This window comes from Paenibacillus sp. FSL K6-1096, from assembly GCF_037977055.1.
Taxonomy (GTDB): Bacteria; Bacillota; Bacilli; order Paenibacillales; family Paenibacillaceae; genus Paenibacillus_AQ.
The window spans coordinates 230,685-346,027 of record NZ_CP150274.1; the positions used below are offsets into that span (position 1 = coordinate 230,685).

At 52.1% G+C, this 115,343-nt stretch carries 104 protein-coding genes (2 of these 104 cut by a window edge); 73 read left to right on the forward strand and 31 right to left on the reverse strand.

Annotated elements, in window-relative coordinates:
- Positions 1-213, reverse strand: partial view of a FadR/GntR family transcriptional regulator gene (locus MHI24_RS00925; RefSeq protein WP_340023688.1) — the start only. 462 nt of this gene lie to the left of the window's left edge; 213 of the gene's 675 nt are visible here — the first part of the coding sequence; the start codon lies at positions 211-213; its stop codon lies off the left edge, out of view.
- A 216-nt stretch (positions 214-429) separates the two neighbouring features.
- Between MHI24_RS00925 and MHI24_RS00930 the strand changes: the two genes are divergently transcribed.
- The 4 genes from MHI24_RS00930 to MHI24_RS00945 all read left to right on the forward strand — a co-directional run bounded on the left by MHI24_RS00930 (position 430) and on the right by MHI24_RS00945 (position 3,925).
- Positions 430-1,386, forward strand: coding sequence for a sugar kinase (locus tag MHI24_RS00930; protein WP_340023689.1), 957 nt, complete (start codon positions 430-432; stop codon positions 1,384-1,386).
- A 31-nt stretch (positions 1,387-1,417) separates the two neighbouring features.
- Positions 1,418-2,083, forward strand: coding sequence for a bifunctional 4-hydroxy-2-oxoglutarate aldolase/2-dehydro-3-deoxy-phosphogluconate aldolase (locus MHI24_RS00935; RefSeq protein WP_340023690.1), 666 nt, complete (start codon positions 1,418-1,420; stop codon positions 2,081-2,083).
- Positions 2,084-2,086: 3 nt separating this feature from the next.
- Positions 2,087-3,235 carry a galactonate dehydratase gene (gene dgoD / locus MHI24_RS00940; protein WP_340023691.1) on the forward strand — a complete coding sequence of 383 codons (1,149 nt, stop codon included), beginning with the start codon at positions 2,087-2,089 and terminating at the stop codon, positions 3,233-3,235.
- 234 nt (positions 3,236-3,469) lie between these two features.
- Positions 3,470-3,925 (forward strand): GNAT family N-acetyltransferase, encoded by a 456-nt coding sequence (locus tag MHI24_RS00945; protein ID WP_340023692.1) that lies wholly within the window; start codon positions 3,470-3,472, stop codon positions 3,923-3,925.
- 107 nt (positions 3,926-4,032) lie between these two features.
- On the opposite strand, the gene MHI24_RS00950 is transcribed toward MHI24_RS00945, so the two are convergent.
- Together MHI24_RS00950 and MHI24_RS00955 are read right to left on the reverse strand one after the other, a co-directional pair.
- A complete protein-coding gene (locus MHI24_RS00950; protein WP_340023693.1) occupies positions 4,033-6,213 on the reverse strand; it encodes a DUF4838 domain-containing protein in 2,181 nt (726 codons plus the stop codon).
- A 16-nt stretch (positions 6,214-6,229) separates the two neighbouring features.
- Complete coding sequence (locus MHI24_RS00955; RefSeq protein ID WP_340023694.1) at positions 6,230-8,443, reverse strand: helix-turn-helix domain-containing protein; 2,214 nt, start codon at positions 8,441-8,443, stop codon at positions 6,230-6,232.
- A gap of 298 nt (positions 8,444-8,741) precedes the next feature.
- Here MHI24_RS00955 and MHI24_RS00960 point away from each other — a divergent pair, with 298 nt between their 5' ends.
- The 34 genes from MHI24_RS00960 to MHI24_RS01125 all read left to right on the forward strand — a co-directional run bounded on the left by MHI24_RS00960 (position 8,742) and on the right by MHI24_RS01125 (position 46,326).
- Entirely contained in the window at positions 8,742-9,704 is a 963-nt protein-coding gene (locus MHI24_RS00960; protein ID WP_340023695.1) for an ABC transporter permease subunit, read from the forward strand.
- Positions 9,705-9,720: 16 nt separating this feature from the next.
- Positions 9,721-10,590, forward strand: coding sequence for a carbohydrate ABC transporter permease (locus tag MHI24_RS00965; protein ID WP_340023696.1), 870 nt, complete (start codon positions 9,721-9,723; stop codon positions 10,588-10,590).
- Between the two features lie 50 nt (positions 10,591-10,640).
- A complete protein-coding gene (locus MHI24_RS00970) occupies positions 10,641-12,194 on the forward strand; it encodes an extracellular solute-binding protein (RefSeq protein WP_340023697.1) in 1,554 nt (517 codons plus the stop codon).
- 35 nt (positions 12,195-12,229) lie between these two features.
- On the forward strand, positions 12,230-13,240 hold the full coding sequence (locus MHI24_RS00975; RefSeq protein WP_340023698.1) for a Gfo/Idh/MocA family oxidoreductase: 1,011 nt from the start codon (positions 12,230-12,232) through the stop codon (positions 13,238-13,240).
- A 37-nt stretch (positions 13,241-13,277) separates the two neighbouring features.
- Positions 13,278-14,489, forward strand: coding sequence for an amidohydrolase family protein (locus tag MHI24_RS00980; RefSeq protein WP_340023699.1), 1,212 nt, complete (start codon positions 13,278-13,280; stop codon positions 14,487-14,489).
- Complete coding sequence (locus MHI24_RS00985) at positions 14,482-15,408, forward strand: Gfo/Idh/MocA family oxidoreductase (protein ID WP_340023700.1); 927 nt, start codon at positions 14,482-14,484, stop codon at positions 15,406-15,408. The genes MHI24_RS00980 and MHI24_RS00985 overlap by 8 nt, the downstream gene beginning before the upstream one ends.
- A gap of 63 nt (positions 15,409-15,471) precedes the next feature.
- Positions 15,472-16,275, forward strand: a complete 804-nt coding sequence (locus tag MHI24_RS00990; RefSeq protein ID WP_340026859.1) for a glucosamine-6-phosphate deaminase — start codon at positions 15,472-15,474, stop codon at positions 16,273-16,275.
- Positions 16,276-16,329: 54 nt separating this feature from the next.
- Positions 16,330-17,346: an NAD-dependent epimerase/dehydratase family protein gene (locus tag MHI24_RS00995; RefSeq protein ID WP_340026860.1), complete on the forward strand. Its 1,017-nt coding sequence runs from the start codon at positions 16,330-16,332 to the stop codon at positions 17,344-17,346.
- Positions 17,346-18,419, forward strand: coding sequence for a dihydrodipicolinate synthase family protein (locus MHI24_RS01000; protein WP_340023701.1), 1,074 nt, complete (start codon positions 17,346-17,348; stop codon positions 18,417-18,419). The genes MHI24_RS00995 and MHI24_RS01000 overlap by 1 nt, the downstream gene beginning before the upstream one ends.
- A gap of 38 nt (positions 18,420-18,457) precedes the next feature.
- Positions 18,458-19,288, forward strand: coding sequence for a LamG domain-containing protein (locus MHI24_RS01005; RefSeq protein WP_340023702.1), 831 nt, complete (start codon positions 18,458-18,460; stop codon positions 19,286-19,288).
- A gap of 471 nt (positions 19,289-19,759) precedes the next feature.
- Positions 19,760-20,404: a GntR family transcriptional regulator gene (locus MHI24_RS01010; RefSeq protein WP_340023703.1), complete on the forward strand. Its 645-nt coding sequence runs from the start codon at positions 19,760-19,762 to the stop codon at positions 20,402-20,404.
- 21 nt (positions 20,405-20,425) lie between these two features.
- Entirely contained in the window at positions 20,426-21,373 is a 948-nt protein-coding gene (locus MHI24_RS01015) for a sugar phosphate isomerase/epimerase family protein (RefSeq protein WP_340023704.1), read from the forward strand.
- Positions 21,355-22,572 carry a M20 family metallopeptidase gene (locus MHI24_RS01020; RefSeq protein ID WP_340023705.1) on the forward strand — a complete coding sequence of 406 codons (1,218 nt, stop codon included), beginning with the start codon at positions 21,355-21,357 and terminating at the stop codon, positions 22,570-22,572. Before MHI24_RS01015 ends, MHI24_RS01020 begins: the two co-directional genes overlap by 19 nt.
- The gene (thrC, locus tag MHI24_RS01025; RefSeq protein WP_340023706.1) at positions 22,569-23,783 is read left to right on the forward strand and encodes a threonine synthase; all 1,215 of its coding nucleotides are present in this window, start codon (positions 22,569-22,571) and stop codon (positions 23,781-23,783) included. Before MHI24_RS01020 ends, thrC begins: the two co-directional genes overlap by 4 nt.
- 3 nt (positions 23,784-23,786) lie before the next feature.
- Positions 23,787-25,145, forward strand: coding sequence for a sugar ABC transporter substrate-binding protein (locus tag MHI24_RS01030; RefSeq protein ID WP_340023707.1), 1,359 nt, complete (start codon positions 23,787-23,789; stop codon positions 25,143-25,145).
- Positions 25,146-25,332: 187 nt separating this feature from the next.
- A complete protein-coding gene (locus MHI24_RS01035) occupies positions 25,333-26,223 on the forward strand; it encodes a sugar ABC transporter permease (RefSeq protein ID WP_340023708.1) in 891 nt (296 codons plus the stop codon).
- A gap of 43 nt (positions 26,224-26,266) precedes the next feature.
- A complete protein-coding gene (locus tag MHI24_RS01040; RefSeq protein ID WP_340023709.1) occupies positions 26,267-27,070 on the forward strand; it encodes a carbohydrate ABC transporter permease in 804 nt (267 codons plus the stop codon).
- A gap of 22 nt (positions 27,071-27,092) precedes the next feature.
- Positions 27,093-28,160 carry a Gfo/Idh/MocA family oxidoreductase gene (locus MHI24_RS01045; protein WP_340023710.1) on the forward strand — a complete coding sequence of 356 codons (1,068 nt, stop codon included), beginning with the start codon at positions 27,093-27,095 and terminating at the stop codon, positions 28,158-28,160.
- Positions 28,147-28,611, forward strand: coding sequence for a RidA family protein (locus MHI24_RS01050; protein ID WP_340023711.1), 465 nt, complete (start codon positions 28,147-28,149; stop codon positions 28,609-28,611). Before MHI24_RS01045 ends, MHI24_RS01050 begins: the two co-directional genes overlap by 14 nt.
- Complete coding sequence (locus MHI24_RS01055; RefSeq protein ID WP_340023712.1) at positions 28,608-29,351, forward strand: MBL fold metallo-hydrolase; 744 nt, start codon at positions 28,608-28,610, stop codon at positions 29,349-29,351. The genes MHI24_RS01050 and MHI24_RS01055 overlap by 4 nt, the downstream gene beginning before the upstream one ends.
- Before the next feature lie 48 nt (positions 29,352-29,399).
- Positions 29,400-30,137, forward strand: a complete 738-nt coding sequence (locus MHI24_RS01060; protein ID WP_340023713.1) for an SIS domain-containing protein — start codon at positions 29,400-29,402, stop codon at positions 30,135-30,137.
- 135 nt (positions 30,138-30,272) lie between these two features.
- The gene (locus MHI24_RS01065) at positions 30,273-31,778 is read left to right on the forward strand and encodes an FGGY family carbohydrate kinase (protein WP_340023714.1); all 1,506 of its coding nucleotides are present in this window, start codon (positions 30,273-30,275) and stop codon (positions 31,776-31,778) included.
- A 203-nt stretch (positions 31,779-31,981) separates the two neighbouring features.
- Complete coding sequence (locus MHI24_RS01070) at positions 31,982-32,938, forward strand: aldo/keto reductase (protein ID WP_340023715.1); 957 nt, start codon at positions 31,982-31,984, stop codon at positions 32,936-32,938.
- A 22-nt stretch (positions 32,939-32,960) separates the two neighbouring features.
- Positions 32,961-33,347: a MerR family transcriptional regulator gene (locus MHI24_RS01075; RefSeq protein ID WP_340023716.1), complete on the forward strand. Its 387-nt coding sequence runs from the start codon at positions 32,961-32,963 to the stop codon at positions 33,345-33,347.
- A gap of 158 nt (positions 33,348-33,505) precedes the next feature.
- The gene (locus MHI24_RS01080; protein WP_340023717.1) at positions 33,506-34,171 is read left to right on the forward strand and encodes a GntR family transcriptional regulator; all 666 of its coding nucleotides are present in this window, start codon (positions 33,506-33,508) and stop codon (positions 34,169-34,171) included.
- 21 nt (positions 34,172-34,192) lie between these two features.
- Positions 34,193-35,881, forward strand: a complete 1,689-nt coding sequence (gene ilvD / locus MHI24_RS01085; protein ID WP_340023718.1) for a dihydroxy-acid dehydratase — start codon at positions 34,193-34,195, stop codon at positions 35,879-35,881.
- A gap of 78 nt (positions 35,882-35,959) precedes the next feature.
- Positions 35,960-36,769 carry an AraC family transcriptional regulator gene (locus tag MHI24_RS01090; protein WP_340023719.1) on the forward strand — a complete coding sequence of 270 codons (810 nt, stop codon included), beginning with the start codon at positions 35,960-35,962 and terminating at the stop codon, positions 36,767-36,769.
- A 75-nt stretch (positions 36,770-36,844) separates the two neighbouring features.
- A complete protein-coding gene (locus MHI24_RS01095) occupies positions 36,845-37,816 on the forward strand; it encodes a proline dehydrogenase family protein (protein ID WP_340023720.1) in 972 nt (323 codons plus the stop codon).
- A gap of 314 nt (positions 37,817-38,130) precedes the next feature.
- Positions 38,131-38,985 carry an ABC transporter permease subunit gene (locus tag MHI24_RS01100; RefSeq protein ID WP_340026861.1) on the forward strand — a complete coding sequence of 285 codons (855 nt, stop codon included), beginning with the start codon at positions 38,131-38,133 and terminating at the stop codon, positions 38,983-38,985.
- 13 nt (positions 38,986-38,998) lie between these two features.
- Positions 38,999-39,880, forward strand: coding sequence for a carbohydrate ABC transporter permease (locus MHI24_RS01105; protein WP_340023721.1), 882 nt, complete (start codon positions 38,999-39,001; stop codon positions 39,878-39,880).
- 38 nt (positions 39,881-39,918) lie between these two features.
- A complete protein-coding gene (locus MHI24_RS01110) occupies positions 39,919-41,412 on the forward strand; it encodes an extracellular solute-binding protein (protein ID WP_340023722.1) in 1,494 nt (497 codons plus the stop codon).
- Between the two features lie 60 nt (positions 41,413-41,472).
- Complete coding sequence (locus MHI24_RS01115) at positions 41,473-43,326, forward strand: sensor histidine kinase (protein WP_340023723.1); 1,854 nt, start codon at positions 41,473-41,475, stop codon at positions 43,324-43,326.
- Complete coding sequence (locus MHI24_RS01120) at positions 43,307-44,935, forward strand: response regulator (RefSeq protein ID WP_340023724.1); 1,629 nt, start codon at positions 43,307-43,309, stop codon at positions 44,933-44,935. The genes MHI24_RS01115 and MHI24_RS01120 overlap by 20 nt, the downstream gene beginning before the upstream one ends.
- Before the next feature lie 41 nt (positions 44,936-44,976).
- Complete coding sequence (locus MHI24_RS01125) at positions 44,977-46,326, forward strand: FAD-dependent oxidoreductase (protein ID WP_340023725.1); 1,350 nt, start codon at positions 44,977-44,979, stop codon at positions 46,324-46,326.
- A gap of 84 nt (positions 46,327-46,410) precedes the next feature.
- Here the strand turns inward: MHI24_RS01125 and MHI24_RS01130 are convergent, their stop codons facing one another.
- Positions 46,411-47,154, reverse strand: a complete 744-nt coding sequence (locus MHI24_RS01130; RefSeq protein WP_340023726.1) for a suppressor of fused domain protein — start codon at positions 47,152-47,154, stop codon at positions 46,411-46,413.
- 217 nt (positions 47,155-47,371) lie between these two features.
- On the opposite strand from MHI24_RS01130, the gene MHI24_RS01135 reads away from it, so the two are divergent.
- A complete protein-coding gene (locus tag MHI24_RS01135; RefSeq protein WP_340023727.1) occupies positions 47,372-47,905 on the forward strand; it encodes a 3'-5' exonuclease in 534 nt (177 codons plus the stop codon).
- Positions 47,906-48,025: 120 nt separating this feature from the next.
- Here MHI24_RS01135 and MHI24_RS01140 read toward each other — a convergent pair whose 3' ends face one another.
- Together MHI24_RS01140 and MHI24_RS01145 are read right to left on the reverse strand one after the other, a co-directional pair.
- A complete protein-coding gene (locus MHI24_RS01140) occupies positions 48,026-48,667 on the reverse strand; it encodes a peroxiredoxin-like family protein (RefSeq protein WP_340023728.1) in 642 nt (213 codons plus the stop codon).
- A gap of 40 nt (positions 48,668-48,707) precedes the next feature.
- On the reverse strand, positions 48,708-49,241 hold the full coding sequence (locus MHI24_RS01145; RefSeq protein ID WP_340023729.1) for a TetR/AcrR family transcriptional regulator: 534 nt from the start codon (positions 49,239-49,241) through the stop codon (positions 48,708-48,710).
- 353 nt (positions 49,242-49,594) lie between these two features.
- Here MHI24_RS01145 and MHI24_RS01150 point away from each other — a divergent pair, with 353 nt between their 5' ends.
- The 5 genes from MHI24_RS01150 to MHI24_RS01170 all read left to right on the forward strand — a co-directional run bounded on the left by MHI24_RS01150 (position 49,595) and on the right by MHI24_RS01170 (position 54,873).
- Positions 49,595-50,089, forward strand: a complete 495-nt coding sequence (locus MHI24_RS01150; protein WP_340023730.1) for an RNA polymerase sigma factor — start codon at positions 49,595-49,597, stop codon at positions 50,087-50,089.
- Positions 50,090-50,106: 17 nt separating this feature from the next.
- Complete coding sequence (locus MHI24_RS01155; RefSeq protein ID WP_340023731.1) at positions 50,107-50,991, forward strand: DUF3298 domain-containing protein; 885 nt, start codon at positions 50,107-50,109, stop codon at positions 50,989-50,991.
- Positions 50,992-51,162: 171 nt separating this feature from the next.
- Positions 51,163-52,056: a polysaccharide deacetylase family protein gene (locus MHI24_RS01160; RefSeq protein WP_340023732.1), complete on the forward strand. Its 894-nt coding sequence runs from the start codon at positions 51,163-51,165 to the stop codon at positions 52,054-52,056.
- A gap of 44 nt (positions 52,057-52,100) precedes the next feature.
- Positions 52,101-52,736 (forward strand): YkyA family protein, encoded by a 636-nt coding sequence (locus MHI24_RS01165; protein WP_340026862.1) that lies wholly within the window; start codon positions 52,101-52,103, stop codon positions 52,734-52,736.
- Between the two features lie 160 nt (positions 52,737-52,896).
- Positions 52,897-54,873: a sigma-70 family RNA polymerase sigma factor gene (locus MHI24_RS01170; protein WP_340023733.1), complete on the forward strand. Its 1,977-nt coding sequence runs from the start codon at positions 52,897-52,899 to the stop codon at positions 54,871-54,873.
- A 90-nt stretch (positions 54,874-54,963) separates the two neighbouring features.
- On the opposite strand, the gene MHI24_RS01175 is transcribed toward MHI24_RS01170, so the two are convergent.
- From MHI24_RS01175 to MHI24_RS01185, 3 genes are read right to left on the reverse strand one after another with little or no spacing between them, the layout of a single operon-like run.
- Complete coding sequence (locus MHI24_RS01175; RefSeq protein WP_340023734.1) at positions 54,964-56,274, reverse strand: HAMP domain-containing sensor histidine kinase; 1,311 nt, start codon at positions 56,272-56,274, stop codon at positions 54,964-54,966.
- A complete protein-coding gene (locus MHI24_RS01180) occupies positions 56,249-56,947 on the reverse strand; it encodes a response regulator transcription factor (RefSeq protein WP_340023735.1) in 699 nt (232 codons plus the stop codon). Before MHI24_RS01180 ends, MHI24_RS01175 begins: the two co-directional genes overlap by 26 nt.
- Positions 56,934-57,893 carry a phosphatidylinositol-specific phospholipase C/glycerophosphodiester phosphodiesterase family protein gene (locus MHI24_RS01185; protein ID WP_340023736.1) on the reverse strand — a complete coding sequence of 320 codons (960 nt, stop codon included), beginning with the start codon at positions 57,891-57,893 and terminating at the stop codon, positions 56,934-56,936. The genes MHI24_RS01180 and MHI24_RS01185 overlap by 14 nt, the downstream gene beginning before the upstream one ends.
- Before the next feature lie 270 nt (positions 57,894-58,163).
- Here MHI24_RS01185 and MHI24_RS01190 point away from each other — a divergent pair, with 270 nt between their 5' ends.
- From MHI24_RS01190 to MHI24_RS01295, 22 genes are all read left to right on the forward strand, one after another.
- The gene (locus MHI24_RS01190; RefSeq protein ID WP_340023737.1) at positions 58,164-58,490 is read left to right on the forward strand and encodes a metalloregulator ArsR/SmtB family transcription factor; all 327 of its coding nucleotides are present in this window, start codon (positions 58,164-58,166) and stop codon (positions 58,488-58,490) included.
- Positions 58,491-58,923: 433 nt separating this feature from the next.
- Positions 58,924-64,266, forward strand: coding sequence for a sugar-binding protein (locus tag MHI24_RS01195; protein ID WP_340023738.1), 5,343 nt, complete (start codon positions 58,924-58,926; stop codon positions 64,264-64,266).
- A 266-nt stretch (positions 64,267-64,532) separates the two neighbouring features.
- Positions 64,533-65,681, forward strand: a complete 1,149-nt coding sequence (locus MHI24_RS01200; RefSeq protein WP_340023739.1) for an AMP-binding protein — start codon at positions 64,533-64,535, stop codon at positions 65,679-65,681.
- Positions 65,674-65,955 (forward strand): phosphopantetheine-binding protein, encoded by a 282-nt coding sequence (locus tag MHI24_RS01205; protein WP_340023740.1) that lies wholly within the window; start codon positions 65,674-65,676, stop codon positions 65,953-65,955. Before MHI24_RS01200 ends, MHI24_RS01205 begins: the two co-directional genes overlap by 8 nt.
- A gap of 20 nt (positions 65,956-65,975) precedes the next feature.
- A complete protein-coding gene (locus MHI24_RS01210) occupies positions 65,976-66,254 on the forward strand; it encodes an acyl carrier protein (protein ID WP_340023741.1) in 279 nt (92 codons plus the stop codon).
- Position 66,255: 1 nt separating this feature from the next.
- Positions 66,256-67,203, forward strand: a complete 948-nt coding sequence (locus tag MHI24_RS01215; protein WP_340023742.1) for a DUF6005 family protein — start codon at positions 66,256-66,258, stop codon at positions 67,201-67,203.
- Positions 67,166-68,539, forward strand: a complete 1,374-nt coding sequence (locus MHI24_RS01220) for a glycosyltransferase family 4 protein (RefSeq protein ID WP_340023743.1) — start codon at positions 67,166-67,168, stop codon at positions 68,537-68,539. The genes MHI24_RS01215 and MHI24_RS01220 overlap by 38 nt, the downstream gene beginning before the upstream one ends.
- Positions 68,526-70,322, forward strand: a complete 1,797-nt coding sequence (locus tag MHI24_RS01225; RefSeq protein WP_340023744.1) for an ABC transporter ATP-binding protein — start codon at positions 68,526-68,528, stop codon at positions 70,320-70,322. The genes MHI24_RS01220 and MHI24_RS01225 overlap by 14 nt, the downstream gene beginning before the upstream one ends.
- On the forward strand, positions 70,319-71,863 hold the full coding sequence (locus MHI24_RS01230) for a class I adenylate-forming enzyme family protein (protein ID WP_340023745.1): 1,545 nt from the start codon (positions 70,319-70,321) through the stop codon (positions 71,861-71,863). Before MHI24_RS01225 ends, MHI24_RS01230 begins: the two co-directional genes overlap by 4 nt.
- On the forward strand, positions 71,847-72,104 hold the full coding sequence (locus MHI24_RS01235) for an acyl carrier protein (RefSeq protein WP_340023746.1): 258 nt from the start codon (positions 71,847-71,849) through the stop codon (positions 72,102-72,104). Before MHI24_RS01230 ends, MHI24_RS01235 begins: the two co-directional genes overlap by 17 nt.
- Complete coding sequence (locus MHI24_RS01240) at positions 72,101-73,243, forward strand: hypothetical protein (protein WP_340023747.1); 1,143 nt, start codon at positions 72,101-72,103, stop codon at positions 73,241-73,243. The genes MHI24_RS01235 and MHI24_RS01240 overlap by 4 nt, the downstream gene beginning before the upstream one ends.
- 4 nt (positions 73,244-73,247) lie before the next feature.
- Positions 73,248-74,240 (forward strand): hypothetical protein, encoded by a 993-nt coding sequence (locus MHI24_RS01245; protein ID WP_340023748.1) that lies wholly within the window; start codon positions 73,248-73,250, stop codon positions 74,238-74,240.
- A gap of 97 nt (positions 74,241-74,337) precedes the next feature.
- Positions 74,338-75,099, forward strand: coding sequence for a sugar phosphate isomerase/epimerase family protein (locus MHI24_RS01250; RefSeq protein ID WP_340023749.1), 762 nt, complete (start codon positions 74,338-74,340; stop codon positions 75,097-75,099).
- Positions 75,096-76,382 (forward strand): ATP-grasp domain-containing protein, encoded by a 1,287-nt coding sequence (locus tag MHI24_RS01255; protein ID WP_340023750.1) that lies wholly within the window; start codon positions 75,096-75,098, stop codon positions 76,380-76,382. The genes MHI24_RS01250 and MHI24_RS01255 overlap by 4 nt, the downstream gene beginning before the upstream one ends.
- Positions 76,379-77,650, forward strand: a complete 1,272-nt coding sequence (locus MHI24_RS01260; protein WP_340023751.1) for a hypothetical protein — start codon at positions 76,379-76,381, stop codon at positions 77,648-77,650. Before MHI24_RS01255 ends, MHI24_RS01260 begins: the two co-directional genes overlap by 4 nt.
- A 30-nt stretch (positions 77,651-77,680) precedes the next feature.
- Entirely contained in the window at positions 77,681-78,736 is a 1,056-nt protein-coding gene (locus tag MHI24_RS01265) for a hypothetical protein (RefSeq protein WP_340023752.1), read from the forward strand.
- 283 nt (positions 78,737-79,019) lie between these two features.
- Positions 79,020-79,862, forward strand: coding sequence for a sugar phosphate isomerase/epimerase family protein (locus MHI24_RS01270; protein WP_340023753.1), 843 nt, complete (start codon positions 79,020-79,022; stop codon positions 79,860-79,862).
- Between the two features lie 709 nt (positions 79,863-80,571).
- Positions 80,572-80,964 (forward strand): Rrf2 family transcriptional regulator, encoded by a 393-nt coding sequence (locus MHI24_RS01275; RefSeq protein ID WP_340023754.1) that lies wholly within the window; start codon positions 80,572-80,574, stop codon positions 80,962-80,964.
- A gap of 77 nt (positions 80,965-81,041) precedes the next feature.
- The gene (locus MHI24_RS01280) at positions 81,042-82,487 is read left to right on the forward strand and encodes an MDR family MFS transporter (protein WP_340023755.1); all 1,446 of its coding nucleotides are present in this window, start codon (positions 81,042-81,044) and stop codon (positions 82,485-82,487) included.
- A gap of 33 nt (positions 82,488-82,520) precedes the next feature.
- Positions 82,521-83,654 carry an NADH-dependent flavin oxidoreductase gene (locus tag MHI24_RS01285; RefSeq protein ID WP_340023756.1) on the forward strand — a complete coding sequence of 378 codons (1,134 nt, stop codon included), beginning with the start codon at positions 82,521-82,523 and terminating at the stop codon, positions 83,652-83,654.
- A gap of 14 nt (positions 83,655-83,668) precedes the next feature.
- Complete coding sequence (locus tag MHI24_RS01290; protein ID WP_340023757.1) at positions 83,669-84,115, forward strand: methyltransferase domain-containing protein; 447 nt, start codon at positions 83,669-83,671, stop codon at positions 84,113-84,115.
- A gap of 870 nt (positions 84,116-84,985) precedes the next feature.
- A complete protein-coding gene (locus MHI24_RS01295; protein WP_340023758.1) occupies positions 84,986-85,741 on the forward strand; it encodes a hypothetical protein in 756 nt (251 codons plus the stop codon).
- A gap of 16 nt (positions 85,742-85,757) precedes the next feature.
- Here MHI24_RS01295 and MHI24_RS01300 read toward each other — a convergent pair whose 3' ends face one another.
- A complete protein-coding gene (locus MHI24_RS01300; protein ID WP_340023759.1) occupies positions 85,758-86,108 on the reverse strand; it encodes a hypothetical protein in 351 nt (116 codons plus the stop codon).
- A 243-nt stretch (positions 86,109-86,351) separates the two neighbouring features.
- Complete coding sequence (locus tag MHI24_RS01305; RefSeq protein WP_340026863.1) at positions 86,352-87,242, reverse strand: LysR family transcriptional regulator; 891 nt, start codon at positions 87,240-87,242, stop codon at positions 86,352-86,354.
- A gap of 127 nt (positions 87,243-87,369) precedes the next feature.
- On the opposite strand from MHI24_RS01305, the gene MHI24_RS01310 reads away from it, so the two are divergent.
- A complete protein-coding gene (locus MHI24_RS01310) occupies positions 87,370-88,410 on the forward strand; it encodes a YeiH family protein (protein ID WP_340023760.1) in 1,041 nt (346 codons plus the stop codon).
- A gap of 146 nt (positions 88,411-88,556) precedes the next feature.
- Here MHI24_RS01310 and MHI24_RS01315 read toward each other — a convergent pair whose 3' ends face one another.
- Both MHI24_RS01315 and MHI24_RS01320 read right to left on the reverse strand, forming a co-directional pair.
- Positions 88,557-89,030: a C40 family peptidase gene (locus tag MHI24_RS01315; RefSeq protein ID WP_340023761.1), complete on the reverse strand. Its 474-nt coding sequence runs from the start codon at positions 89,028-89,030 to the stop codon at positions 88,557-88,559.
- Positions 89,031-89,155: 125 nt separating this feature from the next.
- On the reverse strand, positions 89,156-90,937 hold the full coding sequence (locus MHI24_RS01320) for a sugar-binding domain-containing protein (RefSeq protein WP_340023762.1): 1,782 nt from the start codon (positions 90,935-90,937) through the stop codon (positions 89,156-89,158).
- Between the two features lie 135 nt (positions 90,938-91,072).
- Between MHI24_RS01320 and MHI24_RS01325 the strand changes: the two genes are divergently transcribed.
- Positions 91,073-91,852 carry an AraC family transcriptional regulator gene (locus MHI24_RS01325; RefSeq protein ID WP_340023763.1) on the forward strand — a complete coding sequence of 260 codons (780 nt, stop codon included), beginning with the start codon at positions 91,073-91,075 and terminating at the stop codon, positions 91,850-91,852.
- Between the two features lie 11 nt (positions 91,853-91,863).
- Here MHI24_RS01325 and MHI24_RS01330 read toward each other — a convergent pair whose 3' ends face one another.
- Together MHI24_RS01330 and MHI24_RS01335 are read right to left on the reverse strand one after the other, a co-directional pair.
- Positions 91,864-92,412, reverse strand: a complete 549-nt coding sequence (locus MHI24_RS01330; protein ID WP_340023764.1) for a GNAT family N-acetyltransferase — start codon at positions 92,410-92,412, stop codon at positions 91,864-91,866.
- Positions 92,413-92,423: 11 nt separating this feature from the next.
- Positions 92,424-92,630: a hypothetical protein gene (locus MHI24_RS01335; RefSeq protein WP_340023765.1), complete on the reverse strand. Its 207-nt coding sequence runs from the start codon at positions 92,628-92,630 to the stop codon at positions 92,424-92,426.
- Positions 92,631-92,780: 150 nt separating this feature from the next.
- On the opposite strand from MHI24_RS01335, the gene MHI24_RS01340 reads away from it, so the two are divergent.
- Positions 92,781-93,143, forward strand: coding sequence for a ribosomal protein L7/L12 (locus MHI24_RS01340; RefSeq protein WP_340023766.1), 363 nt, complete (start codon positions 92,781-92,783; stop codon positions 93,141-93,143).
- An 87-nt stretch (positions 93,144-93,230) separates the two neighbouring features.
- Here MHI24_RS01340 and MHI24_RS01345 read toward each other — a convergent pair whose 3' ends face one another.
- From MHI24_RS01345 to MHI24_RS01365, 5 genes are all read right to left on the reverse strand, one after another.
- Positions 93,231-93,869, reverse strand: coding sequence for an ABC-2 transporter permease (locus MHI24_RS01345; protein ID WP_340023767.1), 639 nt, complete (start codon positions 93,867-93,869; stop codon positions 93,231-93,233).
- Positions 93,862-94,731 carry an ABC transporter ATP-binding protein gene (locus MHI24_RS01350; RefSeq protein ID WP_340023768.1) on the reverse strand — a complete coding sequence of 290 codons (870 nt, stop codon included), beginning with the start codon at positions 94,729-94,731 and terminating at the stop codon, positions 93,862-93,864. The genes MHI24_RS01345 and MHI24_RS01350 overlap by 8 nt, the downstream gene beginning before the upstream one ends.
- On the reverse strand, positions 94,728-95,108 hold the full coding sequence (locus MHI24_RS01355) for a GntR family transcriptional regulator (RefSeq protein WP_209990105.1): 381 nt from the start codon (positions 95,106-95,108) through the stop codon (positions 94,728-94,730). Before MHI24_RS01355 ends, MHI24_RS01350 begins: the two co-directional genes overlap by 4 nt.
- A 120-nt stretch (positions 95,109-95,228) precedes the next feature.
- Entirely contained in the window at positions 95,229-95,906 is a 678-nt protein-coding gene (locus MHI24_RS01360) for a succinylglutamate desuccinylase/aspartoacylase family protein (RefSeq protein ID WP_340023769.1), read from the reverse strand.
- 204 nt (positions 95,907-96,110) lie between these two features.
- Entirely contained in the window at positions 96,111-98,657 is a 2,547-nt protein-coding gene (locus MHI24_RS01365) for a diguanylate cyclase (protein ID WP_340023770.1), read from the reverse strand.
- Positions 98,658-99,326: 669 nt separating this feature from the next.
- Between MHI24_RS01365 and MHI24_RS01370 the strand changes: the two genes are divergently transcribed.
- Positions 99,327-99,455: a hypothetical protein gene (locus MHI24_RS01370; RefSeq protein WP_340023771.1), complete on the forward strand. Its 129-nt coding sequence runs from the start codon at positions 99,327-99,329 to the stop codon at positions 99,453-99,455.
- Between the two features lie 16 nt (positions 99,456-99,471).
- On the opposite strand, the gene MHI24_RS01375 is transcribed toward MHI24_RS01370, so the two are convergent.
- Positions 99,472-99,912, reverse strand: coding sequence for a GrpB family protein (locus MHI24_RS01375; protein ID WP_340023772.1), 441 nt, complete (start codon positions 99,910-99,912; stop codon positions 99,472-99,474).
- A gap of 177 nt (positions 99,913-100,089) precedes the next feature.
- On the opposite strand from MHI24_RS01375, the gene MHI24_RS01380 reads away from it, so the two are divergent.
- From MHI24_RS01380 to MHI24_RS01390, 3 genes are all read left to right on the forward strand, one after another.
- Entirely contained in the window at positions 100,090-100,260 is a 171-nt protein-coding gene (locus MHI24_RS01380; RefSeq protein WP_340023773.1) for a hypothetical protein, read from the forward strand.
- A gap of 175 nt (positions 100,261-100,435) precedes the next feature.
- Positions 100,436-101,263: a glutamate racemase gene (murI, locus tag MHI24_RS01385; protein ID WP_340023774.1), complete on the forward strand. Its 828-nt coding sequence runs from the start codon at positions 100,436-100,438 to the stop codon at positions 101,261-101,263.
- Positions 101,260-102,033: a GNAT family N-acetyltransferase gene (locus tag MHI24_RS01390; RefSeq protein WP_340023775.1), complete on the forward strand. Its 774-nt coding sequence runs from the start codon at positions 101,260-101,262 to the stop codon at positions 102,031-102,033. Before murI ends, MHI24_RS01390 begins: the two co-directional genes overlap by 4 nt.
- Here MHI24_RS01390 and MHI24_RS01395 read toward each other — a convergent pair.
- From MHI24_RS01395 to MHI24_RS01440, 10 genes are all read right to left on the reverse strand, one after another.
- Positions 102,027-103,238 carry a response regulator gene (locus MHI24_RS01395; RefSeq protein WP_340023776.1) on the reverse strand — a complete coding sequence of 404 codons (1,212 nt, stop codon included), beginning with the start codon at positions 103,236-103,238 and terminating at the stop codon, positions 102,027-102,029. The genes MHI24_RS01390 and MHI24_RS01395 overlap by 7 nt on opposite strands.
- Positions 103,238-105,001: a sensor histidine kinase gene (locus MHI24_RS01400; RefSeq protein WP_340023777.1), complete on the reverse strand. Its 1,764-nt coding sequence runs from the start codon at positions 104,999-105,001 to the stop codon at positions 103,238-103,240. Before MHI24_RS01400 ends, MHI24_RS01395 begins: the two co-directional genes overlap by 1 nt.
- A 91-nt stretch (positions 105,002-105,092) precedes the next feature.
- Positions 105,093-105,917 (reverse strand): carbohydrate ABC transporter permease, encoded by an 825-nt coding sequence (locus tag MHI24_RS01405; protein WP_340023778.1) that lies wholly within the window; start codon positions 105,915-105,917, stop codon positions 105,093-105,095.
- 18 nt (positions 105,918-105,935) lie between these two features.
- Entirely contained in the window at positions 105,936-106,826 is an 891-nt protein-coding gene (locus MHI24_RS01410; protein WP_340023779.1) for a sugar ABC transporter permease, read from the reverse strand.
- A gap of 146 nt (positions 106,827-106,972) precedes the next feature.
- On the reverse strand, positions 106,973-108,349 hold the full coding sequence (locus MHI24_RS01415) for an extracellular solute-binding protein (protein ID WP_340023780.1): 1,377 nt from the start codon (positions 108,347-108,349) through the stop codon (positions 106,973-106,975).
- A gap of 106 nt (positions 108,350-108,455) precedes the next feature.
- Complete coding sequence (locus MHI24_RS01420; RefSeq protein WP_340023781.1) at positions 108,456-108,893, reverse strand: GNAT family N-acetyltransferase; 438 nt, start codon at positions 108,891-108,893, stop codon at positions 108,456-108,458.
- Positions 108,894-109,309: 416 nt separating this feature from the next.
- Positions 109,310-111,517, reverse strand: coding sequence for a DEAD/DEAH box helicase (locus MHI24_RS01425; RefSeq protein ID WP_340023782.1), 2,208 nt, complete (start codon positions 111,515-111,517; stop codon positions 109,310-109,312).
- On the reverse strand, positions 111,514-112,836 hold the full coding sequence (locus MHI24_RS01430) for an ATP-binding protein (protein ID WP_340023783.1): 1,323 nt from the start codon (positions 112,834-112,836) through the stop codon (positions 111,514-111,516). The genes MHI24_RS01425 and MHI24_RS01430 overlap by 4 nt, the downstream gene beginning before the upstream one ends.
- 8 nt (positions 112,837-112,844) lie before the next feature.
- The gene (locus MHI24_RS01435; protein ID WP_340023784.1) at positions 112,845-114,467 is read right to left on the reverse strand and encodes a TerB N-terminal domain-containing protein; all 1,623 of its coding nucleotides are present in this window, start codon (positions 114,465-114,467) and stop codon (positions 112,845-112,847) included.
- A 495-nt stretch (positions 114,468-114,962) separates the two neighbouring features.
- Positions 114,963-115,343 carry the 3' end of a response regulator gene (locus MHI24_RS01440; RefSeq protein WP_340023785.1) on the reverse strand. It continues 1,239 nt past the right edge of the window, so the window shows 381 of its 1,620 coding nt (coding positions 1,240-1,620); its start codon lies off the right edge, out of view; its stop codon occupies positions 114,963-114,965.

Consider the following 115,343-nt stretch of genomic DNA (forward strand, 5'->3'; position numbering starts at 1 on the left):
CACATACATTCCGCGCCCGTGCTCAATGCTGACATTCCCCTGACTCTCTAAAATCCGCAGCGCCTCACGTACTGTAGTGACACTTACAGAGAAATCAACGGCCAGCTGCTGCAGAGTAGGGAGCCGGTCACCCGGAGCCCATTCCCCAGCGAGAATTTTCTGCTTCATAAGCTCTATTGTCGCTTGAAACGCGGTTTGTTTATTCTGTTTCATGGTTAGCCGTCCCTTTGATTTAGAATACACTCATTTTAGCATAAGAGCTTCGTGGCGATAAACAGATACGCCTGAGTATGGATTTAGTATTGACTGGCGAAGAACAAGATAATATGATCATACCGTAAAGATCGTATCTATTTTTATTTAATCAAGATAAAGATATGATCTTTAAGGAGAGACAAGATTCGTAAAGCAGCAGAAGGAGGAGGGGCAATGGAGGTCGTAACCTTTGGGGAAACCATGGTGCTTCTGGCGCCGGACCGGATGGTTCCCTTGGAGTATGTGAACGGTTTTCAGAAGCATGTTGCCGGAGCTGAGACCAATGTGGCTATTGGACTCGCCCGGATGGGGCATACCGCTGGCTGGTTCAGCAAGCTCGGAAATGATCCGTTTGGCCGGTATATCAGGCAGTTCGTCAGAGGACATGGCGTTGATATTTCCGAAGTCAGGCTTACAACGGAAGCGCCGACGGGAGTGTTCTTCAAAGAACAACTCTCCCCGGACAAAATACAGGTCTACTACTACCGCAAACATTCGGCGGCCAGCCTGATGCAGGCGGAGGAGCTTAATGAGGCATATGTAGGAGGTGCCCGCATCCTGCATGTTACCGGCATTACGCCCGCGCTTAGCCCGGAGTGCAGGAAATTAACCTTTCGCGCCCTCGGAGCAGCCAAAAAACACGGTACAACCATTGTATTTGACCCCAATATCCGCTGGAAGCTGTGGAACAGAGAAGAGGCCTATCATGTGCTTAACGAAATCGCGGCTCTAGCCGACTACGTGCTCCCCGGTATGGAGGAGGGACAGTTCCTGACAGGCTGCAGTGATCCTGCAGTGATCGCAGAGCGGTTGCTGAAAGCCGGGGCCGGGGCTGCCGTAATCAAGCTCGGCGCAGACGGGGCTTATTACAGCAACGGACGGAGCTCTGGAACTGAGCCAGGGTTTCCCGTGAAGAGGCTCATTGATCCGATGGGGGCCGGTGACGGCTTTGCCGCAGGATTTATAAGCGGCTTGCTGCTTGGGGAGGAGCTGCCTTCTGCCGTGCGGCGCGGCAACGCTGTAGGTTCCATTGTGGTCGGGGTAAGCGGCGATGTGGAAGGTCTCCCCGCCCGGCAGGATGTGGATCTTCTCTTGGCCGGAGGAACCGGCATGGAGGATATTATCCGGTAAGTGAGGCACAGTCCCAAGGAGGAGGAAGGACATGGACAAAGAAACGCAAATTGAGCAGCTGATCACCTCCGGTCTGGTCGCCGTTATCCGCAGACCGCCGCCTGAACGGGTGGAGCATATTGCTGCGGCACTGGCAGAAGGCGGGGTCGGAGCGCTGGAGATTACAGCCGATACCCCGGAAGTTTACCGGCTGATCGCGGACATGAAGACGAAATATGGAGACCGCCTGCTGGTGGGAGCGGGTACCGTGCTGAAGCTGACGCAGGCCGAGCAGGCGATCGCGGCGGGAGCCGATTTTATTTTCTCCCCCAATTTGAATGAGGCGATTGTGGAACTGACCTTACAGCACGGACGAATCTCGATTCCAGGTGTAATGACACCGACCGAAGTGGTCAGAGGGCATGAAGCGGGTGCAGACCTGCTTAAGGTGTTCCCGGGCGGTTCACTCGGTGCCTCCTATATCAAGGAGCTGCAGGGGCCCCTTGGCCACATTCGCATGATGCCGACAGGAGGCGTGACCCTTGCGAATGCCGGAGCCTTCATTGCCGCCGGAGCCGTTGCCGTCGGTCTTGGAAGCGCTCTCGTCGACCGGGAGGCGGTGGAGCAGGGCAACTATGGGAAGATCACAGAGACGGCCCGCCAATTCGCCAAGGAAGTCCGCAAGGCCAGAATGAACAACACCAAAGGAGCAAAATAACCCATGAAAATCACCGGATTTGAGACCTTTATCGTTCCACCCCGCTGGCTGTTTCTGAAGATTGAAACCGATGAAGGTATATCCGGCTGGGGGGAGCCGGTGGTCGAAGGCAAGGCGCATACGGTGCAGGCCGCAGTGGAAGAGCTGATGGATTATTTGATCGGGCAGGACCCCCAGCGGATTGAAGATCTGTGGCAGCTGATGTACCGGGGAGGCTTTTATCGTGGCGGGGCCATTCTGATGAGCGCGATCGCCGGGATCGATCAGGCGTTATGGGATATTAAGGGGAAAATCTACAATGCGCCTGTGTACCAGCTGCTGGGCGGCGCTTGCCGCAATTCGATGCGGGTGTACTCCTGGATCGGCGGAGACCGTCCGATCGACGTGGTCAAAGCGGCGCTGGAGAAGAAGGCCGCCGGGTTCACGGCGATTAAGATGAATGCCTCGGAAGAGATGCAGTTCATTGATACCCATGACAAAATTTATGCTATCGTGGAGCGGGTCGCCGCCATCAGGGAGGCCTGCGGGCCGGAGTTCGGGATTGCTGTTGATTTTCACGGACGGCTGCACAAGCCGATGGCACGCGGACTGGCCCGAGAGCTGGACCCCTACCGCCTGATGTTCATAGAAGAGCCGGTGCTGCCGGAGAACAATGAGGTCCTGCGGGAGATCGCACATCATACCAGCACTCCGATTGCCACGGGTGAGCGTATGTACTCGCGCTGGGAATTCAAAAATCTGCTGAAGGACGGGGTGGCCGACATTATTCAGCCCGACCTGTCCCATGCAGGAGGGATCACGGAATGCAAGAAAATATTCGCCATGGCCGAGGCGTTCGATGTCGCCGTCGCTCCGCATTGCCCGCTCGGGCCGATCGCTCTGGCTGCCTGTCTTCAGGTGGATGCAACGTCGTACAATGCAATCATTCAGGAACAGAGCCTGGGCATCCACTATAATCAAGGCAATGACCTGCTGGATTATATCACCGATCCGTCCGTTTTTGCCTACAGTGACGGGCATGTCAACATTCCTTCCGGACCAGGCCTTGGCATTACCGTGAACGAGGAGTATGTACGGAGGATGGCGGCGGAGGGCCACCGCTGGAGAAATCCGGTCTGGCGGCATCGTGACGGCAGCATAGCAGAGTGGTAAGGTTAAACATTTATAGTCCCTTTGAAGCCGCTATTTTAGCGGCTTTTTTGAGTTCTCCGTTCTTTCTAAAGTGGTATGGTCAAAATTCATCAAAAATGGATCTAAAGATGACCAATGTTAACCTCATAATACCTTGATAATTGATTTGTCAGAATACCTGACATTGATGTAATATGAAATACAGAAGTTTAACAGATAGAATTCATACTTAACATTAACGTAGGAGTGGTTGCAGTGAAGATTCTTGTAGATGATTTGAGTGGGGCACAAGTGATTGGATTAATTGCAGAACATCTGCAGGGAATGGCCGATAACTCTCCGCCAGAAAGCATTCATGCCCTTAATTTGGACGGGCTGAAGAAGCCCGAAATTACCTTCTGGTGCGCTTGGGAGGAGGAGGAGCTTCTGGGCTGCGGGGCGATCAAGGAATTGGACAAAGCGCATGCTGAGCTCAAATCGATGCGGACCGCTAAGAAGCATTTGCGCAAGGGTGTAGCCAGAAATATTCTTGCTCATATTATTGAAGTAGCGATAAGCCGCGGATACAAACGGATCAGTCTGGAGACTGGCTCTATGGATTCATTCCTCCCGGCCCGCAAGCTGTATGAAGATTTCGGTTTCACCTATTGCGAGCCATTCGCAGATTATATCCCAGATCCGAATAGTTCATTTATGACGAAGGAACTGTAATACACGTTTTGACCAACACAAATTTTCAGCCTACCAGCTTACAACGCGCCCAATGAGCGTGTTCAGTTGGCAGGCTGTTCTGCATGAGCTCCTAACCGTTGCTCGGATTACTCGTAACGGGCTTTGTAACGGAGATAGGCCTGTTCACACCAGCTTGCCTTGAGTCCGTTGTCGTACAGGCGGAACCGGGTGCTTGGCGAGACGGCAATGGTATTGTGCTCCAGCGACTCAGCGAACCGCCGCACCCGCTGGAAGGCGCGCCGGGCCCGGCTGTCCGCTCCGCTCTTGGCGAAGCTGTGGATGCGGACTAATCCGTAGATGTAGTGCACCATATCCTCCAGATAGGCGAACCGGAGCTCGTCCTCCAGCAGCCGGGCAACGACCACTTCATCCCGGGCATGATCCAGAGCGCTGTCCAGCAGCCGCCGGCAGACTGAGAGCAGCTGAACACATTCGGTCAGACTGATCCCCGCATTGCTGCTGTCCGCCCGTGCATCATACTGCATATGCTGAAGCGGGAACAATTCTGCGGCATCCTCACGCAGATATCCGGTAAGGGAGTGGCGGCTCCCCCGGGAATACTGATAATGCTTCAGGTATTTGCTGTTGCGCATCGCCTCCTCCAGCGTCTCATAGAAGCCTCTGGCCCGCTCGGCTTCGGAGCCGTAATAGAGTTCATAGTATTCTTCCAGCATCCTTTCTGTATCGGCTGAGGGATTCCACAGCATCCGGTACAGCTGATAGTTAGTCAGCGTGAGCGTTCCCCATTGTCCGCCCGTCAAGTGCATATAGTGGAAATGGCGGATGCCGGATTCGTAATAGAAGGGAATATCCTGCTTCATGATGGTCATAAGCGGCACAGGACAGGCGGCGAAGGAGCCTACATTATAATATTCACCCATGAAGACCTCGCCGCGGTAGTAACGGTCCCCGTCCGTGGTCCAGGGAAGGAAGGTCTCCATCAGCTCTTGATTCGATTCGGTGCAGCGCGGATCGGAGAGGGGATGCAGAAAGCACCGTTCGATAGGGAAGTAAGTCGGATAGCAGCTGCTGTAATCGAAGTCCTCCGGCAGAGGCCGGTCCGGTGCAGGCAGCGTTTCATGATAGATCGGAAAAATAATGTTGATCCTCCGCTTCAAGCGCCCCGACTCCACCGCAGTGTCCAGATGCTTCCGCAGCGCGTGGACGAGCAGAATCATCCTGGTGGAGCAGTTGCCCGCATCCCGGCAATGGCTGCATTGGCACCAGTTGCCATTATCCAGCATCCAGAAGTTCAGATAGTCGGCATGCTTCCATTCTCCGTCGGTCAGGTCATCCGTGAGCCGCCGGCAGAGCTCGCGGACGGCATCCGGATTAGTGGTGCAGAAGTTGTCGCCGAAGCCCTCGCGGTCTCCCTCGCCGACATTGAAGCTGCGCTTGCCGTCAATGAACCCGAACCATTCCGGGTGCGCCTCCGCATATGTGAGCGGACGGGCCTGGGCTGGCGCAATCCCCATCGTCAGGCTGCTGTCATTGTCATCGTAAGAGCCGGGATACTCCGCATGCGGATTCAGGAACCGGTAGAGGATGTTATGGCCTCCCATACAGATGCGGATGCCCCGTTTTTGCAGCGCATGGGGGTTACGGATATGGTCAAGCGAGGCAAAGTTTACCCGGTTTCGCCCCAGCCAATCCAGCAGCTCGGTACTGGAGTCGTTGATATGCTCACTGTAGACTCCCCGGGTATGGAAGCGCGGATAGTCCAGCAGCTCGATCATGCGGGGCTCCAGCTGCTTGGGCGGGGGGAGGTGCATTCCGGCAGCGCCAAGGCCGAACCAGCGGAAGCCCAGCTCCTCAAGAAGAGCGTATGCGCCGTAGAGAAGACCAAGCCGGTCCTTTGCGGCGATAATCCAGTGAACGGCAGCTTCCTCCACATAAGAAGTAATCACATAACCTTCTTCGGGGAGCGTCTCCCATTCCGCTTCGCGGGCCATAAGCCAGTTCTGCCAGGCTGCACCCGCAGAAGCCGTTGCGGGCGGCGGGCCCACCCAGATTACAAGCCGGCAATCCCGTATCCGGGCGGCTTCATCCCTGTTCACAAGCAGCGGCGGCGGGTCACCCAGCGCAAGCCGGAAGTGCTCTGCAATCTCGACTGCGGCGTAACAGGCGGTGCAAATGTCCGCGTCGGCGGAGTCCCGGTCCCACCAGTCGATTTGCTGTTCTGCCTGGGCGGCTGCGGCAACCGAAGCGAAGCTTCCGTGATCTGCGGCGACGAGAACCTGTTTGCCTTTATATTCAGAATTGTACATAATGCTCTCCTTTGGGTCAGCCGGTTTTCAGCTTTTTGAAGTCTCCCGGCGTGGTGCCTGTCTGTTTTTTGAATACCCGGATAAAGGTGCTCACATTGGCGTAGCCGACAAGCTGGGCGACCTCCTGAATCTTCAGATCGGTCCGGCTTAGAATGTCCTTGGCCTTATTCATCCGGTAGGTAATCATGTAGTCTACAAAGTTAATACCGTTCTTCTCCTTGAAATAGGTAGACAGATACCCCGGAGTAATATGAAGGCGATCGGCAAGCATATCCAGCGAAATATCCTCCGCATAATGCTCCTCTATATAGTTCATCACAAAGCTCGTAATCGGATCGGTCGCTGCCTTCTTTTCCTTCACGAGCCGGCATGCCCTTTGTACCAGGGCCTCAAGCGTTGATAAATATGCATCATAGGTGTGGCAGGACTTGATCTCATCGTAAGGTGACAGACCCCTGGTTAACTTGTCCGGATCGATATTGTGCGTATACATCGTTTTCATCACCCGGTTGACCGCCTCATTGGCCCACTCCCGGTACTGATAGGCATAGCCCATCTTGTGCTCATGCCTGGCCAGCACACGCCGGATAATCGGGAGGACGATCTCTTCATTCCCCTCGGTCAGGTTTATGTAGAATTCCTGTTCCTCCTGGTGGCTGAAGGTAAGCTGGGACGGCGGCTCCTGCAGCTGCGTGATCAACTGGGCGCCTGTTCCCGGACGCCGCTGTTTCACAAGTGCGGAGACATGCGCATAAGCGCGGCTGAAATTCTCAGCGCTTCTATAGGGCGGACTGATGCCCAGGGTGAGCATGAAGCCGCTGGATTCCTTGTCGAACAGCTCCATCAGCTCTGCGGCAAACCCGCCGAGCTCCGGCTCCTCACCTTCCGCGAAATGCAGCACCGTCAGAATTTCCCGCTGCTCCAGCTGCAGCGTAATCGTGTGCCTGAACCGGGAGGACAGCCGGCTGCTGATCGTGTCCCGCAGCAGGGCTGTCCGCTGCTGAAGTCCGCTCAGGTCATCCCTCTGCTGCGCTTCATTCTCAGGTGTGAGCTGGAACAGCAGCATAATGAACGGTTCGGCGGGCGGCTGGAACTCACCCGATAACGGGTCCAGCATTTTCAGCTGATCGGCATAGGCATACTGGTTCAGTACAGAATTCTTATGATTGATATCTTCCTTAATAAGGATGATGCGTTCACTGATGATCTGTAATTCCCTGATATTGCTCTTAGGCGGGCCGGGTTGAACGGAGCCGATCCATTCCGCCAAATGCCGGACGGGCGCATTGAGCTTGCGGCTGATCCAGGCTGATACGGCTATGCTGATCAGTACCGACAGTGTCAGCAGGAGACCCAGAACCACGGTGAGCTGAAGAAGCTGCTGGTTGACGTGTTTATAGGGAATGACGCTTACGTAGGTGAATCCGGTGTGCAGCCCCTTTTGATAGAAGTAATACTGGTTGTCCCGGACCAGGTAGCCTTTATCCTGAATGCCGCCTGCGGCTGCAAGAGTGTCCGGAAGCGGGGTCTCCGAGGAGAGGAAGAGTGTCTTGCCCTGCGGGTCCAGAATGGCGAACGGATTGCTCTGCTTGGCGTCGAAGAAATCCTTAAAGGTGCGGGCGCTGTCCATCAAAGCAAGTACTGCCGTTTGGTCGTCATTGACTTTTTTGATCAATATGGGAATGTAGCTGCCCTTGCGGACTGGGGTGCCAAGCGAATTCTCCCAGAAGTAGGAGACGGGGTAGATCGCAAAGCTGCTGTCTTTCTTCATCTCCTCCTCCCAGAACGACAGCGGATAGTCTTCGCTGTAGAGCAGCTTGCTGAACAGCAGTCCGGCATTTGCGCTGCTGTCCTTTTCAATCGCATAGTTGTTGTGCTTCATATAAATAATCATGTTGTCCAGATAGAGGTACGGATTGCTTATGCTGGCCTGAAGGTGATCGCGCACCCCCGCCGCCGCTTCTACCGGGAACGTCATCCTCCGGGAGAGCAGAGCAATCTGCTCGTTGAATTGAAGAGACAGACCGAGACTCCGGATCTGTTCAAAATGCTCCTCGTAATTGCTGACCGCCGAATCCAGGTTCAGGCTGCTATTCTTGGTAATTTCACCGCGAATGGTATCCACGAAGAACGTGAAGGCAACGCCAATGAACAGGGTCAGCAGCACAATAACCATAAGAAAGCTGCCGAACAGGCGATAGAACATGGAGTCCGTTCCGAATCTCTTCATTGTGCACCTCCCGGTAGAGAATGTGTGAGTGAGTTAACCTTACATGATATGGCGAAAAAATTAAAGCTGCAGCCGGCTGTAGCGTATATTGTAACGTAATGCGGCGGTTTCACCAATATACATTTTTTACAGAGATGCTGATTATTGCGGATTTCGGCCGTTTATCCATAAATTTAAGGAGAATTCAACATAATCTCTATTCTCACTGCCGGAAAGCTGAAGTATAGTGAAATGGCAGCCGGGTGAGGTAACCTTACATATCACAGGCTTCTACCAATCAGATGGAAGGGGGAATAACATGGCTATCCAACAGGCGGTACCCAAATTACATGCGGCCGCTGCAGCTGAATTGCCGCGCAGCAGGCTGCGGCGGCGGTTGTCCAGAAGCAGGCTGCTGATTCTGATGTTCTTGCCTTGCCTGCTCTATTACGCACTATTTAAGTATTATCCGATGGCCGGCATTGTAATTTCCTTTAAGGACTACAACTTATACAAGGGAATTTGGGAGAGTGACTGGGTCGGCTTCAAGTATTACACCATGTTTTTTCATAATCCGGATTTCTGGCTGTTATTCCGTAATACATTCCTGCTTGGGCTGTACAAGCTGGTGTTCGGCTTTCCGGCCCCCATCCTGTTGGCGCTGCTCTTGAATGAAGTCAAGAACACCTTATTCAAGCGGTTTGTGCAGACGGCCACCTATCTGCCGCATTTCATTTCCAATGTAATCGTGGCGAGTATGGTCATGATGTTCCTGTCACCGACAGGGGGAATCATCAATCAATTGCTCCAGTCGCTCGGGATGGAGTCCATTAACTTCCTGACCCTGCCAGAATGGTTCAGACCCATCTATGTTCTGTCCGAAATCTGGCAGCATCTGGGCTGGGAGACGATCATCTATCTGGCTGCGTTATCCTCCATCGATCCATCCCTGTATGAGGCGGCGGAGATGGATGGAGCGGGCCGTCTGCGCAAGATTTGGAGCGTAACACTTCCCGGAATTGCTTCGGCGATTGTCATTCTGCTTCTGCTGAACGTAGGCAAGATTCTGGAGATCGGTTTTGAGAAGGTGTATCTGCTGGCCAATCCTACCACTTATGAGACGGCAGATATTTTCAGCACCTATGTGTACAGAGTGGGGATGACCAACGGCAATTTCAGCTATGCGTCAGCGATTGATATGTTCACGGGCATTGTGTCGCTCGTATTTATTATTTCGGCCAACTACATCAGCCGCAAGGTCAGCAACAACAGTCTATGGTAAGGGAGGCGGCAGTCTGATGCGAAGAAAGAGCTGGTCGGTCTCGTCCATCCTTATAGCGGTTGTGCTGCTGGGGATCGTCGCTGTGATGCTGTACCCGTTTCTCTACATGATCTCGGTATCCCTGAGCAAAAACATCTATGTGATGCGGGGCGAGGTCACCTGGTTCCCCAAAGAAATTGACTTCAGCACCTATAAGCTGGTCCTCCGCGACCCCCGGATCGGCCAGGCTTATATGAACACACTCCTCTATGTGACCCTGGGGACTCTGGTGTCCCTGGTGATTACGGCGTTCGGGGCTTACTCGCTGTCCAGGCGGGACATGCTGTTCCACAAGGGCTTCACCCTGCTGATCATCTTCACCATGTTCTTTCAGGGCGGGATGATCCCTACCTTTCTGGCGGTAAAATCACTCGGAATTATGGACAGCGTCTGGGCCATGGTGCTTCCCGGTGCAGTCAGCACCTGGAATCTGCTGGTGATGCGCACGTTTTTCGTCAATTTCCCGACGGAACTGGAGGAAGCCGGCCGGGTGGACGGGCTGAATGATTTCGGAATTTTTGTCAGGATTGTTGCACCTCTGTCACAGGCTGTATTCGCCACGATCGGATTGTTCTATGCTGTGGCGATGTGGAACAACTTCACATTTCCGCTGCTGTATCTGCGCGATCCTGATCTCTTCCCGCTACAGGTGGTGCTGCAGAACATCGTTCTGGCCGGTGTCAATGCGAACGGTGATTCCATGAATGTCGGCAGCGATGCCATGGTTGTCGATGAATCGCTGAAATACGCCACCATTATGGTATCGACGATTCCGATTCTGGTGCTGTACCCGATGCTGCAAAAGTACTTTGTGAAGGGGGTTATGATCGGTGCGGTAAAAGGGTAGCAGCTTGGCGGCTAACGAACTTACACAAATAACGAAGGGATGGATGGAAGATGACAAAAAGAACTTTGCTCCCGCTGTTGCTGCTGGTCTGTGCGTTGATTGCCGGAGGCTGCTCCGGCGGAAACCATTCGCCAAGCGGCAACGCTGCGGCGGAAGGGGAGGGCGCAGCGGCTGCATCGCCACCGGTTAGCCCGCTTAAGGGGCAGACCTTCACCATGCTGGTGGAATCCAATCCGAGCTGGCCCTATGATGCCAACTGGCCGGTATGGGGATGGCTTCAGGAAGCGACAGGTGCTTCCCTGAAGGTATCCGTTCCTTCCGGCAAGCTGGAGGAGACGGTACAGCTGAATGTAGCCTCAGGCTCGCTGCCCGACATCTCCATGCTGCTCAATCTGAGCGATGCGAATAAGTTCGGCCAGCAGGGCGCTTTTGTCAATATTCTGGATTATACAGAGCAGATGCCCCATTTCAAGAAATGGATGGAGCAGTATCCTGACCTGGTCCAGTCGAATATGGCCCCGGACGGCAAGCTCTACATGTTCCCGAATCAAGGCTTCGGGGAGACGAACCGGATGAGCTGGATGTACCGTGAGGATATCTTCAAGCAGAATAATCTGGCGGTTCCAGCGACTTACGATGAGCTGTACACAGTGCTCAAGAAGCTGAAGGAGCTGTATCCGGACAGCTACCCGCTGAGCTTCCGCATGGGCAAATCGCTCAATTCCAATCTCACACGGATTCTGGGACCGAATTTCGGCACGAGTGATACTTATTATTACGATCAGGCTACAGGGGAGCTAGGGTACGGCCCGACGGAAGAAGGCTACCGTACGATGGTAGAGTATCTGAACAAATTCACGAATGAGCAGCTGATCCCGCCGAACTGGCTGACGGTGGATACGAAGCAGTGGCAGGATCTGATGTCGACCAACAAATCGTTTATTACCTTTGACTATCTGAGCCGGATTGACTTCTTCAACAAGCCGCTTCGGGCTGATAATCCTGAATTCACACTGGCGTTCATGGCTCCTCCGGCAGGCCCCGGCGGTCAGCAGCTCAATCCATACACCTCATTTCTGCAGTCCGGTATGACCGTATCCTCGAATTCGAAGCAGATCGGGCCGGTGATGCAGTATATCGACTTCTTCTACTCCGAGGAAGGACGCACGCTGGCCAGCTGGGGCAAGGAGGGGGAGACCTATACGATAGAGAACGGCTTGAAGAAGCTCAACTCCGACTTCACAGATATTACCGATTTCCGCAAAAAAACCGGACTGTCCACGCACGGAACGTATACCTGGATCGACTATGACGCTCATCTTGCCCTGGCTTCGGATGAACTGAAGGCTGCATATGAGCAGGCTGCTGCTTATGATGGACCGTTCCGTCCGATTCCTTCCTTCACTGATGAGGAGCAGGAGGTACTGTCCACCACCGGCCAGGCAGTCGATAAGCATCGGGAAGAGAATATTTCCAAATTCATCATGGGCATCCGTCCTTTGAGCGAGTGGGCGCAATATGTGGCGGAAGCTGACAAGCTGGGATTGGAGCAGGTGAAGGAAACCTATAAGAAGGCATATGAGCGGATGTTGTCTGAGAAATAGAGGATACAAGTCAGGATATCAAGGGAGGGAAAGGGATGAGAGCAGCAGTGATCGGTGGCGGAGCCATCGGCCTCAAGCATCTGGAGGCACTGGAGACGATTGATGGACTGCGTGCATGCGCGGTAGTAGAGCTGAACTTAGAGCGCGGCAAAGCGTTGGCGTCCCGCTTCGATCTTCCGGTCTACACCAGGCTTGAGGAGATGCTGGAAGCGGAGAAGCCGGATATTGCGGTGATCGCGCTGCCGCATCATCTGCATACGGCGGTGGCGCTCCGCTGTATGGAGAGCGGCTGCCACCTCATGCTGGAGAAGCCGATGGCCAACACCGTGGCCGAGTGCAGCGAGATTATTGCCGCAGCCGGGCGCCAGGGAAGAGTGGTGATGGTGGGACACACCCAGCATTATCTCCCGGAGAACAGAGCCGCCAGACAGTTAATTGCCGGTACGGAGCTTGGGCAGCTGGTCATGGTGAACGATGTCAGGCATGTCCCGTATTTCCGCGATGACCGTCCGGACTGGTTTTTTGAGCGGCAGATGTCCGGGGGAGGCATCATCATGAACCTGGGGGCGCACTCCATTGACAAAATCCAGTGGCTGACCGGCTCGCGTATCCTCTCGGTCAAAGCGGCGCTCAGCTATCTGGGGAACCGCGGAGATGTCGAGGGCTCAGGGATGCTGATGATGGAGCTGGACGGCGGAGCCGCCGCATCAATCGTCCAGTCGGGATATGCGGGGGCCTCCCGCAGTGAAACCGAGCTGATCTATACCGGGGGCATGATTCGGATCGTCGCCGGAGACGGCGTGTATCTCAGCCGGGGAGGCCCGTACGGGCGGGTGCCTGCGGCAGAGCTGGAGCCGCCGCTCGTACTGCAGTTCCGCGAGCTGCTGGAATGTCTGCGGGAAGGGCGGGAGCCTGAGTGTTCAGGCGAGTATTCGCAATCCGTCATCGCTGTGCTGGAGAGCGTCTACCGTTCCCACATTAGCGGGAAGGAGGAGGCGGTCGCTGTTGGCACGGCTTCTATAACAGCGGCAGGGGATGGCAACTGATCTGTTATACCGTGTGAATAAGGAAGGAGGAACCTGTATGGAAGGTGTATCTGCCGGGGACAGCACATTCATCCGGGGGCGGATGTACCGGACGGGAGAACCGGTTGAGCTGGTCTGCGAAGGAGGGAGGATCTTGGACATCCATCCTTATCCTTATGCAGCCACCCTTGCGGGTTCAGCAGATAACGGAGCTCTACCCTTCATCGCGCCGGGACTCACCGATCTCCAGATCAATGGTTACGCAGGCATCGACCTGAATTCAGTTCTGCTAACAACGAAGGATATAGCAAGACTTAGCTTATTACTGTTGAGCCAGGGCGTGACGGCTTATTACCCGACCGTAATTACGAACGGGGCGGAAGCGACGGCTGCACTGCTGCGCAGCATAGCTGATGCCTGCCGGGAGGACCGCCTCGCAGCCTCCTGCATTGCCGGCATCCATCTGGAGGGGCCGTTCCTCTCGCCGGAGGAGGGACCGCGCGGGGCCCATGAGCGACGCTTCATCCGTCCGCCGGACTGGGAGCTGCTCCAGTACTGGCAGCAGGAGGCCCGGGGGCTGATCCGTATCGTCACGCTCTCCCCGGAATGGCCGGAGGCCACGGGGTTCATCGAGCGCTGTGCCCGGCATGGCATTAAGGCTGCTATCGGTCATACAGCAGCAACGCCGCAGCAGATCGGGGAGGCCGTGGAGGCGGGGGCGGTCATGTCCACGCATCTGGGCAACGGCGCCCATCTGACGCTGCCGCGGCATCCGAACTACATCTGGGAGCAGCTGGCCCGGGACCAGCTCTGGTCCTGTCTGATTGCGGATGGCTTCCATCTGCCGGATGCGGTGCTGAAGGTCATCCTGAAGGTAAAGGGCCATCAGGCTGTGCTTGTCAGCGATAGTGTATACCTCGCCGGTCTGAAGCCGGGCGAATATCATACGCATATTGGCGGAGATGTTGTGCTGGAGCCGGGCGGGAGGCTTCATCTGAAGCGCAATGCGGAGCTGCTTGCCGGCTCCGCCCGGCCGCTTCCCCACGGGATTCACCATCTGGCGGTCAGCGGACTGGCTTCGCTTGCCGATGCCTGGGAGATGGCCTCTCTCCGTCCGGCGGCAATGATGGGTCTCCCCGGGCAGGCCGGGCTCACAGCGGGTGCACCGGCAGACGTAGTACTGTTCACTCCCGGTCCGAACGGCATTTGTGTTCACCGCACGTATAAAGGCGGTGTAATGGTCTATGATCGGGGGCAGGACAATGTCTGATCGAGAAGCATCCGGCGGTCAGCCGCTAGTGATCGGGATGATCGGCCTGGATACGACGCGTTGTCCGGTCTATGCCAGATTATGCAATGACCCGCAGCACTCCCGCCATGTGCCCGGCGGTGTCATCCGCTACGGATGCAGGGGCGGCGACCCGGAGCTGGCCATCAGCCGGTGCCGGATTACCGCAGTCACGGAGCGGTTGACTGGTGAGTGGGGGATGGAGCTGCTCGCTACGTATGAGGAATTGGCAGAGCGCAGCGATGCGGTCATGATTACCTCGGTGAGCGGACGGAAGCACCTGGAGGAATTCAAGGCGGTAGCCCCCTTCCGGAAGCCTGTGTTTATCGACAAGCCGCTGGCGCTCACCGTCAGGGATGCCGAAGAGATTGGCAGGCTGGCTGAGCGATACGGCACTCCAGTGATGAGCGCTTCCTCGCTCCGCTTCAGTCCCCCGCTGCTGGAGGCGGCACGGCAATTGAAGACGGAAGGGATATGCGGAGCCGATGCCTACGGGCCGATGGAACTGGAGGATTCCCAGCCGGGCTTGTTCTGGTATGGCATCCATGCTGCAGAAATGCTGTATGCAGCGCTGGGGACAGGCTGCACGGAGGTCCAGGCCTTCACCTCCCCGGAGCATGAATTCGTAACCGGCAGCTGGAGCGGAGGCCGTTTCGGCACGATCCGGGGGAGCCGCACCGGCAATCCGGGATTCGGAGCAGCACTTCATGGGAGGCAGCGCACCCTTACGCTAAGCGACGGCCCTGACCCGCAGGACAAATATGCCGGCACCCTTCGGGCGCTGCTGCGCTTCTTCCGCAGCGGTATCCCTGAGGTGTCCTTGTCAGCCACGCTTGAAATCATCCGCTTCCTGGAAGCGGCCAACGAGAGCCGTGCGACAGGAAGGCGGGTGCGCCTGTAAAGGGAGGCACCGGGGAACCGGTTATATCATTTTTAACTGGATTAAGGAGGGCTTTACTTGGAAATGCATCATTCCGGCAAGACCGGGCACAGTGGCGTTCTGCCTGTACCGCTGAAACGGGAGCAAGCCGATGGCCTGTCCGTGGAGGTATATGCGGACCGGACAAGCATGGGCAGGGCAGCTGCGCTTGCAGCGGCGGAGCGCATCCGCTCCCTGCAGCGGACCCAGGCCGGGGTAAGAATGATCTTTGCCGCGGCGCCTTCACAGAATGAGTTCCTGGAGGCGCTGGCAGCACAGCCCGGGATCGACTGGGCCGGTATTACCGCATTTCATATGGATGAATACATCGGCCTGCCTGAGGAAGCGCCCCAGCGGTTCGGCCGCTTCCTCTCGGACCGGCTGTTCGATATCGTCCACCCGGGACAGGTGCATCTGCTCCGCGGCAACGCTCCTCCGGCAGAAGAATGCAAGCGGTACGCTGAGCTGCTCGCGGAGCGTCCCCTGGATATCGTCTGCCTCGGCATTGGCGAGAACGGCCATCTGGCCTTCAATGATCCGCCGGTTGCAGACTTCCTTGACCCGCTCCTGGTGAAGCCGGTCGAGCTGGAAGCTGCGTGCCGCCGGCAGCAGGTCAATGACGGCTGCTTTCAGTCGCTGGACGAGGTGCCGGCGCATGCGCTGACACTCACCATTCCCGCACTGCTGTCAGCCGCCCATATGTACTGCATTGTGCCCGGGCAGGCGAAGCGTGAAGCGGTAGCCCGTTCGCTGCGGGGGCCGGTGCTGCCGTCCTGTCCGGCATCGGTCCTGCGCAGGCATCCCGATTGTACGCTCTATCTGGACAGGGACTCCTATCCCTTCAGCTGAAGCAAGACTTCCGGCTGAACCAACCTATCTGCTAAGGGGGACTTATGATTGATGATTCAAACGATTGAAGAGCTGGAACGCAAGCTGGCGGAGCCGTCGGACGAGCTGGTCCGCGATCTGGCGGACCTTGACGGCGATATCATGCTGCTTGGCATCGGCGGCAAGATGGGGCCCAGCCTGGCAAGGCTGGCAATGAATGCGCTGCGCAAGGCGGGAGTCGTCAAGACGGTCTGGGGCGTGTCCCGCTTCTCGGACAACGGGCTGCGGGAGGAGCTGGAACGTGAGGGCATCCGCACGATCGTCTGCGACCTGCTTAAGGATGAGGAGCTGGCGGCGCTGCCGGAGGTCAAGAATATTATCTACATGGCGGGCAACAAGTTCGGCACGACCGGGCGGGAGCATTTCACCTGGGCGATGAACGCGTATCTCCCGGGAAGGGTTGCCGGCAAGTTCAGAGACTCCAGAATTGTAGTCTTCTCCTCGGGCAATGTCTATCCCTTCACACCGGTGGGACAGGGCGGTGCGGCAGAGTCCGATTCCCCGCTTCCGCTTGGAGAATACGGGCAGTCCACACTGGGCCGCGAACGGATCTTTGAATATTTCTCCCATGCGAATGGTACTCCAATGGTGATCTACCGCCTGAATTATGCGATTGATCTCCGGTACGGGGTGCTGCTGGAGATCGCTAGAGCGGTTCAGGAGGAGCGTGAAATCGATCTGTCCATGGGCCATTTCAACTGCATCTGGCAAGGCGATGCCAATGAGATCGCCCTCCGCAGCCTGAAGGTATGCACGAGTCCGCCCAATGTGCTGAATGTGACAGGACCGGAGACGGTCTCCGTGCGCCGGATTGCCGGTGAGTTCGGACGCCGCCTCGGCAAGGAGCCCTGCTTCCGGGGAGAGGAGGCGGCGGATGCGCTGCTGAACAATGCCTCCAAGGCCAATCAGATGTTCGGCTACCCTCGGGTAGCTCTGATGGAGATGGTGGACTGGATTGCCGGTTGGGTGGCTGGCGGAGGAACCACATGGAATAAGGCCACGCATTATCAGGAGAGAAAGGGGGCGTACTGATGGAGGCTGGAGCTGCGCGCAAGGAACTGTCCGCCGGGATGACGCGCGCCCTGCATGAAGGACTGGTGATTCCGGCGCATCCGCTTGCGCTGAATGAGGAGCGCAGGCTGGATGAACGCCGCCAGCGTGCCCTTACGCGGTACTATGCTGCATCCGGTGCCGGAGGAATTGCAGTTGGGGTGCACAGCACCCAATTTGAGATCAGGGAAGCCGGTCTGCTGGAGCGGGTGCTGTCCCTGGCCGCCGAAGAGATTGAACGGGCCGGCCTCTCCCGTCCGTTCCTCAAGGTAGCCGGGATCTGCGGACCGACGGAGCAGGCACTGTCCGAGACAGAGCTGGCCGTTTCGCTGGGCTACGATGCCGGCCTGCTCAGCATGGGCGGTCTGCAGGGGTGGAGCGAGGAGGACATCCTGAAGCGGACGAGGTTAATTGCCCGGCGTATTCCGGTGATAGGCTTCTATCTTCAGCCGGGTGTGGGCGGACGGGTATTCAGCTACACGTTCTGGAGTCGCTTCGCTGAGATTCCGGGGATTATTGCCATCAAGATCGCCCCGTTCAACCGCTACCAGTCGATCGACGTTGCACGCGCGGTATGCTGCTCAGAGCGGGCGGATCAGATTGCACTGTATACCGGCAATGACGACAATATCGTCAATGATCTACTTACGGTGTACCGGTTCCGGCGCAAGGACGGGCAACTGGTGGAGAAGCCAGTCTCGGGAGGGCTGCTCGGGCACTGGGCGGTATGGACGCATGCAGCCGTGGCACTGCTGGAGGAGATCAAGCAGGTACGGCAGTCAGGCCGTGTTCCGCTCGATTGGCTGACCCGCAATATTGAGATTACGGAGAGCAACGCCGCTGTGTTCGATCCGGCGCATGGGTTTGAGGGCTGCATCCCCGGTATCCATGAGGTTCTCAGGCGGCAGGGACTGCTCAGGGGAACCTGGTGTCTGAACCCGGAGGAGCAGCTGTCAGCCGGACAGGCTGAGGAGATAGACCGGATCTACAGGGATTACCCGCATTTGCATGACGATGAGTTTGTGGCGCGTCATCTGGAGGAATGGCTTCGGTAATTCTATAATATGAATGTCATAAAGGAGAGATGAAGATCATGGCTTGGAGACACAGAAGACAAGGGGTTGCCGGGTTAAGCGTCGTATTGGGACTATGGATGATGTTCGTTCCGGGTGACCGCCTGCCCTCAGCATATGCAGCATCCGTTTACGATACGGCTGTGCTCGCTGACAGTCCGGCCGGTTATTGGCCTATCGCACCTGGTACAACAGAAGATCATACTTCAAGCGGAATGGATGGCGCATTCAGCGGCAGTCCCGGCAGCACATTCCTGCCTAATGGCGATCCGGCGGCTGTATTCAATGGGGTCGACCAATACTTCACCATCCCCGACCATGATCTGCTGGAGGTGACAACCACAGGTATTCTGACCGTTGAAGCCTGGATGCGCCCGGATACACTGGAGTTCCCTGACAGCGAGGGCAGCGGCTATGTGCATTGGATGGGCAAAGGCACGGCCGGCCAGCATTCCTGGGTGGCACGCATGTACAACTACACTAACGCCGAGAACAGGCCGAACCGGATCAGCGGCTATTCGTTTAACCTGAGCGGCGGGCTGGGAGCGGGCTCTTACTTTCAGGACCCGGTCGCCGCAGGTGAATGGATTCATTATGCCCTGGTCATCAACACCGTGGATACGAGGCCGGCTTATCCGACCGGCTATACCAAAATATACAAAAACGGAGTGCTGCGGGATCAGGACAGCTTGTCGGGCTACAGCATTATTCCCGGGAACGGGACAGCCCCGATGCGTGTCGGCACCCGTGACCTGTCCTCCTTCTTTCAAGGAGCCATCGGTAAAGTTGCCGTCTACAACTATGAGCTGACAGCAGCTCAGCTGGCAGCGCATTATGACATCATGCAATAACTGCTCATCGAAGAAGACGCCGGGGAGAGAGGCCCGGCGTCTTTATTTTGAAATCAAAAGGGCTGCCGAATTCTATTTACTTCTTAAGGGCCCGCAGCCGGCGGATCTGATCCTTATCGGCCCGCTTCGCGGCTAAAGCAGCTTGCATTAGGAGTTTAACTAGATAATTAATCAAATTAAGTTTATTAATGGTTTTCAATGTTATTTTATGTGACACCGAAAAATCATCAATTTCAATGTAATCGTTATTTTAAACTAAAATTTTAAATTAATGATTGACGAAGCTTTATGCCGTTAATATAATTAACACATCAACTGGTATAGACAACTAACTGTCTATTCCATATCTTAGAAGTGAGGTGAGTCCCCCTGAACAAAGCCAAAGGAGCGATTGATAAGAGCAGTATTGTTCCGCTTTATTATCAGGTGAAGGAATATCTGAAGAATCAGATTGATTCGAATGTATACAAAGTGGACGAGATGATCCCTTCGGAGCGGGAGCTGTCCGAGGATTTCGAGATTAACCGGCTAACCGTACGGCAGGCCATTAATGAGCTTGTACAAGAGGGGCTTTTATACCGCCAGCGCGGAGTAGGGACCTTTGTCTCCCAGCCGAAAATTGAGCAGCCTTTGACGAAGCTGACCAACTTCAGCTCGGATATGCTCAGCCGCGGCCTTGCACCGGGTGCCCAGGTGGTGAGCATGAATATTATCCCGGCAAGCAAGCAGATCAGTACGCAGCTGCGGATCGCCGAAGCTGAACAAGTCATTGAGCTGGTTCGTGTCCGTACAGCAAACGGTGAGCCTCTGGCTTTGGAGAGCTCCTATCTGGTATATGATTTGGCGAAGGAGCTTTACGGCATGAATATGGAGAATGCGTCACTGTACCAGATGCTGGAGGATATATGCGGATTGAAGCTGGTAAAAGCCATACAGAGTATTGAGGTAGCCTCGGCACGGCAGGATGAAGCCAATGTCTTGGATATCAACCAACATGATCCTATCATGCTGGTGGAGCGCACAACCTATACAGAAGGCATGGACCGTCCGGTCGAGTATGTGCGGTCACTGTACCGTGGGGACCGTTACAAATTCTCTATCGAGATGAATATCTAACGACATTAAGGAGGCTGCCTAATGACAGAGCATTTGAAATTGTCTTTCGAGATCTGGCCCAACATGCCTTGGGGAAGATTGGAAATCGCCGGTCCCGCCTGGAACTCCTGGGGAGATAAGCCGCTTGACTGGTGCATCCGCAAGATTGCTTCCTACGGCTATGAAGGCTTTGACGTAATCTATCCTAAGATTCAGGAGATTTACCCTCACGACTATGATGAACAAGTGAAGCAGATCCGTAAGGCTATGGATGAGACCGGACTCGAATTCTCCTCAATCGGCTGTCATACCACCTTTGTCACCCCCAGATATTTTGACCGTGAAAACGGAATAGCCAAATTTAAAAAAGCGATTGATGCAGCTTCTGATATGGGTGCGGGAACAGTGGTCACGCTGATCGGAGACGGATACTATGATCCGCCGCTGTACAATCTGATGACCCGTAAGGAAGCCTGGAGACAGGTGGTCACGGCAACACAGGAGGTCGCTGATTATGCGGCCGGCAAGAACATTGATGTCAGCATCGAACTCATTCAGGGAACGCTGATTAACAACATCGACGATATGCTCAAGCTGTTCGAGCTGGTGGACCGTAAAAACGTATATGCCTGTGTCGATGTAGGGACATTCTATACCACTGTTAAGCCAAGAATGCCGATTAAAGAGGCGATCCGCAAGCTGGGAGACCGCATCCGGGTCACTCATGTCAAAGATGAGGTGGGCTTTCCGAATATCATGCAATCGCAGCATGTGTGGTTCGGCGCCGGGTTCGTGGATTTCCGCGAGATGGCGGAAGCTCTAAAGGAAGTGGGCTATAAGCATTATAACTCCGTTGAATGGGAGGGGTTCCAGACCGGGGGGCTATATGGTGTAGGTGATCCTTCCGGAGTCAGCATGACTGATTTCGACAGAGTAGCGGAAGAGTCCAAAGAATACCTGGAGGAATTCGGATGGGGCAGGAAGGTATAGTTCTTGCGATTGTGGAGGCCGTCAGCCTGGAAGAAATCGAAAGCCTGCTGTGCCGTCTGATTGAAATTGAAGGCCATCAGGATGTTCCGGATCAGGAACGCGAAGTGGCTGAATACATCGCGGGATGGTTCCGGGAGCTTGGAATTGAATGCAGAGTGGAGGAAATAGAGCCGAACCGGCCAAACGTCATTGCCCGCATTCCGGGTACCGGTTCCGGCGCGACCTTACTTCTGAACGGTCATTTAGACACAGTACCCGGGTATCAAATGAACAATGCGTTTAAGGCGATAAGGCGGGATGGCAGAATCTATGGCCGGGGCAGCACAGATATGAAAGGTGCGCTTGCAGCCATGATGCTGGCGTTGGCCGGAATTCACAGAAGCGGTGTCCAGCTTGCGGGTGACCTTCTTTTTGCAGCCACAGTGGGGGAAGAAACGTACAGCCCGGGGGCCTATCATCTGGCGGGCTGCGGAATCCCGGCCGATTACGCCATCGTCGGCGAGCCTACGGGCTTACAGGTGGGCATTGCCCATAAAGGGGTGGCCTGGTATGAAGCAGAATTTCCGGGGGTGCCGGTGCACGGCAGCGTTCCGGAGCTTGGAATTAATGCCATTTACCGCTCCAGCCGCTGGATCAATCATATCCAGGACCACTACCTCCCGCTGCTCCAAAAAAGAAAGCATCCGCTTCTGGGTTCGCCCACCTTAAATATTGGAATGATAGAAGGGGGGACACGGCCTGTAATTGTCCCCGGCCGCACGGTAGTAAAATTCGAACGCCGGCTCCTTCCGGGTGAAAGTGCCGAATCGGCTCTGGAAGAGCTTAGAGCGACTCTCGAAGAGGTGAAGACCGAATATCCTGACTTCGAAGGCGAGGTGCGAATGTTGGATAATTTCCGCGGTGTACCACATGGGCCTTTACAAACTTCCCCTAACAGCGAAGTAGTCACGGTTTTATTGCAAGCGTACAAGGAAGAATTCAGCGGTGACACTGCAAGTGAAGCTGCCCGGCCTATAGGCCTGCAGTTCTGGACTGACGGAGCGCTGCTGCAGCAATTCTGCCCCGATACCGTAGTCTGTGGCCCTGGCTTTATTGAGCAAGCCCATTCCGATGAAGAATATATCGATACGGCGCAGTTATTCAAGGCCTGCCGGATGTATATCCGTAGTGCCTGCGCCATATGCGGAGGAGTGTCATGAATGGAGCTGGCAGAGTGTACGATTTCTGGCTGGTTTGTACCCGCTGCGGGACAAGCCACCCGGCCCTGCCGCTCTATCAATGCCGTGCCTGCGGCGGGAGTCTGGAGGTGGCTTACGACTATGAGAGAATCTTCAGCCGGCTGCCGTTTGACAGAATGTCCGCCAGAACTGCTTCAGGCATCTGGAAGTACCGGGAGCTGCTGCCGGTCTTTCCTGGCACAGATCCTGTAACGCTTGGAGAGGGAGGGACACCGCTGCTTCCCTCCTGGCGCATGGGTAGTACGGAAGGCGGCTTCCAGCTCTACCTTAAGAATGAGTCGGCCAATCCGACACTCGCATTTAAGGACCGCTCACTCTCTGTAGCTTTAACCGCTGCCCGCCAATTTGGGATGACAGAAGTGGTATGCGCGTCCACCGGAAATACCGGCGTTGCCGCTGCCGCCTATGCTGCACGGGCAGGGTTACGCTGTACAGTGTATATTCCGGCCACCACACCTCCCGAGAAGCTGGAAGCTATGAAGGCCTATGGGGCCCGTCTGGAGATGGTCTCCGGCAGCTTCAGTGATGCTTATGCGACCTCGGCAGATGAAGCACTAAGGCTTGGAGCTTTTAATCTGACTTCCACTTATCTGAATCCACATGCTGTTGAGGGAAACAAGACTCTGGCTTATGAGATCTTCACTTCTTTGCAGGCCGTTCCCGACTGGATCGTCATTCCGGTCGGTGCCGGACCGCTGCTGTCAGGCTGCTACAAAGGATTTCGTGAAATGCTGCTCGCAGGAGTTATTGACCAGCTGCCCCGTATGGTTGGAGTACAAGCCTCGGGCTGTGCGCCCATCCTCCAGGCCTTCGAGGAAGGACGGCAGGAGGTCCGCCCCTGGGGCGGAAGCACCGCAACACTGGCTTCAGGGATCGCCGATCCGCTGTCCACCTATCCTGAGGACGGGACGCGCACCCTGGCCGTGATCCGGGAGTCAGGCGGTGTAGCCATAGGCGTAAGTGATCTGGATATGCATCACTGCCGCCGAATGCTCGCAGAGAGAGAAGGCATTCTGGCCGAACTGTCCTCTGTTACCGCCGTAGCAGCTGTGAAAGCTCTCTACGATTCCGGTGCCATACGAGCCGGAGAACTTGTCACCGCAGTCGTAACAGGCCATGGCATTAAAGACATGACCGCAGCGATAAATTTTGAGAAAACGGGAGTTGAGTAGAAGATGAAAAAGGGATCAAAGGGTTGGGTTACGCTGGTTGGAATGCTTGCAGCGATGCAGGTTGTGCTTGCCGCATGTTCGTCCGGGGGAAATAACGGGACCAATGCAGCAGCGGAGAACGGAAATACCACAGGCGTCAATACCGGCGCAGCCGTAACGGAACTGACGCTCTGGCATATGGAAGAGCCGCCCAACCGGGTAGCGCGCTTCAAGGAAATTGTAGATGGCTTCAATGCAGCCAACCCGGATATCAAAATCACGGCTCAGGTACAAAGCTGGGGCGATGCCTATTCCAAATTCCCTGCGGCCATTCAAGCCGGCAATGGTCCTGATCTGCTCTTCACGATTCCCGATTATACGACTCTAATCAAAGAGCTGGGTGTGGTTCAGCCCGTGGATGACATTATCGAATCTCTAAATGCTGCTCATAAATTCCAGGCCTCTTCCTTGGCACCTTACCAATATGAAGACCATACCTGGGCGGTTCCGGTATTCGGAATGGTTCAGGCCCTCTGGTACCGGGGTGATCTTCTCTCCGCAGCGGGGATTCAGCCGCCCACCACTTGGGATGAGCTGAAATCGGCCGCTGAAGCACTCACATCCGGCAATAAATACGGCATTGCCCTGCCGGCCTCCAAGTCCATGGCAACCGATCAGGTGCTCTACAGCTTCCTGGTAACAGCAGGTGCCAAAAATATTCTCAGCGGCGACAATACGGTCACGTTTGACAATGAGAAGACAGTGGAAGCCTATCAAATGTACAGTGATCTGCTTAAATTCTCCCCGCCCGACAGCAACACCTACCAATGGGGTGAGCCGCAGGCACAGTTTAATGCAGGCACCGCAGCCATGGCGATTGAAAAAGGCCAATACCTCTCTACCTTCGAGGCAGAATCCGGCCGTCCGGCCAGTGATCTGGGTGTAGTGCCAATGCCGGTTGCTGATGGCGGCGAGGCAGGCAGCATCTATTACTCCAACGGCATTATGGTTCTGACAGACGATGCGAATAAGAAAGCAGCCATCACTAAATTCTTCGAGTATTTGTTCGAGCCTGAGACTTACGGAAGCTTCGTTAATGCGGAGCCAGGGCTGTTCCTGCCCGTGACGGAGGATGGCGGCCAAGCGGACAGCTTCTGGAATGATCCGGTGATCAGCAAGTATAAATCCCAGGTTGAGGTTCTGATTGAAGCTGCCAGTAAAGGTGCGCTGTTCGGGTTCACGGATGGTGTATCCAGCAAAATCGGCAAAGTGGCCGGGCCGAATTACATTGCCCAAACCCTGGAGCAAATGACGAGCAAGGGCTTGTCAGCTGCCGATGCAGTGAAATGGGGACAGGCCCAAATTGAAGCTGCGGTGAAATAGAGGACTCATGAGTTGACAAGCGGAAACGGCTTTGCCGTCCTTTTTAAGGACGGCACCCGTTTCAGCGAGAAATATAAGGATAAGTTATCGTGTGCAACATATAAATTCTTATATTTTTGAATAGAGCGGGAACGGTGTTCCCGCTTTATTTCTACAAGAATGTATGCTGGCTTGGAGGAGTGAGAATATGGAAGTGCTGGGCAAGAATAATGTACTCGGCAAGCTGGTGCCTTACCTGCTGGTCGCACCGATCGTCATCTGGATCGCAGTCACTATCTTTTTCCCCTTATTTAATGTCATTAAAGAAAGCTTCTATAACACCGGATTTGTCGGGACCAAAGGCTCTTATGTAGGCTTGGACAATTATAAGGAGGCTGTCACTTCTCCTGCTTACTGGGAGGCCTGGACCAAAAGTCTGGTCTGGGTGCTGGGCAACAGCATAGCACAGACATTGTTAGCTTTTGCCATTGCCCTGCTGCTCAACAAGCCTTCGCGTTTTGCCAACTGGGCGAGAACGTGGATGATCATTCCCTGGGTGATTCCAACCATCGTGGTGGGGATATTCTGGCAATGGATATTCAACGGCTCTTACGGGATTTTCAATCATGTGCTGATGTCTCTGAACCTTGCCGACAAACCGGTCAACCTGATTGGGGACAATACCTGGTCGCTTCCCGTTACGATTTTTATCAATACCTGGCACTGGTTTCCATTCATGGCTGTTATCGTGCTGGCGGGCTTGTCGACCATTTCACACGAAATTTATGAGGCTGCTGATGTTGACGGTGCGAACAAATGGCAGCAGTTCTGGAAGGTCACCTTCCCGTCACTTGGACCCATTACTTTCGCTCTCGGAGTAGTCGGAACGCTGTGGTCATTCAATATATTCGACACGATTTATATTCTCACCGGAGGGGGTCCCGCTGGCGCTACCACTACAGTTCCGGTATTTATCTATCAGCAGGCCTTCGAGTCGTTCCAGATCGGCAAAGCATCAGCAACCTCCATTATTACCGCCTTCTTCCTGATTGTGTTCGTCTCAGTGTTTATCAAGTACGGCACTCCCAAGGAAGACTAAGCGTAAAACACGATATTTCAACTTAGAAAGCAGGTGAGCCTGCGTGAAGGCAGTGCGCTATCTATTTGGCATTCTGATTATCTTCCTGATCGTATTCCCGTTCTATTGGGTCATCGTGTCCTCCCTTAAACCAGCGGACCAGATTCTGAAGCCGGACCTGTTCCCCAAGGCGCTGACGTTGCAGCACTACCGGGAACTGCTGGATCAGACTTCCTATCTGACCAACCTGTCCAATAGCGTGCTGGTCGCGCTCGGTACGATGCTCTGCTCCGTTCTAATCGTTATTCCTGCCGGCTACGCGATCTACCGGATGAAATTTGCCGGCCGGAAGTTTGTTTCCCGGCTGATTCTGGCCACTTATATCTTCCCGGGCACACTCCTGCTTGTTCCCGTGTACCAAATGATGTCGGATCTGCATCTGGTCAACTCGCTGTGGGGGCTCATCGTAATTAATGTGACCTTCGCTGCCCCCTTCTCAGTGTGGCTGATGCAGGGGTTCTTCGACTCCGTGCCCGTTGCCCTTGATGAGGCCGCGGCAATTGATGGAGCGGGGCGGATGCGCACACTGCTGCAAATTATTCTTCCGCTGATTGGACCCGGTATCGCTACGATCTCGATATATTCCTTCATAACTTCTTGGACGGAATTCGCCTTTTCCTCAGTGCTCATTACGAGTGAGGAGCTGCGGACCTTGCCAATCGGACTGAATGCCATTATGGGTCAGTATACGGTGCGCTGGGGCTGGACGACCGCCGGAGCTGTGCTGACCCTGCTCCCCGTCGTAGTATTCTTTGCCTTTGTTGGCCGCTTCTTCGTGAGAGGTCTGACAGCAGGCGCTGTGAAGTAGAACTCCAGAGTGAGGTGGGAACATGCAGAAATTACGAATAGGGCTGATCGGCGCAGGCCGGTTCGGCAGACTGCACGTGAAGGTGCTGCAGCAGATTCCGGGCGCAGAGGTGGCGGCGCTTGCGGACATCAATAGCGGGGCGTTGTACTCCGCCGCAGCTGAATGCCATCTTGCTCCTGAGGCTTGCTACAGTGATCCGCTGGAGCTGATCAGACGCAGTGATCTGGATGCGGTGGATATCGTATCCGATGAGAAATCGCATGGAGCTCTGGTGTTATCCGCTCTACGCCACGGCAAGCATGTCATCGTGGAGAAGCCGTTATCGGTGAGTTTTGCCGAGGCGCAGGAGATAGAGCAAGCGGCAGCGGCAGCCGGCAAGCAGGTTATGGTGGGAAATATATCACGGTTCAGCCAGCCGTACTTCACCATCAAGCGGGCCATTGATTCAGGGCAGCTTGGCCGAATTGCTGCCATTCGCAGTAAACGGGATTTCAGCCGCAGCTGGTTTCAAGGCTTCGGTAACCGGATTCATCCGGTATATGAATCCGGTGTGCATGAGCTGGATCTGATGCTGTGGTATGCCGGGGCCCGCTGTGTTAAAGTGTCGGCTTTTGAGAGCAGCATCAGCGGGTATACCTATCCGGATCTTTTCTCAGCCCTGTTGTACTTTGAGAATGGAATTATGGGCTCGCTGAATTCCAGCTGGATGATACCGAAGGGAGCACCGCAGAACCTGGTGGAGACGCTGGAGCTGGACGGTACCATTGACGCCCATATTGAGGTTGTCGGAGAAGCGGCGACAGCGCAGTATCAGCTGGCCCATCAGGGCTTGGCCATTATTACCGGCACCGGAATGCAATACCCTGAGACAACGCTATGGCCGGCGGGACTCACGGGAATCGGGGGAGCTATACAAGCTGAGCTGGAGCATTTTGTGCAGAGCATTTCGCGGAACGCGGCTTCACCGGTAATGCCGTTATCCCACTCCGTTCATGGGATTGAAATCGCGGATGCTATCGTGGAGTCGGCCCGAACGCAGAAGGTCATTCATCTTGGAGAGAAAGAAGGTGCACCGAATGTCTATAGCTGAAACTCTGAAGCGGCTTCAGATACAGATTCCGGCAGTCGAGCCAAGGTTTCAATTTGTTCCCGGTGTTCAGGTTGGAGAGCTGCTGTTTATCTCAGGGCAAACTCCGGAAATCAATGGCATCATGCAATACTCCGGCCGGCTAGGGGAAGATCTGGATATAGAGACCGGTAAACAAGCGGCCCGCCTGGCAGCGCTCAATTGTCTGGGCGAGATCGAGGCAGTCCTCGGATCACTGGAACGGGTGCAGCGTATTGTGCGGGTAATCGGGTATGTCCGCTCGGCAGACAATTTCGGAGAGCAGCCGCTGGTCATTAATGGGGCTTCAGAGCTCTTAATTGAGGTATTTGGAGAGGCCGGGCGTCATGCCAGAGCGGCGCTCGGCACAAGCGAGCTGCCCTTCGGCGCGCCGGTGGAGCTGGAGATGATCGTGCAGGTGAAATCTGCAGAATGAGGATCAGCCAGGATATCTATTTAGTCGGAAGCGGCAAGCTCGGCTTTGACTGGACACACGAAGCAGACTGCAATTGTTACTTAATTCATACGGGAGCAGGCGCATTGCTGATTGACAGCGGCACCGGATTGTCGGTGGATCAGATTTGCCGGAATATCTCGGATTGCGGCTTCGGCCTGCATGAGATTTCGCATATTATGCTGACCCATCTGCATGCCGACCACTCCGGGGGAGCGGCGGAATTGAAGCGCCGTACGGGAGCAAAGGTCGCTGTTCTGGCTGAGGGAGCTGCAATCCTGGAAGCGGGGGACGGAGCAGAGATAGATCTTCCGCAGGCGGTGACAGCCGGATTCTATCCTGAGGATTACCGCTGGAATCCATGCAGCGTGGAGCTGCCGCTTCATCACGGGGATACGCTGCTGATCGGTGATTACACCTTCAAGGTGATGCATACGCCGGGGCATTCCAGCTACGATACCTGCTTTTATATGGAAGGAAAGAGGCGGGCACCGGTTCTGATCAGCGGAGATACCGTCATGTACGGCGGCCGCATCTCCATGCTGAACACGCATGATTTCCGCTTGGACCGGCTTGCGGCCAGTATGGAGCAGCTAGCGGAACTGCAGCCGGAAATTCTGCTGCCGGGCCATGGGCAGCCCGCCCTGTCCAGAGCCGCGGAGCATGTCCTTAAGGCTCATCATATATTCAGCAGCTTGGGCATTCCGCAGAACATCGCATAGAACAACAGGGAGAGACAGTTACACAACCGGGTGAGAGGGGATACAAGTATGACTATGCTAGCTGATGAATTCGTCAATCAGATTATTAATCAGATTCACATCGTGGAACAACAGGAACAGGACTCTATTAACACAGCGGCCGAATGGGTCGCGGACGTAATCGCCGGGGATGGGCTTATCCATCTGTTCGGCTGCGGCCACTCACATCTTCTGGTAGAGGATTTCTTCTACAGAGCCGGAGGAATAGTTCCGGTTAATCCCATCTTTGAAACCAGTATCATGCTTCATGAAGGTGCTGTCAAAAGCTCTAAGATTGAACGTATGCAAGGATACGCCGAGCATATTCTTGCCAACTATACAGTCGTTGCGGGTGAGGTCATTATCGTTATCTCCAATTCCGGGGTCAACAGCCTTCCGGTTGAAATGGCTCTCGCTGCGAAAGCTAAGGGTCTGAAGGTCATTGCATTATGCTCCTCCTCCTATTTCGGGGATGCTTCACGCCACCCTTCCGGCAATCAATTGCACCAGATCGCCGATCTGGTTATTGACAACCACCTGCCGCACGGCGATGCGCTCGTGCAAATCCCTTCTTCCTCCATGAAGATGGCTTCGGGATCAACCATCGTCGGCAGTGTGATCCTGAATATGGTCATGACGAATGCGGCACAGAAGCTGGTAGAACGCGGGATTACCCCGCCTGTATATGTCAGCGGCAATATTCCCGGTGGAGCAGAGCAGAATACAGAATATATCGAGCAGTACCGGAAGCGGATCAAGCATCTGTAAGGCTCGCTGTTACAAGTGGAAACGGCTTTGCCGTCCTTTATAAGGACTGCTCCGTTTCAGCGCGAAATATAAGGATAAGTTATCGTGTGCAACATATAAATTCTTATATTTCAAGAAAGGTGGAGAGAAGACTTGGTGAATGACAAGCTGCTGCTGGGCATAGACATCGGATCAACGGCGGTTAAAGTGATAGCGATGACCGAACAGGGAGTGATCCGGGCTTCAGCTTCTGCCTTCTATACAACGTTCTCACCCCGTCCGGGCTGGATGGAGCAGGACCCGGAGGATTGGGGCCGCGCAGCATTTCAGGCGGTCAGGCAATGTCTGGAGCAGGTGGAGAATGCGGAGATTTCGGCCTTGTCGTTCTCGGGCCATATGAGTGCTCCGGTCCTGCTTGACGCAGATGGTGTTCCACTATTGCCCAGCATCCTGATTGCAGATACACGCTCACAGGAGCAGACCCGTTTCCTGCGGGAATTCTATCTGGAGCAGTGTGTTGAAATGACCGGGAACGAGCCTGTTGACGCTTTCGCCATCCCGAAGCTGCTCTGGATCAAAGCGCAGCAGCCCGGGGTGCTGGAGCGGACCCGGTGTATTCTTTTCCCCAAGGATTATGTTCGGTTTCTCTTTACAGGGGAACGGGGAACGGACCGCACGGATGCAGGCAACAGCCTGGTGTATAATCCGGCGGCTGAAGATTGGGACCGGCACTTCATCGCTGAGCTGGGGCTGGACCCTGCCGTATTTCCGGAGCTTCATGCTCCCCATGGGCGGTTCGGCACCGTAAGCGCAGCAGCTGAACGCGCCACAGGGATTCCGGCGGGAACCCCGGTCATTACCGGCGCGGCGGACATGGCCTGCAGCCAGCTCGGCAGCGGGGCGGGTGAAGAGGGGACGCTTGCGCTCACCCTCAGTACGTCGGCCCAAATTGTGATGAGCGTGCCGGGGATCAGCCCTGCCATGGCTGGGCGGGTAACCTTTCATCCCTCGGCAATCCTGAACTCTACCTATGCAATGGGAAGTGTCTTCACCGGCGGGCTTGGTGTTGACTGGGGCTACAGGCTGTTAACCGGCAAAGGAACCATGCAACCCGCCGACTATGAAGAGCTTGCCAAATGGTCTGCCCAGATGGAACAGATTCCGCCGGGAAGCAACGGGCTGCTGTTTCTGCCGTTTCTGCTTGGCAGCGGCACTCCGTATTTTGATCCGCATGATCGTGCTTCCTGGCTGGGTCTATCTACAGGCCAAAGTCCAGCCTTGCTGCTTCATTCCATTATGGAGGGTATAAGTTACAATATTAGGGAAAATATGGATCAGTTCGAGCAAGGAGGGCTTGAAGTGCGGAAGGTCATGATCGGCGGCGGCGGGAGCCGGAATCCGGTCTGGTGCCGGATGATTAGTGAGGTGCTGGGCAAGGAGGCCTCCATTCTGAGCAACAGGGATGCCGCTGCAGTCGGGGCGTCAATTCTCGCAGGAGTCGGGATAGGAGTGTATGCTTCTGCCAAAAAGGCTGCCCTGTCTATGGTAAGCACCTCTGCACCTATTCCATATTCTGAGACCCGTCACGAGAATTACAATCGTCTGTATGCGCGGTACCTTAAGCTTTATCCGGCCTTGAACGAGTATTACTGTGAAGAGTGAAATAAGAATATGTAGCATTAAAAACACCTTCAAGAGAAGCACTCCTGTCGTAAGATATGGAGCATTGAAGGTGTTTTTGTATTGTTAAAATAGAAAAAATATTTGATTAACAGTATTGACTTAGAGTGCGCTTAAACTTCTATACTGGTCACGTAGATGCAAGTGAGTGGAAGTTCATACAGTTATTAAAGGGAGGATTTCGTGTGAAACATTTTACGTTGGGGAATACAGGAATGCTGGTAAGTGCTTATGCTTTGGGCTGTCTGAATTTTGGATCGCGAACCGACAAAAAAACCTCTTTTCAGTTGCTTGATCATTTTTTTGAAGCAGGGGGGAACTTTCTGGATACAGCCAATAATTATGCGATATGGAACGAAGGCTGTGTTGGCGGAGAAAGCGAGTCTTTGCTTGGCGAATGGATGAAAGAACGAAACAACAGAGATCAGATTATCCTGGCCACCAAAGTGGGAGCGAAACCGGTAGTGCCGAAAAGCGAAAAATGGGAAGGCTTAGGCCGCCAAGCGATTGAGAAGGGCATTGACGAAAGTCTGCTGCGGCTTGGAACCGATTATGTGGACTTATATTATGCTCATGTGGACGATAGCGAAACCGAACTTGAGGAAACCTTGGAGACCTTTGATTCCTTGGTCAAATCTGGTAAAGTAAGGGCTATAGGCTGTAGTAATTATCGGCTTTCCAGGCTCCTTGAGGCCAAGGCGGTCAGTCAGTCCAAAGGATGGGAATCCTATTGCTGCATCCAGCAGCGATATACATATTTGCAGCCTAGAGCGGATGCGGATTTCGGAGTGCAGGTCAGTGCCGATGAGGATTTACTTGCTTACTGCAGTCAACACGATGATTTTACGCTCTTGGCTTATTCCCCCCTCCTTGGAGGCATGTACAACAGAGAGGAAGCTGTCCTACCCGATGCATACCGGAGAGAGGATCAGATCACCCGATTGCATACGCTAAGGAAGGTCGCCGGAGAGCTGGGAGCAACACCGAATCAGCTTATCCTTGCCTGGATGCTGCACAATCAGCCGAGAGCTCTTCCAGTTGTTGCGGCAAGTGGTCTAACGCAATTGGAAGAAAATTTGGGGGCGCTTAAGCTCCAGATGAACTCAGATCAGCTAGATCAATTGAAACAAATTATGAACTGATGTTAAAAGGAGCGGACTTGTTATGACCGGTAAAGAGTTGACCATCCAGCAGGCAGCTGAAATGACGGGGTTAAGCGTTCACACCCTTCGTTATTATGAAAGGATCGGTCTGATGGACCCCATACCTCGTGCCGAGAATGGTCATCGGGTATACCGGGAGCATGATTTTGAATGGATCATATTACTCGCAAAACTTAAGACTACAGGAATGCCGATCGCACTTATGCAACAGTTCGCTGATATGATGCGGCTTGGCAATGAAGGGATTCCCGAGCGCAGAAAGCTTCTGGAAGAGCATGAGCGGAAATTAATCGAGCAGGTGCAGACGATTCAGCAAACCTTGGATATTCTGCGGGGTAAAATTGATTATTACCGTTCCTGGGAAGAGGATATCAGGTGCGAGGCCTGAAAGAACAAGAGAAAGACTACGATATGAGGAACTAGAAGCTGGCGTATAAGCCAGCTTTTTTTGTTTGCATTTGAGCAGGATCGAATTATAACTCTTGCTTTAAATATATGTATGCGATATATTGCATATAAGATAATTTAGAAGTGAGGATCATAACTATGCCAGTGCCTAAAAATTTTGTTTCGCCTGCACGGATGTCTGCCAAAGAAAGAGCCTTCTCCCAAATTCAACGATGGATTATCGATGGTACGCTGCAGCCCGGGGAGAAACTAATTGACGCCGAATTGGCTGAGTCGCTTGGCGTAAGCCGCACACCGATTCGGGAAGCCTTTCAGCTACTCGAAGTACAAGGGCTCGTAGCTACTCATCCCGGTAAAGAAACCAAGGTAAAGGAAATTGAGAAGGATGACATCTTCAAGCTGTATTCAACGATGGCGGCTCTTCAGGCTCTGGCAGCTGAAGTTACCGCAAAAGTGATTGTTCCGGAACAAATCGAGCAGCTGAGAGCGATTAATCTGGAATTTGCAAGTGCCATTAATAGCGGTCAAGCTTACCAGGCCATGGAGGCAGATGAACAGTTCCACAATCTGATTATGGAGCTTTCTGATAATCCTTATGCCGCTTCATTCAGCGCATCCCTTCAGATTCATATCCGGCGCTTTAAATACGTGTTCTTGAAGCAGCCGATTAATGCAACACAAGCTTCAGTCGATGAGCATGATTTAATTATTGCAGCTTTCGAGAAGAATGATGGTGACGGCGCTCAGGCAATGATGAAGCAAAATTTCATCCGTCCGATGCAGGAGCTGCACGAATTACTTTAAAACAGACAGGAGCGGGGACAAATGGCAAACGGGAAAGATCTGCGTATTCGCAGCAAGGTCATTAGCGAGGGTGTCAACCGGGTACCGAACAGAGCGATGCTGCGCGCTGTTGGTTTTACAGATGAGGATTTCAAAAAGCCGATGATTGGCGTAGCCAGCACCTGGAGTGAGGTAACCCCATGCAATATGCATATCAATGAATTGGCGGTTCAAGCCAAGCAAGGGGTGCGTAACCATGGTGGGGCTCCGCTGATTTTCAATACGATTACAGTCTCAGACGGTATTTCAATGGGGCATGGAGGCATGCTGTTCTCACTGCCAAGCAGGGAAGCCATTGCGGATTCTATTGAGATTGTAACAGGAGCTGAGCGCTTTGACGGCCTGGTGGCCATCGGTGGCTGCGACAAAAACACGCCTGCCTGTCTGATGGCGATTGGGCGGCTGAATATCCCTTCCGTGTACGTATACGGCGGAACGATTCTGCCCGGAAAGCTTGACGGTAAAGACGTCGATATTGTAACGGCCTTCGAAGCGGTTGGTCAATATCACGAGGGCAAAATAACAGATGAACAGCTTCATAAGGTAGAGTGTAGCGTCTGCCCGGGTCCGGGCTCTTGCGGCGGCATGTACACCGCCAACACAATGGCCGCTGCGGCGGAAGCAATGGGCATGAGCCTTCCCGGTTCGTCCTCTACGCCAGCCGTTTCGCCTGATAAAGCGGCAGAATGTGCTGCGGCGGGCAGACAGGTCATAGCGCTGCTGGAACAGGAGATCTATCCGAAAGACATCATGACGAAAAAGGCGTTTGAAAACGCAATTACAGTTGTTATGGCTTTGGGAGGTTCAACCAATGCGTTCCTGCATTTGCTTGCGATTGCGCATTCAGTAGGCGTAGATTTAACCTTGGATGATTTTGAGCGGATACGCCTGCGTGTTCCCCATCTGGCAGATCTGAAGCCAAGCGGCCAATTTGTAATGCAGGATTTAAACGAAATTGGCGGTATTCCCGGCGTGATGAAATTATTGCTTGCTGAGGGGCTTCTTCACGGTGATTGCCTGACAGTCACAGGTAAGACGCTGGCGGAGAATCTGGCGGAAGCGGCACCGCTGAGCAACGATCAGGAGATTATTCGTCCATTGAAGAAGCCGCTGAAGCCTAACGGACCATTAGTTGTGCTTAGAGGTAACCTGGCCCCTGAAGGCGCCGTAGCCAAAATGTCAGGCATGAAGAAGCTTCGGTTTGCCGGACCAACAAAGGTGTATGACAGTGAGGAGGCCGCAACGGAAGCCATTTTGAGGAATGAGATCCAAAAAGGAGATGTATTGGTTATCCGTTATTGTGGCCCCAAGGGCGGCCCAGGCATGCCGGAGATGCTGTCTGTTACCGCGTTAATTGTAGGTAAGGGTCTTGGCGGGGAAGTTGCCCTAATTACGGATGGAAGGTTCTCAGGAGGCTCGCATGGATTCGTAGTCGGCCATGTATCACCTGAAGCGCAGGTAGGCGGACCGATTGCGTTGCTGAGAAACGGAGACATGATCACCATCGACAGCGAAACGCAGCAGATTATGTTTGATGTGACAGAAGAGGAACTGGCTGCCAGGGCTCAAGCATGGGTACAGCCTCCGCTAAAAGTAAAATCAGGCGTGCTGGCCAAGTATGCAAAATTAGTTTCCTCTGCATCTAAAGGTGCAGTGACTGATATTTTATAATATTGCCGCCGGAGCCTGCCCACAGTATCATATAGACTAGAACATCGGTCAGAGCGATCAGGAGGGAGGGATGTAAGCATGCCTGACGTTACGTTTTACCGGGATGCAGCGCTGCCCTTTCTTGAGGGGAAGTACTGTACAGCGGATGACCTGGCCTACCATAGGCATTTTCACGAAGAATATTCGGTCGGGCTCATAGATGCAGGCCACACGAACGCCTGGTGCGACGGCGAACAGATTCAGGTGGAAGCGGGGAAAATGATCAGTTTTCCGCCGATGATGCTGCATGCCTGCCATCCGGAGCCGGACGTGGAATGGCGGTATAAGATGTTGTTTGTCCGCCCCGACTGGCTGCACAAGCTTGAACCGGGGGAGCTTAACCGGCTGCACATCCCGTTCTTGCTGGGCGGAGGCAAGAATGAAGCGTGCCGCAAACGATTCAATCACACGGTGGGCATGCTCGCAGCCGGCGGTACTCCGCTTGAAACCGAGACGGCTCTCATTGAACTGGTTCAAGCTTTGGTAGCTCCTAATGAGGATGACCTGGGGCACGCAAGCTCACCAGGTGTTCAGGAGCACAAATATGTGAAGCGGATCAAAGACTACTTACAGGCGAATTTTACCGGGCAGGTCACGCTTGAGCAATTGGAACAGGAAGCCGGAATCAGCCGCTTTCATCTGATCCGGCTCTTCAAGAAAGGGAGCCATCTGCCCCCTCATGCCTATCAAAACCTGCTGCGCATCAATCATGCCAAAATCCAGCTCGCGAAGCAGCGTCCGATCGTTGATATCGCGGCGGAGACCGGTTATTATGACCAAAGCCATTTTACCAAGGCTTTCTCGAAAATTGTAGGGACAACGCCCCGGCAATATGCGATGTCGATTTAGAAGAGCAATTTTTTACAAGATTACATCCCTCTGCGCAAGTACACTTGAACTACTTGTTAAAGGGGGAATCGTAATATGCATGATAACAAAGACTGGGAACAGCAAGCTGCAGACGCATTAAAGTCGGTCGCCAGACGGATGGATATCAAGGCTTATGTGGAGGAATCGCCATTGCTGTACGGCCTACTGAAAAAGGCTGCTTCACAGTATGTAACAGGCGAATCCCGCAATGACGGGCTTGAAGCGGGACAGAGGCTTACAGCCAAAGGTTATGCCGTTTCGCTAGAGTACATTGGCGAGAATACGGTAAATGCCGAAGAATGCGAGGCGGCTGCTCTGGAATTCACAGCGCTAATCGATGATCTTGGTGAACAGGGGGCACCCGCCCGCGTATCCTTCGATTTGTCCCATATCGGACTCATGCTGGAACCCGAGCTCGCTTATACGAACTTAGCCAAATTAGCGGAACGGGCGCTGGGAACAGAACTGGAGCTGTTCATCAGCATGGAAGAGTCCGCTAAGACAGAGCAGATCCTTGAGGTATACAAGCGGGCCGCGTCCAGGTATCCGAATATCGGCATTACACTGCAGGCGCATTTACATCGGACGCCGGATGATTTGGCCGCGCTGTCCGCTTCGCCAGGCCGGATACGAATCGTGAAAGGCGCCTACCAGGAGCCGGGTGAAGTCGCGATATCCCGATCCGAATCGCTGAATGAGCGATATTTGCAGCTAGTGGAACAGGCGCTTGGAGACGGACACCGGGTTTCAGTGGCTACGCATGATGAATTTATCATAGAGGAAGCGATACAGCGGGGTCTATTGACGGCAGGTGGCGCGAGGCTGGAGATGCTGTACGGCATCCGCCCGGAGCTGGGCAGCAGGCTGAAATCAGCCGGTTATCCGGTTCAGATCTATCTGACCTATGGCCAGGAGTGGTACTTGTACTTATGCCACCGGATCGCCGAATATCCGCCGAATCTGTACCGTGCAATTGCGAATATGGCCGCTTCGCAGGGCGTTGAGCCTGTGGAAGCATATGACTGAACCAATTGGAAACGTTAGTTGAATAAACACAACTTGGCAGCCGGTGAATAGTCCGGCTGCTTTTTTTGTCGTTCCCGGCCAAGTGGTCAAGAAATTCACCTAAAAGGTCATGCAAATGCCCTTAAAGCCAATGCCGGACGGCAGGTACAATGAGAATGTCACAACGGATAAGACATTATGACTAAGGGTAAAGGAGGTAGCCTATGGATTCAGATTTGGCAGCGGCGGATCGGCAGCCCGAGAACCATCCCCTTCGTACGGTAAAATGGGAGCGGTTTCAGGCCCTGAAAAAGTATTGGGACTTATACCTGATTATGCTGCCGGGACTCGCGTATTTTATCATTTTTAAGTATGTGCCGATGGGGGGCATCATCGTTGCCTTTCAGGATTTTAGCGCCTTTGCCGGCATCCGCGGCAGCGAATGGGTGGGACTTGCGCATTTTAAAAATATGTTTATGGACAGCGAGTTTTACACAGTATTCAAAAATACGCTGCTGATCAGCTTATACAAGCTGATCTGGGGATTTCCGGGTCCGATCATCCTGGCCTTAATGCTGAATGAAGTCCGGCACATGCTGTATAAGCGCGGGGTCCAGACGCTTGTCTATTTACCGCATTTTCTGTCCTGGGTCATCATCGGAGGCATTCTGATCAACGTGCTGTCCCCGGCAACGGGGATCGTCAATCAGTTTCTGGGCATGCTCGGTCTGGAGCCGATCTTCTTCCTGGGCAGTCAGGAATGGTTCAGAACGGTGCTGGTGGTCAGCGACATCTGGAAAGAAGCGGGATGGGGGGCCATCATCTATCTGGCTGCGCTGGCATCGATCGATCCGCAGATCTACGAGGCCGCTGTCGTAGACGGCGCGGGCAAATGGAAGCAGCTGCTCCACGTTACCCTGCCATCATTGCTCGGGACCATCGTGATCCTGTTCGTACTGCGCCTGGGGAGCGTTCTGGATGTCGGCTTCGAGCAGATCTTTGTGCTCTACAATCCGCTGGTATACAATGTGGCCGATGTGATCGAGACTTATGTCTACCGGACCGGAATCACGCAGGGTCAATTCAGCTTTACAACCGCTGTCGGGTTGTTCAAATCGGTTATCAGTCTGATATTAGTCGTCCTCGCCAACAAAGCCGCCAGAAAGCTTGGCCAGAACAGCTTATGGTAGAGGGGGTGAATCTATGAGGCTTACTAGGGGAGAACGTCTGGCATCGAGGCTTAATTACCTGATCCTGGGTTTCATTGCTTTGCTTGCGCTTTTGCCATTCCTGCATATCGTGGCCCAGTCTTTCAGCAGTCATCAGGCGATAACATCGGGCAGGGTGACATTATGGCCGGTGGATTTCAGTTTTGAGGCGTATATGAAGGTACTGCGCGAGCACGCCTTTGTGAATGCCTTCAAGGTCAGTTTGCTGCGCACGGCCATCGGCACGCTGGTGAATGTGGTGATCACTTGTATGCTGGCCTATCCGCTGTCCAAGGTTTATATTAAAGGACGATCCGCCATCATGTTCCTGATTGTGTTCACGATGCTGTTTAACGGGGGCATGATTCCAACCTTTCTGGTCGTGAAAGCGACCGGGCTGCTGAATTCCTTCTGGGTCTATATCATTCCTGGAGCGGTTAGTGCGTTCAATGTTATTATTATGAAAAATTTCTTTCAAGGCGTGCCGCCCGAACTGGAGGAATCCGCCAAGATTGACGGCTCCTCCAATATCGGAACGCTCGTCCGGATCGTCGTTCCGTTATCCATGCCGGTCATTGCAACGATTACCTTGTTCCATGCGGTCGGACATTGGAATGCCTTCTTTGACACCGTCCTGTATGTGACGGACCGGAATCTCTTCCCGCTGCAGGTGTATCTGCGTGAGCTGATCATGTTCAATCAATCGAACATCAGCAATAACAACGGGTACGCCGCCAATATCGACAGCACCCTGCTGGCCTTGGAGTCCTTGAAGGCTGCGGCGCTGATTGCCAGCACAGTTCCAATCCTGCTCGTGTACCCGTTTCTGCAGAAGCATTTTGTCAAAGGGATTACGCTTGGATCCGTAAAAGGCTAGAACTGTATGTAACATGAAAAAAGAGAGGGGATTGTCATATGAAAGTCTCAATCTTGGTAAAAAGATGCGTATCCATTCTGGCGGTGACCTCCATGCTGCTGGTGTCCGCGTGTTCATCCGGTACGAAGGAAGCAGGAGGCGAAGGGAAGGAACAACGCCAGGCCATTGATATCGTATTAAGCAATGCCGGACGGAAGTTCCCGCCGGGGATGGACGAGAACAATAATCCTTATATTGATTACATCCGCGAGAACACGGGACTGGACATCAAGCTGATCACGCCTCCTGCGGACGGTTACGGGGATGCCCTGAACGTGATTATGGCCTCCGATGATCTGCCGGATATGCTCCTGTCCTATGATGCCAATTGGTTCGAAAGCTATGTCCGGCAGAAGGCCCTTACCCCTCTGAATGATCTAATCGACGAATACGGACCGAATCTGAAGAAAAGTATCCCGGAGGAAGCCTGGAAGGTCGTCACTGTGGACGGAAAGATCTATGCGATTCCCAGCCTGAACCCGATCCCGGGCAATGAAATCATGTTTGCACGCAAGGATTGGCTGGACCGTCTGGGGCTCAAGCCGCCGGTAACGCTGGAAGAATACAAAGAGGTGATTCGTGCTTTTGCACAGGATGATCCGGACGGAAACGGCAAAGACGATACGTTTGGCCTGATCCTGCAGGAAAACCTCGGCAGAGTAGCTCCGTTTATCGGGGCATGGGGAATCCAGCGGGGCCAATGGACTGAACGGGACGGGCAATTGGTGAATTCCAGCACACTGCCGGAAATGAAGGAAGCACTAAGCTATCTTGCAGATCTCTATAAGGAAAAGCTGATTGATCCCGAGTGGGCTTTAAATAAGATGGCTAATGTTGACGAGAAAGTCGCCAGCGGCAAAGTGGGCCTGTTCTCCGGGAACTGGTATGATACCCGCGGCCCGATCCTGACCAACCAGAAGAATGATCCCAATGCAGAGTGGATTACCCTCGAATATCCAACCGGACCTGACGGGAAGCAGGGAACCTGGGGCAACAGCTATGTTGCCGGGTTTAATGTGATTCCGGTTACGAGCAAACATCCGGAGGCTGTCATTAAGATGATGGATTTCATGATCGGAGACGGATACCGCACACTCATGCTCGGATTTGAGGGCGAGGTATGGAATATGGAGGACGGGAAGGTGGTTACGAACTTTGATGAGCACAACAAGCATATTTACCGGCTAACGCTCGGCGAAGCGATTGTGCCGTTCAATTCTGAAGTATCCAGAGAACGTCTGGACTCGCTCGGGATGGAGTTTAAGCTGAATGAGATTGTCGACAAGGTTAACGAGGTTGCCATCCGTAATCAATATCTGGGCGTACCGACGCCTGGAATGGGTAAATACGGGCCGAAGCTGTCCAAAATGGAGGTCGAAGCATTCACGAAAATCATCATAGGCCAGCAGCCGGTAGACAGCTTTGATCAATTTGTTGAAGACTGGAAGAAAAACGGCGGCGAGGAAATGACGAAGGAAGTCAACGGGCAATGAACAGGACGGATAACGGGGTCTAAGCTATAATGAAGGCATGCAGAATCGTGGGGGAATCGTATGAAGTGGCTGACGCAATTCCGCAATGTCTTGAAGCAGTCGATTCAGTTTAGGCTTACCTGTTATTTTCTGCTCATCCTGCTGCCGCTGGTGGCGTTCAGTATGTTTGCCAATGTAAAGTCTCAGCGGATTCTGGAGCAGGAGCTTGGCGAGCGCACGCTCAGTGCCATGAGCTCCGCAGTGGAGTTTGTTGACTTGACAATTAAGAGCATCCATAATCTGTCCACCCTAATCGCCACCGATACCAATCTATCCGCCCTGCTGTCTCATCAGGAGAAGACCCTGACCTCCGGGGCGATTATGGACTTCACTCGTGTCATGAAAGAGATTACGAATATAACCATGGTCAATGAATATTTAAGCGACACCATGATTTATCATCGTCCTTCCAACTCGCTGGTCACAACCAAGCTCGGGCTGCTGCACCGTGAATCCCAAGGCTCTGAGCCATGGTACGATAAGGCTGTGAAGGCAAATGGCGCAAGCATATACTACTTATCAGAACGCCATGAAGAGAATTTGTCCGGACTCCCGGATCCCATCTATAACCGGAATCAGCTTATTATGATGAGACTTATGGATTTCTATCGCGGCGAACAAGGCGAAAATGTCCTCATGCTGTCCATTTCGAAGAATCAGCTGCTCCGCTCGTTGTCCCATTTGCTGGCGAACAGCAGCTCCAAGGTCTATCTGTTTGATGCCCGGGAGCGGTTGATCGTAACGAATGCGTCTTCAGAAACGTTGTCTTTTGAATGGAAGGACGTCCAGCCAGGCAGTGTTTTGGTCCGGGAGACCCCGGAAACGGATGAGAAGCATTTGATTCTGCGGGTGACTTCTCCCCGAAGCGGATGGTCGCTGCTGCTGATCCAGCCCGAGCGTGAGATTTACAATAAGTCGAGGCCGCTGCAAATTTTTGCGTACTGCATTATTGCACTCAGTGTCGTGCTTGCCGTCTGGATTGCCTGGTTTATCTACAGCGGAATTGCCTCTCCGATATCAAGACTGGTGTCCGGCATGCGGCAGCTGCGTAAAGGTAATCTGAATATCAGGCTGGAGAACGGGCGGCAGGACGAGTTGGGGTATTTAACGGAGGCTTTCAACGAAACGGCGAGCCAGCAGCGTCATCTGATCAAGGATATCTATGAGCAACAGCTCAGAATGACCAAGACGGAGCTCAAATTTCTGCAGGCTCAGATTAATCCCCACTTCTTGTACAACACGCTGGATTCGATTTATTGGACGGCCAAAAATTATGAAGCGGAAGAGATCAGTACGATGGTGCTCAACTTGTCGAACTTCTTCAGGCTAAGCTTGAGCAAAGGGCAGGAGTCGTTTACGGTGGAGGAAACATTCAAGCACCTTCAATACTATATTCGAATTCAGCAAATCCGTTTTGCCGAGCGGTTTACGGTGGAGTACTGTGCTTCCGGGGATAGCCACCATTTGCATATTCTGAAGCTGCTGCTTCAGCCGCTGGTTGAGAATGCCATATTGCATGGCTTGGAGAAACGTAAAAAAGGCGGAGCATTAAGCATTCGCACCGATGTGTCTAATGACCGGCTAATCATCCAGGTAACCGATAATGGAAGAGGGATTCCAGGGCCAAGGCTTGTGCGGATTCAACAGGCCCTGGCAAGAATTAGGTTTGGGGATTACACGACACCCCCCGAAAAGAACTCCGAGTTTTTTGCGCTGCTCAATGTCCAGGCTCGAATCGCCATTTACTATGGGGAGACGGCGGAATTGAAGATCGTTAGCGGGGAAGGGAGCGGAACGGCGGCGATCATCGATTTACCGGCAGACCGCTGCCGGGAGGAGAGAGGGGAACCGGAACATGAATCTCATGATTGTTGAAGATGAAATTCGAATTCTGAATAGCCTGGCCAATAATATACCGTGGAATGAGCATGGCATCGAAGTGGTGGCGCTTGCCGAGAACGGCTTGGAAGCGCTGTCCATGATCGGGCGCAGGAAGCCGGATATCGTGCTGCTCGATATCGAAATGCCGGAGATGGACGGGTTGTCCTTGGTGAAGACGGTGCTGCAGCAGGAATCACACATGAAATTCGTGATTTTAAGCGGCCATGACGATTTCCCGTATGCGCAGGCCGCTGTGGGGCTTGGCGTAATGAAGTACTTGCTGAAGCCGGCCGGAGACGATGAAATTTTGAATGCTATTCTTGCGGCTGCGGAAGAGATTCGAGCTGAACTGCTGGAAAAGCACAGCATGATTGAGCTGGAGCGGAAATGGCAGGATCGCCTGCCTCAGCTCCAGGATGATTTTTATAGAAGCTGGTTACAGGGCCGGTATGCGGACTGGGAGCTCAAGAAGCATATGGAGGAGCTGAATCTGGAGCTTGCCCACTATACTTCGTTTGCTGTAGCCGTATGTGAAATCGATCCGATTCACGAGCAAGGAGAACGGTTTACCTCTTCGGATCAGGCGTTGCTGCAGTTTTCGCTGGAATGCATAGCGGCTGAATGTTTACAGCATGAAAGCTGCCGGGTCTTTAATGATGCGGACGGAGCAACCGTGCTGCTCTTTTTGGGAAGACCGGAAGAACCGGTTCCAGATATCATCCAGCGGATCAATGTTCACGTTCCCCGTCTCTTCAATATTGTTAAAGAGTGTCTGAAGCTTACCGCCAGCGCCGGACTCGGGACCCCAGGCTCGTGGGAGCATGTATCGCTGTCCTACCGGCAGGCACGCCGTGCGCTGCAGGAGCGGGCCATTTACGGAAATGAGGTGTTCGTTCCTTACCTGGACGTAACCAACAAGGAGCAGCCGTTTCATTATGACGCTGAGTTCGAAAAACAGCTGGAGATTGCGGTTCATACGGATCACGCGGCAGCGGTTGCTGAGCTGATGGACTGCTATTTCAAGGACGTATACTCCCAAGCGGTCTCAACTCAAAAGGTATACGAGCATTTGCTGTATTTGAGCAGCTTATTTACACGTATTATTCAGTCGCGGGGCTGGTCGATGCAGGAGGTGCTGCAAGAGGATTATTCGATGTTTCTGTCCTTTGAATCCCTGCTCTCCAAAGAGCAAATCGTGGAATGGTCCAAAAGAGTGGCCAGCCGCATTACCCAATACCGGGAACGGGAGCGAAAGCATTCAAGCCATCGGCTCGTTAAACAAATGATCGAGGCCGTGGAGGAAATGCTGGGGAAAGAAGAGCTGACCTTGCACACGCTGGCCGAAAGATTATATGTCAATCCCTCTTACCTTAGCCGGCTCTTTAAGCGGGAGGAAGGGAAATCCATTTCGGAATATCTCCTGAAGCGGAGTATGGAGCATGCCAAAGAGCTCTTATACAGCGGAGTTAAGGTATATGATGCAGCAGAAGCGGCAGGATATCGTGATGTCAGCTATTTTGCCAGAGTATTTCGTAAATATTGGGGCGTAGCCCCGAGTGAATTAAAGAAACAAGAGCGTTCGGTCTCACCGCGTTCGATGTAAGTTAAAGCTGCAATGGAAGAAATCTGGTGGAGGTGGTCAGAATGACCGATATGGCACAAACCGTTAAAATACCCGAGCGCGATATTCCTGTCTACACGGAAGTGGATGTTGTCGTTGCCGGAGGCGGACCGTCAGGAGTAGCGGCAGCGCTCGCAGCGGCAAGAAACGGGGCATCCGTATTGCTGATAGAGCAAAGAGGATATCTGGGCGGCATGGCGACGGTCTCTCAGGTTCCTGCATTTTGCCCGTATACCGATCAGATCAAGCCGGTAATCCGCGGAATTGGGCTGGAAATTCTGCTTGCTATGAAGAGCAGGATGGAGGAGACGTTTCAGGAGGCATGGAAGGATCGGCTGGATTGGGTGCCGATTGATGCGGAAATTCTAAAGCGCATATTGGACGAGAAGATGATGGAGGCTGGCGTTAAAGTGCTGTATCATACCTTCGTCAGTCAAGTTCTTGGGCAGGACGGCATCATTGAAGCGGCGATCATTAACAACAAGACCGGAACTCAGGCGGTAAAAGGGAAAATATACATTGATGCAACAAGCGATGCGGATCTCACCTATCTTGCGGGCGGGCAGCTCGCCAAAGGCGGAGATGATGGAGAGCTGCAGCCGGGGACGATGTGCTTCGTCCTGAATAACCTGGACCGGAACAAATTTCGCTCAAGTGCTGAGACGCACGGCCACGATCTGAAACATGCGATCAACAAGGCGAAGCTTGAAGGGCGATTACGCGTCGCCAGAGATTGGGCCGGTATTTCCTGGCTAAACGATCATACGGCAGGGTTCAATTTCGGGCATGTATTCGGGATTGATGGTTCAAATACGGATGATCTGACCCGCGGAGCCATCGAAGGCCGCGCGCTTGTTGAACACATTACCGGTTGGCTGCGGGAAGCGATTCCCGGATTCGAGAACGCTTTCCTGACGTTGACGGGCGAACAGATCGGCATTCGGGAAACCCGCCGGATCGTCGGCGATTATATCGTCACCGCCGATGATTTTCTGGCCTGCCGTTCGTTCCCGGACGACATTGCCCGCAATGCCTACTTTATTGACATTCATATGGCAAAGCCTACGAGCGGCATGACGATGGTACGTCTATCGCCTGGAGAGTCCCACGGCATTCCTTATCGCGCCTTGCTTCCGGTCGGTATTCAGAACGTAATCGTAGCCGGCAGAGCGATATCAACCGATAGAGCGGCCCAAGGCTCCACCCGGGTCATGCCGAATTGCTTTGCCATGGGCGAAGCCTCCGGTACGGCTGCGGCAATTCTGACTGAGAAAGGCACACGGGAAACGCGCAGTATCGACATTACGGACCTGCAACGCAGACTTGTCCGCCAAGGCGCATGGTTAGGAGAACAGATCAATGAGCGATATTAGGAACTAAAAAGGCTGAGCCCAAAGTCATATTCTTGACTTAGGCTCAGCCTTTTCAAGCTGTTGCAAGCCCGTTCATCCGGGCAGTTATTTACACGCGTTGTGTCTATTCGGATTCAGAATGAGGAAATCCTCTGGAAGCTCGAACAGTTTGGCCATCAGTTCATCCATACCGGACTCCAGCTTGAACTCCATTTCCTCCCGGTACAGCGGAACCAGGAAATAGACCTGAACCTGATTGCCATCTTTCGCATGGACGGTGCTGACCTCCTCCGGCAGAGCATACAGGATCACGCCGGACAGCTCCGTGTTAGCCGCATATGGCTCGTAATCCTCCGTGTTGGGGATCGTATGGCCGTAGCCAAGCCATGTCTGATACATATGCGGGAACCGGGCAAGCATCTTCATCATCCGGATGGGCCAGTAGTTCTCCTCTGCTTCGAAATCCTCCTGCGTAAGCGGCCAGTCCGCCGGTAAAAACATCATCAGCTCCGCGCGTTCCAGATGCTTATACTCTTCACGGATCTCCTGTGGGAGTGTCAGCGGCAAATCGCTCATCCCATTGGTGTACAGCACACGGTATGGCTCATCGGGTGTAGCTTCCATAATATTCACATCAATATGTACGATGTCTGAGATCAGTTCATGGAACACGCCAGTTTCCCGGTTCGGGAAGACCCGATTGAAATGTTCGTTTAAATCTTCCATGTACAAAATATTGGCGGGAGGCGTAACCTGCTGCTCATCCGAAGCGTCATAACCATAAATGGTGGTACCGTCTTCCGATTTGCCCATTTCCTTGCCGCCAAACAGTTTTTTGAAAAAGTTCATGTCTTTGCGCTCCTCTGTGTGGGTTTATATTAAAGTACGAAATGAAGTATTTGAAACCTCACTTGGAAGTATAACAAAAGACATAGTCCCGGATCGATGGGTCTATCGATTCCAATTACATTGGATAACCATGCAACCATCCATTTTTCTTTATTCATGTGTATAATTATCTAGCAGCTTTCGATAAATCAAATTTTTTTAAAGAATAGGAGCAGGTATGAACTATGTCATTTTTGATCTGGAAGCCACCTGTTGGGATAATGACCGCAAAAGGCAAAACGAAATTATTGAGATCGGAGCCGTAAAGCTCAATGAAAGGCTAAAGACTGTGAGTGAGTTCCAAATTTTTGTCAAGCCTGCATTAAGCCCGCAGCTTTCTGATTTTTGTAAGCGGCTTACCTCCATCTCTCAGGCGGATGTGGATGCTGCAATGTATTTTCCCCAGGCAATAAGTCAATTTCAAGAGTGGATAGGCAATGAACCTCATGTCCTCTGCTCCTGGGGGTTTTATGATAAAAACCAGCTGCAGAAGGATTGCGCACTACATCAAATCGCTAGTGAATGGACGGATAACCATATCAGTCTAAAGCATCAGCACGGGAGAATGATTGGCAAGGAGAGGGGAGTAGGCATGGAAAGAGCCTTGACTATGCTTAAACTGCCGCTTGAAGGTACTCACCATAGAGGTATCGACGATGCCAAGAACATTGCGAAAATATTCGTTAAGATTTTTGACCAATTGGAGTTTTGATAAACGAGCACAAATGATGGCGGCTTATTCTTCTTTGTACCAATCTGAAGGAAAAGGTGCTGTCCTCTAAGTAAAGAGTGCAGCACCTTTTCAACTTAACTCGTATTACGCAAATCATCCTTAAAGCTTTCTCAATTCCTGCAGAATATCGTCTGGATCGAACCGCTGCATAAAATCAGGATTGACATAGGCGGAACGAATAATACCGGATTCATCGATCATGAAGGTGGAAGGGATCGGCAGAACCCAACGGTCCATCGCGTTGTATTCCGCCAGGTCCATACCTGCTTGTTCCATAATGTTCTGGATGTAGTCCGGAACGTCGTAAAGAATATTATAGAAGGCTGCCACGAGACCATTGGTGTCGCTAAGCACCTCGAAGGACAACCCCTCTTTCTCTTGCTGGGAAAGCGTGTTGTCGGGGCTTTGCGGGCTGATTGCGATCAGTTGACCCCCAAGGGCCACAATATCCGGAAGAAGCTTCTGATAGCTCTTAAGTTGAGTGTTGCAGAACGGGCACCATCCGCCTCGGTAGAAAGTGAGTACTACAGGTCCTTTGGACAATTTATCATAAAGGTTAACCGTTTCTCCCAAAGCATTTTTGAGCGTGAAGTCCTTGGCTTTCTGCCCCTCTTGCCGGCCGTAAGTTATGCCGGACTCCTGTTGCTCCTTGATTTGTCGGAACATCTTCGCTTGAATCTCCAAAGGGGTGTGCACTATAAATTCCTGTTTTGCTGTGGATAAAGCTTGAGCTAGTGACATGTTTTGATTCTCCTTTTTCATTCAATATCCTCAGGATCAATCACGATAGAGGTGCGAGTCTGTCCAGCAGCGGACCTGTTACGAAGCTGAACATATTCGGATCGCTGTAGGCCCGCGTCGAAAGCATAGCTCCGTGAACTGTCGCAATGAATGCTTCGGCTTCGGCATGGGGAGTATCGCTAAGTTGAAGCTGCCCAAGCCTCGATCCGCGATCCAGTACGGATGTCAACCATGTGGACAGGTAGCTGAAATGAGCCCGAACTTCCATCGCAACCTCTTCGGGCAGGGCGGGCAGTTGACTTGCCAATAGCGCACAGACACATATCGGAGCGCTAGCGTCCGCGATGCAGGCCTCCCAATAGCCAATGTAGGACCGAAGCTGTTCAAGAGCATCGGATACATTGAGCTCTATGTGATTCAGCCCTGCTTCAGCTTCTTCCCGGTATCGCGCAACCAGTGTGCGAACCAGATCGACCTTACTTGGAAAATGGTGATGGATGCTCGCCTTACGAATCCCCACCACATTAGCGATGTCGGCATAGCTGAAACCGTTATAGCCACCAGTGATGATCAAAGAACGGGCACAAGTCAGAATGTCATCAGAGGTCTTATTGAAAAGAGAGACGACACGATAAATAAGCGAATCAAACAAACGCGTATATTAGCAACGTTGGCATCGGCGGGTATAATTTCGCAAGACCTATCCGAAAATAGGTAAGTGAATAGAAATGAGCTCAGGACCCCGGTGAAGCTGGGGTCTTCTATCTGTTGCGCGGCTTGATTGGCCCGCCAAATCGCAGATCAAATCACAGGGGCTGAAATTTCTTGTGGGCAAATCAAACTTTTTGAACAACTCGCCCGTCTTGCTTCCGTAAGACAATTGCAATTGATGGTTACCCGCGCGGGCCCAAAGGAGTGTCTGATTAAATGAGAGTCGGCCGGAAGCAGGAAAAGCTTCTTATCCAATGCATCACCGAAAACCAGGAAAGGGCGTATCGACTGGCTTACAGCTATGTCCGCAACAAAGAGGATGCCCTCGACATCGTGCAGGATGCCATCCACAAAGCATTCATGTACATTGAAAGCTTGAAGAATACGAGTTCACTAAAAAGCTGGTTTTTCCGGATCGTTGTGACCACGTCCCTAGATTTCATACGAAAACAGAAAAAGATCCAACTCATGGACGAAGAAACACTGGAGATCGTGCTGCCAAGCAGTCAAGACCGTTATGCCGACCTGGATTTGGCAAAATCACTGGATGAGCTGCCGGAAAAATACCGCATTCTGATTATTCTCCGATTTTTTGAAGATATGAAGATCGAAGAAATTGCCGAAGTGCTTGACGAGAAGCTCAGTACCGTGAAAACAAGGCTCTATCAAGGGCTGCAGAAGCTTCGGCTGAACATGAGCGAAGAAGGCTAATAGGAGGAGTGATGATAATGCATGACAAGCTGAATCGGATGAAGCAGGAGTATGAGTCCATTCCTATTCCCGATGAATTAGATAAGATGGTGAACAGAACGATCGCCTCCAGGCGAACAAAAATAAAGGCCATGCCCTGGTTAGCTGGCGCTGCGGCTGCCTGCATCCTGCTGTTTGTCAGCGTAAACGCCAGCCCAGCCTTCGCCAAGGCGATGTCTGAGATGCCGGTGCTCGGGCAGATTGTGAAGGTGATCACCATTCAGGAATATACCGAACAGAATGAAAAGACCGATGTACATCTTAAAACGCCCGGCATTGCCGGAACCGGTGATCCTGAACTGGAACATTCCCTAAATACCAAGTATTTGGAGGAAAATAAGAAGCTGTATGAGGGCTTCAAGGATGAGGTGGCCCAGTTGGAAAAAAGCGGGGGAGGACATCTCAGCCTGGAAAGCGGTTATGAAGTCGTCACCGATACGTACCGGCTGCTGACCCTCTCGCGCTATGTCGTCGAATCAGCCGGATCCGCCGCCGAATTCCGCAAATACGATACGATTGATAAAATCAACCATATTGTCATCACGCTGCCAAGCCTCTTCAGCGATGACCACTATATTCAAGTGATCAGCGACAATATTAAGGAGCAAATGCGCCAGCAGATGAAGGATGACCCAAGCAAGATGTACTGGGTTGAGCAGTCCGGGATTGAGCCGGATATACCGGAGGAGGAGCTGTTCCGCAGCATCACGAAGGACCAGAATTTTTATATTAATCAGGACGGCAAGCTGGTCATCAGCTTCGATGAATATGATGTAGCTCCTGGATACATGGGCGTTGTCGAGTTTACGATTCCGACGGAGGCGATTCAGGACTTGCTTGTCAGCAACAAGTATGTCCAATAAGAGCCGTTTGCACCGCGCAATGGCTTCTCAATTACAGCAGCAAAAGACCGCCCGCAATCATTTGCGTCGGCGGTCTTTTTTTCTCTACAAATCAAACTTTTCGAACAACTCGCCCGTCTTGCTACCGTAGCTAGCATAACTTCATTACGAGAGGATAGGACGTGGAGAGGCTTGAAATTACATCATGAATTAACACAAGTGAACGGAAGTACAATTCGCGCTGAAATTCACAAACGAAGAAGAAAAATTCGTTATGGAAAGTTAAGTTTGGTACTTATGGTTTTGATTCTCCTGGTCATGGGGATTACGTATGCATTAAGCAATATGACATATTGGATAAAGACGATGGTTGCACCTCCGCCCATTTCTATGATTAAAGAGCCTGTTCAACTAAAAACCATTCAGGGTTCGCTAGACTCAAAAGAACAGCCGACGAGATTTTTGGGTCAAGTCAGCAAAGTGGCATATATTACCTTTGATGATGGCCCTAGCAAATACACGGGGCAGCTGCTGGATATTATGAACCAGTATGATGCTAAAGCTACTTTTTTTATGATTGGAGAGAATCTGGATGACTACCCGGAAGCGGTGAAGCGTTTGGTGCACGAAGGCAGTTATCCCGGGCTGCATAGTATGACGCATAGTTATAAAAAGTTATATAAGAGCGGAAACTCAGACAACTTTTTGAATGAGTTTAAAGAAGTACAGAATAAGGTCGCGGCTTTGATTGGGTTTAAGCCACATTTGATCCGTGCACCTTATGGAAGCAGCCCGCAGATTGGTGAGGCTTTTAGAGGGGATATCGCGGCAGCAGGGTTTAAAATGTGGGACTGGACTACGGACTCACTTGACTGGAAACTTCCCGGTCAGCCCAATAAAATTATATCCCGGATACACAGAGGCGTACACCGGGATATAGAAGTTATTCTGATGCATGAACGGAAACAGACTGTAGAAGCTCTGCCACAGATTTTAAAGCTGCTGAAAGCAAAAGGCTATGAGTTTGAGGTTTACAATCCGAATGAGCATGTAGTAGTTAATTTCAGCCGAGATACTCGCTTGTAATTCAACTTAGATAAATTAACAGTAAAGAGGGAAGACCCGTGAAAATGATAAGTGCAAAACGGACACAGGCTGTCCTCATTACCGTATTACTCCTGCTGCTTAACGGATGTGGAGAGCCTCAGGAGCCTGCGGTTAATCAGATTAATCATCTGGCTCAAGATAGTCAGGAGATCGACAAAGCTCTGGAGTCCCTTACGAATCATGAACAAGAAGATATGAGATTATATCATGCTATTCTGAGTCAAGGGAAAGAGAAGAACAGTAACATTACAGGGTTCCTGGATCAAGCGGAAACTCATATTCAGGCGCGAAGAGCTATTCTTGAACAAATAGAACAAGCTAGTCAGAAGGCAGATGAACAAACGAAGTCACTTCAACAATCACTACTAAAGCTTTCGTTTGAAAAAGAAGAAACACTTTCCCGCGCAGGAGAAGCTCTCAAACAATATGAGTCAAGAAACCAAACCCTTCAGATGTTTGTTGAAGCTTACGGGCTGGGTTTGGATGCTGAAGAGCAGGTATATGGACTCATGAGAGGGCGTACTGAAACGGATCTTAAAGAAATCAAGCTTGCTATTCAGAAACGAAATGTTCTATATGGTAAATTGACTGGAATACAAGAAAAGTTCAACACACTGACCCAGACATTTAACAGTACTCAAGAGCAGCTTATTAACTAACAATCTCAAGCACGCTCTGTAAGAAACAATGCCTCAAACTTCGCTTTCCCGTGCTTGCCGCATGCGGATGGTCACTTGATCGGTCAGTTCCAGAATTATGTTACATTAATTAAATCCAAACCCCCGAGTTAGCTGTCTATATAACAGGAGGTGAACAACAATGATCGATGCACAGCAACAAATCAACGCCGCCCAAAACGGAGATCACGATGCCTTCGTTTCTCTTATAAAGGATCGGACGGATAAGCTGCACCGAGTGGCTCGCCATTATGTACGGGAGTCCAAAGATGCGGAGGATATCGTTCAGGATGCCTTGGTTAAGGCTTATGAGTCACTGCATACGCTGCAGCAAGCCGAAGCATTTGAGAGCTGGCTTACCAGAATTGTGGTGAACCGGGCGCTCAATCATTTGAAGAAGTCCAAGCGTGTTCACCTGATCGAAGACCCGCAGGCGCAAGAGTCATTGGTCGTTAATGATATCGATCAAACCCTGGATCTGGAGCGTGCATTGGCCAGTCTGAATCCGAAGCTGCGTCAGCTCCTGTTCTTAAAATATAAGAAGGACCTGACCCAGCAGCAAATCGCCCATCTTCTGGATATGCCATTAGGTACTGTAAAAACACAATTACGGAAGGGGCTGGAGCATTTGCGCAACGAGATGGCTCAAGATTTTCCCGAACGAGACCTGGATACATTACGCCTGCAGTTAAGACAACAGGCAGAGCACCAGTTTGCCGTTTCAGCGGATTATGACCTGATCGTCAATGACTATCAAGAGAACACCATGAGGGGAACAGGGAAGGGAGAAGCGGGATTCTTATGGGTTAAAACGGGGAGTGATGACGCCGTTTCTGCCACGCTCTCCAGGGACGGCAACTTGCTAGACTATGCCATTTCCTGGGCCTCATTGGACAACGGGACACGGCTATCTGAGGAGGAACTCAAACAGCAGGCAGAGCAATTCCTGGAAGATCATTATCCCGGCGCACTGCGTAATTTTCCGTATTGTGAAATGGAGTGGATGGAAGGGATGTTTGGGTACACACGACAGCAGAAGGCGATGGGGCTGCCGCTTCCTGAGACGGGATGCCTGATTATGGTTCACTCCAGCGGCCGTGTGGTCGGATTTAGGTACTACGGAACCGTTCCAGGGCCAGCACTCCCAACCATGATCACAGCAGAAGAGGAACAGATGACGTGTATAAAGGAGAATTTTTTGCTACATGTGGAATATTGCGTATTGGACAAAGCCGTGTACACGGATGGTGACGATCAGGTCCATCTTGTTTACGCCCCCCGAAGTAGAGGACTAATCTATACTGCATCATCACAGGAGGAGGTTCCGACAGCCTATAGGGCACAAGCTGTCCCCTCTGATCCAAGAACTCTGGACGAGTGGCCAGGTGAGCTCCCGCCCGCACGAAGCCTAGAAGAGTGGATTGGCGTAGACAACGAACAATTTCAGTTAGTACAAGACGACAATATTGGCTCGAACACCAAGTTGATGGTGTGGAAGCAACAGAATGAAGAGCGTCCAGCCAAGAATGACCGGTCTTGGAAGGCCTATTGGGCTGATCAGATGGAGGGAGCGGTCAAGGCCCGAGTAGACAGCCAAACCAGACAACTGATTGACTTTGTTTCGCATGGTAAGCTAGATCAACTAGCTCCATTAACCTGGGATCGGGATGCATGTATAGAAGTAGCTATGGACTATATCCGGGGATTAGCAGCCGAAATGTTGCCGTATCTCAAGCTTCTAACTGCAGAGACCGACGGCGAAGATCGTTTGGAAATCATTCGCTTTGGTGTATATGTTCAAGACGTATCTGTCAGGGATGAATGCTATCAACTTGCTGTTGACCGCTCTAATGGGAGGGTCATAAGTTTGATGTCCCCCTCCATTAGGCCAGAACAGTTAAAGAAGCTGGAGGCCGTGCCTTCATTTGATTCCCGGACAGCCATCCACCGATGGACGGCACAGACCAAGCTGCGTCTGCAATGGGAACGGATGCACAATGCTAGGGCGGAAGAGGCCCCGTATGAACTAGTGTATCGAATGATTGGTAACGAGCACGGGCGGACGCCCGAAGTGCTTGATGCGCATACGGGGAAGTTATACGAAAATACTTTTTACTGACAAACAAAAACATGGCAGCCGCATGGGCTGGTCTGGTGGGAAATAACAAAGTAATGGCGAGCATTGAGGGTTACGTAGTTTTATGATCTCTTAATTTAAGCGCTCCTTGGGCAATTGCAAGATAACGTTGAATTGATCACCATCAATTTCGATTTTAATTTCCCCGGCGTGTAGCTCAACGATGCTTTTCACAATGGACAACCCTAATCCTGAACCTTCTGTCTGGCGGGATTCATCTGCTCTTTTGAAACGTTCGAACAATTCTTCCGCAGCAAAATTAATCTCATAAGCAGCAGTGTTTTGAATTTTAAATAATACCAGATCATCGGACTCGTCCAAATAAATATAGATTCTGGTTCCTGGAAGTGAATATTTCTGCGCGTTGCCAATTAAATTCTCAAATACACGCCAAATTTTATTGCCGTCCAAATGGGCATGGATCGGAAATTTTGCGATTTTCTCCCGAATCACAGGCGACGCTTGCTCCCTGCTGATGGTGGACTCGGCAATGGCCTGTGCCAACAATGTCGCGACATCGACGTACTCAATATCCAGTTCTACTGTACCGCTTACCATCTTTGAGATTTCAAACAAGTCTTCAATCAACAGCTTCATACGTAGCGCCTTCCGCTCCAGTGTTTCAATATATGCTCGGGTTGCTTCCGTAGACAGATCTTCTTTTTTCAATAAATCGACATAGTTGATAATAGAAGTAAGCGGGGTCTTCAAATCATGCGATACATTGGTAATCAGCTCCGTTTTTAACCGTTCGCTCTTCATCTGATTCTCCAGCGCGCTTTGATACCCAACCTTCATATTGTTAATATAGCCAGCAAGCTGGGATAGAACATCCTTGCCGGTTCCCTGAATCGTATTCTGAATGTTTCCTTCGGCAATTTCTTTACTCCCTTTCATGATGGCCATGAAGCGTCCAAGCTTGGAAAGTAAATACGGGACCAAGAACAGCATATAAAGTAATACATAAAGTATGAACAAACCCTGATCGTATATGTTGTAATACAGCGGTGCCTGCCAAATACAAATTCCGGCTATCGCGGTTAGCAAAACTATCATGATGAGGCCAAACGTTAGTCTCCAGTTTTGCAAACTGGCTCTAAGGCCCGTTTTCCAGATTTGAAAATAATCCATCAGCAGATTGCCATGCCAAAAGGAACGCCTACTGAGGGGTTGCTTAAAATAAAAAAACAGTCTGCTTGCCAGTAAGCATAAAATTATAAAGGCAAGCAGTGCTTGAATGTAAATTGAAGCTAAATAGCCCAACGACCGGTATGAATACCCGTCTATGAATACTAGGCCCCATAAGATAACGGCAATAATAATGACAATAAGGTCGATTGGAACCTTCCGATCAGCTTTACTTTTTCTCAATTTTGTATCCAATTCCCCATACCACCTTTAAATATTTCGGGTCTTTGGGATTGATTTCTATTTTTTCGCGAATGTTCCTCACGTGTACAGCAACCGTGTTCTCTGAATTGAAGATCTGTTCATTCCACACGCGCTCATAAATCTCTTCGATCGAAAAAACTCTACCTTTATTCTCCATCAACAACTCCAAAATTTTGTATTCTTTCGGAGTTAATCTGACGTCCTCTCCATCTACCTCAACAGTCTTTGAGCTTTTGTTCAGTACGAGTCCTCTTACTTGAATAATCTCTTCCCCGTTGGGCTGGAAAGAACCTAAGTTCGTAAACCGCCGCAGTTGAGATCGGACTCTGGCGATTAACTCTAGAGGATTGAACGGCTTCGTAAGATAATCATCAGCCCCAACGTTGAGTCCCAAAATCTTGTCGTTATCTTCTGACTTGGCCGATAGCATAATGATCGGTATATTTTTGTCTTCACGAATTTTGAATGTCGTTTTGATTCCATCGAGCTGTGGCATCATGTTATCCATGATAATCAGATGAATGGTCTCTTGTTCAAGGATTTCCAGCGCCTCCAGCCCGTTAGACGCAGTTAATACATCCACATCTTCGCTTTTTAAGTAAATAACGAGTGCTTCCCGAATTTCCGGTTCATCGTCTACAACAAGAATGTTATTTATAGCCATTGTTTCTCACCTTCATTACGACATTTCTTATATTTACCAATCTGGAACTCAAGTATTCCATAAAGTCATGGCCGGGGGAAGCGCCTGCCAGCATCAACTCCTCCGGTGTTTCTTCCTGATCTGTGTAAAATCCATGCACACCGAAGCTGGATAGAATCTGCATAACCGGTTTGCTGTTGACGGTGTGAACATAACTTTTCACCCCAAACTTATTTAGTGCCGGGACTAAATTAGGGTTTAGATACACACGGTATACAGGCATGGCAACCGCTGTGAAATTTTTGTTCCTTACGAATTCTACTATACTTTCGGCAGAGGCGCCAGTTTTGTAAAGTGAGTACATTTTATTTGGAAAGGGGAAGATTCCCATAACAGTGTCATACATTTCCGGGCTGAAAATTTCAGGTATGATCCGGTCGAGGAGTGCAGGATCCGTACGCTGCACCTCATTGACCAGGTGTGAAAACTGCTGTTGAATTTGCTCTTTGCTGTTTGCTTTTGTATCCACAATCAAGTCAAAATCAGGGTATTGTTGCAACAGCTTCAATATGTCTGGCAGTGTTAAAGGGTGAAATTTACCCATTATAAGCGAATTTGCAAACTGAAGCGTGGATACGTTTTGTCCGCGGTGAGTTGTCAAATCCGGCTGTAGCCTGTGCGACCAATCATGTCTTGCTACAAGCTCCCCGTCTGTCGTCTGCACAAGGTCAACCTCGAACAAACGGTATCCTCTTTTATAATTGGTTATAAATGCCTCATAAGAATTGGTGTAGCTAGCACCGTTGATTCCTCCAAATGCATGTGCAATAAGCTTGTTTTCCTGCCAGCCGCTGTTGCCAGCTGAAGAGCTTAGTTTATTCTCACCTGACCAAACAACCCCCCAGTTGATCCAGATCATCCCTGCCGTAATAATTATAAGTATTCTCACCATAATCGTCTTTTTCATTCGTTCTGCTCCTTTGTAATCCTGATGTATGTCATACTACAGGACTCAAATGAAGAAGGACTGGTATAAAAACGAAGGAATTTATGAAGTTTGTGGTGCAAATATTAAGTGAAGAGAAATCACTCTTTTACAAGTGCGCAGCAAAGGATTGTGACTCCGATCAATCTCATATAACAGATGACTTTGGGTAGCGGAAAGATCAGTTGATAATTCATCTTAAAGGTCTTAGAATATAAGTGTTGTCTTATATACCGAGAGGGGGATTATTAATTGGATACACTTGATGATTTTGCAGAAGATTTAAAGCTTCTTGGAGATAAGACACGTCTAACGATCCTTACACTTCTTAAAGAGCGAGAGTGGTGTGTATGTGAATTCGTGGATCTCTTTGACATTTCTCAGCCAGCCGTTAGTCAGCATCTACGTAAACTAAAAAGCAGCGGACTGGTAAAGGAACAGAAAAGGGGGCAGTGGGTGTACTATTCTTTAAACATTGAAAATAAACCCCATGTTAAGGCGATCTTAAATCTCACCCCGGATGCCAGTGACCTTCTATCGCATTTAAATAAGCCGTCTAATGCCGTTTGCTGCGAATGATCGTTTTCAATTGATTATATAAATATATAATTATATAATGATTCCCGAGATAGTGGAGTAACTGCTGATGAGATTGCAACTGTAGAAGAGGCTGAAGGGCTTCTATCCATCCAAGTAAATACGTATTAACTGTTCGTAGATGACTTATGTCAACCATGATTAAATATGGTTGCGTAAGTCATTTATTCTGAAGTTCTTTAGTACTTTGTAAAAAAACATACAGAAAGTGATTATAAACATTCGATAACAACACTGTTGATTGATCCTTGAATAAATTGTGAAATTCTACATAGGGTGAAATAACAACAAATTTATGGAGGAGGAAATTATGAAAGCGCTGTTATATTCGCTACGATGAAGTAAGCTGTTGAAGCCTTGGTGTTTACGTTATGGGTGAGCCGTGGGTGCACGGATCGAAAAAGGAGGATTTTCAATGATGTCAAAACGATTTGGCAAAATGCTCGTGTTCCTATGTTGCTTGCTAATGGTGGTGTCACTAATGCCTGCCAGCTTTGCCGCCGCCACTGACAACAACGAATATACAGAAGCACCTAATAGCGACAGCAGTTCTACAGATCTTACAAGCTTGCAGACAAATGAAACGCCTACCGCCATTTTTGGAACTCCTGAACTCGGGTCAAACGACCCGCTGTGGGCCCTGACAATGGAGCATCTCATCAACAAAAGCACTGTGCCCGGCGACCCCAGGCCCCATTCCACAGGCACAGCCAGAATCCTCTGGGACGAAGATTACCTATATGCCCGTGTAGTCGTGGAGGATAGCAATCTATATCAGGGACCCGGCAATGATTATCAGTACGACGGTCTGGAGTTTTATGCCGGCGCTGGAACCCAAGGCGCGAATCAATGGCGCATCAGCGCGACGGGCGTGTTTTCAGGGCAGAACGCTCCAGGCAGAGCTGCGTGGACTGAGATCACGGACACAGGATATATCGTGGAGATGAGAATACCTAAAAGAACCTTGAACTTGCAGGCAGGCCCGTTTACCTTTGAAGTTTATATCAATAACTCGTCGGAAAAGGGCGGTGACCGCTATGAAGTCGTTTCCAGTTTCGGAACTCCGGACGCGGCTTACAACAATGCTGCTTCTTTTACAAACAGCCTGAATCTCATTGCCGATAGTGGAGCGGATGACAGATTCTCAATCACCGCCACGGCGGAATCGGGCGGCCGAATAACGCCGAACGCACCCGGCAATGTTCTGAGAATAGCCAGCGGATCAGACACAACCTTTACGGTTACCCCCGATTACGGCAAAATTGTTGATACCGTAAAGGTAGACGGAGAGGACGCAGCTCTATCCGATGATGGCACTTATACCTTTTCAAATGTTGCCGCTAACCATACCCTTCAAGTGACATTCAAAAATGATTCGACCGCGGAGTTGCTCCCCTTTATTGTATGGAATGACAACTTCGCCCGTGGCGAGTACACGACGGCTGTCATCATTGACTTAGGCGAAGGGAGGGCGGCGGAAGGCTCCAAGCTTAATCCGGACTTGTTTACCGTCTCGGCCAGGAACACGACCCTGAACGGCGACTCGGTAACCTTTGAAGGGACGCGCAAGATCACTAGGGTATACGCCAATGACGAACCGAAGGTACGCGGCTATCTGGGGACAGTAAGCCGTTCACCGGATTATCAGGAGGGACTGGAACGCGGACGTTACATCGTAGTTGAGTTTGAGTTCTATTCAGAGAGCGGCGGCAATATAACGCTGGATGGCAACATGAACTCAACAAAACAGGTTTACAGCGTCGTCCAAAACGGCGAGCTCGTACTGACAGAAGGGGAACCGCTTAACTACGTGGTTTTTGAACAGGACAAAGTTGTGAATCCGATCCTTGACCAATTTACAGCACCTACGGGCAATTCGGTCAATCGCGCGCTCTACCTTCACAAGGATGGAAACGGTGAGGTGTCGCAGGGCTTGCCGCTGTATGTGTATACCCACGGTATGGGGCGCGGCGGCACAAGCGCTGCAACTGACCCAAAAGCGGCTATGAAATCCGCGAACGGCTCGGTCGCTCTGATGAAGAAAATGGAAAAAGATCCCGGGAAATACGCCAGCCATATCCTGAATATTTCCTATAATGGCACGAGTACTCCCTCCACTGCCAATGTTAAGAAGGTTATAGACGACCTGGTTGCCAGCGGTGCAGTAGACCCTAACCGCATTTACGCGGCGGGCTTCTCATGGGGCGGTCAGTATACGAATAGCTTAGTTAACGCTTATCCCGGCTTCTTCGCGTCCGCCGCACCTATGTCTCCGGTAAGCGGCTCACCGAACGCGAACGCCAACTACGTTCACACCAACCTGGCCTATTGGATGTTTATCAATGAGTATAACGTTGGAGTATACCAGACTAACCTCGCTAACTTCATAAGCACCAATATGCCGAAAATGATCAACGCGAGAGCTTCGCGCTTTGAGAGCAATGAGGCTCTTACATGGCCTTACAATCAATATGATCAGCCGAATCAGAAACCGAATCCGAACCATTCACCTGTCCTGAGTGATTCGGTGGCACACGAAGTGGAAGCGGCGGTTCTATACAACGACATAACGATGGGGACTTGGAGCATAGCGCCAACAGCGCAGTCCTCTAACCTGCCGGCTTGGAACAATGACTACACTGACGTCTTTGATTGGATGTTCGCGCAGACCGCTGCAAACCATCGGCCTGTTGCCGGGTACGGTTCACCTGTACTCAGCACTAACGACAAGCTGTGGGAACAAGCTGCAGCGTTTGACATCAACAACAGTAGCGCACCCGACCAGAAGATAGGCCCCAAGGCCACCGGCAAAGCTAAAGTATTTTGGGACGAAGACTTTCTGTATGCACGTGTTGTGGTTACAGACCCGAATGTATGCGTCGGGCACACGCCTGGCACTGAGTACATGACTGACAGCGTGGAATTTTATGTCGGTGACGGAAAAAGTGGCTCAAACCAGTGGCGTATTGGTGCAAGCGGTATTTTCTCAGGTCAAGCTGCTGCGGGCCGCGACGGTTCAGTTACACGAACGGACACCGGGTATATCGCGGAAGTAAAGATACCTAGAAGAACCATTGAATTCACGAGCAATTCCCCGATTACGTTTGATGTATACATCAATAACTCAACTGGTGCAGGCAATGACCGTTATGAGGTTGTATCCGCTTTAGGTAAGCCCGACGCGGGTTATGGCAGTTCTGACAGCTTCAAGAACAGCTTGCTGCTGCTTGGGAGCTCCACGGTAACCAGACACCCCGTTAACGCCACGGCAGGATTAAACGGCACCATCTCGCCATCCGGCTTGATTCGGGTAGCTGACGGCGGAAGCCAATCCTTTACATTCACTCCGATCGGCGGTTATGTCGTGGATACCGTAACTGTAAATGGAGAGTCTGTAGAGATTGCAAACAATACCTATACCTTGAATAACGTGAACACCGATGACAAGGTAATCCATGTTACCTTCAAACCCGATCCGGCCGCAACGTTACTTAACTTTATTGTATATAACGATAACTTTGCCACCGGAGAATTTACCACAGCCGTTATCATTGATCTGGGTGCGGGAAATGAAGCTGTGGGTGCCGGCCTTAGTTCAAACCTGTTTACAGTCTCGGCGCGGAATACTCTGTTGGGCGGTGACCCGGCATATCAAGGCAAACGCAACGTCAGTAGAGTATACGTCAATGACGAACCTAGACCCAGAGGGTATAAGGGTGTGAACCAGAACTCCCCTGATTATCAAGCTGGACTTACGAAAGGCCGCTACATCGTTGTAGAATTGGAATTTTGGACATTAACCGGCGGACAGTCCACTTTGGAAGCATCCAAATCCACCGTCCAGAATTACAACATTGTATCTAGTGGCGATATCAAGCTTGATGGCAAGGCTGCCATTGTTAAGTCGGCTTTCGCACAGTCAGGTACCGTCAATGAAATCATCGACAAATTTGAAGTGGGTCCCAAAATTGACAAAGCGGAAGCCATGCAGTATGGACTCTATATTCATAAGGACGGCAACGGCGTTCCGGTAAAAGGGCTTCCCCTTTACATCTATGCTCACGGTTCTACCCGCGGCGGTACACAGGACGGGGATACCTATGCGCCCATCAGGTCTGCCAACGGAGCCACCGCGCTTATGAAAAAAATGGAGAAGAACGCTAAATACGCTAGTCATATCATCGCTTTGCGGGCGCAAAACAACGTTCAGGCAACACCCGCTACCTTAAAGGCTTATATCGATGATCTCGTAAGTAAGGGTCTTGTTGACCCCAACCGTATTTACATGGCAGGCTTCTCTATGGGAGCCGCTTATACGAATACTTTCTTGACGACATATCCCGATTTGCTCGCAGCCGCGGCGCCTATGTCTTATCCACCATCAATCAACGCGAAACAAGCCGAAACTCTTAAAAACTTTGCATACTGGTCATTCGTTAACACCACTGATTCTGCAATAATAAAAACAGGGGCGGAAACTCATATAGCGAATATAATGCCCCTATTGGACAACGCTAGACACACGTTCATCGACAGAAATGAAATATTCGTGTGGCCTTATGACCAATGGACAAAGGCGGAAGCACCTGTTAATGGAACCAATTGGATTCCTTCCGGCCATGAGATGGAAGCTTCAGTTCTGTGGAACAATATTTCAGGGTACACGGATACTTTGTCCAATGTAGGTTCCAACAAGGAGTGGAGCCTTAAACCTACGGCGCAGTCCTCTAAGTTGCCGACTTGGAACAATGACTACACTGACGTCTTTGATTGGATGTTCGCGCAGAGAAAATCGAGCGCACCCAATCCTTCTGGTGGCAATTCCGGCAATACCGGCAGTTCGGGCAATACCAACAGTTCGGGCAATACCGGCAATACCAGCACCGGGACAGTCACTGGATCGTTGAAGCCGACTTACACAGTGAACACACCGAAGGATAAGCCCGCGGTCACGGACAAGAACGGCAACACCACCCTGCCCGGCGGCGAGATTGTGACCAAGGGCGGGACGACGATTAAGGTACCCGAAGGCACGACTATAGACGCAAAAGGTAAGGTCACCATTCCGGCGGGCAAGAGCGCCGAAGTGACACTACACGGCGGCGCGAGTGCCGGCTTAGACAAGGGCATGTCACTGAACATCCATGAGGGTACGGAATTTGTGTTCGATGACGACACCCCGCTGGGCTTCCGTGTGGTGTCTGGCAATCCTTTCAGGGATGTCAACATGGACGACTGGTTCTACAGCTACGTAAACTCCGCCTACACATACGGTCTTTTCAACGGCACGACGTCCACGACGTTCTCACCGGGCACCTCAATGACGCGTGCGATGTACGTGCAGGTACTGGCCAATCTTGAGAACGTCAACCGCTCCGGCTACACGAATTCCCGTTTTAGCGATGTTGCGGATGGGCAGTGGTACACGGCGGCAATCGAGTGGGCGGCCGAAAACGGCATAGTCAACGGTATAAACGCAGACCTGTTTGAACCCAATTCACCGATGACACGCGAGCAGATGCTGGTGATGCTGTACAATTACATGAAGTACAAGGGCTATGCGATACCTGAAAGTCAATCTAAGTCCTTCGCGGATGAGAGTCAGATCAGCTCATGGGCGTTGAAGGCCGTTCAGGCACAGCAGGGCATCGGAATTGTATCAGGCAAGCCGGGCAACCTCTTTGCCCCCCAAGCCACCGCCACCCGCGCTGAAGTAGCTGCTATCTTTATAAAGTTCATCGAATATCTGGCTAAGTAAAAGCTTAAACAGAAACATGCGGACCCTTTCGGCTGGCAAGATCCAGCCGGAAGGGTCTCTTTTTAGCAATCCTGACTATAAGAGAAGGAAAACGTCGTTATGTGGCGAAAATACCTAAAGAAGTAAAAAAATCTCATGGGAAAGGAGACCCCATGTTCATTGTTAATAAAGAACATTATGACCAGCCTGAACTGGAACGTCGAATAAACGCGATATACGCATTATTGGGTTCCTCTGTTTGGAAGGAACGGCGGACAGCTGTATGCATGAAGGAACCGGCAAATATTCTGGCCGCCACGGAGCTGATGATTAGGAATGAGGGTTCGGTGCTTCTGATCAACGGCGATACTCCGATTGAAACCGCTCTCCGTCAAGCCGAAGACGCAGAGTGTACGGGTCTACTGACCGACGCAGGAGGCAGCGCCGTCTTTCACCCTCTGCACTCACGCCTGGATCGGATGAATGGGGAGCCGTCCTTGCTTCAATTCAGCTCCGGCACGACCGGCGCTCCCAAGTTAGTGGAACGGTCTTGGTCTCATGTGCAAATGGAAATCGAGGCCTACAACAAGCTGCTGCCCTGCAGCGGGGAGGATACACCGATCATTCTGGTGCCCGTGTCCCATTCCTTCGGATTCATCACAGGCACGCTTTCCGCACTTAAGCGCGGCGTAGAGCCGGTTATCGTGACGGACAAGAACCCCAAGTTCGCCCTGCATCTCATGCAGCAGCATGATCGCCATGTGGTATATGCGGTGCCCTTCCTCTTTCAAATTCTGCTCAGCCTGATGAGAGAGAAGGTGCTTCTTAGAAAGCTGGTATCCTCTGGTTCCCCGATGTCTGCAGAGCTGCTGAACAGGCTTGGGGGTGCAGGTGTGGAGGTGATCCAGCAATACGGGTGCTCTGAGGCGGGCTGCATCTCGCTTGGCGACCGGCTCTCCGATCCTACGGATGCCGGAATGCTTCTGGAGCATATGGCAATGGAAAAGGCCGGAACCCGGGAGCAGCCGGATGAAATCATCATTGCCACAGGCGGACGCCGGATTCATACCGGAGATATGGGATATTGGTCGGGCGGCAGGCTTCATGTTCAGTGCCGGATGGATGATCTGATTAATGTGTCAGGACTGAAGGTAGCTCCCTCCGAGGTGGAGGATGTCATCCGGAGGCTGGACGGCGTTCAGGAGGCTGTCGTGCACAAGGCTCCGCATCCCGTCTGGGGGGAGGCTGTCAAAGCCCGAATCGTCCGGAAGGGCGATGCGCTGTCTCAGGAGGAGGTGAAGAGGTGGTGCGCGCGGTTTCTGCCTGCTTATAAAGTTCCGGGCTTTATTGCTTTTACGGAGGACATTCCGAAGACGGGTACAGGGAAGGTTATGCGAAAACAATTGGTAGAAGAGGAGTATGGTATTCATGGATAAGGAACAAACGTTATCTCAATTGAGGCAGCTCATGTCCGGACAATTGGAGCTCTCTCTCCCGGACGTCATTAAAGAGGAAGACCGGCTGTACGAAGACTTAAACGTAGATTCGATCATGGTACTCCAGTTGGTGGTCTACATCGAGGAAGTGTTCAACGTAACTGTGCCCGAGGAGGAGATGGATCCTGCCGTCTTCCAAACGGTCGGTTCTTTAGTCGATTTCATCCACGCCCTTAAGGGGGAGCCCATCGCCCAAGTGGAAACCAAATCTTAAGATCATAGAAAAGGATGGATATGATGATGAACGTGAATGAACAGGATATCATACAATTCGTGATTGACCGGGTGGCCGATTTAACCTCCAGACCGGAGCTGGCGGAGGAATTGAACGGGGACTCCCCATTGGAGGATGCAGGCGTGGATTCGGTGCTGCTGGTCAACCTGATGATACAGATTGAACAGCAGTACGACATTTTTTACGAGGACGACGAGCTTCTGCAGGAGAACTTCGCCACCGCGCGCTTGATCTCACAACGCATCTTGGCCAAACGGGCCGTTAAAACCGGGGTTTGACGTGAAACAAGCCCATTGCTTTCTGAACGGACTCGGTTATGGCTTGGAGCAAGCCGGATGGGATGAACGTCCGCTCTATATCGGTGCTTGGGACGCGCCATTCAGCGTTACGGAGGACGGCAAGCTGACCTATTTCTCAGCGGACATCACCCCGTCCGAATATTTGCAGATGTTCACCCGCCTGTACGGGGAAGGGGCCGTGGAGTGGTATGATTACGGGGCCGAAAAGCTCGTCAACCTGAAGAAGTTTCTGGAGGTCCTGCGGCGTTATCCAGAGCTTCCTGTATTGGTACAGCTCGACCTGTTTCATATGCCCTATCAAAAAAGAACGTTTCAAACCATGCATCAGCCCCATTTTGTCATCGTACACGGAATGCGGGGCAGTCAATTCATGGTATACGACCGCTATTTTGAGTGGGAAGGGGTAGTGGCCGCGAGCTATGTACACGATGCTTTTCTGAGCAATGAGTTGGGCGGGGGACTGCTGCTTCATCCCGAATGGCTCCATGCGCCGGACGCTCATGAGGTGGCGAGAATCTTCGAGGATACGATCGAGACTGATCCGGGTGAACGGTCGCTAACCGGCACGGTGAGGCGGAGGATTATGCAGACGGTGGAATCGCCCGATATTTATCCGCCCGGGGCCTTGAAGGATGCTGTATCCCAGCTCGGCATCCTCGCCAAACGCAAATACAGCTACGGGCTGCTGTATCAGTATTTTTCGGAAGCGCTTAATCAAGGCACGGAGCAGTATCAGGAGCAGCTGGAAGGATTCATAAGAATGTGGAGCACGCTCGCCTACCTGGCGATCCGTACGTCCATGCCGGGACGAACCGGGGAAATCGGACTGCTGGTGGATAAGGTGGAGCAGCTGCACAGGACGGAGCAACAGCTGAAGGAGGAATTGACCGATGTCTATCATCGCTGGAAACCTCGATTTGCCTGCTGAGTGCAGACCCAGGGTGGGCTGCTTCGACGGCCATTCCCCCCGGTTAAACGAACGGGTGATTGATGACCAATGGACAGGGTATCTGGCTGAATATACGGAGCTGGTCCGCATTCCACCGGTGCGCTTTGCCAAGATCTTCGGGGGTTCGCTTCGCCAGTTCTCCAAGCAGCCAGTGGCTTCGCTTCCGCAAGCATCGGAGCGGCTGGCCCGACTATGCAAGGAATACGGAATCGATACGCTTTATGTGAATGCTCCTTATTTCATGCCTTACTTGATGCTGGTTCGGAGCTTCGCCAAGCTTCCGCTTCGCTTCATGGTGATCGCCCATTCCGTCGCATCCGCCCGCTGGCTGACAACCTGGCTGTCCTGTGCGCCTTGGATTACAGAACAGGATGTGCTGCTTGCCAGTACGGAATCTTGCAGACAGGCGCTGGTTAATCTCTCCCCCCGGTATGCGCATGCCCATAAGATCCCATTATGCATCGACACCTTGCTGGCTGCTGAGCCGGTTCGGCCGCTTCCCGGTAAACGTCTGTTATCCATCGGCCGGCTGGAAGAGGTCAAGAACATTCATGTGCTCTTAGAGGCTATGGCGGAAATCAAGCAGCGTGTCCCGGACACGGTATTGACGATTGCCGGAGAATATACAGGGGCTTTGCAGGAAGCCGACCGGTATAAAGAACGGCTTGAAGCCATCGTAGCGGAATATAGACTGGAGCAAACCGTAGAGTTTACAGGTCCCGTCCACGGGAGTGAGAAAGACCGCCTGTTCCAGGAATCCAGGCTTCTGGTCAACCTCTCCACCGATCCGGGGGAGACGTTTGGCTTCAACCTTCTGGAAGCGAAAGCCCACGGTCTACCTGTGGTCTGCACCAACTGGGACGGTTTCCGGGAGCTGCTTGTTGACGGCGGGGACGGTTCCTTCGTCCAGGTAGATTGGTCTGGTGAACATCCGAAGATCGATCTGGACGGGCTGGTTCGCAGCTGCACCAAGGTTCTGCTGGATGAGAAGCTTCACGGCAATCTCTCGCAAGGAGCGCGGCTTGGCGCTCTAATGTACGACTATCGAACCATTATGCCGCAGATCAGGAGGCTCCTGAATGCTCCGCTTGGACAGATAGCGGGTGAGGCGGAGGATACCGCCCTGCTGGAATCTTCGATGAGAACGCTGAACGAAATCTATCATTGCGGCTTTTTGGAAGCGACAGGCTGTTTGAGTGAATCGCCGCTGTCGGTTCTGGATTGGCAGCCGCCCGGTGACACGGAGGAATGGATGCGCAGGGTGAAGCCGCTTATTCAACATTTTGCCGGGAGGAACCATCATGCACACGTTTAAACTCTTCCGACGTCTTGCTCCCTACGTGAAGATCAAATGGAATTTAACCTTGATCGCTTATGCTTGCACGTTCCTGCAGTTAGGACTCGTCATGCTTCAGCCCTTAATCTTCGCCTATCTGATCGACCACGTGCTGATTGAAGGAAACCGTGACCTGATTGTCCCGCTGCTTAGCCTTTCCTTGGGAATCGGTGTTCTCTCCATCGTGTTCCTGTTTATCCGGGTAGGTCTGTTCCGCTATCTGGGCATCTGTAATATGCTGGATATCCGGGACGAGCTGTTGAAGCATGTCCGGCAGATTCCCATTCCGGAGATTCAGAAGCATGGACCCGGGAAATTCACGGCCTTGCTCGGGATGGATACAGCTACGATGGGAAATTTCCTCAACCATATTCTGGTCGAGATTACCTCACAGCTGTTTATGATGCTGATCTCCCTCGGAATCCTGTACTATATGGACTGGCGGCTTGGCATCGTTGCGACGCTTAGCATCCCCTTTCTCTTATGGGTGCCGGGGCTGTTCCGCAACGCTGTGGTGCGTTATTCGTCCGATGTTCGAACCCACAATGAAGAGATCGGAGCCTATCTCTATGAAGCGATCGAGAGCTCGCAGGAAATCCGGGCTTTAGGACTGGAGGGATGGGAACGGAAGCGGAATGAAACGATGTACAAGGGGCTGGTGAAGGCCAGCACCCTGGAAACGCTGTATGCCGTTATGTCGTTTCAAATCAGTGGTTTCGTCATTAGCCTGATCCTGGCTGCCATCTATTGGATCGGCAGCTACCAGGTGCTCCAGCAAGTTATGACCGTTGGCATGATGGTTGCTTCCGTAACCTATCTGCAAAACGCTCTGAATCCGGTACAGCAGATTAACAACTTTTTCAGAGAGCTACAAGGCGCGGAAGTTGCAATGGGCAGAATCGAGCAATTCATCCAGACCCCGATCGATCTCTATTCGGAAAACGAGAGGAAGCAGGTTTCACCTGCAAGGGAGCCTCAGCTTGAAGCAACGCCGTCCGATATCGAAGTGTGCAATCTGCGCGTCGGGTACGGTGGAACGGAAATCTTGAAGGATGTATCACTGTCGCTGTCTCCGGGCAAGGTATATGCTTTCGTCGGACGAAGCGGGGCAGGGAAATCCACCCTTTTCCGGGCGCTTATTGGGATGATGCCCATTCTCGAAGGTGAAATTCGCATCGGCGGACAGAATCTGGAGGAGATGACCCGCAGCGCGATCAGCCGCAAGGTTGGCATCGTGTTCCAGGAGCCTTACTTGTTCCGGGGTACCCTTATGGAAAATATTGCTGTCGGGCAGCTGGACGCGACGGAGGAGATGGTCCTGCAAGCTGCCCTGAGTGCGCGGCTCGGATCTCTGCTGGATCAACTGCCGGAAGGACTCCACACGAAGATTGACCATAAAGGCTTCCAGCTATCCGGCGGACAGCGGCAAAGGCTGGCTATTGCGCGTGCCCTCTTGCACAATCCCGATATTCTTATCCTGGATGAACCGACCTCCGCCTTGGACCAGCTTACGGAGAGTGAACTTATGGATTCCATACGTCACGCCATGGCGGGCAAGACGGTTCTCGTAGCCACCCATCGCCTGCAAACCATTATGAACGCGGACCGTATTCTGGTGATGGAGAACGGCTGTCTGGTGGCGGAAGGCGACCACGAAGAACTCATGAAGCAATCGGCTGAGTATTATGCTATGGCATCGACCTTCGAACGCGATACATCTGTGGCCGGACAGGCATCTCATAAAGAGGAGGTTTTGGCATGAATGGCACAGGCACCCTCAGGGAATTGTTTCAACATGCACGAAGGCATGACCGGGGAATCACTTACGCGGCACGAAGCGGCGAGTCCGGCTCTACAAGTTATGCGGAACTCGGAAACCGCATGGACCTGCTCGCTGAACGGCTGAAGCAGGAGCAGCTGCGACCGAATTTCATCGGGGCCGTCTGGATGGCTCCAACGCCGGAGTGTCTGGCTGTCATCGGGGCCGTCATTTTGGCAGGAGGCATTCCGCTCCCCATCCACAGCTACATGCCGGGACAAGACATGCTTCGCCTCATCCGCAAGTTTGAACCCGAAGCTGTGTTCGTCTCGGAAGAGAAGCTACCCATCCTTACGGAATGGAACATGCAAGGGGAAGAGCTGCCATTCTGCCTGTATGCAGGCACCGCAAGCGGACCGGTTGCAGGAATCGGCGCCGCTCCGCGGCCGGTACGCCGGTACACGCCGCCAGAGGCCGCGCGTATGATATTCCTCTCCTCCGGTTCGACGGGAGAGCCGAAGGGGATCATGCTGAGCGACCACAACATGCTGTCCAATGTGAACGCGATCCTGGACTACACGACTCTGTGCGACGAGGACACCGTCCTGCTCTCGAAGTCACTGGGGTATTGCTCGACTATTGTTGGGGAATGGTTCGCCGCCATGGCCTGCGGAGCCAATCTTGTTCTAAGCGGGGGCTTCGTGCATCCCTTCGAGATGATCCAGTGCGTCCGTACGAACAAGGTGACCTTCCTATGCACTGTGCCGTCTGCGATCCTGCCTCTAGTCCATTCCGCCAAATGGGCGGCGGAGGATCTGCTCACGCTCCGGCAGATGCTCATTGTCGGCGGCCCGATGCCTGACGTCATGCTGCTTCGTTTGGCTGACCGTCTGCCTCACGTGCGGCTGACGCCCTCCTATGGACTGACCGAAGCATCTCCGCGCGTCTCGTATTTGCCCTACGCTCAGTTGAGGATGAAACCGCAATCCGCCGGGATACCCATTAACGGCGTCGAGCTGGCCATCGTTCAGGACGGAAGGGAGGCGGCAGCAGGGGAGAGTGGAGAGGTGGTCGTCCGAGGGCCGAATGTGATGATCGGCTATTATGACGATCCGGATCGCACCCGCGAGATCCTGGGCCCTCTCGGCCTGCATACGCGGGATACCGGGTATCTGGACGAGGATGGATATTTGCACTTGACCGGGCGAACCGATAACGCTCTCCTTGTCGGGGGACATACGGTGTACCCGGAAGCGGTCGAAAGCGTCCTATTAAGCTTGCCTGGGGTGGCGGACGCTGCTGTGTCGGCCGTCGAAGACCTTCAATGGGGACATCGTCTGATTGCCGTGGTCGTATCCGAAGCTTCCACAGAGCCTGTCAGCAGCCCGGAGCTGCATGCCTGGTGCGTAAAGCGGTTATCCCCGGCCTTGCGCCCCAGGGAATTCCGCTTCGTTACGGCTCTCCCCAGAACAGCCAGCGGAAAGCTGGACCGCAAAGCCCTGAAATCTATGGTGAAGGAGGAAGAGCATGTCCACCCAGCATGAGGATCTATTCTTTAAGGTGAGAGAAACGATAGCCGCTGTGGCCAAGAGGCTAACAAGCGAGGTCGAGCTGGACCATGCTTTGGTAGATGATCTGGGAATCGACTCCATTCAAATCCTGGAGCTTCTGTCGGCTCTGGAGGATACATTCGGCTTTGAGCTGGATGTGGACGATATTCGCCCGGAATCGTTCCGAAGCGTCCAGGCCGTATTGCATTTTGTAGAACGCAAGGTGGCTTCATGAAAGTGTTCACCCCGGGCCATTTGCAAGAGCTGGCCGGCGAATTGCGCCGGACGTACCCGTTTTATAACCCTTATACGGACGTTGATTTCCATCAGCTGCCGATTACAGACAAACACTTGATCGCAGGCAACCGCGCCCTTTTCGAACATCCCGAGGCAAGGCGGGTGATCGAATCGTTCACCTCGGGAACGACCGGAGTCCCGTTCCGCTGCGTGAAAACCCCGGAGGAGAAATGGAAGCTCTCGCTGACCCTGTATAAGCATAGAAAAAAGTGGGGGCTGCCGTCCAGACATCGGATGCTGCTGCTGAGCAACCGTCTGCTGGCGGAGCCCAGGTCCCTTAGACATTATGCAGAGCTGATGATCAGGGAGGATCCTCATTTTATCCAGGGGAGAGCTTCCGCTCTCTGCGCGTTGGCCGAATATATGCGTGACGGGGGATATTCGTTGCCGTCTTCCCTCTTGTTTACCCAGAACTGGGGCGAAACGCTGCATGGCTCCCAGAAAGAAGTGATCGAGGAGGTATTCCGCGTTCCATGTGTAGACTATTACGGTCTGGAAGAGTTCTGGTGTATCGCGTTCGCAGGCCAGAGCGGCCGACTCGAAGTCGATGAGTCAGCCGTATATGTGGAAATTATCGACCCGGCCTCCGGACTCCATATAGAGGAGGGGGAATTCGGCGAAGTGCTGGTCACCTCGCTGATCATGAGGAGTCTGCCTTATGTCCGTTACCGGACAGGGGATATCGGAAGTATGCGCAGGGACCCTGAAACCGGCCGTCTCCTTCTTCAATTGCTTCCCGTTCGAACCTCCCAGATCCGGGTGCCTGGAGCGCAGGTGCATTCCGCCGTTTTCCGGTATTTGGACAAGTTTTTTTGGGAGCTTGCTGCAGCCAGAGGCGTCCGCCAATTTCAGATCGTGCAGAATACGTACACCTCTTTTTCCGTCCGGCTGGCGACTGAAGCCTCGCCAAGCGAGTTCGGGGACGTGCAGACCAAGCTATCCGCTTTTCTTCACCAGGCGGCGGGCAAGCCGGTGACATTGTCCATAGAAACCGTCTCAAGGCTCGAAGCCGATCCTGTCAGCGGCAAAATACCGTCCTTTGTTTGCCTTATTTCCTCAAATGAAGAAGGAGAATGAAGATATGACGTCTCATACGGATACGCCGGATGCCAAGCCGGAAATGATGAAGCTGGCGGCGATGGAATGTGCAGCTTCCTGCATCTTGACCCACTTATACCGGTCCGGGGCCAACCCTGATCTGTTTCTGCTGGATTACTGGAATGTCAACTATGTCTCGCGCATTATTACGGCGAGCCAGCATGTGCGATTGAACAAAAGCTTGCCCTTTCTGTACGGCATCCATCTGGTTTACAAGGGATGTGGACCTGAGGCGCTAAAGCAGTCTGTTCAGTCAGGGAACCGTGCGGTAGTGAAATGCCGCCCATCCGATCTGGATTTTTTCCCACCCCAAATGCTGATCATGGCGGAGAGCGGATTCGAGCATTATATCCTCGCAGACAGCTTCGATGAAGCGCGTAACGCCTTCAGAGTATTCGATCCCATTGTCGATTTCAACGGATTCCTGACCGGAGAAGAGCTTATGCGGGCATCGGCGGAGCCGGAAGAGGAGGAAATCATTTTCTATGAGCTTCAGCCGGATCAAGAAGGGAAGGGGTTCGAAGCTCCCGGCAAGCGTGATATCTTCGCCTATGCAGCCAAGCGAAACTACGAAATGTATGTCCGTTCTCAATACAGTTCGGGTACCGCCGCATTGGACAGCTTTGCCCGGGATTTACAGGAATCTCTAGCTTTAAGCCCGGAACAAACCTCGAACTGGTTGAACCAGAACTCGATCGCCATTGCTTCCTTAACCAAGCTCCGATCTTCCATATGGAACAGCTTTGCCCAGCTGGGTGTGATGGACAAGGGGCAGGTGCTGGAAGGGACGAACCGGATCAGCGGGATCGTGAAGTTATGGACGACACTGAATTTCCTGCTTGTGAAATACCGCAAGCACATCGGGGACGAAGCGCTGCTGCGCTCGGCTCTTGCCAGGCTGCGGGAAATTCGGGATACGGAGCTTCAATTCCTGGCCTGGATGAATGGAATAGGCGGTGATCTGACTGCGGTATAATCTATGCACGATTTCTTTTCGGCACGAGCTGGTATCCTTCCGGGAGCTGCTTCGTTATGCTCATGATACGGGCTTCAACGGTATAGAACTGTGGGGCGTGCATGCCAAGGCTTTGCTGCGCCAACGGGGAACGGAGCTGGGCGGTATGCTGGACGAAATGTTCAGCTACGGGCTCAAGATCAACATGCTGAGCGATTATATCCCTCTCATGGGGAATATCCCAATGGACGTTCTGCTTAAGGAGTGGCAGGAAACCGTACAGGCGGCCAAAGCGTTCCACACCAATAAGCTGAGGATTTTCGCCGGCAACCGGAGCAGTCAATCTCTTGATGAGAAGGACTGGGAGCTCTGCAGCGAACGTCTAAATATCCTTTGCGCCATAGCAGAGAGGGAAGGGGTCTATACAGTGGTTGAGACTCATCCGGGAACCGCTGCCGACGGCTTAGATTCCACACTTCAACTGCTCCGGCAAACCGGCCACCCTGCCTTGAAGCTGAATTTGGACTTTCTGCACATTTGGGAATCGGGTGCTGATCCCCTTGCCGCCTACGAACGCTTGAAGCCATGGATGGTCAATATCCATCTGAAGAATGTGGAATCCCGGCAATGGCTCGAAGTATTCTCTCCTGACAATATCTATTCTCCGAGCGGCAGCCGCAGAGGTATCGTACCCTTGGCCGATGGAGAAATGGACTGCCAAGCCATAATAAAGCGCCTTATCCTGGACCCTACCCAAGTCCCGGTATCTCTGGAATGGTTCGGAGCCAACCCCTTTCAAATCTTAAAGTCGGAGCTAGACTGGCTTAAAGGGCTGGAGTCCGATCGCAAGCTGGAGAAAGTGGAGGTGACGGGAACATGAATAACGCACCTTATGTGGAGCATCTGACCGGAACGCGTGCACCGAAGCTCTGGTACTCCAATATTAATTGGGAACAAGGAAAAGCCGCTCAAGAGCTTCGCTTACCCCATATTAACAATGCGTCCGGAGATCGGCTCGTCTCGCAAATGGATCTCTACCAAATTTATTTGGCTGACCGGGATGATCTTGTTCTCCTGAAAGAGGCTCCAGATCCTGAATTCCTAGCTTATTTGGAAGAAGAGAAGATAGCCATACCCTCCATCGCGATTGGCGCACGGTCTGAATATACGGGTGAGTTTCGCAACCGGATTGCTGTTCCTTATTTGATGGACGAGCAAGAGGAGCAGTTTCTCAAGGAAAACGGAGGGAGATGGATCGGCCCGCCAGCCCGATTGTCCGTGGAACTGAACAGCAAGATCGCAACGCGTAAATTATGCGAAGAAATCGGCTTTCCAGTCAGCGACGGCAGGATATGCGAGGGGCTTGACGCGATCCGCCGTACTTGCGCCGAGTTGGAGAGACGGCATCCTGGAGCCCGGCTGGTTGTAAAAACCGCATACGGTTCTTCCGGTAAAGCGCTGTTCCATATCCATCGGGGCTCCGATTTGGAGATGCTGCTTGGATATTTAGAGAGGCAGATCTCCCGGGGTGGCGGGCAACCGGTTGTGACGGTGGAACGCTGGCATCCGGTCGAGCGCCATCTGACGGCACAGCTCTGGCTGGGGGGAACCAATTGCGAGATCCTGGCTATGACCGAGCAGAGGATTACGGATGCAGGAGTTTACAGGGGGAGCCTTCTGCACCCGGACCTGCCTGAATCCTTGACCGTGGCTTATACCGGACAGCTGCAACAGCTGGGTAAATCTTTACATTCCCGGGGCTACGAGGGTTTCATCGGGGTAGACTCCATACTGGATGAAGACGGAACTTTAATACCGGTTATAGAGATCAACGCCCGTCTTACCATGGTCACGTATTTGCTAAAGATCCGCAAGCACTTGCTCGAACGCGGGTTTCCTAGAATGGAGACTCAATCCTATGATTTCAAGCTCCACCCTGGAGCCACATTTGCAGAATTTGCCGAAAAGGTGACATCGATAAGGATCTCTGCAGAACAAGGCGGGGCATTCGTGTATGGTTTCCACCGTGATGGGGAATCGGCAGACCGTATCCGGCCTTGCAGGATCTCGACTCTGAGCTGGGGTGTGGACGATGAAGCTGAGAAGCTTGCCCGTCAAGGGCTGGAGGAAGCAATCATGGAATGGAGGGGAGCTGTCGTATGACTATGGTTTCACAACAACTGTCTAATCAGCAGGAAGTGGGCCAACCCTTTTGGCTGGAAGCAGCCCAGCCGTTTGGATCACCCGTTTATGTATATGACGAGGGCAAGCTGGCCTCCGATTATTTTTCGCTGCGGGACGCTTTACCCAAGGATGTGACGCTATATTATTCCATGAAGGTCAACCCCAATCCGGAGATATGCCGTCTCATCAACGGCTGGGGTTCGCCGGTCGAAGTCGCATCGGTGGGGGAATATGAGATGGCCCGCTCTAACGGGGTACATCCGAACAGCATCGTGTTTACCGGACCGGGCAAAAGCGCGGACGAGATTCATCATGTGCTTCGTCATGGGATCTACGCGATTAATGCGGAGTCCATCCCGGAGCTATTCGTCATTCACGATGAAGCTGTTGCGCTTGGTATGACCGCTCCCGTTATGTTAAGGGTCAATTTATCTACTGGAGCCAAAGGCTCGCGTATGTCATCGGTCGGACTTGCCTCCCAGTTTGGGATCGACGACAGTGAAATTAATGAAGCGGTGCAAACGGCCATTACCCTTGAAGGGCTAGAGCTGATCGGATTGCATACGTACCAGGGCACGCAAAATTTTCACCTCGACTTTTACCGGGAGAGCGTTCCGATGATGTTCGGTCTCACCCGGCAGGTGCGGAACCAATTCGGCCTGCAGCTTCGATGCTTAGGGCTCGGCGGCGGTTTCGGCGTTCCCATGTTTCAAGGCGATGAGCCGTTTCCTGTCGAAGCCTTCGGGGAGTACCTTGCCGGGGAGTTAGAGCGCAACCGGGATCTGGAACTCAAAATGGTATTCGTAGAATCAGGGCGGCGGATTGCCGCAACGATGGGGATTTATGCGGTCAGAGTGCTGTACACCAAGCTCTCCAGAGGCAAAGCCTTCGCCATTGTCGATGGGGGAACCCACCATAGGGCTTTCTCCAGCCTGATGGGACGAAGCTTCAAGCAGCCTCTGCCTCTTCAGCTTTGGAAGGCGGGGGAGCGCAGGCTATACGAATCCGGTGAAGGAGAAGGCCGAATCTCCTACAATGTTTGCGGTAAATTGTGCACTCCCGCAGATGTGCTGCAAGGCAGCGTCATGCTTCCCCCTCTAGAGCCGGGGGATTGGATCGCGTTTCCCCATATGGGAGCATATGGCTTAACCTGCGGCAATGTTCATTTTCTGTCTCATGCTCTTCCGAAAGAAGTTATTCTTCGCCCTGACGGTACGTTAAATGATGTGAGCTGGCTATCCACCTAATCAGTGAGTTCATCATAGGGAGTTGACCATATGACACCTGCCCATCGGATTTTGCCTTATAATGACATTTGGCTTGATTGTGTCAATAATAACTTGATGTCGATTCTCATTAGTCATCATTCATCGTTCGAGAAGCTGCCTCTGACTTTTAAAACGCAGTACTGGAAAAAACTCATCAACCAGACCTTCCCCGAAGACAATTTTGAAAGCTTGCTTCATCAAGGATTAATGCTGCCGAAAGTTCAATATGACACGGAACAGCTCTATCATTATCTTCGCTTTGAGGATCAGCTTATTGAGCAATCGGATATACCTTTCCTGGATGAGATGATTCAAGGCGCTTTAGACAAGCAGAAATATGTCTTTCTCGATGTGGACCGCTTTTTTTATTCCAGTGGAAGAGAATCCGGTAAAATCCATTTTATCCATCCGACATTTATTCATGGAAAATGTGCGAGTGGGGAGGCATACACAGTAATTGAAGATTGCCTATCTCCAGGGCGAATGCACGATTATCAAACTCCACTTGAAGTCATTATGGAATCTACCCAAAATCTAATTCAAAGCGGCAAAAAAGTCAGATTCATAATGGTTTCTGTGCATGAAGGATCGATCAGGAATTTTAACCATGAATTTTCAGTACAGGACTCGTTTATCTCAGAACTCAGAAGCAATCTATTGGATGATAAGGTCGTTTTTCTTGAACAATATGGTCTTCATTACCAGTTGGGACTACAAGCGTTGACCGATTATGTAGAGGAATTCGAAGAACTTGTAGGTAATTTGAACGAGACTAGCATATTTGCCTTGAGAAGCAGTTCTTTTGCACAGAATCATAAGAAGAATCACAGGCTTTTTAAGTTACTGGAAGATCAATCGTCCCATACAAATCTCTATAAGAAGTTAGCAGAACAGAGCGTGGAGCTAAGTCATTTATGGGAAATTTATAGAACGACAGTTATTAAAATGATCGCATCAAATAATCGCGTTCATGATCAAGCGTTCGTAAAACTCGAAGAGATTGTGAAGAAAGAATATAACATGGTCCAGACGATGAAAATGGCAGCTGAGGTTAGTAACTCTTAGCAAAATAACCCCACAAAGTGGAGCTTTAGCGTAGGTGATGACTCAGATACTTTGTGGGGCCCCCAAAACAAAAGGCCGCCAATGGGCGGCTTTTTTTCTTACACTGGCTTAACCGTGTCACGAATCACCAGGCTTGTAGGCAGCATGATTTTCTTGTTGCCGTAAGACGAGCCTTCTTGGCCAACCCGGAGCTTGGACTTGCGCCGGTTCAAGGAACAAGTGATAATGAAGTCAGACTAATGGATACTGACTAAAACTTCTGTTCATTGAGGGGGATTATGAAATGCTGAGAGGTTTGACCCTAAGCGGTCTGGGGGCAGTGGAAAGTGACGAGCGGTTCATCGAACTGGCCGGCAACGGCGGTTTTCAGGCGGTTGACCTGGATGCCAGAGGATTGATACAACGTCTTGGAATAGATGGGGCCCGTGCAAAGCTACAGCAGCACGGCGTTGTGATTGGTGCAATAGGTTTGCCTGTGGAATGGAGAGCTGATGAGGACCGGTTTCGGGCAGGGCTGACCGGCTTGACGGAAGCTGCTGCTGCTGCACATTCGCTCGGCTGCACACGCTGCTGTACTTACATCCTGCCATCAACCGAAGCCAAACCTGCCCACTTTTTAGCAGTCGCCACCCGGCGCCTGCGGCTCTGCGCGCAAATACTGGGTGCCTATGGTATCAGGCTGGGACTCGAATTTGTCGGACCGCATCATCTGCGGACAGCCTGGAAATACCCCTTCATCTGGACGATGGATGAGACGCTGGACTGGATAGACGCGATCAGAGAGCCGAATGTCGGTCTGCTGCTGGATGCGTTTCATTGGTACACGAATGGCCAGGCTCCAGGTGACATTGAGCGGCTGCAGGCGCAGCAAATCGTTCATGTGCACATTAACGACGCGCCGGATATCCCTCTGGAGGCTGTGCGGGATAACGAACGCCTGTACACCGGGGAAGGTGTCATCAATCTGGAAGGTTTTTTAAGAGGACTGCAGCATATTGGTTATGACGGAATTGTATCCCAGGAGGTTCTGACGGCAGACCAGCCGGAAGATAAGCCGGAGCAGCTGGTTCTCCGCTCCAAGGCAGGGTTCGACCGTGTATTTACCGCTGCCGGACTCCCGGTGTAAGAAGATGAACCCGTTGAAGTAATATGTAAAGGATATGAAATGCATTTTTGAGTTGATCATTAATGAAAAGGGATGTTGGTGTACAAGAACATAGTCCCATAAGAGCCCGCGCCAAGCGCGGGTTTTCTGTTTTAAGGGACAAGAACTTGGTACTATTACCGATTTGATGGATATCATCTTTGGGAGTGATGAGTTGCTGGATAAGGACTTCTCTAGATATATAAGAAGTGGCTTCCAGCTCAGGCTGTACATTGCGTATTATCTAGGCCGGATAATCAATGCATCTTTCCCATCTTCATTGACTACTCCGAGATTCACTGTATAACTTAGGAAATCAGTTTTTTTATTTTTTACATAAATAATTCTAATTCAGATGCCAACATCGTTCAAAATACCGAGAAAGCTCTTTACGTTTTAACGATCAAGTCAACCTGTCGGTTCATCAGCTAACAAAGTAAAGGCTACAGAAGTATGGTTCTTCGTTACATCATGTTTGAGGATCACCCGGGGTAGAATCTAATCAAAACACTATCCGAAAGTTTGGGATGCAACTAGGATTTAGGACGTATGCTCCAGCTCGCCTATTCTTCGGCCTACCTAATTTTCGGAGGCCTTTTTAATCCTTTAAAAGTTTTAATTATGTTGACTATTTAAATAAATACAGATATTATAGATAAATATAGTCTGTTTTTGATATAAGGAGGAATAAATGAAATATTCTAGAGCTACCGATTACGCATTGCATACAATGCTTTTTCTAGTACAGGCGACCCCTAAAGAGACAATGAGTGTAAATAAGCTGGCAGAACTACAAGACGTATCTCCTACTTATCTTTCCAAAATTTTAACGAAACTTGTTAAGGCAGGAATGATCGAATCCTTACCAGGCATGAGCGGTGGCTATAAATTAAAAAGGAATTGGGCAGATATTTCATTCCTGGATGTCATCCAAGCCATTGAAGGTACTGCTTCATTGTTTGATTGCAGCTTTGACCATGGTCCCCAATGTCCCATTCAAAGGATAATATTGCAAGGAGAAAATAAGATGGAAAGTTATTTTAGAAATATGACCTTGGCTGATCTTGATAAAGAGATTCAATAATTTTTTTTTGCTATAAATACAGACAAAAGGAGTCTATAAACTCCGGGAAAATATTGAGACAGGATGGAGATGCAGAAATGGCTGAAAATGTGATGGAAGAACAGAATCAGGGATATAAAGTGATACCAATAATGGCAGCGTTGCTGCTAAGCGGATTTGTCGGAATGTTTAACGAAACATCATTAAACATAGCTTTGAGTGATCTTATACACTTATTTCAAATTTCGAATGCAACTGGCCAGTGGCTAACCACAGGATACTTGTTGACATTAGCGATCTTAGTTCCCATCTCGGGATATCTGCTGCAACGTTTTTCTACCCGTCAGCTTTTCATTTCTTCACTTGCATTATCGATTATCGGGACACTGGTAGCAATAAGTGCTTCTGGATTCAGTATCCTAATGATTGCGCGTGTCATTCAAGCGGCGGGGGTTGCGATTATGCTGCCACTGATGTACAGTACGGTACTAATCATCATTCGCCCAGAGAAGAGAGGGGGAGCATACGGCTTAATTGGATTGGTTTTGGTTGTTGCGCCAGCCATAGGACCAACCATTTCAGGCTTGTTACTGGAGAAAATAGGATGGAACTGGATATTTGTGTTAACTCTTCCCATCTTAGTGCTCTCTTTGATGATAGGACTGCGATATTTGCACAACTTTTCGATGGTTACGAAACCTAAACTGGATATTCTCTCCCTATTCTTTTCTACTCTCGGGTTTGGTGGGATTGTATTTGCCTTTAGCAGTGCAGGAGAAGGTGAAGGAGGATTAGCTACACCAACTGTCATTATACCAATAGGTGTGGGTATTGCCTCTCTTATGGTCTTTATTATACGGCAATTGAATATGAAGCAGCCGATGATGGATATAACAGCATTTAAGCATAAAATGTTTGCTGTTGGTGCAGTCATGATTTTCTTAAATCTGATGATGATGTTAGCCGCTACAATCATGTTGCCTATGCTATTGATCAGAGGGCTTGGTCTAAATGCTTTTGAAGCTGGACTTGTCATGCTGCCTGGTGGAATCGTAAATGCGATCATGCTGCCCTTTATGGGAAAAATTTTTGATAAATATGGCCCTAAGTGGGTGGTTCCAATAGGTATGTTAATTATAGTTGTTGTATTATGGCTCCTTTCTGGAGTTACAGTGAACACTACTTTGCTTCAGGTTATCATATTGCATTCTTTCTTGATGATTGGGATAGCTATGGTATGGATGCCTTCACAGGCAAATGGGCTAAATGAATTACCGCCACAGCTCTACTCACATGGCAGTGCGATCATGAATACGATTCAACAGTTGGCAGGAGCAATCGGAACGGCAGTTGCCGTGAGTATTATGACGTTAGGGATGAATGATTTTATGAAACAAATGAAAGGTAGGGAAGATATTGAGGCGGTAGCTGTTGTAGCAGGGATTCAAAATGTATTCCTTTTCGCCATGTTTATTGCATTAATCGGTCTTATACTTTCATTCTTTATTAAGCGGGTGAACGTATCCAGTATTGAACAGCAGTAGCTTAATTTCAACTTATATTGGGAGGAAATATCAATGAACCTTATGTATAATCCGCTTTTCCAACCGCTAACGTTTCGTAGCGGGCTGCAAGTTCATAATCGAATCGTAATGGCTCCAATGACCAACTGGTCTTCTCTTCCTGACGGTTCCGTTTCAGATGAAGAACTTCGTTATTACGAGCGGCGTTCGGGCCAAGTGGGAATGGTCATTACAGCATGTGCATATGTCACGCCTAACGGCAAAGGATTTCATGGTGAAATTGCTGCCGATCGTGACGAATTAATCCCCAGTCTACAACAATTAGCATCAGCGATTAAAGCAAAAGGATCAAAAGCGATTTTGCAAATCTATCATGGAGGGCGCGAATGTCCGGCAGAATTGGTACCTGAACGAGATGTGGTTAGCGCAGGTAATGTGCCCAGCGTCCAAAACCCAACAGTAATTCCAAGAGCACTAACTCGTACGGAGATTGTTTCCATTATCAAGGATTTTGGAGAGGCGACGAGAAGAGCTATTGAAGCCGGTTATGACGGTGTTGAAATCCATGGGGCTAACCGTTATTTATTTCAACAATTCTTTTCGCCGCATGCCAACAATCGTGATGATCAATGGGGAGGCAGTTTAACGAAGCGAATGGCATTTCCACTGGCCGTTGTAGATGAGGTGAAGCGTGTAGTAGCTGAGCATAGTAAAGGCGCGTTTGCAGTAGGCTTCCGATTTTCTCCGGAGGAAGCAGAATCTCCAGGGATCAAGATGTCAGATACGCTTGAGTTTGTGGATGTCCTCGCAGCACGGGAACTAGATTACCTTCATATTTCATTAATGGATATCTGGTCGCACCCCCGTAGTGGAAATGATCTGAATCGCCCAAGAATTGAAATTATAAATAACAAGATTAATGGAAGAGTTCCTTTGATCGGTGTAGGAGCAATACGGACAGCAGAGGAAGCCTTAAAAGTTTTCGAAACGGGAATCCCACTAATTGCACTAGGAAGAGAACTCATCATTGACCCTGATTGGGTACAGAAAACTCAAGATGGGCAAGAAGTGGATATTACTCTTTCTTTAACTAAAGAGGCACAGAAAGCATTAGTTATACCTGATCCGATGTGGAAAACGATTGTGAATAGCCCTCCAGGCTGGTTTCCAATTAGTGAATATAAATGACGGAGGTTATCTTAATGCTGAACAACATTTTTGATGAATTGAATTGGGAAAAAGCTTGGCGGGAGGATGAATCAACAGGCGTAAATATGATGAAAGCAGCGGGGATTGTTCCGGAACGTGCCTTTGACAAGACTGCTCAAAAGTATAATCATCAATGCTTTACCGAAGAGGGAATGCAGCGTACAAAACGGATTATAGGTTGGCTGGAAGAACAAGGAGTAGCATTTGAAGGTGCTTCCGTGTTGGATATTGGCGCAGCGTCTGGAGGGTTCTCCATTCCTTTTGCACAAAGAGGTGCACAGGTTACAGCGGTTGAACCTAATCTCCCTTTTGCAGAAATTCTGGAGAACAACAACCAGAAGTGGACAGAGGGAAAAATTAAAATTGTGAAAAATGTATTTGAAGAAATTGAGATTAAGAAGGAGGAGTGGGAGAAGGCATTTGATTACGCTAAGGAATAGAGAACTGTTGATAAATAGCTTTGCCACACGCTTTAATTATAAATTCGTAAGGGAGTTACGATGAACTTCTAATGTCGGTAGACAAGAACGGGGTTTCTGCAACGTTGAAAATACCCATGGCATATTTCTCATTCACAATTGAGAATGCTTTAAAAAAGTATGTGTACATGGAGATCAACTCTACTGGATTTCTTGTCCACCGACATAATGAGTTGTTTTTTTGTGGCCAAACAAAGGTATAAGTCGACTTATATACATATGTACAAAATACGGGTTTTGTGAAGAAGTAGTAAGCAAATAAATTGGACCAGCTTAATTAAGCTGGTTTTGGGGCCGTTTTTATATCTGATCGAATTACTGTTTGGCTTTGGAGATATGATTTCATTATGGTTTTACCTTTTCCAAATTATGCTATATCGTCGGCTATCACGCAATCTATAGTTTCAGACACACCTTCGGCAGCAACTTGCGATGCTATGGCGGCTGTGGTTATTTGCTCACCCTCATGGTTGCAGTTACCGTCAAAATCGTTTAGCGGGCTCCGTGCCCCTCCGGAATCAATGTAAACTTAACAAAAAAGAGGTGATGTTCCTCGAGCTCTCCCCCTTTCCTGATTTTTTTGTCGAGTGGCCTCGACGTTCTTCTTTTCATGATCCTTCAGGACCGTCTGGTGGACCTCAGAATCGATGAGTGCCGGATGAAAAGGAGATGATCCACTACCAGAACCTCTATACTGCAAGCCCCCTAGACCACTTGTATATTCTAAAACTAATATAAGTTGACTTTTATCTCATAAAAATACTAGAATGATAGAGTACAAATTGGAATATGTTGTAACCAAACTATTGTGAAGAGGAGCGATTTAAAGGCATGAAAAAGCTACTCGCCTCATTTTTTGCCACTGTCACTTTGGTCATGAGTTTAGCTATTCCGAGTTATGCTGCTGAAGTATTACCGCCCGCCGAAGGGTCACCGCCCAATCTCCAATTGTACAGAACATTCGAAGCCGCCCCCAACAGTGAAATCGTTCTTGATAGTCTGCAAGCTTATGAGGAAAACGGAAAATACCATGTGCGGGTCGGAAAATCCCGCCCTGCAAATGGACAACAAGAATCCTACAATATCGAAGTTGACTTTCAAACTGGAATTTATAGCGTTCAAAACTATACCTCGCATGAAGCAACTACAGAAGTCGAAAATGATCCCATTACCACAAAGGCAATATACAACTACACAGCTACAGTCACCGCAAAAACACTCGATCCAGTAAATATTTTATGTAATTCGTCCACACTGCAGTGGTCCTGGTCCGAGAACACCAGTACAACGGGATATCCGTATACAGCCAACTCACGTTCTTTGACATGGTGGGATGCCCAGCCTACATCTTTAGGAACGTATTGGTACTATTCTAACCATTCATGGGGCGGCGGCTCCGATTCTGGACAAAGTGCTTCTGTCCAGCACGTAAATTATAACTTTGGAGGCGGCATCGCCGGAACGACATATGCCGAGCATTACATAAGTATAACGCCACGGCCAAACGGCATGTATCATTACTATGTAGACCTTGAGACAGATGGAATAGCCGGCAACCTGCTTCATCTCGGTATCGATGCCAACTAAAAACGAAGGCCTTCCTCTAGCTGGGAAGGCCTTCGTTTTTTTTGTGTCTGAAAAATGAAAGGGTAGCTACGATTTGGATCAATAGGATCAGTAAAAATACGTTCCAAATGCTCGGAATGGAAGCAATGGAGATATAGAAGGAATAGGGTGCCAGCCAGATCAAAGAAATGGCCATAAGCAAGCGAAGACCAAGCCAGATTGAAACGGCCATGAAGGCTGAAGGTAATGTGAGCATGAGGACCACAATCACTTTTGTGCTGCTGGATACCGCATGTTCACTGTAAGGGTTAAAAAACAGAAAAAGGAAACTTAGTCCAATACCCAGTAGGGATAAGATAAAGGCCGACCACTTCACCCCAGGACTCAAATAGCCCACCTCCTGTTCATAGGAACCACTTTATTCCATTTCATCCTATCACATTGCACTCAAAAAACCTACCCCCAACCGTAAACATTGATTTCCAAGCTTCCGTATATTTGCTTTGTTCAGCCCGGAACGGTTATTCGCCGGGGACAGCTTTGCTTATGCAGCGATGGGAATTTTTGCGGGACTTGCTGTCATTCTGTACGCTTCAGGTATCTATTATTTCAATAAAAAAGATCTGCATATCTAAAATGCACTGTCCAGCTTAATCAACCTCTCCACGAACACTTCGTTCGCTCTGCTGGGAACATGACCGGTCAGCCGCACAACCGTGAAGTCTCTTTCAAGTCTCAGGCCCTGTACGGGAATTTCTATGAGCTTACCGGTCTCGATCTCCCTGCGGACCACCCACTTCGAGAGCATGGCAATTCCCAGTCCGGCTGCGACAGCCTCCTTCACGCCCTGGCTGCTGTTGATTTCATAGGAGCGCTTCAGTCTTAAGCCCGTTTGTTCAAAAAAAATATCACTAAACGAACGCGTCCCCGAACCGCTCTCACGCAGCACCCATATCTGATCCTGGAGTGAGCCCACCTCCGTTGCACCCGCTCGTGAGAGCGGGTGATTCTCAGCAGCCACGATGATTAGCTCGTCTTGCATAAAGGGAACAACATGCAGATCTGCCGCCTCGATATTTCCTTCAATCAGCCCCACCTCAATCTTATTGTCCCGTAAGGCCGCAACAATCTCCGATGAATTCGCAATCGTCATCCCCATCTCCACGTCAGGATATTGCTTGGCGAAGGATGTGAACAGCCGGGGCAGGACATATTCGCCAACCGTAAAGCTTGCCCCGATATGCAGGCTTCCGCTAACGGTATCATGCAGCCTGGCCAGATCGAGCTTAACGGACTCATAGAGATTCAGCATCTCCTTCGCCCGTCTATAGAACAGCTCCCCCGCTTCCGTCAGCTTCACCCATTTGGGTGACCGGTTCATGAGCTTTACGCCGAATTCCTTCTCCAGATTACGGATCTGCAGACTGACTCCCGGCTGTGACAGATGCAGCAGCTCGGCCGCCCGGGAGAAATTCCGCTGCTCCACAACCGTTACATACACCACCAGAGATTCCAGCATGATAGATAGCTCACCGCCTGTAAGATAAGTTTTTATTATGATATAGATTTAGAATCCGTATTTCCCTAATCAATCATAACTGAATATAGTGATTAAAGAAACCAAATTCAACCTATTGGACGTGACTTCGATGAATCTACAATTCGCCGGGCAAATAGCGGAAAAGAAAAAACAGGGCTTTGCGCTCGGCATCGCCTTGCCTCTAATGCTGGCGCTGCTCGCCAAATACGCATCTGCTGCCCCCATCCTCAGCATTATGGGACAATTAGTAATAGCTATTCTGCTCGGAATGATCTGGAGAGCAACACTAGGCGTTCCAGGTTATTTAACACAGGGAATCTCCTTTACCTCCAAGAAGCTTCTGCGGTATGGCATCATTCTGCTGGGCATGCGGCTTAGCCTGAAGGATATCCTTCAGGCGGGTCCCAAGGTGGTACTAATCGCCTTGGTGTGTATTGGTTTCACAATCTGTACGGTACTTGGTCTTGCGAGGCTGTTCAAGGTAGAATCCAGACTGGGACTGCTTACGGCTTGCGGGACAGCGATCTGCGGAGCGGCAGCGGTGGTGGCCATCGCTCCACAGCTCAAGGCCAGTGACGAGGAAACGGCGATCAGTGCGGCAACTGTAGCGATCTTAGGCACTATTTTTACACTGATGTACACCCTTCTCTATCCCGTCCTTACCCTGACCCCGCTGGGCTACGGCATCTTCTCTGGTGCCACGCTCCATGAAATTGCTCATGTGATAGCAGCAACGGAGCCGGCCGGCAAGCAGGCAGTTGATCTTGCAGTCATCGTCAAATTAACCCGTGTCACCATGCTGGTGCCCATCGCTGTGATCATCGGAATCTGGACCAACCACAAAGAACGTAAGGCGAACCCGGGAAGCCGGCCATCCAACTGGAGATCTGTTCCCGTTCCATGGTTTATCCTGGGCTTCCTGCTGATGAGCACCGTCAACACCCTTCATATCATCCCTGAAGCAATCACGGATAAGCTTGTATTCGCCGCTTATTTCCTCATTGCCATGGCGATGGCCGGACTCGGCTTGAACGTGGATATGGCTGCTTTTAGACGCATGGGCCTTAAGGCATTTGGAGCCGGCTTGATCGGGTCTGTCCTGCTATCCGGGTTAGGCTTCCTGTTGGTGAAGATTTGGGGATTAGATTAATCATTAGCTCTCTTGAGCCCTCTTGCAATATACAAATATCAATTCTCTTGCAGCCTGGCATGATGCTTATGAGGATAAAATCAGGCATAAAAAACGGCGCCCCACCCCGGTATTCCAGGGCAAAGTCGCCGTTTGATTATCTTATATTAATTCCCGGTCATCTTCTGATACATGCTCTCCGAGATGGTTCTTCTTGCGGTAACATAGCGGTCCTTATAGTAACCTGATGACAGGCTGGTGATGGTCACACCCTTATTGCTGGAGGAATGAGCAAATTTGTTGTCGCCGACATAGATGCCTGCATGGGAGACGCCGTTGCCCCCGGTCTCGAAGAAGACCAGATCCCCTGGACGCAAATCGGACTTGGCGACATAATCGCCTGCAGTGGATTGAGACTTAGAGGTTCTTGGAAGATCCAGATCGAACTTACCAAATATGTATAGGATAAACCCGGAACAGTCAAACCCTTCAGATGCCTTGGTGCCCCCCCATTTGTATGGAGTTCCCATGACCTCATCAATCTCTTGGTTAAGCCTGGAACCGTCATCCGCAGATGCTCTTTCAGATCCAAACGATAGCAATAGCACAATACCCAGCAGCCATACGATTCCTTTCTTCAAACAGAACTCAGTCTCCTTTCTTGCCGGCTAATGCTGCCTGACATTTATTAATTTTTTGTAACTATTATGAATGATAGTGTAATATCTTCCGTTCGTCAACCCCTTCTATGATTTTTTGAAAGAGTTTACATGCCTTGCTTCAGATTAATCTCCCTAATCCGTGCAAGCGGCACCTTCGGCTTGCGCTCCGCAGTCAGTATGCCGTTCACCTCATCCTGGACGTCAGTAACCTGTGTGTAGCAGTACCCGGAGATGAACGGAATGGCCTGAATCGCCCGGGTTAAGCTGCCGAACCGCTCCAGATAAGCCTCCTCGCTATCCACCTGTTGACCATACCCCCAGCCGTGCTCGCTAGTGAAGGCAATCCCTCCGTACTCGCTGATGATGATCGGCTGTCCCTTATATTTGTAACCTTCTGCAAAAGCAAACTTCCACTCATTATACGTACCGCCGCTGCCCGTAATAGAGTCTTTATCCTTGTAAGTTTCATATAGCGCTTCGCCCCGCTCCACATAATCATGCAGGGTCAGAATGTCAGACACCGTATGCTCCCAGCCGTCATTTGTAATCACCGGACGATAGGGATCGATAGATTTGGTCAAAAGGTAGATGCCCTCCGTGAAGGTCTGCTGCCGGACGTCATGAAGGATGTTCTGCACACCCCACGATTCGTTAAAAGGCACCCAGGTGATGATACACGGATGATTATACTGCTGCTGCACAACCTCCAGCCACTCCCTGGTGAACCGTTCCAGCGCCTCGTCGTTGTATTCATAAGCGGCCGCCATTTCCGACCAGACCAATAACCCCTTGACGTCACACCAGTACAGGAACCGGGCGTCCTCCACCTTCATATGCTTGCGCAGACCGTTGTAGCCCATCTCCATAATCGCCTCAATATCTTGAATCAGCGCTTCTTCTGACGGCGGGGTCAGATGGCTGCCGGTCCAGTAGCCCTGATCCAGGATCAGTCTCTGGTACAGAGGGATGTTATTCAGCAGGATCTGGCCGTCCTTGATCGAGATATTGCGCATGCCGAAATAAGAGCCCACCCGGTCAATCTCCTGATCCCCCGCATACAGCACGAACTCAATGTCAAAAAGATTCGGATTCCCCGGTGACCACAGGTTCTGCAGCCAAGGCCCGTTAATACCGCCCGTCATGCTGACTTCCACTGTCATCCATGCTCTGTCTACCGCCAGGCTAAGCTTATTCACTCTTTCGCCTTGATACGTAATTTCCGTCTCCAGCCGGAGATTCTGTGCTTCTGTGAGCCCATGTACGCGATAGTCCAGCCGAATCATCTGGCGGTTAATGTCGGGCGTCATTTTCACTGAATCCAGCCGGGCAGCGGGGACATGCTCCAGCCAGACGCTTTTCCAGATGCCAGTGGTTTGCACATAGAACGAATCGTGATTCCGGCCCGCCCAGCGCTGCTTGCCCCGGGGCTGCAGACAGCTGTCGCTGTCAGTCACCATCAGCACAATCTCATTCACGCCATCCGGCCCCAGCAGATCGGTAATATCGAACGAGAACCGGGCATATGCCCCCTCATGCTCTCCGGCATAGCTGCCATTCACCCAGCAGACCGCTTGATAGTCCACGCCTTCAAAATGCAGCACAGTCCGCTTCCCTTCTGCTTCCGGGGACAGAACCAGCTGCTTGCGGTACCAGATCCGCGGGTGGAAGGTCTCGTCGCCGATACCGCTGGCCGCTGTCTCGTAGGTGAATGGAACGTTAATCGTGTGCGTGGACGGGAAATGGTCCATCCAGCGCGCTGCAACGCCTGTCTGGTCATCATCGAAGCTGAATTCCCATTCTCCGTTCAGTTCCTGCCACTGGCTGCGGACAAATTGGGGTCTCGGGTAGTTCGGAATATAGAATTTCGTAGCTGCTGCTCTAGTCATCTCAGTTGTAGCCCTCTCTCTCGTTACTGAAGTATTCTCCATATTTACTATCACAGAGTACTCCCTTGTCCCGGGAAAGAAAATGATTTATCCTATCTATTGACTGATCTATTATATAAAAAGGTGGAAATATGTATGATCACCCTGAAGCGGTGCGGTGCGAATGTAATTCATCCGGAGGGCATGACAATAGACCGCCCGGAAGGCTCCGGCGATTATGTGTTTGTATTCTTTCGCAGCAGGATGCAGCTGAGGCTTGAGAAGCGGAGTGTCTATGCTGAACCGAATACCTATATCATCTATAACCAAACCAGCGATTATTTCTATAAGGATGCGGAGCTTCCGCTGGTGCATGACTGGTTTCACTTTGAGATGGAGGAAAAAGATGCTTGGTGGGACCGCCTAAAGCTGCCGCTGGACACCTTAATGAAGGCCCATGACCCTCTATATATCTCCAGAAAAGTTCATGAGCTTCATTGGGAGAATCTGCAGAACGGTACCTTCCGCCAGGAGATTATCGACTCCATATTGCGCGGCCTGTTCATGAAGCTTAGTGATATCCGTCATCATGTGGAGGCCAGCCAGCCGATCAGCAAATACTATGATGCGTTCCTGAACCTGAGAAATGAAGTGCTGAGCTCCCCCTCCACTTGGTATTCTGTCGAGCAGCTGGCGGAGCGGATGAATATGAGCCCATCTTATTTCCAACAGATTTACAAGCAGATCTTCGGCATCCCGGTGGTCAGCGACATCATCCTGGGCCGGTTGGGATATGCGTCTTATTTGCTGCGGAGCACCACGTATACGATCAGCCATATCTCAGCCATTTGCGGCTATGAGAACGATGTCCATTTCATGCGGCAGTTCAAGAAGTTCACCGGGCAGACGCCAAGTGAGTATAGGGGGAAGGGCTGATACGGCTTTCTCTAGGCCACCGGATTAACAATACCGTAATAAACCATATCCTCAAAGGCATTAATCTTATATACCTGATCCTTCAGTGTGCCTTCATAGCTCATTCCGCACTTTTGCATCACTCTGCCTGAGGCGGGATTGGAGGCGAAATGCCGGGCATAGACCTTGTGATAATTCTTTACGGTAAAAGCAAATTCAATAACCGCCCGGGCTGCTTCCGATCCGTAGCCATGCCCCCAGTGGGCTTCACCGATCCAATACCCCATCTCCCCATTACGATAAGACGGATGATGGGATAGCCCAATCGCCCCAACCAGTTGACCGTCTGTCTTGAGTGTAATCGCGAAGTCATACATTTTATCCTGCTCAAAGTTCTGTTCAATATTTGCGATCCAGTCTGCCGCACACTCCAAAGGATAAGGATACGGCAAGGTCAAGGTGCTCTTATATATATTGTAATTGTTACAAAAACTGCTGACAGCGGTTGCATCCGATGGCTTGAATAAGCGCAGCCGTAATCTGTCCGTTTCGAGTGTCCGCTCTGCTTGATTGTAAATCATACGTATTCTCCTTAGAAAATCCACATTAACACAACAATAATCAAAGCAATAATAGCAACTGCGATCAACGTATCGGAGATTTGCCGCCACAATCCCAGTGGCCCTTTGGTATGAAGCTCCTGTGCTTTGAAGTCATGATTGGCTTTGTGCCCGCCGGGGTCATTCGAATAGATAGGTGGTCCACCAAAGGGTCCACCGCCAGTTGGGAATTCAGTCATCAGAATCACCTCCCTTTTTATAATTATACACCATTTGATCTCATTTTTGGTAAATACGAAGATTAATATGGAAGCAATTAACATTCCGTGCTTAAGTGTTCATTCTTTCTTCTCACGGGTAGTAGATTATTAGGAAAGGAGCCATCGTCTATGGATCAAATTCAAACCTCTGATATTATTGCTGTACTGGCGCTGGTGCTGGCGTTATTGCTGATGCTGAGCGTGTTCAGCCTGAAGCGGCGGGTGAATGAGCTGGAATCCCGGCTGATGCAAAGGGATACTTACGGGGGGACACCTGTATCTCCAGCCGCCAGCAAATCCTCCGGTAACCCGGTCCCGATGCTCGTGCAGAACCCGGAGATGCCGCCCGATCTGGAGCGGAGAATACGCCTGCTGCTGGCCGAAGGCAAGAAGATACAGGCGATCAAGGTTATGCGCGAAGCGCGGAATCTGACGCTGAAGGAAGCGAAGGACTTCATCGACAGCCTGGAGCGGGGCGGAACCTTCCGTTAAGTGAGCCTATAGCAAATGACCTCAGTCCTCCACCAGGCGGTGGAAGCTGAGGTCATTTTGGTGATGACGCCTATACTGGTAATGAGACTAAATATCCTTGTTCATATAAATCCGCGAAGAGATCAAGTAAGAGGCGTAGATAATGATCAGGTAGGCGAGCACGCCGATGACCACCAGCAGCATATTTTCTATTTTGCCGTTCTGAATCCACTGAGAGAGAGCCGGATACTCCTTGTTCAAGCTTGCAAAGATGGTGAAAATAAACATAATAACCATCAAAAATATAAAATTGGTGATCTGCATCCCTTTTTGCCCCAGCCAGTAATAGAGCGGCAGATAGAATGAGGCCAGCAGGGGGATCAGGGCCGTAACCAGACCCAGCTCTTTCCAGTGCAGCGGTTCGTCCAGCTTGCCCAGCGCGACAGCAACATAGTACATTCCAATGGTGCATACGATGCTAAACAGCGCGAGCGGCAGCAGTGTCATATATTTCGCTTGAACCAGCCGCTGCCTTGGCACCGGCAATGTGGCCAGAAACTTCTGGTTGTTATGCTGCATATCAATCGTACAGGCGTTAATCAGCAGCAATAGTGCCGGCAGCAACGCGAATACCGTATAAGATTCTGCATTGGAATAGATCATAAGCACGAAATAGGGAATCAGCAGCAGCGTAAATTTCCGGATTATCATGAAGTCTTTACGGATCAGAGCGATGGAATTAGACAACCCCTTCACCCCCTTTTACTGTAAAATACATAATCTCTTCCAGCGTAGGCGTCTCGCAGAGTGCCGTGTCCTTGAAATATCTTTCGCCCTCCGCCCGGTTGCTGATCAGGCCCTCGAACCCCAGCCCGTTCTCCCGCAGCCCTACGAACCACCGCCGGACATCCCGGTCCAGCAGCTCCTTCCCGCCTTTGACCAGCAGATAGCGCTCACTGAGACTCTCCTTCATCTCGTTGAACACAATTCGTCCCTCGTTAATGAATACAATATAGTCGGCAATCCGGTCCAGATCGGTAGTGTTGTGGGTGGAGAACAGGATCGACTTTTTCTCATCCTGGATATGCTCACTGAGCAAATCCAGCATCTCGCGGCGGAAGACCGGATCAAGCCCCGAGGTCGGCTCATCCATGATCAGCAGGTCAGCACCATGGGATAGAGCTACAGCCAGCGAGAACTTGATTTTCATCCCCTTCGACAACTCCTTGATTCTCTTTCCCGGCGACAGCTTGAACTGCTCCTGAAACTTCAGATATGTATCGTTGTCCCACCCCGGATAGAACGGAGCGATAATATTCTTCATCTGCTTCACGGTCATATTCTCATAATAGATACTCTCATCCGAAACGTAGCCGATCCGCGCCCGGATCGCTGTCTGCTCCTGCCGGTTATTGTGTCCGAACATCTGAATGTCGCCTTGATCCGGGTAGATTAGGCCCATCATCATCTTGATCAGCGAGGTTTTGCCTGCACCATTCGGGCCGATCAGCCCGGTAATGAACCCTTCCTTAATCGATAGCGAAATATCCTTAAGCTCAAACCGGTCGTAGCTCTTGGTTACATGGTCTAACTGGATGACATTGCTCATTCCTGTTCCTCCTCATAGAGAAGCTTCAGCATCTCCGCCAGTTCGGCGTATTCCATCCCCAGCTGCCTGCTCTCATCAATAATCTCTTTCAGTTTGCCTTCCACCATCCGCAGCCGCTGTTCCCGGATATATTCCTGATCCGCCCCGGATACAAAAGACCCCTTGCCGACAATCGAGTTAATCAGTCCCTCCCGCTCCAGCTCCTCATAAGCCCGCTTCGTGGTGATTACACTGATCTGCAGCTCCTTAGCCAGCAAGCGGATCGACGGCAATGGCGTTCCCGAGACCAGCTCGCCTTGCAGAATCATCTGGCGGACCTGTCCGACAATCTGGGCGTAGATCGGTTCGCCGGATGTACTTGATATCAGAATATTCATGCAGCAGCATCAGCTTCCTTTGTGTTCTTTGTGTTTAGTGTATATATTTAATATATACACTATAACCAATTCTGTCAATTCATGATTTCACCCCAGTTAAGAAAAGCGGTCGGCAGGCGCTTACATCAGCCCTGCCGACCGCAGGAATTGACGGACGATCTCACTTTGCCATTTCACCCTTAAGGAATAATCCAGGCTCCAGCAGGTCTCCACTGTCACTGCCCTGGCGTCAACCAGGCGCTGGCAGGCCATCCGGAAGGTTCCGGCGCGTTCCCGGTGCCGCAGGTTGAAGTGGTATGCCTTATTGGCAATAGTCAGATTCATCCGCCCGATGATCCGCTTCGCCGTGCCCCCGGCCCGGCTGGCCTGGCTGATAATCAGGCTCTGGCCGACCCGCTTCGGGTTCAGCTGGGACAGCCCGTTGGCTTCATGGAGATCAAGCACCCAGGAAGGGCGGTAACGCAAGGCAAGCTGCCATATCGCTGCGGACAGCGGATGTCTGGCCTGGCTTCCGGGGCCACGCGGAAATGTACGGTTCAGATCGGGCTGTCCGCGGATTCCCTTACGCCGTGCGATCTGGTTCGCCAGCGGAACGATGATCAGCTTCCCCTGGCGCAGCTTCATCTCCCCCCGGCTGAACCTTCCGGCGATGCCCTGGGCGGCGCGGCTGCTTGCCGGCTCATTCCCGTGGACACCAGAGAGGATCATGAATACAGGACCGGGAGCCCCGCTGCTGATGACATAATAAGGTGTAGCATATGGCGTTCCTGCTGCCAGCGTATGCTTCTCTACTGACACTGTGGTTCACCTCCTGTGGATCATGTGGACGATGGAATACATGAAGTAGGACAACAGCAATGGTTACACAGTACTGTATGCGGATTACTCACAGGGGATTGGACATATAGGACAGGAACAGAATTTTCGGGCCCGCTATACAACCCAAAAAAGCCGGAATGTCCTGTAAGGACATTCCGGCTCATTGGCTTGATATGTTAAATACTAATAGAATACAACCTTATTCTTCCCGGTGGACTTCGCTTCATAGAGCGCCTTCTCTGCCTTGGCGATGAAGTCAGACGGTCGGTCTGAGGGAACCGGCACCTTCAGCACTCCGCCGATGCTTACGGTAACGACTCCTTCCTCTTCATAGCGGTCACGGGGAATCTGCAGCTCCTGGACGCTTTGGCGGGCGGCTTCAGCCAGCTCCTCTGCCTGTTCTTGCGAGGCTCCGGCCATCGTCACGATAAAGTTCGCGCCGCTGAACCGGGCCACGAAGCCCCCATAGCTCATTCCAATAATGTTCAGTACGTCAGCCACCGACTGGATGCACAGATCACCGCCTTTTAATCCGTGGACAGCATTATAGGCATGGAAGTCATCGATGTCGATGGACAGCAGCAGCAGCGGCTCCTGCAGGTTCCTCTCATCCTCCCAGCGCTGATCCAGCTCATTCTCCAGCGCCTGCCGGTTCGGCAGATCGGTCAGAGAATCTGTAGTCAGGTAGCTCTGCATCTGAGTGGCCGCATCAGCATACGCTTCGCCCTTCGCTTCTGCCCCTGTCCCAGGACTTAAGACTGCCATCACCGACGGTTTGCCGCCATGGACAACAGATGCGAGGCTCAAGGATAATTCCAGCGGCGCTCCTTCCCCGTTCACGAATTGGCCCTGGCCGGATACGAACTGGGTCACATTCCTGCTTAAGTTCTGGAAGTGCTGCTGCAGGTCAGGGCGGTAGGTGCCATGCACATAATTCAGGAACGGCTGCCCGACCAGGGAGCTGCCCTTCTCTTCACCAAGCAGCTCCTGAGCCCGGTTATTGCAATAGGTAATCACATCATCCGTGATCATCAGGAACGCTACCGGAGACAGCTCCATCAGCTGCAGATAACGCTGTTCATTGTGACGGAGCGTACGGGCATTCTGCAGGGCCTGCTCTTCCGCCTGACGAAGCTGGTTCTCGGTCTGTGCGCGCAGGATGGATTTGAGCTGCGGCAGAATATTCAGATGCTGCTCCCTCCAGGGAAGAGAGGTCGACTGGACCACCTGCCGCCATTTCTCGAATGACTTCCGTGGAGACAGCCGCATGGTGTCACCTTCCTGGATGACCGCCTTGGCCGGATCGCCGGCCCAGTCTACAATCTCCACCACTTCCGGGCGGAACCAGATCATGTAATTCTGATGGCCCGGGGTCAGGGCAAGATAGATGACACCTGAGGCCGTGTTCTTGTAAGCCTTCGCGGACTCATATTCCAGACTGAGCTTGGAGGTGCAATAGGTGTAATCCTTCGCCTTGCCGGACAGCCAGCCGGCAAGCTCCCGTACCTGCTCCCGCGAAGGCGTCGCTCCGAACAGCATCAGCTTATCCTGGTAGCAGACCGCTGCACCGGAAGCCTCCATCAGCTCCAGCAGGGTCTGTTCTTCCTCTACCAGCTGCTCAATGATACTGGATGAGCTGGTATGGCCTGTGAAAATATCGACAATCCGCATTGCCTTGGTCCGTACCTCCAGCTCAGTCTGATAGTTATCCAGCTGCTGGCGCTGGAACAGCTCGCTGGAGAAGAAAGCCCCCAGGAAGTTGCACAGATTGCGGATGCGGTGAGGCACATATCTCGGGGAATAGTGATGGCAGGTGATCAGTCCCCATAGCTTATTGTTGTTAATCAGGGAGATGGTTGTAGTCGCCCCCACCCCCATATTCTGCAAGTATTCAATATGGAGCGGGGAGACGCTGCGCAGGATGGAGAGGCTGAGGTTGAGCGGCTTGCCGGTCAGCGGCTGAAGCACAGGGGTAATCGGCACGGGGAGATAGTTCACATCCACGATGGTCCGCAGCCAGTTGCGCAGATACAGCTCACGCGCCTGCTTAGGAATGTCGGATGCCGGATAATGATGCCCCAGGAACGGCTCCAGCCCTTCTTCCTTGGCTTCGGCAATGACCTTGCCGTTCCACTGCTCATCGAACTCGTAGATCATCACTCGGTCATAGCCCAGCATCTCTTTCACCTGCTCGGCAGCAGCCTGGCTGGCCTCCAGCCGGTTCGAGGTATGCTTCAGCCGTCCGAAGAACGTGCGAATCCAGTCGTAATCATTGGCGCTGTCGCTCTCACTGATTGAAGCCGGCTCCAGTTCGACAATCATCAGGCCCTCGCTTTCGTGAATGATGCAGAAGAAATCCTCCGGCACACCTCTAACTTCAATCTGTATGACCGTATATTGTAAATCTGCGGTTTCTTTCGCGTTAACACTGCGTACAAGCAGCATGGCCAGTTGTCCGGGGCCGATCAGATCCGCCATCGGTGTTCCCAGAAGCGCATCAGCAGCGGTTCCCAGCAGCACATCTGTATTCCAACTGGCCTGGACGATCAGATTGTCCTGATCCTGGGTTACGGCCAGCAGTACGCCATGCGGTTGAATCAGCCCGGGAATATGGATCGGCTCCTTCTCGCAGTTCGTCAGATCCACGGCTTCCTTGGGGCTTAGTCCGGTCTCGTTCAGTAACGTCCGGTTGAGCGGTTGATTCTCGTTTTGTGCTTTGAAATCTGCCATAGGTGATGGTCCTCCAGTGATGTATTTGTTTCAAAAGCATTTTTTGCGTAGACTCATTCTAACGTACTTCAGGCTGAAATAACAATCAGACCACGCACAACCAATTGAAATAGATAACGCTGATCATGTGTTACAGGAATCCCGATCAGGTATAATTATTAGGGATAGGGCATAATCTTAGGAGGCTGTCAGGTAAGCCATTACACGCACAGCCCATGATCCGAGGTGACCAAGATGAGACGATACAGACGTTCCGGCAGAGACCTGGTTTCTTTGCTTCTGGGTGTATTCTCCATACTGATCATTGCCTTCTACGTAATCCGGTATCTTCTGCAGACCGTATCCTTTGCACCTTAGAGCCTTGAATCCTGCCATGCAAAAAGGAGCATTTGGGGGAAATGCTCCTCTTCGGCTTGCATATACCATCTGTTAAGCTGCACTTCCAGACGATTTGTAATCCGGAAGGTATACCATTAATTTACCTTAAAAATGACATTAATACAAGTATTTCCTTCTATTCCAGCGTAAATGTGAACAAATCATGGATGCGCTGCTCTGCAGGCCTGCACGGGTAAGAATACCGTCCCGGCCGGACTTTGCCGGCTAAGGGATGTGCCCATTATAATGGACCTACTCTGCGCAGAGATTAACCTTGGAAGGAACTTACACATGGACCCAAATCCCCTCTTTAACGCCTGGAGGACGTTCGGGTTCCGTGATCCGGCCGGGTTACGGGAATATGACGCGGTGCTGCCGGACCGGCCGTCCGCTGCGGGCTTTTGGGACCCTGTCCGTTAGCATATAAGCATAGTCCTTATTCTTCTGCCGCCTTCTGCAGAATGGACCGCACGAACGCAGTCTTACCCTCACAATACGCATCGATATCGTAGCGGTGCTGCCCAGCGAGCTGCTGCTTGACCGCCTGATACTCGTCACGTGCAGACGGATGGGCGCGCAGATAGTCCCGGAACGCGATATGCTCCAGGTAGCCTTTGCCGTCCTGCGGGCATACGTAGAGGTGATACTTCATGAAGCTGTCGTCGTGCTTGCTCCTGAAGGCCTCCCTGCCCTCAATGCCCAGATTGCCCTGATGCTCATAGCCGAACGACTCTAGTCTGCGGATGATCTCCGGAAGCTTATCATAGCTCTCCATCACCAGATCAATATCAATGACCGGCTTGGCCCATAAACCCTCAATAGAGGTGCTGCCAACATGCTCCGAGCCGATAATCAGGTCACCGGCAATTTCAAGCATCCGGGCTTCAATCCGGAGGTATTCCTCCTTCCAGGCCGGATCATAGGGAACGACTTCAACAACCTTCGTCTTCTCAGCGATGATTCTTCGCCTCCTTCAGCGGGTAACTACTCCGTACTCCAGGATAAAAGACACCCCGCTATCTCATACTAACCCACAGAGACGGAGGTGAACAGTGTGCCCAAGAATAACGCAGACGCGAAGCTTGACCGTGAGGACAACCGCGCCGACAGCAAGCATAATCAGCAGAATCACGCCAGTATCACTGAAATCCCACAGATGGTGACTCCGAATAAAGCAGCCAATGTCGTGCCAAGCTTAAACGGCGTAACCAAGAACGAAACCTGATTCCCGCTTCCCCATGCTTTTCAGACCAGGCGTCCCCTATACTAAAGGTGGCAGCCTGGTCTTTTGCCGGGCAGAGCAGTTATACTATAAAACGAAATGATAGAATAAGAGAGCTTAACCTTAGCTTCGAATTATCCATTTAAGGAAACCCATTCATCCAGAAAAGAGTGAACGTATGACGATAGGATTTTTTGACTCGGGCATTGGCGGGTTAACTGTGCTGCATCAGGTGCTGAAGCTTATGCCGCAAGAGGATTATCTCTTCTATGCAGATACCGACCATGTTCCCTATGGCGAGAAAACAAAAGAGGAAGTCAGAGCATATATCCTGCAAGCGGTGGAATTCATTGCCCGGCAGGATATCACAGCCCTGGTCATCGCTTGTAATACAGCTACCAGTATCGTAATCGAGGAGCTTAGAAGCCGCTATACCTTCCCTGTGCTCGGGATCGAGCCGGCCGTGAAGCCTGCGGTTGAACAATCCGAGGGCCAGCAGCAAAGAGTGCTAGTGTTAGCTACCCGCCTGACGCTGCAGGAGAAGAAATATCATGATCTGGTCCACCGCATAGACCCTGGTGAGCGGGTGGATAGTCTGCCGCTGCCCGGGCTGGTCCAGTATGCCGAGCAGTTTGAGTTCCGTGAAGAGAAGATTATCCCTTATCTCCAGAAGGAGCTGGCTCACCTGAACCTTGCGCGCTACAGCACCGTGGTCCTCGGCTGCACTCATTTCCCCTACTTCGAGGATAGCCTGCGGAAGGTATTTCCGCCCGGGGTGAAGTTCATCTCCGGCAGCCGCGGCACGGCCAGACACCTGAAGCAGCTCCTTGGAACCAAAGGTGAGATCAACCAGGGTACAGGCAATATACGCTACTACAGATCAGGTGTTGAGGTAGACGATTCCGCGTTATTATCTAAGTATGACGGCCTGTTCAAGCGGCTGGATGTAATGGAAGCAGCAGCGGCTGACATACCGGACCGCAGCTCTGAGGGGGAGTTCATATGAGTCACTACGAAGCCATGATGGGAAGATTACGCCAGAATCCGCTGAAGAATATCACGCTGCTCAAAATGTTAACTGCCTATCATGCGCAGATTGATAGCGTACTAATTGAACAAGAGCAGGACTGGGGCGTGCTGCTGCTCATGCGTGCCGGAACCTTCGGCTACGATCAACGGACCTATCCCGAAGCAGATACGGTTGTCCTTATGGATTACAGCAGTCCTGAAGTCTTCCCCGCTCTGCTGGAGCGCCTGCCCAGAGAGGCGAAGCTGGTCTTCAAGCTGCAGGAGCAGGCGTACCGGCAGGCGCTGGAGCCTTATTTCACGCTGCGCCGGGTCCGTAGCCTCTACTCCTATTCCACGGACGGCGGTCCGGGCTTCCGCGTGGATGAGGATTGCATCCTCAGTGAGTCTGTCGATGAACGGCTGCTGCCGCTGTGGATGGCGAACGACTATACAATGGAAGAGCTAAGGCATTATTTCGAGGAAGGGGCTTTTTCGGTCTCCTTATTTGACGGGGATACGCCCCTCAGTACATGTATCGTGTACCGCAATGAGGAGCGCGTCTGGGAGATTGGTGCCGTCCATACCGCTGAAGAAGCCCGACAACGCGGACTGGCGCAGCGCGTCGTCCGGACAGCGGTAGTCCACACTCTGGACAGGGGCTATATTCCCCGCTATCAGGTACTGGAGAGTAATCTCGCTTCCATCCGCCTGGCCGAGTCCATCGGGCTTACCCGTGCAGTCACGCTGGAGCACTGGCTTAATTATTGAGGCGGTGTTATTCCCTTGCTCATCAGAATGCTGATATTCTCCTGCTGGCGGTACTCTGTCGGGGTAAGCCCGTATTTCTTGCGGAACATCTGGGTGAAATGGCGCATGTCCTGATACCCTACCCGCTCTGCGATGTCCGCCAGCCTCAGCCCGGGATTGAGCAGCAGCAGCTTCGCCTGCTCCAGCCGGAGCGAGGTGACATATTCCTTGTACCCCTGTCCGGTCTTAAGCTTGAACAGCTGGCTGAAATAGGCCGGATTCAGAAACACCACTGAGGCGATCCTCTCCAGCGACAGCTCCTCATGGAAATGCTCCTTAATATACTGCAGCGCCACCTCAATCGCCTTCTCCCCGCTCCCCTTCGCCGGAGCAAGCGGCAGCGACTGGAACGCCGAAGCCTCCCGCATCCGCTTCACAATCTGCGGCACCTCATGGAAGTCACAGCTAAGCCCGGAATGGATAATCTGAAAAGGAATCCGCAAAACCTGCGACAGATGCTTCTTCACCTCCGCCAGGAACAGCTCTACCCGGACGTTCTCGCCCGGCGTGATGAGGCCCAGCAGATGCTGCCGGTCATAGCTGACCACGAAGCCCCGCCCATGCTGCTCGATCAGCTCGGAGAGGACATTCTCAACGATGAAATGCTCCAGCCGGACACTTCGCTCCCCGGGCTCCAGCTGTACCATGACCAGATAGAACTGGCCGTAATCTTCAATAAAAGGCGTTAGCTCCAGATTCCCCGTATCCAGGCCCGAGGCCAGCCGCTGGAATACCCCTTCGCGGAGGAAGCGCAGGCTGGCCTTCAGCCGTTCACCCTGCTGCGACAGCTGGTGGTCATGCCGGATCTCTGTGGTGAGGCTGCCGATCAGCTCGGTCAGCTTGGTTTTGCCGATCGGCTTCAGCAGGTAGTCCCGCGCCCCCAGCCGCACCGCCTCCTGGGCATACGAGAATTCGCTGTGGGCGGAAATAACGATCCATTTCACATACGGATACCGGCGCTTTGAAATCTTCATGAATTCAAGGCCGTTCATGCCCGGCATCAGAATATCGGTCAGCACGATATGGATGTGCTGCTCTTCCATAATCTTCACCGCTTCTTCGGCCCGCTCGGCCACGAAGACCTGATGCTCCGGGCAGATCTGGCGGATCGTGCGCCGGACCCCTTCACGGATGACCCGCTCGTCATCGGCGATCAGAATATTCATTAAGGCTGTCCTCCTTCTGCTGGAACCGGCAGCACAATGGCCACCCGGGTGCCTTCGCCGGGGAAGCTCTCGATCTGCAGGCCGTATTCTTCCCCGAACATGAACTGCAGGCGGCGGTGCAGGTTCTGCAGCCCGATTCCGCTTTTACCGCTCATACCCGCACTGTCCCCGGCCAGCGATGCCTGCAGCCGGCTAAGCTGCTCTGCATCCATCCCGGTTCCGTTATCCTCGACAATCAGCTTCAGCATCCGGCCTTCCTCACGGGTATACACCTTCAGAATGCCCTGGCGGCCTAAGGATTCCAGCCCGTGCTTGACGGCATTCTCAATTACCGGCTGGACGGTCATCTTCGGCACCCGGATCGTCAGCCAGCGTTCATCCACATTCGTAATGATCTGCAGCCGCCCCTCCAGCCGGATGGAGATGATTTTCAGATAATGCCCCATCTGCTCCAGCTCTTCGCGCAGGCTGACATCCGCTCCGTCCTCCCACTGGCTGCTGTAACGGAACATCGAGGACAGGGAGAGCACCAGCTCACCGAGCTGCTCATTGCCCTCCTCATCCAGCATCCAGTAGATCATATCCAGCGTGTTGTAGAGAAAATGCGGGTTCACCTGGGACTGCAAAGCATGCAGCTCCGCATTCTTCTCGCTGACCGAGGCGAGCTTAACCCGCTCAATCAGCTCCTCGATCCGCCGGACCATCCGGTTGAAGGAAGCGACCAGAATATTGATCTCCTGATAAGAGGATACGTTGACCAGCCCGCGGAAATTCCCGACCTCCACCTGCCGCATCTCGCGGATCAGCTTCTTCAGCGGCGAGGAGATGGTCTGCGACACAACCGAAGCAATCAGCGTGGAGACCAGGATCAGCGCCGAGATGACGATCAGCAGATACCGCTTCATCTCCACTAGCTCCACGTTCAGATCCTTGTCCGGGGTAATACTCATGATCCACCAGCCCGAGAAGCTTAGCTTCGAGGCTATAACCAGCTGTCCGCCCTTCTGCTGAACCATCACATCCTCATCAGCGGGAAGCTTCGGCAAGGCTGCGGCGTCCGGCTGCGGGTCCGTTGCCGAGGTGACGAAACGTCCGTCGGGGGACATCAGGTAGACCTGGCTATGCGCGCCAAGCTTCAGATTCTCCAGAGCCTCCAGCACCGGCTGCGGGTCGGTCTCATACAGCACGATGCCAATCGGCTTATGCTCATTCAGATCATAGAGCTGCCGCCCGAAGGCGAAGACCGGACTGTCCTCCACCTGGTCGATCAGGGAGTGTGCGTACACGCCGAGCCAGACCATTTTGCCCGAAGATGCCTGAAGCTGCCGGTACCAGTCCTCCTGCCTATACTCCGGGTCCACCACATTCATGGAATTGCCGTAATTATAAATCTTACCCTTGTCCGTGATCACATGGATGCCAACCAGATCGTCCCGCGAATAAAAAATCGAGCCGATAATATTCGTCACCGTCTGCTCATTGATATACGCCACCGCGGGTCCGTCCGTCTTCTCGTTAATCAGGCGGATCATCTCAAAGTTATTGCTGAGCGATTTGGACAAAGCGTCATACCCCTTATAGAGCAGCGTAAACAAGCCTGCGGTCTGGGCGACATTCTTGCGTGATAACTCGCTGATCTTCTCATGCAGCTGATCCGTAGTCCGGTTATAGTACAGCAGGCTGACGATAAGCAGAATACTGGACATGCAAAAAAGAAACAGCAAGAACAACCGATGATGAATGGAATGAAAGCCGATCTTCATAGACTCTCCCCTTTCCCGCACCCTGTTCTGCCGTTTCTTATTATAGAACCTTTCCATTTTTATGCAATGAGAGAATTCGTCCGTCTGCCGCTTACCCCTTAACCGCTCCGGCCACCATCCCTTTGGTAATCTGATTTGACAGGAAAAAGTAGATCAGAATCACCGGCAGCGCACCCATCACCAGGAAGGCCCCGATATTGCCATAGTTGACCGAATACTGGCTGACGAAGGTGTAGACGCCGAACGGCAGGGTCTTCAGCTTCTCCGAGGAGATGAACGTAGCGGCCAGAATATACTCGTTCCAGATATTAATGAAGGTCAGGATGCACACGGTCATGACCGGCGGCACCGACACCGGCAGAATGATGCTGCGGAAGATCCGGTACACGCTTGCCCCGTCGATGAACGCCGATTCTTCGATCTCATGTGGAATGGCTCGCATGAAGCCGCTCAAGATGAACACGGCAATGGGAGTTGAGAACGCGATGTACGGCAGAATCAGCGACAGGTGAGTGTTGAGGATCGTCATATTTTTGAAAATAATCATCAGCGGCAGCAGCGTGGCCTGCATCGGGATCATCATCCCCATCAGGAAAATGGTCATCACCACATTGCCGTACCTCCAGCGGAACCGGGAGATGGCATAGGCCGTCATTGAGGCCAGGATGATGACACAAAGCATCGTAACTCCGGTAACGAACACACTATTCGAGAGATACTTCAGATAACTGCCCGAGGTGTAAGCCTCATAGTAGTTATGCCACTGCAATTTATGGGGCAGGGAAAAGAAGCTTCCATCCAGAATCTCCTCATTGGTCTTCAGTGAATATAACAGCAGCCACAGCAGCGGGTAGAGCTGGGTGATCACAGGAATGGCAAAAAGAAGATACACGATTCCTTTTTTGAGCTTACGCATGGTCCGCGCACTCCTTTGCTAGTTGAATTTGCGCTCCAGCCGGTTGAAGATCGTGTTGATGACCCCGGTGAAGAGCAGACAGACCACGACCAGGAACGTGGCAATCGCGCTGCCGTAGCCGTATTTGAAGGACAGGAACGAGCTGTTGTACATATGGGTGGAGATAACATCCGTAGCATGTGCGGGTCCTCCCCCGGTCATAACCATGACCAGATCAAACGCCTGTAGTGAACCGATAAAGGCCAGAATGATCGATATTTTGAAAATAGGCACGATCAGCGGAAGCGTAATATAGCGGTCGGCCTTGAAGCCGTCTGCCCCGTCGATTTTGGCCGCTTCATAGAGCTCGTCGGGAATGTTCTGTACGCCGGTATATTGGATCAGCAGATGGTAGCCGAAGTATTGCCACAGGGATACCAGATACAGAGCATACATGGCGATAGCAGGCTCGGTCAGCCAGTTATGGGTCCAGCTCTCCAGGCCCAGGGAGACGAACACACCGTTCAGCATTCCTCCCATGGAGGTGGGATTGTAGATCGTTTTCCAGAGTTGTCCGATAATGACGACTGACAGAATAACCGGCGTGAAGTAGATCGACACCAGTGTGTTTCCCTTGCGCACATAGCGGTTCAGCAGAATAGCCATGCCCAGACAGAGCGGAATCTCCAGCATCGAGGCGACAGCATACAGCAGAGTTCTCCGTACAGAGGGCCAGAACACCGGATCATGCCAGAACATCTCCTTGAAATTGCCGAAGCCAACAAACTGCGAAGAAGTCAAGCCGTCCCATTTCAGCAAGCCTGTAAAGAACGAAACCAGGATCGGAACGAATACCAGGCACACGTACAAAAGCAGACATGGCACTATGAAGGCAGCGATTGTGCGTGCCGGCACCTTAAGAACTTTCATCTTTCCCGCCTCCTATCAAGCAGATTCTTTATCTGTTCATTAGATTAATCATTAATGTCATTAATTTATAAATGGAGCATAACAAACCCGATGCGAAGCAAGCAGGGGAGGCGGCTTCGCATCGGGAAGAATGTTATATGACGGGCTTATTTATTAGCTTCAAAAGCAGCCTGATGCTCCTTCGCTACTGCAGCGGAATCCATCTTCTGCACGAACAGGTTCTGAATGCTGCTGAGATGGACCTGGGCTGTGGCCGGATTCATCGTGTTATCGAAGGCCAGGTCTCCGCCCTTCACCTGGTTGAACAGTCCGGCAATGTTAACCGCCAGATCAGAGTAACCGGCCGCCTTGAGGTCTCCGTCTACCTTTTGGCCGATCCCTACCGCATTCTTCAGCTCAAACTGTTTCTTGGGATATTGGGTACCGAAGAAGTTGAGGAAATCCTTGGCTTCCTGCAGATGCTCGCTGTTCGCCGATATAGCGAAGGCACTGCCGGGGGCCAGCATGAATTCGTTGGGGTCGCCCTTGCCGTTCACGGTCGGGAACTGGAAGGCCCCAACCTTACCCGCCACAGGGGATGCGTCGATCGCGCCGGTCTCCCAAGAGCCGATGCACCACATGGCCGCTTTGCCTGTTCTGAAGATGTTGCCGCCGGCTGTAGCATCAATCGAGGTTGCGCCATCCGGGAATGCGCCTGCCTGAACCAGCGCCTGGAAGGCATCTACCGCTTCGATGAAGGCCGGGTCCTCGAATGTCTTTTTGCCGTCAATGACATCCTGTAGGAAGCCCGGGCCGCCGTTGGTGCGGAGCAGAATGTTCATGAACAGGAACGAACCGGTCCAGGAATCCTTCTCGCCGATGGCCAGCGGCGTAATGCCTTTATCCTTCAGGATCTTGACATCCTGCAGCATCTCCTCGAACGTCGTTGGCGGAGCGGCGATTCCGGCCTGGGCGAACAGATCTTTGTTGTAGTACACCACTTCGATGTTGTTGCCGTCCGGGATAGCGTATACATTATTGTCGAAGCTGTAATAATCCAGCAAGCCCTTCTGGTAGGTGTCCTTCAGACCATTCTGATCAAGCATGTCGTTCAGCGGAGCGAGCAGACCGGCATCGACGAACGGCTTCATCTGGGCCGCCGGGTTGACGATGGTGATGTCCGGCACTTCCTTGGACGCTGCCTGGGTCTTCAGCTTCACCTTCTGCTGGTCGGTGTTCAGCGTATCCAGCTCAATTGTGACATTCGGATGCTCCTTCATGTACGCGTCGGTCAGCTCACGGATCATTTTGTAGTTGGGTGTCGCCGGGTCAGGATAGATGTTCTGAAAAGTAAGCGTTACCTTTTTGTCGCTGGGCGCGTTTGTCGCTGTTGAATTCCCGCTGCCGGTGGCCGCGTTCGGTGCTGCGTTGTCCTTCTTATCCGCGCCTGTGTTGCTGTTCGAGTTCCCGCATGCGGCAAGGCTTAGCGCCATCACTGCTGTGAGTGCGATGGTGGCTGTCTGCTTCATTTTTCTGTTAACCATAAATGAATGCCCCCTTAATTGTGATAAGCTAATTATCATCGCGCAGAGGGCTTCCGGGCAAGGTAGGAACTGCAGGAGAAAGGTTTGTTTTTTCTAGGTATGAGTATTATTCCAGCGTTTTCTCAAGCAGCTGCTCATCGTCCTTAACGTAATGGCAATGCTCATAGAATTGAATGGCGGCGGCGTTTCTTCTGCCGGTTAAAATGCGAATGTGTGTCACTCCGCGTTCCCGGAGATTTTTTTCCAGACAGTCAATAATGGTGAGGGCCACCCCTTGCCTCCTGGCGGCTTCCTGCACATAGAGTTCCGTGATTTCACCGTAAGGCTCATCATAGCAGAAGGAGTATAGGCTTTGGGCGCAGCCAAACCCTACGATAGCACCGTTCAGCTCGGCTACAGCAATTATCTCGTTACGGTTAGTATGTAAATGCTCAATGATCTTCGCTGGAGGCCTTGGTGCGCCGCCGTTAAATTCCTGATTCAGTCTGGACAGTGCTTCAGCGTCGGTTGCAGTTGCGAGTCTTGCGAGTGGAGCGGAGTTCATTTTCCAGTCACCTCGTTTAGGATTGTTAAAAAAGGCAGCCGGGTCCCCATAGGATCGACTGCCGCATACATTCGCCCCACGCGCCTTCAGCGAGCCTATTGTATATTGTTTTTCACATACATTTGACACACGCGCCTTGAGCGAGCCTATTGTATTTTGTTTTTCACATACATTTGAACACATGCGCCTTGAGCGAGCCTATTGTATACTGTTTTCCACATACATTGGGCCCCACGCGCCTTCAGCGAGCCTATTGTATACTGTTTTTCGCATACATTTGGTCCACACACCCGCCGCTCGCCTATTGTATTCGGTATATCATATACACACCTTATCCACGACAGAAGAGAATCATGATTTCCTAATAAACAAGCAAAGCCCTCTCTACGATCCACGTAAAAGAGGGCTAATCTGTTCTATACTTGTGCAGGCGGCTGCCTCCATTGCTTTATTACGCTGAGCAGGCCGGGCACATCCAGCCCGTCAAGCGAAAAAGCCTTGCGCAGCAGATCATGCGGAATGAACTCATCGTATTTGCCGAGATATGGGGCTTCATCCGGGCCAAGCAGCGCCAAGGCATCTGTAGCTGCTGTGGCTTCGGCGATGATCGCCTCCTCCAGCTCCTCTGCTTCCGTCTTGCCGGCAACCACCATATAATACGGCTCCATCGGTATGACGGAGCGCAGTCCCTGCGGCCCCTTCAGATTGTTCTTCAGCAGCCGTTCCAGCGTGCGGAACTGGCGGCTGCCTGCCCATGGCAGGATGAACATGGAGTCCCCTCCAGCCGGCAGTACCGGACGTGTCAGGAGGCCGCTCTCCTTGGCCAGCCTTCTTGCCCGCTCCAGTCTGGCGGCAGCGCTGGGCGCAAGATACGGATACAGCGCTGTAGAGCCCAGCACCTCACGGATCTTGGTCATGATCCGGGTATGAACATCACCGCCGGCCCCCAGCCATAGAGTGTCTACTTTGCCGCGCGAGCCTTTGACATAGACAGCCTTGTGGCGGTTGTCGACCTCCTCCACCTTCCACAGCTTGCCTGCCAAGGTGAAGCAGTAGCCCGGAGGCGGCACTGTCGTAATCGAACCGATCTCCTCCGTGCCGTTATAGACGACATGCTCTTCGTCATCCTTGAACACCGCGTAGAACCGGAAGTTGTTCACGATCTTCTCTCCGGCCAGTCCGATCAAGAGGCTGCCCTCATCCATCTTCTCAATATGCCCCATGCCCAGCATATATTCCAAGAACGCATCATAATCCGCAGGGTCAATGCCGCGGAAGGAGGGCAGACTGAGCACCGCCTCCTTCAGCTCCTCCGGCTCCGCTTCACCCATGCTCTTCAGGATGCTCATCGTCTGATGATAGAGCAGCCCTACAGGCAGCTGGCGCACTGCCAGCGGCTCCACCCATTTCTCGCGCACATACAGCTCGATCACGGCAATGGCCCGCAGCAGCGTCCACGGCATCCGCGCGGGCAGCTGCGCCTCTTCGTCCTCCTCCTCGGGCGTGACGAAGATCATCTCCGAGGCGGCATCCCCCCGCCGCCCCGAACGGCCCAGCCGCTGTACGAAGCTCGCGCAGCTGTAGGGGGCACCGAGCTGGAGCACCCGGTCCAGCTCGCCCAGATCAATGCCCAGCTCCAGCGTCAGCGTCGCCGCCGCCACAGCCGGCCCTGCGCCCTGCTTAAGCGCGGCCTCCGTCTCTTCGCGCAGCATCGCGGAGATGCTTCCATGATGCACATGGAAGACATCCCGCTCGCCGCGTTTCGCGGCAATGCGCCGCATCTCCAGAATCGCCTCTTCGGCGTCGGTGCGGCTGTTCGTGAAGATCAACGCTTTCTTGATATGCGTGTGATCGTAGATGAACCCGTAATACGCCTGTCGCGCCCGCTCCAGGTGTTCGGCCTCCTCCTCGTTCCGCGCATCCGGGAACGAGAAATGCTCCACGCTCAGCCGCAGCTTGCGCCCGCCCTGCGGAGCGCTGACCTCCACGCTCTCGCGTGTTCCCGCCGCCAGCCATTCCGTGACGGAGGCGTAGTCGCTTAAGGTCGCCGAGAGGCCGATGCGCCGCGGATAACAGCCCGCCATCCGCGAGATCCGCGCCAGCTGGCTCAGCACCTGAATGCCGCGGTCCGCGCCCATGAACGCGTGCACTTCATCGATGATGATGAAGCGCAGATCATGGAACAGCGCCGGAATCGCATTCGGGCGGTTCATCAGCAGGCCCTCCAGCGATTCCGGGGTTATCTGCAGCACCCCCGAAGGGTTCTGCATCAGCTTCGTCTTATCCGCCTGGGGCACATCCCCATGCCAATGCCAGACCGGGATATTGCCTTCGCGCAGCAGATCGTTCAGACGTGCGAACTGATCGTTGATCAGCGCCTTCAGCGGCGCGATATACAGAATGCCGACTGAGGCAGACGGACGCTCATACAGCCCCGTCAGCGCCGGGAAGAACGCCGCTTCCGTCTTGCCAGAAGCGGTCCCCGAAGCAATCAGCAGATGATGCGGCGTGTCGAACAGCACACGGCAGGCATCGACCTGCGCCTCGCGCAGTGTATCCCAGCGGTTCTTGTAGATGAATTCCTTAATGAACGGAGCGAGCCGGTAGAACGGGTTATCGCTCATAGGTCGAACTCCGCCAGGAAGCCGTCCAGCTCATTCTCGTTCTCCTGCGCAGCAGGCCGCGGGGTCTGCTCCCCGACCAGCTTCTCGAAGGTTACGTCCGGATGCTGGTGCAGGGTATGCAGCAGATCCATGAAGTCGCGCACCACCTCGCGTGCAGTAAGCAGCTCGTCCGCCCCCAGCCGGTTGACCGCCTCTTCCATGAAGTGCACAAGCTGTTCCTGGGTAAGGCTGGCTTCATACCCGTAATGGAGGGCATGAATGTCACGCAGCTTCTGGAGCAGTATCAGAATCTCCTCATGGGAGAGCATGTCCAGCGCAATAATCGGCCCGGTGAAGTTATTCCGTCCGGACTCGGCATATCTTCCGGCCACCAGCCGGGAGCGCAGAGCCTCGTAGCTGAACAAGCCGCGCCGGGGGTCCTCCACGAACTGCGGCGTCCCCCCGATGAAGATGCCCAGCCGTTCAGCCTTGCCCTGCATCGTATCGTTGAACATAGTCAGCAGCTTCTCGTAATTGCTCTGCCGGGAGATGCTGTTCGTAATCTTGTAGAGGTTGACCCCTTCGTCGATGAACAGCAGCAGGCCCTTATAGCCGATGGCTCCGGTGAATTCAGCCCACAGCTTCATATAGTCATACCAGTTGTCATCGTCGATGATGACACCGACCCCCAGCGCCTTCCGGGCATCCGTCCGGGTCGGGAATTCCCCGCGCAGCCAGCGCAGCGCATCCTGCTTCAACCCGTCATCCGCCAGCAGATGCCCGTTCCAGTAGGATGCCAGCACCTTGGCGAAGTCGAAGCCGTGCACCAGCCCGCGCATCCCGGAGGCAACGGTATAGATCCGCTGCTCAACGAAGCTGCCAAGCTCAGGCGCACCCGGCCCGCAGCCCTTCTCCTGCATCACCGCCTGCTGAAGCGTCATGATCCACTTCTGGAGCATAATCTCCAGCGCCCCGCCATCCGGGCGGGTCTTGGTGGAGAGATGGCTCATCAGCTCACGGTAGGTGGCGAGTCCCTGCCCCTTCGTGCCGACCAGCCGCCGCTCCGGCGAGAGGTCGGCGTCGGCGACCACGAAGTCCCGGTCCATCGCGTAATTGCGGATGATCTGAAGCAGGAAGCTTTTGCCGCTGCCGAATTTGCCTGTAATCAGCTTGAAGGCGGCTCCGCCCTCGGCGATATTCTCCATATCGCGGAGAATCGCCTCCACCTCCGGCCGGCGGCCGACAGCGATGTGCTCCAGGCCAATCCGCGGCACAACCCCCGCTGTCAGGGAGTTCACGAGTGCGGTGGTCATCCGCTTCGGTATTTTGAGTGCGTTCATTGCTTCATTCACCTCTTTAGATAGTCCAGCATCAATATACATTCTTCCGTCAGCTCTTCGCCGTCAATAACCAGGTCTCCCAGATTGTCCATGGCCAGCTCATTAATCTCATCATAGAGCAGCTCAGCCATCGTTCCTGCTTCCGCAGCCAGCCGTCCGGCCTTCAACGCACCGTCTGCTTCGGCCAATGCAAGCACGACCTCCCGTTGCAACGGACTCAGTACAGAAGCAAAGTGAACCCAAGCCTCCGCTTCGCCAGCCACGGCTGACAGGCTGGTCTCCACCACTGCTTCCGATACATGTCCGGCTTCCGCTCTAACTCCTTCGTTGTTCAGAGTTTCAACTCTAGCCTCTTCATGTTCTACCCGGCCACCGCCCGGTTCCTCTATCCCCGCCACTGCTCCAACCTGACTCCAAGCCGCTGCTTCATCCTCCGGCTCCACAGATTCCTCCACCGTGAGCAGCGAACGCACCACCTCAGAATCATTCTCCAGCTGCTCCAGCTTCTGCGGATCAATCACAACTGCCGGCCCCTTCTCTTCCTTCTCGGCCTTGCGGAATTCACGCTCCAGGAACCGGGTAATCAGCTCGTCCATATCGGCGTCGACCTTAATATCCTTCAGCCTTCCCCTGTATCCCAGAAGCGCGCGCAGCTTATTCTCGGTCAGCCGGAACAGGCGGGTAATCAAGCTGCGCAGCGGAGGGGACTTGCTGATCCGCACCACAGGCACCAGGACTGAGTAGCCATACAATGAGATATCGTATACGGCACTGCGGAACAGATACCGCTCACGCATCACCGGCGGTCCGGGCGGGAACATCGTGATCAGATTCGAGTCGTGCTTGCGCGACACATAGGCATCAATTAAGGCTACGACCTGGGGAATATACCGTTCAGCCGCCGCTTTCCCTTCACCGGCATAGAACTTCGATTTGCTGATATCATAATCCGACATCACGCTAAGCACCTCAATGCTCAGCTGCTCCGGGGCGGATGTCAGGCAGCGGACCAGCTCCAGCTCCGCCAGATCACCGGCCAGCCCGCGCGAACGGGCCACAATCTCAGCGAGCGGCACATCCAGCTTATGTACAAAAGAGAAATCCGCCAGCCACCCGCCAAGATATTGATCCAGACGCTTATAGCTGTCCCGGTAGGCTTCCCAGAGCAGACTCAGCTGCCGGTATCCGTCCTGCGGCTCGTCCCAGCCGACACCGTTAATCAACTCATACGTATGCAGGAAAATATATGACAGATCCGTCTTCGGGTATCTTCCCTGACGCACTTCATCCCGCCAGAAGAAATACCATCTGCTCTGCGCTCCCGTCATATGCCCGTAGGTCGGCCAATAGCTCTTGAACGGGACGAACAGCGCCGCAGGCTCCTTATGGTCTACAAGCTCCCGGGCACGATGAACGAACTGGCTCTCCGTGGTGGTTACCGGCTCAGTGCTCTCCTCCATATCCCACAGCTGAAGCTGCACGGCCGGCTTCTCCGCTTTCTTCTGCTCCGCTGCCGCCCGGGTCTCCGGCTGCTCCGCTTCGGCTGTTCCGCGCGGCGGTATCGCCATATTCTGCTCCGTGCTCTCCCAGACCAGCTCCGTGAAATGCAGCCCCTGCTTGTCTTTAGCCATCCTTCATCGCCCCACCCGTAAGTCATGGTAATTCCCACATTATATCATATACCCAAGCCAGCCGATGCAGCCGTACCCGTCCTAATCTCATTCTCAGCATAGTGCAGACGGACTGAGCTTCCGCTATTTTCAACAAATCTAGCCATTACGCTAACCAAGCGGACTCAGAATCGCTTAATTGCACGCTGACGCCCATTTCGGAACCCAACACCTCATATTAAGCGCCTCTCAGTCCGCCCACACTCCAGGAAGCGGCTTTTTGAACAAATAACGGCCTGTGAGTCCGCATAACTTGTAAACAAACGAATCGACCAGCGTTTCGGATACTTCCAGACATTACGTCCAGCACATCCAGCACTCCCCGCACAAACCCCCGATTCATCAGAAAAAGACCTTGAGAGACTGGCTCCTCAAGATCTTGGATAAGAACGTCCGTTTGTGTCTCCCTAAGAATATACTATACTCCGCCCGCAGGCTGCAATAGCCTATGCACCCTCATCCTTTCATATAATCACTCGGGCTGCGCCCGGTAACCATCTTGAAGACCTGGCTGAAATACGCGGGATTGTTGAAGCCCACCATTTCACTGATTTCATACACCATGTGCTGGCCGGATTGGAGGAATTCTATCGCCCGGCCGATCCGGTACTGGTTCAGGTAGCTGACGAAATTCTCACCGCTGATCCGTTTGAACAGCTGGCTCAGATATTTCGGATGCACATGCAGCTCCTGCGCCAGGCCCATGAAGCTGATTTCCTGGTTATAGTGGACCTCCACATAGCTTTTGACGCTCTCTACCAGCCGGTTCTTCTTAACATTCATTTCCGTGAAGGCTGCTCGCAGGAATTCGGGAAAAGTCTGCCCCATCCACTCCGT

Excerpts from the sequence above, each read along its gene's own strand:
- MHI24_RS00930 (WP_340023689.1), top strand. The coding sequence starts at position 430 with ATGGAGGTCGTAACCTTTGGGGAAACCATGGTGCTTCTGGCGCCGGAC.
- MHI24_RS00935 (WP_340023690.1), top strand. The coding sequence starts at position 1,418 with ATGGACAAAGAAACGCAAATTGAGCAGCTGATCACCTCCGGTCTGGTC.
- dgoD (WP_340023691.1), top strand. The coding sequence starts at position 2,087 with ATGAAAATCACCGGATTTGAGACCTTTATCGTTCCACCCCGCTGGCTG.
- MHI24_RS00950 (WP_340023693.1), bottom strand. The coding sequence starts at position 6,213 with ATGTACAATTCTGAATATAAAGGCAAACAGGTTCTCGTCGCCGCAGAT.
- MHI24_RS00955 (WP_340023694.1), bottom strand. The coding sequence starts at position 8,443 with ATGAAGAGATTCGGAACGGACTCCATGTTCTATCGCCTGTTCGGCAGC.
- MHI24_RS00960 (WP_340023695.1), top strand. The coding sequence starts at position 8,742 with ATGGCTATCCAACAGGCGGTACCCAAATTACATGCGGCCGCTGCAGCT.
- MHI24_RS00965 (WP_340023696.1), top strand. The coding sequence starts at position 9,721 with ATGCGAAGAAAGAGCTGGTCGGTCTCGTCCATCCTTATAGCGGTTGTG.
- MHI24_RS00970 (WP_340023697.1), top strand. The coding sequence starts at position 10,641 with ATGACAAAAAGAACTTTGCTCCCGCTGTTGCTGCTGGTCTGTGCGTTG.
- MHI24_RS00975 (WP_340023698.1), top strand. The coding sequence starts at position 12,230 with ATGAGAGCAGCAGTGATCGGTGGCGGAGCCATCGGCCTCAAGCATCTG.
- MHI24_RS00980 (WP_340023699.1), top strand. The coding sequence starts at position 13,278 with ATGGAAGGTGTATCTGCCGGGGACAGCACATTCATCCGGGGGCGGATG.
- MHI24_RS00985 (WP_340023700.1), top strand. The coding sequence starts at position 14,482 with ATGTCTGATCGAGAAGCATCCGGCGGTCAGCCGCTAGTGATCGGGATG.
- MHI24_RS00990 (WP_340026859.1), top strand. The coding sequence starts at position 15,472 with ATGCATCATTCCGGCAAGACCGGGCACAGTGGCGTTCTGCCTGTACCG.
- MHI24_RS01000 (WP_340023701.1), top strand. The coding sequence starts at position 17,346 with ATGGAGGCTGGAGCTGCGCGCAAGGAACTGTCCGCCGGGATGACGCGC.
- MHI24_RS01005 (WP_340023702.1), top strand. The coding sequence starts at position 18,458 with ATGGCTTGGAGACACAGAAGACAAGGGGTTGCCGGGTTAAGCGTCGTA.
- MHI24_RS01015 (WP_340023704.1), top strand. The coding sequence starts at position 20,426 with ATGACAGAGCATTTGAAATTGTCTTTCGAGATCTGGCCCAACATGCCT.
- MHI24_RS01020 (WP_340023705.1), top strand. The coding sequence starts at position 21,355 with ATGGGGCAGGAAGGTATAGTTCTTGCGATTGTGGAGGCCGTCAGCCTG.
- thrC (WP_340023706.1), top strand. The coding sequence starts at position 22,569 with ATGAATGGAGCTGGCAGAGTGTACGATTTCTGGCTGGTTTGTACCCGC.
- MHI24_RS01030 (WP_340023707.1), top strand. The coding sequence starts at position 23,787 with ATGAAAAAGGGATCAAAGGGTTGGGTTACGCTGGTTGGAATGCTTGCA.
- MHI24_RS01035 (WP_340023708.1), top strand. The coding sequence starts at position 25,333 with ATGGAAGTGCTGGGCAAGAATAATGTACTCGGCAAGCTGGTGCCTTAC.
- MHI24_RS01045 (WP_340023710.1), top strand. The coding sequence starts at position 27,093 with ATGCAGAAATTACGAATAGGGCTGATCGGCGCAGGCCGGTTCGGCAGA.
- MHI24_RS01050 (WP_340023711.1), top strand. The coding sequence starts at position 28,147 with ATGTCTATAGCTGAAACTCTGAAGCGGCTTCAGATACAGATTCCGGCA.
- MHI24_RS01055 (WP_340023712.1), top strand. The coding sequence starts at position 28,608 with ATGAGGATCAGCCAGGATATCTATTTAGTCGGAAGCGGCAAGCTCGGC.
- MHI24_RS01060 (WP_340023713.1), top strand. The coding sequence starts at position 29,400 with ATGACTATGCTAGCTGATGAATTCGTCAATCAGATTATTAATCAGATT.
- MHI24_RS01075 (WP_340023716.1), top strand. The coding sequence starts at position 32,961 with ATGACCGGTAAAGAGTTGACCATCCAGCAGGCAGCTGAAATGACGGGG.
- MHI24_RS01080 (WP_340023717.1), top strand. The coding sequence starts at position 33,506 with ATGCCAGTGCCTAAAAATTTTGTTTCGCCTGCACGGATGTCTGCCAAA.
- ilvD (WP_340023718.1), top strand. The coding sequence starts at position 34,193 with ATGGCAAACGGGAAAGATCTGCGTATTCGCAGCAAGGTCATTAGCGAG.
- MHI24_RS01090 (WP_340023719.1), top strand. The coding sequence starts at position 35,960 with ATGCCTGACGTTACGTTTTACCGGGATGCAGCGCTGCCCTTTCTTGAG.
- MHI24_RS01095 (WP_340023720.1), top strand. The coding sequence starts at position 36,845 with ATGCATGATAACAAAGACTGGGAACAGCAAGCTGCAGACGCATTAAAG.
- MHI24_RS01100 (WP_340026861.1), top strand. The coding sequence starts at position 38,131 with ATGCTGCCGGGACTCGCGTATTTTATCATTTTTAAGTATGTGCCGATG.
- MHI24_RS01105 (WP_340023721.1), top strand. The coding sequence starts at position 38,999 with ATGAGGCTTACTAGGGGAGAACGTCTGGCATCGAGGCTTAATTACCTG.
- MHI24_RS01110 (WP_340023722.1), top strand. The coding sequence starts at position 39,919 with ATGAAAGTCTCAATCTTGGTAAAAAGATGCGTATCCATTCTGGCGGTG.
- MHI24_RS01115 (WP_340023723.1), top strand. The coding sequence starts at position 41,473 with ATGAAGTGGCTGACGCAATTCCGCAATGTCTTGAAGCAGTCGATTCAG.
- MHI24_RS01120 (WP_340023724.1), top strand. The coding sequence starts at position 43,307 with ATGAATCTCATGATTGTTGAAGATGAAATTCGAATTCTGAATAGCCTG.
- MHI24_RS01125 (WP_340023725.1), top strand. The coding sequence starts at position 44,977 with ATGACCGATATGGCACAAACCGTTAAAATACCCGAGCGCGATATTCCT.
- MHI24_RS01130 (WP_340023726.1), bottom strand. The coding sequence starts at position 47,154 with ATGAACTTTTTCAAAAAACTGTTTGGCGGCAAGGAAATGGGCAAATCG.
- MHI24_RS01135 (WP_340023727.1), top strand. The coding sequence starts at position 47,372 with ATGAACTATGTCATTTTTGATCTGGAAGCCACCTGTTGGGATAATGAC.
- MHI24_RS01140 (WP_340023728.1), bottom strand. The coding sequence starts at position 48,667 with ATGTCACTAGCTCAAGCTTTATCCACAGCAAAACAGGAATTTATAGTG.
- MHI24_RS01150 (WP_340023730.1), top strand. The coding sequence starts at position 49,595 with ATGAGAGTCGGCCGGAAGCAGGAAAAGCTTCTTATCCAATGCATCACC.
- MHI24_RS01155 (WP_340023731.1), top strand. The coding sequence starts at position 50,107 with ATGCATGACAAGCTGAATCGGATGAAGCAGGAGTATGAGTCCATTCCT.
- MHI24_RS01165 (WP_340026862.1), top strand. The coding sequence starts at position 52,101 with ATGATAAGTGCAAAACGGACACAGGCTGTCCTCATTACCGTATTACTC.
- MHI24_RS01170 (WP_340023733.1), top strand. The coding sequence starts at position 52,897 with ATGATCGATGCACAGCAACAAATCAACGCCGCCCAAAACGGAGATCAC.
- MHI24_RS01180 (WP_340023735.1), bottom strand. The coding sequence starts at position 56,947 with ATGGCTATAAATAACATTCTTGTTGTAGACGATGAACCGGAAATTCGG.
- MHI24_RS01185 (WP_340023736.1), bottom strand. The coding sequence starts at position 57,893 with ATGAAAAAGACGATTATGGTGAGAATACTTATAATTATTACGGCAGGG.
- MHI24_RS01195 (WP_340023738.1), top strand. The coding sequence starts at position 58,924 with ATGATGTCAAAACGATTTGGCAAAATGCTCGTGTTCCTATGTTGCTTG.
- MHI24_RS01200 (WP_340023739.1), top strand. The coding sequence starts at position 64,533 with ATGAAGGAACCGGCAAATATTCTGGCCGCCACGGAGCTGATGATTAGG.
- MHI24_RS01205 (WP_340023740.1), top strand. The coding sequence starts at position 65,674 with ATGGATAAGGAACAAACGTTATCTCAATTGAGGCAGCTCATGTCCGGA.
- MHI24_RS01210 (WP_340023741.1), top strand. The coding sequence starts at position 65,976 with ATGATGATGAACGTGAATGAACAGGATATCATACAATTCGTGATTGAC.
- MHI24_RS01220 (WP_340023743.1), top strand. The coding sequence starts at position 67,166 with ATGTCTATCATCGCTGGAAACCTCGATTTGCCTGCTGAGTGCAGACCC.
- MHI24_RS01225 (WP_340023744.1), top strand. The coding sequence starts at position 68,526 with ATGCACACGTTTAAACTCTTCCGACGTCTTGCTCCCTACGTGAAGATC.
- MHI24_RS01230 (WP_340023745.1), top strand. The coding sequence starts at position 70,319 with ATGAATGGCACAGGCACCCTCAGGGAATTGTTTCAACATGCACGAAGG.
- MHI24_RS01235 (WP_340023746.1), top strand. The coding sequence starts at position 71,847 with ATGTCCACCCAGCATGAGGATCTATTCTTTAAGGTGAGAGAAACGATA.
- MHI24_RS01240 (WP_340023747.1), top strand. The coding sequence starts at position 72,101 with ATGAAAGTGTTCACCCCGGGCCATTTGCAAGAGCTGGCCGGCGAATTG.
- MHI24_RS01245 (WP_340023748.1), top strand. The coding sequence starts at position 73,248 with ATGACGTCTCATACGGATACGCCGGATGCCAAGCCGGAAATGATGAAG.
- MHI24_RS01255 (WP_340023750.1), top strand. The coding sequence starts at position 75,096 with ATGAATAACGCACCTTATGTGGAGCATCTGACCGGAACGCGTGCACCG.
- MHI24_RS01260 (WP_340023751.1), top strand. The coding sequence starts at position 76,379 with ATGACTATGGTTTCACAACAACTGTCTAATCAGCAGGAAGTGGGCCAA.
- MHI24_RS01265 (WP_340023752.1), top strand. The coding sequence starts at position 77,681 with ATGACACCTGCCCATCGGATTTTGCCTTATAATGACATTTGGCTTGAT.
- MHI24_RS01270 (WP_340023753.1), top strand. The coding sequence starts at position 79,020 with ATGCTGAGAGGTTTGACCCTAAGCGGTCTGGGGGCAGTGGAAAGTGAC.
- MHI24_RS01275 (WP_340023754.1), top strand. The coding sequence starts at position 80,572 with ATGAAATATTCTAGAGCTACCGATTACGCATTGCATACAATGCTTTTT.
- MHI24_RS01280 (WP_340023755.1), top strand. The coding sequence starts at position 81,042 with ATGGCTGAAAATGTGATGGAAGAACAGAATCAGGGATATAAAGTGATA.
- MHI24_RS01285 (WP_340023756.1), top strand. The coding sequence starts at position 82,521 with ATGAACCTTATGTATAATCCGCTTTTCCAACCGCTAACGTTTCGTAGC.
- MHI24_RS01290 (WP_340023757.1), top strand. The coding sequence starts at position 83,669 with ATGCTGAACAACATTTTTGATGAATTGAATTGGGAAAAAGCTTGGCGG.
- MHI24_RS01295 (WP_340023758.1), top strand. The coding sequence starts at position 84,986 with ATGAAAAAGCTACTCGCCTCATTTTTTGCCACTGTCACTTTGGTCATG.
- MHI24_RS01310 (WP_340023760.1), top strand. The coding sequence starts at position 87,370 with ATGAATCTACAATTCGCCGGGCAAATAGCGGAAAAGAAAAAACAGGGC.
- MHI24_RS01320 (WP_340023762.1), bottom strand. The coding sequence starts at position 90,937 with ATGACTAGAGCAGCAGCTACGAAATTCTATATTCCGAACTACCCGAGA.
- MHI24_RS01325 (WP_340023763.1), top strand. The coding sequence starts at position 91,073 with ATGATCACCCTGAAGCGGTGCGGTGCGAATGTAATTCATCCGGAGGGC.
- MHI24_RS01330 (WP_340023764.1), bottom strand. The coding sequence starts at position 92,412 with ATGATTTACAATCAAGCAGAGCGGACACTCGAAACGGACAGATTACGG.
- MHI24_RS01335 (WP_340023765.1), bottom strand. The coding sequence starts at position 92,630 with ATGACTGAATTCCCAACTGGCGGTGGACCCTTTGGTGGACCACCTATC.
- MHI24_RS01340 (WP_340023766.1), top strand. The coding sequence starts at position 92,781 with ATGGATCAAATTCAAACCTCTGATATTATTGCTGTACTGGCGCTGGTG.
- MHI24_RS01350 (WP_340023768.1), bottom strand. The coding sequence starts at position 94,731 with ATGAGCAATGTCATCCAGTTAGACCATGTAACCAAGAGCTACGACCGG.
- MHI24_RS01355 (WP_209990105.1), bottom strand. The coding sequence starts at position 95,108 with ATGAATATTCTGATATCAAGTACATCCGGCGAACCGATCTACGCCCAG.
- MHI24_RS01365 (WP_340023770.1), bottom strand. The coding sequence starts at position 98,657 with ATGGCAGATTTCAAAGCACAAAACGAGAATCAACCGCTCAACCGGACG.
- MHI24_RS01370 (WP_340023771.1), top strand. The coding sequence starts at position 99,327 with ATGGACCCAAATCCCCTCTTTAACGCCTGGAGGACGTTCGGGTTCCGT.
- MHI24_RS01375 (WP_340023772.1), bottom strand. The coding sequence starts at position 99,912 with ATGCTTGAAATTGCCGGTGACCTGATTATCGGCTCGGAGCATGTTGGC.
- murI (WP_340023774.1), top strand. The coding sequence starts at position 100,436 with ATGACGATAGGATTTTTTGACTCGGGCATTGGCGGGTTAACTGTGCTG.
- MHI24_RS01390 (WP_340023775.1), top strand. The coding sequence starts at position 101,260 with ATGAGTCACTACGAAGCCATGATGGGAAGATTACGCCAGAATCCGCTG.
- MHI24_RS01395 (WP_340023776.1), bottom strand. The coding sequence starts at position 103,238 with ATGAATATTCTGATCGCCGATGACGAGCGGGTCATCCGTGAAGGGGTC.
- MHI24_RS01400 (WP_340023777.1), bottom strand. The coding sequence starts at position 105,001 with ATGAAGATCGGCTTTCATTCCATTCATCATCGGTTGTTCTTGCTGTTT.
- MHI24_RS01405 (WP_340023778.1), bottom strand. The coding sequence starts at position 105,917 with ATGCGTAAGCTCAAAAAAGGAATCGTGTATCTTCTTTTTGCCATTCCT.
- MHI24_RS01410 (WP_340023779.1), bottom strand. The coding sequence starts at position 106,826 with ATGAAAGTTCTTAAGGTGCCGGCACGCACAATCGCTGCCTTCATAGTG.
- MHI24_RS01415 (WP_340023780.1), bottom strand. The coding sequence starts at position 108,349 with ATGGTTAACAGAAAAATGAAGCAGACAGCCACCATCGCACTCACAGCA.
- MHI24_RS01420 (WP_340023781.1), bottom strand. The coding sequence starts at position 108,893 with ATGAACTCCGCTCCACTCGCAAGACTCGCAACTGCAACCGACGCTGAA.
- MHI24_RS01425 (WP_340023782.1), bottom strand. The coding sequence starts at position 111,517 with ATGAGCGATAACCCGTTCTACCGGCTCGCTCCGTTCATTAAGGAATTC.
- MHI24_RS01430 (WP_340023783.1), bottom strand. The coding sequence starts at position 112,836 with ATGAACGCACTCAAAATACCGAAGCGGATGACCACCGCACTCGTGAAC.
- MHI24_RS01435 (WP_340023784.1), bottom strand. The coding sequence starts at position 114,467 with ATGGCTAAAGACAAGCAGGGGCTGCATTTCACGGAGCTGGTCTGGGAG.